General features: G+C 51.4%; 103 protein-coding genes, 1 tRNA gene, 1 pseudogene and 1 riboswitch (2 of these 106 cut by a window edge). Of the genes and pseudogenes, 49 read left to right on the forward strand and 56 right to left on the reverse strand.

Annotation, left to right across the window (positions count from 1 at the left end; genetic code table 11):
- A protein-coding gene (gene yegS, locus BZK41_RS06520) for a lipid kinase YegS (protein ID WP_003834418.1) crosses the window boundary here: on the forward strand, positions 1–724 show its 3' portion. It extends 176 nt beyond the left edge of the window; only the last 724 of its 900 coding nucleotides appear in the window; its start codon lies off the left edge, out of view; its stop codon occupies positions 722–724.
- Between the two features lie 20 nt (positions 725–744).
- Here the strand turns inward: yegS and fbaB are convergent, their stop codons facing one another.
- On the reverse strand, positions 745–1,797 hold the full coding sequence (gene fbaB, locus BZK41_RS06525; RefSeq protein WP_079937597.1) for a class I fructose-bisphosphate aldolase: 1,053 nt from the start codon (positions 1,795–1,797) through the stop codon (positions 745–747).
- Positions 1,798–2,049: 252 nt separating this feature from the next.
- Between fbaB and BZK41_RS06535 the strand changes: the two genes are divergently transcribed.
- Genes BZK41_RS06535 through BZK41_RS06545 form a run of 3 tightly spaced genes read left to right on the forward strand, consistent with a single transcriptional unit; the run spans position 2,050 to position 5,290 of the window.
- Entirely contained in the window at positions 2,050–3,327 is a 1,278-nt protein-coding gene (locus BZK41_RS06535; RefSeq protein ID WP_003027315.1) for a nucleoside permease, read from the forward strand.
- Positions 3,324–4,328: an ADP-ribosylglycohydrolase family protein gene (locus BZK41_RS06540; protein ID WP_079937599.1), complete on the forward strand. Its 1,005-nt coding sequence runs from the start codon at positions 3,324–3,326 to the stop codon at positions 4,326–4,328. The genes BZK41_RS06535 and BZK41_RS06540 overlap by 4 nt, the downstream gene beginning before the upstream one ends.
- Positions 4,325–5,290, forward strand: coding sequence for a PfkB family carbohydrate kinase (locus BZK41_RS06545; RefSeq protein ID WP_079937600.1), 966 nt, complete (start codon positions 4,325–4,327; stop codon positions 5,288–5,290). Before BZK41_RS06540 ends, BZK41_RS06545 begins: the two co-directional genes overlap by 4 nt.
- On the opposite strand, the gene BZK41_RS06550 is transcribed toward BZK41_RS06545, so the two are convergent.
- The 3 genes from BZK41_RS06550 to thiM are packed head-to-tail and all read right to left on the reverse strand — an operon-like array spanning position 5,264 to position 7,638.
- Positions 5,264–6,010 carry a GntR family transcriptional regulator gene (locus tag BZK41_RS06550; RefSeq protein ID WP_008785236.1) on the reverse strand — a complete coding sequence of 249 codons (747 nt, stop codon included), beginning with the start codon at positions 6,008–6,010 and terminating at the stop codon, positions 5,264–5,266. The two genes, BZK41_RS06545 and BZK41_RS06550, sit on opposite strands and share 27 nt — an antisense overlap.
- Before the next feature lie 42 nt (positions 6,011–6,052).
- A complete protein-coding gene (gene thiD / locus BZK41_RS06555; protein WP_079937601.1) occupies positions 6,053–6,853 on the reverse strand; it encodes a bifunctional hydroxymethylpyrimidine kinase/phosphomethylpyrimidine kinase in 801 nt (266 codons plus the stop codon).
- The gene (thiM, locus tag BZK41_RS06560) at positions 6,850–7,638 is read right to left on the reverse strand and encodes a hydroxyethylthiazole kinase (RefSeq protein WP_079937602.1); all 789 of its coding nucleotides are present in this window, start codon (positions 7,636–7,638) and stop codon (positions 6,850–6,852) included. Before thiM ends, thiD begins: the two co-directional genes overlap by 4 nt.
- Before the next feature lie 31 nt (positions 7,639–7,669).
- Positions 7,670–7,766: riboswitch (TPP riboswitch) on the reverse strand.
- Positions 7,767–8,061: 295 nt separating this feature from the next.
- On the opposite strand from thiM, the gene tssD reads away from it, so the two are divergent.
- The 4 genes from tssD to BZK41_RS06580 all read left to right on the forward strand — a co-directional run bounded on the left by tssD (position 8,062) and on the right by BZK41_RS06580 (position 9,967).
- Positions 8,062–8,556: a type VI secretion system tube protein TssD gene (tssD, locus tag BZK41_RS06565; protein ID WP_079937721.1), complete on the forward strand. Its 495-nt coding sequence runs from the start codon at positions 8,062–8,064 to the stop codon at positions 8,554–8,556.
- On the forward strand, positions 8,556–8,924 hold the full coding sequence (locus BZK41_RS06570; protein ID WP_048234942.1) for a tlde1 domain-containing protein: 369 nt from the start codon (positions 8,556–8,558) through the stop codon (positions 8,922–8,924). Before tssD ends, BZK41_RS06570 begins: the two co-directional genes overlap by 1 nt.
- The gene (locus BZK41_RS06575; RefSeq protein ID WP_139762580.1) at positions 8,925–9,365 is read left to right on the forward strand and encodes a Shiga toxin A subunit; all 441 of its coding nucleotides are present in this window, start codon (positions 8,925–8,927) and stop codon (positions 9,363–9,365) included.
- Between the two features lie 269 nt (positions 9,366–9,634).
- Positions 9,635–9,967 carry an RcnB family protein gene (locus tag BZK41_RS06580; RefSeq protein ID WP_003834436.1) on the forward strand — a complete coding sequence of 111 codons (333 nt, stop codon included), beginning with the start codon at positions 9,635–9,637 and terminating at the stop codon, positions 9,965–9,967.
- Between the two features lie 54 nt (positions 9,968–10,021).
- Here BZK41_RS06580 and BZK41_RS06585 read toward each other — a convergent pair whose 3' ends face one another.
- From BZK41_RS06585 to apbC, 6 genes and pseudogenes are all read right to left on the reverse strand, one after another.
- Positions 10,022–11,005, reverse strand: a complete 984-nt coding sequence (locus BZK41_RS06585; RefSeq protein ID WP_079937603.1) for a fimbrial protein — start codon at positions 11,003–11,005, stop codon at positions 10,022–10,024.
- 11 nt (positions 11,006–11,016) lie between these two features.
- A complete protein-coding gene (locus BZK41_RS06590) occupies positions 11,017–13,503 on the reverse strand; it encodes a fimbrial biogenesis outer membrane usher protein (RefSeq protein WP_079937604.1) in 2,487 nt (828 codons plus the stop codon).
- 13 nt (positions 13,504–13,516) lie between these two features.
- Positions 13,517–14,197 carry a fimbrial assembly chaperone gene (locus BZK41_RS06595; RefSeq protein ID WP_079937605.1) on the reverse strand — a complete coding sequence of 227 codons (681 nt, stop codon included), beginning with the start codon at positions 14,195–14,197 and terminating at the stop codon, positions 13,517–13,519.
- A 57-nt stretch (positions 14,198–14,254) separates the two neighbouring features.
- Positions 14,255–14,794, reverse strand: a pseudogene (gene yehD, locus BZK41_RS06600) (fimbrial protein YehD).
- A gap of 284 nt (positions 14,795–15,078) precedes the next feature.
- On the reverse strand, positions 15,079–15,360 hold the full coding sequence (locus tag BZK41_RS06605) for a DUF2574 family protein (RefSeq protein ID WP_079937606.1): 282 nt from the start codon (positions 15,358–15,360) through the stop codon (positions 15,079–15,081).
- Positions 15,361–15,625: 265 nt separating this feature from the next.
- Positions 15,626–16,735: an iron-sulfur cluster carrier protein ApbC gene (gene apbC, locus BZK41_RS06610; protein ID WP_003027343.1), complete on the reverse strand. Its 1,110-nt coding sequence runs from the start codon at positions 16,733–16,735 to the stop codon at positions 15,626–15,628.
- Positions 16,736–16,899: 164 nt separating this feature from the next.
- Between apbC and metG the strand changes: the two genes are divergently transcribed.
- Positions 16,900–18,933, forward strand: a complete 2,034-nt coding sequence (metG, locus tag BZK41_RS06615) for a methionine--tRNA ligase (protein ID WP_079937607.1) — start codon at positions 16,900–16,902, stop codon at positions 18,931–18,933.
- A gap of 205 nt (positions 18,934–19,138) precedes the next feature.
- Entirely contained in the window at positions 19,139–19,597 is a 459-nt protein-coding gene (locus BZK41_RS06620; RefSeq protein ID WP_079937608.1) for a YehR family lipoprotein, read from the forward strand.
- A gap of 44 nt (positions 19,598–19,641) precedes the next feature.
- On the opposite strand, the gene BZK41_RS06625 is transcribed toward BZK41_RS06620, so the two are convergent.
- From BZK41_RS06625 to BZK41_RS06635, 3 genes are read right to left on the reverse strand one after another with little or no spacing between them, the layout of a single operon-like run.
- Positions 19,642–20,112, reverse strand: a complete 471-nt coding sequence (locus BZK41_RS06625) for a DUF1456 family protein (protein WP_079937723.1) — start codon at positions 20,110–20,112, stop codon at positions 19,642–19,644.
- A 46-nt stretch (positions 20,113–20,158) separates the two neighbouring features.
- The gene (btsR, locus tag BZK41_RS06630; protein ID WP_003834456.1) at positions 20,159–20,878 is read right to left on the reverse strand and encodes a two-component system response regulator BtsR; all 720 of its coding nucleotides are present in this window, start codon (positions 20,876–20,878) and stop codon (positions 20,159–20,161) included.
- Positions 20,875–22,560: a sensor histidine kinase gene (locus tag BZK41_RS06635; protein ID WP_079937609.1), complete on the reverse strand. Its 1,686-nt coding sequence runs from the start codon at positions 22,558–22,560 to the stop codon at positions 20,875–20,877. The genes btsR and BZK41_RS06635 overlap by 4 nt, the downstream gene beginning before the upstream one ends.
- 225 nt (positions 22,561–22,785) lie before the next feature.
- Between BZK41_RS06635 and mlrA the strand changes: the two genes are divergently transcribed.
- Together mlrA and BZK41_RS06650 are read left to right on the forward strand one after the other, a co-directional pair.
- Entirely contained in the window at positions 22,786–23,517 is a 732-nt protein-coding gene (gene mlrA, locus BZK41_RS06640) for an HTH-type transcriptional regulator MlrA (RefSeq protein ID WP_079937610.1), read from the forward strand.
- A gap of 259 nt (positions 23,518–23,776) precedes the next feature.
- Positions 23,777–23,884, forward strand: a complete 108-nt coding sequence (locus BZK41_RS06650) for a protein YohO (RefSeq protein WP_003027354.1) — start codon at positions 23,777–23,779, stop codon at positions 23,882–23,884.
- On the opposite strand, the gene BZK41_RS06655 is transcribed toward BZK41_RS06650, so the two are convergent.
- The 5 genes from BZK41_RS06655 to bglX all read right to left on the reverse strand — a co-directional run bounded on the left by BZK41_RS06655 (position 23,865) and on the right by bglX (position 30,148).
- Positions 23,865–24,596: an ABC transporter permease gene (locus BZK41_RS06655; protein ID WP_079937611.1), complete on the reverse strand. Its 732-nt coding sequence runs from the start codon at positions 24,594–24,596 to the stop codon at positions 23,865–23,867. The two genes, BZK41_RS06650 and BZK41_RS06655, sit on opposite strands and share 20 nt — an antisense overlap.
- The gene (locus BZK41_RS06660) at positions 24,580–25,527 is read right to left on the reverse strand and encodes an ABC transporter ATP-binding protein (protein ID WP_079937612.1); all 948 of its coding nucleotides are present in this window, start codon (positions 25,525–25,527) and stop codon (positions 24,580–24,582) included. Before BZK41_RS06660 ends, BZK41_RS06655 begins: the two co-directional genes overlap by 17 nt.
- A complete protein-coding gene (locus tag BZK41_RS06665; protein WP_079937724.1) occupies positions 25,520–26,686 on the reverse strand; it encodes an ABC transporter permease in 1,167 nt (388 codons plus the stop codon). Before BZK41_RS06665 ends, BZK41_RS06660 begins: the two co-directional genes overlap by 8 nt.
- 15 nt (positions 26,687–26,701) lie before the next feature.
- Complete coding sequence (locus tag BZK41_RS06670) at positions 26,702–27,619, reverse strand: ABC transporter substrate-binding protein (RefSeq protein WP_079937613.1); 918 nt, start codon at positions 27,617–27,619, stop codon at positions 26,702–26,704.
- Between the two features lie 231 nt (positions 27,620–27,850).
- Positions 27,851–30,148: a beta-glucosidase BglX gene (bglX, locus tag BZK41_RS06675; RefSeq protein ID WP_079937614.1), complete on the reverse strand. Its 2,298-nt coding sequence runs from the start codon at positions 30,146–30,148 to the stop codon at positions 27,851–27,853.
- Positions 30,149–30,380: 232 nt separating this feature from the next.
- Here bglX and dld point away from each other — a divergent pair, with 232 nt between their 5' ends.
- On the forward strand, positions 30,381–32,090 hold the full coding sequence (dld, locus tag BZK41_RS06680) for a D-lactate dehydrogenase (protein ID WP_079937615.1): 1,710 nt from the start codon (positions 30,381–30,383) through the stop codon (positions 32,088–32,090).
- Between the two features lie 100 nt (positions 32,091–32,190).
- Here dld and pbpG read toward each other — a convergent pair whose 3' ends face one another.
- Together pbpG and BZK41_RS06695 are read right to left on the reverse strand one after the other, a co-directional pair.
- A complete protein-coding gene (gene pbpG, locus BZK41_RS06685) occupies positions 32,191–33,138 on the reverse strand; it encodes a D-alanyl-D-alanine endopeptidase (protein WP_079937616.1) in 948 nt (315 codons plus the stop codon).
- A gap of 180 nt (positions 33,139–33,318) precedes the next feature.
- Positions 33,319–33,906: a Yip1 family protein gene (locus BZK41_RS06695; protein WP_003840142.1), complete on the reverse strand. Its 588-nt coding sequence runs from the start codon at positions 33,904–33,906 to the stop codon at positions 33,319–33,321.
- 241 nt (positions 33,907–34,147) lie between these two features.
- Here BZK41_RS06695 and BZK41_RS06700 point away from each other — a divergent pair, with 241 nt between their 5' ends.
- Positions 34,148–34,735: a DedA family protein gene (locus tag BZK41_RS06700; RefSeq protein WP_079937617.1), complete on the forward strand. Its 588-nt coding sequence runs from the start codon at positions 34,148–34,150 to the stop codon at positions 34,733–34,735.
- A 17-nt stretch (positions 34,736–34,752) separates the two neighbouring features.
- Here BZK41_RS06700 and mdtQ read toward each other — a convergent pair whose 3' ends face one another.
- Positions 34,753–36,192 carry a multidrug resistance outer membrane protein MdtQ gene (gene mdtQ / locus BZK41_RS06705; RefSeq protein ID WP_079937618.1) on the reverse strand — a complete coding sequence of 480 codons (1,440 nt, stop codon included), beginning with the start codon at positions 36,190–36,192 and terminating at the stop codon, positions 34,753–34,755.
- Between the two features lie 169 nt (positions 36,193–36,361).
- On the opposite strand from mdtQ, the gene BZK41_RS06710 reads away from it, so the two are divergent.
- Entirely contained in the window at positions 36,362–37,096 is a 735-nt protein-coding gene (locus BZK41_RS06710) for a class I SAM-dependent methyltransferase (RefSeq protein WP_079937619.1), read from the forward strand.
- A 462-nt stretch (positions 37,097–37,558) separates the two neighbouring features.
- On the opposite strand, the gene dusC is transcribed toward BZK41_RS06710, so the two are convergent.
- The 6 genes from dusC to BZK41_RS06740 form a co-directional block, all read right to left on the reverse strand.
- A complete protein-coding gene (gene dusC, locus BZK41_RS06715) occupies positions 37,559–38,509 on the reverse strand; it encodes a tRNA dihydrouridine(16) synthase DusC (protein WP_079937620.1) in 951 nt (316 codons plus the stop codon).
- Positions 38,510–38,570: 61 nt separating this feature from the next.
- Positions 38,571–39,764, reverse strand: coding sequence for a 3-hydroxybenzoate 6-monooxygenase (locus tag BZK41_RS06720; RefSeq protein ID WP_079937621.1), 1,194 nt, complete (start codon positions 39,762–39,764; stop codon positions 38,571–38,573).
- 14 nt (positions 39,765–39,778) lie between these two features.
- The gene (gene maiA, locus BZK41_RS06725; RefSeq protein ID WP_079937622.1) at positions 39,779–40,423 is read right to left on the reverse strand and encodes a maleylacetoacetate isomerase; all 645 of its coding nucleotides are present in this window, start codon (positions 40,421–40,423) and stop codon (positions 39,779–39,781) included.
- An 8-nt stretch (positions 40,424–40,431) separates the two neighbouring features.
- Complete coding sequence (locus BZK41_RS06730; protein WP_079937623.1) at positions 40,432–41,133, reverse strand: fumarylacetoacetate hydrolase family protein; 702 nt, start codon at positions 41,131–41,133, stop codon at positions 40,432–40,434.
- 15 nt (positions 41,134–41,148) lie between these two features.
- Positions 41,149–42,186: a gentisate 1,2-dioxygenase gene (gene gtdA, locus BZK41_RS06735; protein ID WP_079937624.1), complete on the reverse strand. Its 1,038-nt coding sequence runs from the start codon at positions 42,184–42,186 to the stop codon at positions 41,149–41,151.
- A gap of 11 nt (positions 42,187–42,197) precedes the next feature.
- Positions 42,198–43,556 carry an aromatic acid/H+ symport family MFS transporter gene (locus BZK41_RS06740; RefSeq protein ID WP_079937625.1) on the reverse strand — a complete coding sequence of 453 codons (1,359 nt, stop codon included), beginning with the start codon at positions 43,554–43,556 and terminating at the stop codon, positions 42,198–42,200.
- Between the two features lie 126 nt (positions 43,557–43,682).
- Between BZK41_RS06740 and BZK41_RS06745 the strand changes: the two genes are divergently transcribed.
- From BZK41_RS06745 to preA, 8 genes are all read left to right on the forward strand, one after another.
- The gene (locus BZK41_RS06745; protein ID WP_008785262.1) at positions 43,683–44,591 is read left to right on the forward strand and encodes a LysR substrate-binding domain-containing protein; all 909 of its coding nucleotides are present in this window, start codon (positions 43,683–43,685) and stop codon (positions 44,589–44,591) included.
- A 131-nt stretch (positions 44,592–44,722) separates the two neighbouring features.
- Positions 44,723–45,121 (forward strand): CidA/LrgA family protein, encoded by a 399-nt coding sequence (locus BZK41_RS06750; RefSeq protein ID WP_016153711.1) that lies wholly within the window; start codon positions 44,723–44,725, stop codon positions 45,119–45,121.
- Entirely contained in the window at positions 45,118–45,813 is a 696-nt protein-coding gene (locus BZK41_RS06755) for a CidB/LrgB family autolysis modulator (protein ID WP_003027380.1), read from the forward strand. The genes BZK41_RS06750 and BZK41_RS06755 overlap by 4 nt, the downstream gene beginning before the upstream one ends.
- Positions 45,814–45,961: 148 nt before the next feature.
- Complete coding sequence (cdd, locus tag BZK41_RS06760; RefSeq protein ID WP_079937626.1) at positions 45,962–46,846, forward strand: cytidine deaminase; 885 nt, start codon at positions 45,962–45,964, stop codon at positions 46,844–46,846.
- 163 nt (positions 46,847–47,009) lie between these two features.
- Positions 47,010–47,729 (forward strand): outer membrane permeability protein SanA, encoded by a 720-nt coding sequence (gene sanA, locus BZK41_RS06765; protein ID WP_003027383.1) that lies wholly within the window; start codon positions 47,010–47,012, stop codon positions 47,727–47,729.
- Positions 47,730–47,731: 2 nt separating this feature from the next.
- The gene (locus BZK41_RS06770) at positions 47,732–47,971 is read left to right on the forward strand and encodes a DUF2542 family protein (RefSeq protein WP_003027385.1); all 240 of its coding nucleotides are present in this window, start codon (positions 47,732–47,734) and stop codon (positions 47,969–47,971) included.
- Between the two features lie 233 nt (positions 47,972–48,204).
- Entirely contained in the window at positions 48,205–49,446 is a 1,242-nt protein-coding gene (locus BZK41_RS06775) for an NAD(P)-dependent oxidoreductase (protein WP_079937627.1), read from the forward strand.
- Entirely contained in the window at positions 49,440–50,675 is a 1,236-nt protein-coding gene (gene preA, locus BZK41_RS06780; RefSeq protein WP_079937628.1) for an NAD-dependent dihydropyrimidine dehydrogenase subunit PreA, read from the forward strand. The genes BZK41_RS06775 and preA overlap by 7 nt, the downstream gene beginning before the upstream one ends.
- A 57-nt stretch (positions 50,676–50,732) precedes the next feature.
- On the opposite strand, the gene mglC is transcribed toward preA, so the two are convergent.
- The 6 genes from mglC to folE all read right to left on the reverse strand — a co-directional run bounded on the left by mglC (position 50,733) and on the right by folE (position 57,653).
- Entirely contained in the window at positions 50,733–51,743 is a 1,011-nt protein-coding gene (gene mglC / locus BZK41_RS06785) for a galactose/methyl galactoside ABC transporter permease MglC (RefSeq protein WP_003027393.1), read from the reverse strand.
- A gap of 15 nt (positions 51,744–51,758) precedes the next feature.
- Positions 51,759–53,279 carry a galactose/methyl galactoside ABC transporter ATP-binding protein MglA gene (gene mglA / locus BZK41_RS06790; RefSeq protein ID WP_003027396.1) on the reverse strand — a complete coding sequence of 507 codons (1,521 nt, stop codon included), beginning with the start codon at positions 53,277–53,279 and terminating at the stop codon, positions 51,759–51,761.
- Positions 53,280–53,350: 71 nt separating this feature from the next.
- Positions 53,351–54,349: a galactose/glucose ABC transporter substrate-binding protein MglB gene (gene mglB / locus BZK41_RS06795; protein ID WP_043016958.1), complete on the reverse strand. Its 999-nt coding sequence runs from the start codon at positions 54,347–54,349 to the stop codon at positions 53,351–53,353.
- Positions 54,350–54,642: 293 nt separating this feature from the next.
- Complete coding sequence (gene galS, locus BZK41_RS06800) at positions 54,643–55,668, reverse strand: HTH-type transcriptional regulator GalS (RefSeq protein WP_020996668.1); 1,026 nt, start codon at positions 55,666–55,668, stop codon at positions 54,643–54,645.
- A gap of 144 nt (positions 55,669–55,812) precedes the next feature.
- Positions 55,813–56,970, reverse strand: a complete 1,158-nt coding sequence (gene yeiB / locus BZK41_RS06805) for a DUF418 domain-containing protein YeiB (protein ID WP_079937629.1) — start codon at positions 56,968–56,970, stop codon at positions 55,813–55,815.
- A gap of 14 nt (positions 56,971–56,984) precedes the next feature.
- Positions 56,985–57,653, reverse strand: coding sequence for a GTP cyclohydrolase I FolE (gene folE, locus BZK41_RS06810; protein WP_003027410.1), 669 nt, complete (start codon positions 57,651–57,653; stop codon positions 56,985–56,987).
- A gap of 321 nt (positions 57,654–57,974) precedes the next feature.
- Here folE and fghA point away from each other — a divergent pair, with 321 nt between their 5' ends.
- Together fghA and BZK41_RS06820 are read left to right on the forward strand one after the other, a co-directional pair.
- Positions 57,975–58,811 carry an S-formylglutathione hydrolase gene (gene fghA / locus BZK41_RS06815; RefSeq protein ID WP_079937630.1) on the forward strand — a complete coding sequence of 279 codons (837 nt, stop codon included), beginning with the start codon at positions 57,975–57,977 and terminating at the stop codon, positions 58,809–58,811.
- A 279-nt stretch (positions 58,812–59,090) separates the two neighbouring features.
- Positions 59,091–61,076 carry a ligand-gated channel protein gene (locus BZK41_RS06820; RefSeq protein WP_079937631.1) on the forward strand — a complete coding sequence of 662 codons (1,986 nt, stop codon included), beginning with the start codon at positions 59,091–59,093 and terminating at the stop codon, positions 61,074–61,076.
- Between the two features lie 65 nt (positions 61,077–61,141).
- Here BZK41_RS06820 and lysP read toward each other — a convergent pair whose 3' ends face one another.
- Positions 61,142–62,611 carry a lysine-specific permease gene (gene lysP, locus BZK41_RS06825; protein ID WP_079937632.1) on the reverse strand — a complete coding sequence of 490 codons (1,470 nt, stop codon included), beginning with the start codon at positions 62,609–62,611 and terminating at the stop codon, positions 61,142–61,144.
- A 195-nt stretch (positions 62,612–62,806) separates the two neighbouring features.
- Positions 62,807–63,688 (reverse strand): DNA-binding transcriptional regulator YeiE, encoded by an 882-nt coding sequence (gene yieE, locus BZK41_RS06830; RefSeq protein WP_079937633.1) that lies wholly within the window; start codon positions 63,686–63,688, stop codon positions 62,807–62,809.
- Positions 63,689–63,932: 244 nt separating this feature from the next.
- On the opposite strand from yieE, the gene BZK41_RS06835 reads away from it, so the two are divergent.
- From BZK41_RS06835 to BZK41_RS06845, 3 genes are all read left to right on the forward strand, one after another.
- Positions 63,933–64,982 carry a YeiH family protein gene (locus tag BZK41_RS06835; protein WP_043016967.1) on the forward strand — a complete coding sequence of 350 codons (1,050 nt, stop codon included), beginning with the start codon at positions 63,933–63,935 and terminating at the stop codon, positions 64,980–64,982.
- Positions 64,983–65,053: 71 nt separating this feature from the next.
- Complete coding sequence (gene nfo / locus BZK41_RS06840; protein ID WP_079937634.1) at positions 65,054–65,911, forward strand: deoxyribonuclease IV; 858 nt, start codon at positions 65,054–65,056, stop codon at positions 65,909–65,911.
- Between the two features lie 2 nt (positions 65,912–65,913).
- The gene (locus BZK41_RS06845; protein ID WP_079937635.1) at positions 65,914–67,002 is read left to right on the forward strand and encodes a sugar kinase; all 1,089 of its coding nucleotides are present in this window, start codon (positions 65,914–65,916) and stop codon (positions 67,000–67,002) included.
- A 47-nt stretch (positions 67,003–67,049) separates the two neighbouring features.
- Here the strand turns inward: BZK41_RS06845 and BZK41_RS06850 are convergent, their stop codons facing one another.
- Together BZK41_RS06850 and rihB are read right to left on the reverse strand one after the other, a co-directional pair.
- On the reverse strand, positions 67,050–68,300 hold the full coding sequence (locus BZK41_RS06850; RefSeq protein ID WP_079937636.1) for a NupC/NupG family nucleoside CNT transporter: 1,251 nt from the start codon (positions 68,298–68,300) through the stop codon (positions 67,050–67,052).
- Positions 68,301–68,405: 105 nt separating this feature from the next.
- Positions 68,406–69,338 (reverse strand): ribosylpyrimidine nucleosidase, encoded by a 933-nt coding sequence (rihB, locus tag BZK41_RS06855; RefSeq protein ID WP_079937637.1) that lies wholly within the window; start codon positions 69,336–69,338, stop codon positions 68,406–68,408.
- Positions 69,339–69,467: 129 nt separating this feature from the next.
- Here rihB and BZK41_RS06860 point away from each other — a divergent pair, with 129 nt between their 5' ends.
- Complete coding sequence (locus tag BZK41_RS06860) at positions 69,468–70,166, forward strand: transcriptional regulator YeiL (RefSeq protein ID WP_079937638.1); 699 nt, start codon at positions 69,468–69,470, stop codon at positions 70,164–70,166.
- 36 nt (positions 70,167–70,202) lie between these two features.
- On the opposite strand, the gene BZK41_RS06865 is transcribed toward BZK41_RS06860, so the two are convergent.
- The 4 genes from BZK41_RS06865 to hypT all read right to left on the reverse strand — a co-directional run bounded on the left by BZK41_RS06865 (position 70,203) and on the right by hypT (position 74,629).
- Positions 70,203–71,453, reverse strand: a complete 1,251-nt coding sequence (locus BZK41_RS06865) for a NupC/NupG family nucleoside CNT transporter (RefSeq protein WP_079937639.1) — start codon at positions 71,451–71,453, stop codon at positions 70,203–70,205.
- Between the two features lie 96 nt (positions 71,454–71,549).
- Positions 71,550–72,485, reverse strand: a complete 936-nt coding sequence (locus BZK41_RS06870) for a pseudouridine-5'-phosphate glycosidase (protein WP_079937640.1) — start codon at positions 72,483–72,485, stop codon at positions 71,550–71,552.
- Positions 72,473–73,414 (reverse strand): pseudouridine kinase, encoded by a 942-nt coding sequence (locus tag BZK41_RS06875; protein WP_079937641.1) that lies wholly within the window; start codon positions 73,412–73,414, stop codon positions 72,473–72,475. Before BZK41_RS06875 ends, BZK41_RS06870 begins: the two co-directional genes overlap by 13 nt.
- Positions 73,415–73,717: 303 nt before the next feature.
- On the reverse strand, positions 73,718–74,629 hold the full coding sequence (hypT, locus tag BZK41_RS06880) for a hypochlorite stress DNA-binding transcriptional regulator HypT (RefSeq protein ID WP_079937642.1): 912 nt from the start codon (positions 74,627–74,629) through the stop codon (positions 73,718–73,720).
- A gap of 352 nt (positions 74,630–74,981) precedes the next feature.
- Between hypT and BZK41_RS06885 the strand changes: the two genes are divergently transcribed.
- Together BZK41_RS06885 and BZK41_RS06890 are read left to right on the forward strand one after the other, a co-directional pair.
- Positions 74,982–75,701 carry an amino acid racemase gene (locus tag BZK41_RS06885; RefSeq protein WP_079937643.1) on the forward strand — a complete coding sequence of 240 codons (720 nt, stop codon included), beginning with the start codon at positions 74,982–74,984 and terminating at the stop codon, positions 75,699–75,701.
- A gap of 75 nt (positions 75,702–75,776) precedes the next feature.
- On the forward strand, positions 75,777–77,075 hold the full coding sequence (locus BZK41_RS06890; RefSeq protein ID WP_079937644.1) for an anaerobic C4-dicarboxylate transporter: 1,299 nt from the start codon (positions 75,777–75,779) through the stop codon (positions 77,073–77,075).
- A gap of 106 nt (positions 77,076–77,181) precedes the next feature.
- On the opposite strand, the gene fruA is transcribed toward BZK41_RS06890, so the two are convergent.
- Genes fruA through fruB form a run of 3 tightly spaced genes read right to left on the reverse strand, consistent with a single transcriptional unit; the run spans position 77,182 to position 80,955 of the window.
- Positions 77,182–78,870 (reverse strand): PTS fructose transporter subunit IIBC, encoded by a 1,689-nt coding sequence (gene fruA / locus BZK41_RS06895; protein WP_048215908.1) that lies wholly within the window; start codon positions 78,868–78,870, stop codon positions 77,182–77,184.
- Between the two features lie 16 nt (positions 78,871–78,886).
- Positions 78,887–79,825, reverse strand: coding sequence for a 1-phosphofructokinase (gene fruK / locus BZK41_RS06900; RefSeq protein WP_003834544.1), 939 nt, complete (start codon positions 79,823–79,825; stop codon positions 78,887–78,889).
- Positions 79,825–80,955 carry a fused PTS fructose transporter subunit IIA/HPr protein gene (gene fruB / locus BZK41_RS06905; RefSeq protein ID WP_079937645.1) on the reverse strand — a complete coding sequence of 377 codons (1,131 nt, stop codon included), beginning with the start codon at positions 80,953–80,955 and terminating at the stop codon, positions 79,825–79,827. The genes fruK and fruB overlap by 1 nt, the downstream gene beginning before the upstream one ends.
- A 368-nt stretch (positions 80,956–81,323) precedes the next feature.
- On the opposite strand from fruB, the gene setB reads away from it, so the two are divergent.
- Positions 81,324–82,505 carry a sugar efflux transporter SetB gene (gene setB / locus BZK41_RS06915; RefSeq protein WP_079937647.1) on the forward strand — a complete coding sequence of 394 codons (1,182 nt, stop codon included), beginning with the start codon at positions 81,324–81,326 and terminating at the stop codon, positions 82,503–82,505.
- On the opposite strand, the gene BZK41_RS06920 is transcribed toward setB, so the two are convergent.
- The gene (locus BZK41_RS06920; RefSeq protein WP_016153739.1) at positions 82,502–82,756 is read right to left on the reverse strand and encodes a YkgJ family cysteine cluster protein; all 255 of its coding nucleotides are present in this window, start codon (positions 82,754–82,756) and stop codon (positions 82,502–82,504) included. The two genes, setB and BZK41_RS06920, sit on opposite strands and share 4 nt — an antisense overlap.
- A gap of 157 nt (positions 82,757–82,913) precedes the next feature.
- On the opposite strand from BZK41_RS06920, the gene yeiP reads away from it, so the two are divergent.
- A complete protein-coding gene (gene yeiP / locus BZK41_RS06925) occupies positions 82,914–83,486 on the forward strand; it encodes an elongation factor P-like protein YeiP (RefSeq protein ID WP_079937648.1) in 573 nt (190 codons plus the stop codon).
- Between the two features lie 715 nt (positions 83,487–84,201).
- Here the strand turns inward: yeiP and torD are convergent.
- From torD to torC, 3 genes are read right to left on the reverse strand one after another with little or no spacing between them, the layout of a single operon-like run.
- Complete coding sequence (gene torD / locus BZK41_RS06940; protein WP_079937650.1) at positions 84,202–84,834, reverse strand: molecular chaperone TorD; 633 nt, start codon at positions 84,832–84,834, stop codon at positions 84,202–84,204.
- Positions 84,824–87,322, reverse strand: coding sequence for a trimethylamine-N-oxide reductase TorA (gene torA / locus BZK41_RS06945; protein ID WP_079937651.1), 2,499 nt, complete (start codon positions 87,320–87,322; stop codon positions 84,824–84,826). The genes torD and torA overlap by 11 nt, the downstream gene beginning before the upstream one ends.
- 9 nt (positions 87,323–87,331) lie before the next feature.
- Positions 87,332–88,465, reverse strand: a complete 1,134-nt coding sequence (gene torC, locus BZK41_RS06950) for a pentaheme c-type cytochrome TorC (RefSeq protein WP_079937652.1) — start codon at positions 88,463–88,465, stop codon at positions 87,332–87,334.
- Positions 88,466–88,629: 164 nt separating this feature from the next.
- Here torC and BZK41_RS06955 point away from each other — a divergent pair, with 164 nt between their 5' ends.
- Positions 88,630–90,102 carry a PLP-dependent aminotransferase family protein gene (locus BZK41_RS06955; protein ID WP_079937653.1) on the forward strand — a complete coding sequence of 491 codons (1,473 nt, stop codon included), beginning with the start codon at positions 88,630–88,632 and terminating at the stop codon, positions 90,100–90,102.
- A gap of 45 nt (positions 90,103–90,147) precedes the next feature.
- On the opposite strand, the gene uxuA is transcribed toward BZK41_RS06955, so the two are convergent.
- The gene (gene uxuA / locus BZK41_RS06960; RefSeq protein ID WP_079937654.1) at positions 90,148–91,338 is read right to left on the reverse strand and encodes a mannonate dehydratase; all 1,191 of its coding nucleotides are present in this window, start codon (positions 91,336–91,338) and stop codon (positions 90,148–90,150) included.
- A 202-nt stretch (positions 91,339–91,540) separates the two neighbouring features.
- Here uxuA and BZK41_RS06965 point away from each other — a divergent pair, with 202 nt between their 5' ends.
- The 9 genes from BZK41_RS06965 (at position 91,541) to yejF (ending at position 103,198) form a co-directional block, all read left to right on the forward strand.
- Positions 91,541–93,007, forward strand: a complete 1,467-nt coding sequence (locus tag BZK41_RS06965) for a fructuronate reductase (protein ID WP_079937655.1) — start codon at positions 91,541–91,543, stop codon at positions 93,005–93,007.
- A gap of 119 nt (positions 93,008–93,126) precedes the next feature.
- The gene (locus BZK41_RS06970; protein ID WP_079937656.1) at positions 93,127–94,113 is read left to right on the forward strand and encodes a GTP-binding protein; all 987 of its coding nucleotides are present in this window, start codon (positions 93,127–93,129) and stop codon (positions 94,111–94,113) included.
- 34 nt (positions 94,114–94,147) lie between these two features.
- Positions 94,148–94,861: a phosphatase PAP2 family protein gene (locus BZK41_RS06975; RefSeq protein ID WP_079937657.1), complete on the forward strand. Its 714-nt coding sequence runs from the start codon at positions 94,148–94,150 to the stop codon at positions 94,859–94,861.
- A gap of 413 nt (positions 94,862–95,274) precedes the next feature.
- Entirely contained in the window at positions 95,275–95,844 is a 570-nt protein-coding gene (gene mepS / locus BZK41_RS06985; RefSeq protein ID WP_003027474.1) for a bifunctional murein DD-endopeptidase/murein LD-carboxypeptidase, read from the forward strand.
- Positions 95,845–96,012: 168 nt separating this feature from the next.
- Positions 96,013–97,572, forward strand: coding sequence for a cyclic di-GMP phosphodiesterase (locus BZK41_RS06990; RefSeq protein WP_079937658.1), 1,560 nt, complete (start codon positions 96,013–96,015; stop codon positions 97,570–97,572).
- Positions 97,573–97,672: 100 nt separating this feature from the next.
- Positions 97,673–99,487 carry an extracellular solute-binding protein gene (locus tag BZK41_RS06995; protein ID WP_079937659.1) on the forward strand — a complete coding sequence of 605 codons (1,815 nt, stop codon included), beginning with the start codon at positions 97,673–97,675 and terminating at the stop codon, positions 99,485–99,487.
- On the forward strand, positions 99,488–100,582 hold the full coding sequence (locus BZK41_RS07000) for a microcin C ABC transporter permease YejB (protein WP_003834575.1): 1,095 nt from the start codon (positions 99,488–99,490) through the stop codon (positions 100,580–100,582).
- On the forward strand, positions 100,582–101,607 hold the full coding sequence (locus tag BZK41_RS07005; RefSeq protein WP_079937660.1) for an ABC transporter permease: 1,026 nt from the start codon (positions 100,582–100,584) through the stop codon (positions 101,605–101,607). The genes BZK41_RS07000 and BZK41_RS07005 overlap by 1 nt, the downstream gene beginning before the upstream one ends.
- A 1-nt stretch (position 101,608) precedes the next feature.
- The gene (gene yejF / locus BZK41_RS07010; protein ID WP_079937661.1) at positions 101,609–103,198 is read left to right on the forward strand and encodes a microcin C ABC transporter ATP-binding protein YejF; all 1,590 of its coding nucleotides are present in this window, start codon (positions 101,609–101,611) and stop codon (positions 103,196–103,198) included.
- 3 nt (positions 103,199–103,201) lie between these two features.
- Here the strand turns inward: yejF and BZK41_RS07015 are convergent, their stop codons facing one another.
- The 3 genes from BZK41_RS07015 to rsuA form a co-directional block, all read right to left on the reverse strand.
- Positions 103,202–103,546, reverse strand: a complete 345-nt coding sequence (locus BZK41_RS07015; protein ID WP_085951589.1) for a YejG family protein — start codon at positions 103,544–103,546, stop codon at positions 103,202–103,204.
- A 333-nt stretch (positions 103,547–103,879) separates the two neighbouring features.
- Complete coding sequence (locus BZK41_RS07025; protein WP_079937662.1) at positions 103,880–105,070, reverse strand: Bcr/CflA family multidrug efflux MFS transporter; 1,191 nt, start codon at positions 105,068–105,070, stop codon at positions 103,880–103,882.
- Between the two features lie 15 nt (positions 105,071–105,085).
- On the reverse strand, positions 105,086–105,793 hold the full coding sequence (rsuA, locus tag BZK41_RS07030) for a 16S rRNA pseudouridine(516) synthase RsuA (protein WP_079937663.1): 708 nt from the start codon (positions 105,791–105,793) through the stop codon (positions 105,086–105,088).
- A gap of 151 nt (positions 105,794–105,944) precedes the next feature.
- Here rsuA and BZK41_RS07035 point away from each other — a divergent pair, with 151 nt between their 5' ends.
- On the forward strand, positions 105,945–107,705 hold the full coding sequence (locus tag BZK41_RS07035) for a DEAD/DEAH box helicase (protein ID WP_079937725.1): 1,761 nt from the start codon (positions 105,945–105,947) through the stop codon (positions 107,703–107,705).
- Positions 107,706–107,829: 124 nt separating this feature from the next.
- The gene (gene rplY, locus BZK41_RS07040) at positions 107,830–108,114 is read left to right on the forward strand and encodes a 50S ribosomal protein L25 (RefSeq protein WP_003027502.1); all 285 of its coding nucleotides are present in this window, start codon (positions 107,830–107,832) and stop codon (positions 108,112–108,114) included.
- Between the two features lie 120 nt (positions 108,115–108,234).
- On the opposite strand, the gene yejK is transcribed toward rplY, so the two are convergent.
- Positions 108,235–109,242, reverse strand: a complete 1,008-nt coding sequence (gene yejK, locus BZK41_RS07045) for a nucleoid-associated protein YejK (protein WP_003027504.1) — start codon at positions 109,240–109,242, stop codon at positions 108,235–108,237.
- A 134-nt stretch (positions 109,243–109,376) separates the two neighbouring features.
- Here yejK and BZK41_RS07050 point away from each other — a divergent pair, with 134 nt between their 5' ends.
- The 4 genes from BZK41_RS07050 to narP all read left to right on the forward strand — a co-directional run bounded on the left by BZK41_RS07050 (position 109,377) and on the right by narP (position 112,403).
- Positions 109,377–109,604 (forward strand): YejL family protein, encoded by a 228-nt coding sequence (locus tag BZK41_RS07050; RefSeq protein ID WP_003027506.1) that lies wholly within the window; start codon positions 109,377–109,379, stop codon positions 109,602–109,604.
- Between the two features lie 31 nt (positions 109,605–109,635).
- Complete coding sequence (yejM, locus tag BZK41_RS07055; protein ID WP_079937664.1) at positions 109,636–111,396, forward strand: LPS biosynthesis-modulating metalloenzyme YejM; 1,761 nt, start codon at positions 109,636–109,638, stop codon at positions 111,394–111,396.
- Positions 111,397–111,470: 74 nt separating this feature from the next.
- A tRNA-Pro gene (locus BZK41_RS07060) sits at positions 111,471–111,547 on the forward strand.
- Between the two features lie 208 nt (positions 111,548–111,755).
- Positions 111,756–112,403 (forward strand): nitrate/nitrite response regulator protein NarP, encoded by a 648-nt coding sequence (narP, locus tag BZK41_RS07065; protein ID WP_079937665.1) that lies wholly within the window; start codon positions 111,756–111,758, stop codon positions 112,401–112,403.
- 96 nt (positions 112,404–112,499) lie between these two features.
- Here narP and BZK41_RS07070 read toward each other — a convergent pair whose 3' ends face one another.
- The 3 genes in view from BZK41_RS07070 to BZK41_RS07080 are tightly spaced (each overlapping or abutting the next) and all read right to left on the reverse strand, a layout consistent with a single transcriptional unit that may run on beyond the window.
- Entirely contained in the window at positions 112,500–113,549 is a 1,050-nt protein-coding gene (locus BZK41_RS07070; RefSeq protein ID WP_079937666.1) for a cytochrome c-type biogenesis protein CcmH, read from the reverse strand.
- Positions 113,546–114,103: a thiol:disulfide interchange protein DsbE gene (gene dsbE / locus BZK41_RS07075; RefSeq protein ID WP_003834613.1), complete on the reverse strand. Its 558-nt coding sequence runs from the start codon at positions 114,101–114,103 to the stop codon at positions 113,546–113,548. The genes BZK41_RS07070 and dsbE overlap by 4 nt, the downstream gene beginning before the upstream one ends.
- A protein-coding gene (locus BZK41_RS07080) for a heme lyase CcmF/NrfE family subunit (RefSeq protein ID WP_079937667.1) crosses the window boundary here: on the reverse strand, positions 114,100–115,343 show its 3' portion. The gene runs 712 nt beyond the window's last position; 1,244 of the gene's 1,956 nt are visible here — the last part of the coding sequence; its start codon lies beyond the right edge, outside the window — the gene reads right to left on this strand; its stop codon occupies positions 114,100–114,102. Before BZK41_RS07080 ends, dsbE begins: the two co-directional genes overlap by 4 nt.

The following is a 115,343-nucleotide window of genomic DNA, read 5'->3' on the forward strand; positions in this document are numbered from 1 at the left end:
AACGGTAATAGCCGGCGGCGGCGACGGCACAATAAACGAAGTTTCTACGGCGCTTATCCAGTCGCAGGGCGGCAATATTCCGGCGCTGGGTATTTTACCGTTGGGAACGGCGAATGACTTTGCCACCAGCGTTGGTATACCCGACGACCTTGATAAGGCGTTAAAGCTGGCTATTGCCGCAAATGCGACTGAGATCGACATGGTACAGGTCAACGATAAAACCTGTTTTATCAACATGGCGACTGGCGGATTTGGCACGCGTATCACCACCGAAACGCCGGAAAAACTCAAGGCCGCATTGGGCGGTGTATCGTATTTTATTCACGGATTAATGCGCATGGATACGCTCAAGCCCGACATCTGTGACATTCGTGGGGAAGATTTTCACTGGCAGGGTAAGGCGCTGGTGATTGGTATCGGTAACGGTCGCCAGGCTGGTGGTGGGCAACAGCTTTGCCCAACGGCGCTAATCAACGACGGTCTGCTGCAACTGCGCATTTTTACCGGCGAGGAACTACTGCCAGGGCTGCTTTCGGCATTAACGCAATCCGAAGACAACCCTAATATTATTGACGGCGCATCGTCGTGGTTTGATATCCGCGCCCCGCACGAAATTACCTTTAATCTCGATGGCGAACCGCTCAGCGGACAAGAGTTTCATATTGAAATCTTGCCCGCTGCGCTACGTTGCAGACTCCCGCCGGGTTGTCCACTGTTGCGCTAACCCGACGACAATCCGAGGGATCAGGCAATAGTGACTTTGCTGTCCAGATAAACGTCCTGTACGGCGTTAATCAACTTAACGCCGTCGGCCATGGTTTTCTTGAACGCTTTACGCCCCAGAATCAGCCCCATGCCGCCCGCACGTTTGTTAATCACCGCTGTACGCACTGCATCGCTCAGGTCGGTGTCGCCGCCGGCCGCCCCGCCAGAGTTAATTAATCCGGCGCGCCCCATATAACAGTTCGCCAGTTGATAACGCACCAGGTCAATTGGATTCTCACTGGTCAACCTGGTGTAGACGCGATCGTCGGTGTAGCCAAAATTAACCGCTTTATACCCACCGTTATTTTCCGCCATTTTTTGCTTAACGATATCCGCTCCGATAGTGGCAGCCAGATGGTTCGCCTGCCCGGTTAAATCGGCGGAAACATGGTAATCCACACCCTCTTTTTTAAACGCGGAGTTACGCAAGTACGCCCACAATACGGTAACCATACCCAGCTCATGGGCGCGCTCAAACGCTGCAGAAATCTCTTCAATCTGGCGGCGAGATTCCTCAGAACCGAAATAGATGGTTGCCCCCACTGCAACCGCACCCATATTGAACGCCTGCTCTACGCTGGCATACAGCGTCTGGTCAAAGGTATTCGGATAGCTGAGCGTTTCGTTGTGGTTAATTTTAACGAGGAACGGGATACGGTGCGCGTAGCGGCGGGAGACAGAAGCCAGCACGCCATAAGTTGATGCCACGCAGTTGCATCCTGCTTCGATAGCCAGTTCCACAATATTCTTCGGATCAAAATACAACTGGTTAGCGGCAAACGAAGCTCCAGCGGAATGCTCTACCCCCTGATCCACCGGTAGAATCGACAGATACCCTGTCCCGGCAAGTCGCCCCGTGTTATACAGCGTCTGCATATTACGCAGCACGGCAGGCGGCCGGTTGTTATCCACCATCACGCGATCGACGTAATCATGTCCAGGCAGGTAAAGTTGGTCAGAAGGAATGGTCATACAACGATGCTGTAAAAGGTTGTCGGCGTCTTTGCCAAGCAACTGCGCAATATCAGTCATAGCTATGCTCCCGTAATTTCCGATTTGAAACCGGAATGTGGATTGTCCTGACCCGCTTTGTTGCGGGCAGCATTAAGCCTGGTACCGACTGCGCTTTTTTTCCATCTTTAGCGCACTTTTCAGCAACTTCTGCTGGCTCGATTCAGGAAAAAATAATGTTAAGACGGTCAAAGTTTAATCTCAAAGGTATTTCAAAGGTATTATTGAATGGTACTATCAGCGCGTACCTTACCTGTCATGAAGGATTTAAAGATGAAAACTACAGTTAAGCTGTCGTTCATGATGTTTGTAGAGTGGTTTATCTGGGGCGCCTGGTTTGTACCGCTGTGGCTGTGGCTGAGTAAAAGCGGCTTTAGCGCTGGAGAGATAGGCTGGTCCTACGCCTGTACCGCCATTGCGGCGATCCTGTCGCCCATTCTGGTCGGTTCAATCACTGACCGCTTTTTCTCCGCGCAAAAAGTGCTGGCGGTGTTGATGTTCGTCGGCGCTATTCTGATGTACTTCGCTGCCCAGCAAACCACCTTTAGCGGATTCTTCCCTCTGTTACTGGCCTATTCGTTGACCTATATGCCGACGATTGCGCTGACCAACAGCATTGCTTTTGCCAACGTACCGGACGTTGAGCGTGATTTCCCACGCATCCGCGTGATGGGAACCATTGGCTGGATTGCCTCCGGTTTGGCCTGCGGTTTCTTACCGCAAATGCTTGGCTATAGCGATATCTCACCGACTAATATTCCCTTGCTGATCACGGCCGGAAGCTCCGCGCTGTTGGGCGTCTTTGCGTTCTTCTTACCGGATACGCCGCCAAAAAGTACCGGCAAAATGGATTTCAAAGTCATGCTGGGTCTGGATGCGCTGATCCTGCTGCGCGATAAGAACTTCCTCGTCTTCTTCTTTTGCTCTTTCCTATTCGCGATGCCGCTGGCGTTCTATTACATCTTCGCCAACGGCTATCTGACAGAAGTCGGAATGAAAAACGCCACCGGCTGGATGACACTGGGCCAGTTCTCTGAAATCTTCTTTATGCTGGCGCTACCGTTTTTCACCAAACGCTTTGGCATTAAAAAGGTATTGTTACTTGGTCTTATTACTGCGGCGATCCGCTACGGATTTTTCGTTTACGGCGGTGCGGAAGAATATTTCACTTACGCCCTGCTGTTTCTCGGCATTCTGCTGCACGGCGTCAGTTACGACTTCTATTACGTCACGGCTTACATCTATGTCGATAAAAAAGCGCCGGTACACATGCGCACCGCAGCGCAAGGACTTATCACCCTCTGCTGTCAGGGGTTCGGCAGTCTGCTCGGTTACCGTCTGGGCGGCGTGATGATGGAAAAGATGTTTGCTTATCAGGAACCGGTTAATGGTCTCACCTTTAACTGGGCTGGCATGTGGGGATTTGGCGCGGTCATGATTGCCGTCATTGCCGTCATGTTTATGATTTTCTTTCGCGAATCAGACAAAGAAATCACCGCCATTAAGGTGGACGATCGCGATGTAGCGTTGAAACAAGGGGAAGTAAAATGAAAGCAGAACGTATTCTCGGTGCTCTTTATGGGCAGGCGTTAGGGGATGCGATGGGCATGCCGTCGGAACTGTGGCCAAGAACCCGTGTTAAAGCACACTTCGGTTGGATCGACCGTTTTTTACCCGGCCCTGCGGAAAATAATGCCGCCTGCTATTTTAACCAGGCGGAGTTCACTGATGACACGTCCATGGCGCTGTGTCTGGCAGATGCCCTGCTTGAGTGCGACGGCGAAATTGTGCCTGACGTTATTGGTCGCAATATTCTGGCCTGGGCCGAGCAATTTGATGCTTTTAATAAAAACGTGCTCGGTCCGACCTCGAAAATTGCGTTGAAAGCCATTCGTGACGGAAAACCGGTCGCCGAACTGGAAAACAACGGCGTGACCAACGGTGCGGCAATGCGCGTTTCCCCGCTGGGATGCCTGCTGCCCGCCCGCGATCTTGATACCTTTATTGATGATGTGGCACTGGCCTCCAGCCCAACGCATAAATCGGATCTGGCTATCGCTGGCGCAGTTGTGGTCGCGTGGGCGGTATCAAGCGCTATCGACGGAGGCAAGTGGTCAGAGATTGTCGATGCGCTACCTGCCATTGCCCTGCATGCGCAGCAAAAAAGGATCACGACCTTTAGCGCATCACTCTCTGCACGACTTGAGCTGGCGCTGAAAATCGTCCGTAATGCCGACGGCACTGAGTCTGCCTGCGAGCAGTTGTATCAGGTTGTGGGCGCCGGAACCAGTACCATTGAGTCCGTGCCTTGCGCCATCGCCATGGTTGAACTGGCGCAGACCGATCCTAACCGCTGCGCCATTCTGTGCGCGAACCTCGGCGGCGATACCGACACCATCGGGGCGATGGCAACCGCCATTTGTGGCGCGCTCCATGGCGTAAGAGCGATTAACCCGGTATTAAAACATGAACTGGATGCGGTGAATCAACTGGACTTTATCCGTTACGCCAGTGGATTGATGCGACTGCGCGAGCAGCGGGAGGCGCTATGAGCAATACGCATCTGCAACAACTTCTCTCGCAGTTACGTACACAGCGGCCAGTAACGGTGGTGGGTGCGGCGGTGATTGATATCATTGCCGATGCGTATGCCCTCCCCTGGCGCGGCTGTGATATCGAGCTCAAGCAGCAAGGTGTTAACGTTGGCGGCTGCGCGCTCAATATTGCCGTGGCGCTCAAGCGTTTAGGTATCGACGCCTGCAATGCTCTACCACTGGGTCAGGGAGTGTGGGCCGACATCATCCGCAACCGGATGGCAAAAGAGGGACTGCACAGCCAGATCGACAACGCCGAAGGTGATAACGGCTGGTGTCTGGCGCTGGTGGAGCCGGATGGCGAGCGTACCTTTATGTCTTTTAGCGGCGTTGAGAATCAGTGGAACGCTGACTGGCTGGCACAGCTGGAGATCCCACTCGATAGTCTGGTTTATCTCTCGGGTTATCAACTAACGTCCCCGTGCGGTGAACTGCTGGTGCAGTGGCTGGAAGGCCTGGAAGACGTAACGCCGTTTATCGATTTTGGCCCGCGCATCGGCGACATTTCCGAGCCCTTACTGGCAAGAATTATGGCCTGCCGTCCGCTGGTGTCCCTCAATCGTCAGGAGGCGGAAATTGCTGCCGAGCGGTTTGCATTGAGTCAGGATGTGGAAGGTTTTGGCGCAGAATGGGTGCAGCGTTTCACCGCACCGGTGGTCGTGCGCCACGATAAAGACGGCGCATGGTATTTCAGCGCACAGACATCCGGCTGCGTACCGGCATTTACAACGGCGGTCGTTGATACTATCGGCGCGGGAGACAGCCACGCTGGCGGCATGCTGGCCGGACTGGCGTCTGGCTGGACGCTGGCCGACTCAGTGCTGCTAGGTAACGCGGTGGCGTCCTGGGTAGTTGGGCATCGCGGCGGCGATTGCGCCCCGTCGCGCGAGGAGCTACTCCTCGCACACAAAAACGTATAGATCGCTTCGACAATAGCTGATGCTGTATTCAATAGGCCGTTGCTGCTGATCAAGCGCTACCTGCTTGATCACCAGTACCGGCACTTTGCTATCCATTTGAATGTGCGCCTGGAACTCTGCATCCGGCATTCTGGCACTAACGCGTGAGCGCGTACGCTGTGGGAAAATATGCTGGCTACGAAAATAGTCATACAGTGAAACACCGATGGCATCCACGTCATGAATTAGATGTGCGGGTACCCAGGACTCTTCAATAGAAACAGCGTCTTCATCAACGTAACGAATGCGTTTGAGCAAGAAGACATCACTCCCTGCGACAACAGCCAACTGCTGTGCCACCTCTTCCGGGCAAGGCACAATTCTTTTGTTAACCCACAACGTATCCGGTTTTTTACCGCGCAACACCACCTGCTGAGAAAAACCGCGCGCTTCTTTGAGCGAATACTCGAAGATATTGTTAATTTGCGTTCCGTAACCGCGGGCTCGTGTTACTACACCTTCTTCTTCCAGGGCCTGCATCGCCTTGCGTACCGTAATCCGAGAAACGCCGGTCAACTGGCTGAGATCGCGCTCTCCGGGCAGGATATTGCCATGCTCCAGGATCCCACTGCGCACAGCATTCTTCACCGTCTGCGCAAATTTCATATACAGCGGCGTGTTATCCGCCGCTGAAATACGTTCATTCAGTTGTGCGATAAGTTGGGTATGCGCTTGTTCCATTTATCTTTTTCCTGGCCGCCGTTTCTGCAGCCAGTATACCCATTACCACCACGCGTGGAAATGATGCACCGGACCGATTCCTTCGCCAACTTCCAGCGTGTCGGCCTGTGCCAGCGCCGCTGAAAGCCACAGTTTGGCTTCCTGTACGGTATCGGCCCAGTTGTTATGGCGCGGACGCAGGGCTGCCAACGCCGCCGATAGCGTACAACCAGTGCCATGGGTATTTTTGGTCATCACCCTTGGTGCGGTAAAACGCTGCTCACCATCGCGAGTAAAGAGCCAGTCGGGGCTTTGCGCGTCATCCAGATGACCACCCTTCATCAATACCGCCTCGCAGCCCAGCGCCCGTAGCGCCCTTCCCTGCTCTAACATCTCCTGCTCAGTTTGTGCATGCGATGCCCCGAGCAGCGCAGCTGCTTCGGGTAAATTAGGGGTGATAATCGAAACATGGGGCAACAAACGGGTACGCAGTGTTTCTACCGCCGAAGGAGACAACAACGGATCGCCACTTTTCGCCAACATCACCGTGTCCAGCACCACATTTTGTACCCGATGACGCCGCAAGCGTTCGGCGACCGCTTCAACAATATCCGTTTCCGCCAGCATACCGATTTTAGTGGTGTCGATACGCACATCACTCAACACCGAGTCCAGTTGTGCGGCGACAAAGTCAGGTTCAATACGATACACCGACTGCACCCCGCGCGTATTTTGCGCCACCAACGCCGTGATAACCGAGCAACCGTAAGCGCCCAGCGCCGAGAAGGTTTTTAAATCAGCCTGAATACCCGCGCCACCGCTTGGATCGGTTCCGGCGATCGTTAATGCGTTAATCCGTTTCATGCTTGCTCCTGGGCGTTCAGGTTATAGAGGGCGTCGAGAAATGCCGGGACAAAGCTACCCGGTCCGTTTGATTGTTGTGTGGCGATTTGCCCAGCCTGTTTCATCCAGCTACAGGCGGAGGCGACGTTATCAAGTCTGTCACCACGTAAAGCGCAACTGGCCGCAACAACCGCTGAAAGAGCACATCCAGTGCCCACCACGCGAGTCATCAACGGGTCACCGCCGTCCACACAAAGTGTACGCTGACCGTCGGTGACGTAATCCACTTCGCCGGTAACAACGACAATGGTCCCAATCTGACGAGCCAAAACCTGCGCAGCCGGAAGCGCGGCGACAGCTGTATCAGTTGTATCCACGCCGCGTCCTCCACCGTTCATGCCAGCCAGAGCAAGTATTTCCGAAGCGTTGCCACGAATAGCAGCAGGCTGTAGTGACAATAATTCCAGGCAGAAGCGGCGGCGAAACTCAAGCGCGCCTACGGCAACGGGATCGAGCGTCCACGGGGTTTTAGTATAATGAGCCTGCTCAACTGCGGCACGCATCGCCGTGGCCCGCTCCTGAGTTAAGGTGCCGACATTAACCAGCAAGGCACTGGCAATAGCAGCAAACTGGCTGGCTTCCTCAGGCTCGATCACCATCGCAGGTGATGCGCCCAGCGCCAGTAATGTATTGGCCGTAAAGCTTTGCACGACCTCATTGGTCATACAGTGTGTAAGCGGGGAAAGGGTTCTAAATTGGTGCAAAGTGTGAGCCGCGAGCGCGCGGCTGTGCAGGTCAGGCTGCATGGTTCAGCTCCTGCCCGCGCGAAGAAGGGACACGAGCAGTGTCAGACTTCCCTACGCTGGCATTATCCAGATCAGGTGGTACGGGTATTTCTCAGCCTTCATACAGAAGGGCACCCCGAGTCGTTGAATTGATTTCTTTTAATTTTACAGGAACTTATGGCTGAAAAATTAATTTAATCTGGAGTCAATATACACCATAACACCCCGCAAAGGTGTATCTCTTTTTGTGTCATACGTCTTGCCCCGCTTTAGGCATTATCCCGTTAACTGCATTTCAATGAGTTAAGCCCTAGTAAATCCGAATATTAATTTTACTAAAATATCTTTTATTTTTATAGCGTTACAAGAAGTGTTCATTTCTTATTCCCATTTTGCAAGAGTATGATAACGACCGATACCACACTAACTAAGAGGGATTTTGATATGGCAATACCTGTTTATCTATGGCTTACAGACGATGTAGGAAATCAGGTTAAAGGATCGGTTGATGTACATGGTAGAGAAGGTTCTATTGAAATTGTGGAACTGATGCATAACGTAGAGCTACCTACTGATCCACTGACAGGAAAGATTACAGCTAAGAGGAAGCATGGAGATTATTTTTTACTGAAAGAGGTAGATTGTTCATCGCCTTACCTCTATCAGGGTGTATCCAGTGGACGGATATTCAAACAAGCGGTATTGAAGTTCTACCATATCAACCACAACGGGCTGGAAGAAGAATATTTTCGAGTGACAATGGATAATGTAAGGGTCAATGAGATTGAACCTTTTATGTTTGATGTCAAGAATCCAACATATGAAAAGCGAAATCACATTGAGGCATTCTATTTAGCTTACGAAAAGATCACATGGCTCTATCTGGACGGGAACATAATTCACTCCGATTCATGGAACGACAGCAAGGAGGCGGCGTAATGACTTGGGTATACAAAGTAAGTTCTCATAGCTTCTATCTGAATGGTACATACCAATTTGATGCCTTGTATTCAGGTAGACCAGGTTTTAAGAATGATTCAGCTAACGAGTGCGTGAGTGAAAAGGGGCCACTTCCTAGAGGAACCTACACTATCGGCCTTGCTTTCTATCACCATAAGACAAAAGCGTACACAATACGCCTTACGCCTTACCCTGAAAATCAGATGTGCGGGCGTGATGGTTTCATGATACACGGTAATAGTTCAACACATCCTCTTAGTGCCTCGGATGGATGCATCATATTAGGGCTGGCTGGTCGTAAAGAGATCAATGATAGCTCTGATAAGATTCTGGTAGTTGAGGATTAAATGAAAAAATTATTAATCCTTATAACCTTCATACCTATTCTTTCATTTGCAAAAAATGATGGTTGTGCATCAGTTGGTGCTGCGATGGAATCCGTATTATTCAATAAGTTAGCAGAGAACTTGAATATAGATACATCTACTGTTGATGAAATGAAAGCAAAGGTAGATGTGCTTGATATTACCCCTATTTCACGGATGTACGCTGAGAAACTAGCAAGAATGGACTTTGATAAAGATCCTGATAAGGATAAAACCGAAGATAAGTACAAAAACATTTATCTTTCAAGCTATTATGATAATGAAGTGAAGTCCATTACAGCTAAATATACCTACACCGATAAGTACGGTAAGAAAGATGTATTCATTGCCTCAAGTCTGATGAACAAAGACGAGTGTTCAGTTAGGTTCAACGGGTACATCACCCTATCAAGAGAATTTTGATATTAATAATGGGGGTTAGCAACAGCCCCTATTATCTAAAGATGAAAGAATGCATGGCTATCAGCCATAGAACAGCCACAAAGCTGAACAGAATGAATCGGCTGTACCGCCCCTATTGCGAAACTACTGGTCAAGGTTGCTGCAATTCTGTACTTTCATTTACACTTTTTACGAAATTATTGGAGTGATCACAAAATAGTGCTTGTCAGACATCCGGTATGCCAGGAATGATACATGACTGATTTTGATGACCCGAAGAGGTAGAGAGGATGGGTATGAAGAATAAAATGTTGCTGGGTGCACTTCTGCTTGCAAGCAGCGTCGTCTGGGCCGCACCAGCTGCAACAGCTGCCCCCACCGGTATCGATAAGTATGAACTGAGCAGCTTTATTGCTGACTTCACCCATTTCAAACCCGGTGACAAGGTTCCACCACTGTATCTCACCGAAGAATACACCATTAAACAGTGGAATCTGCGCAACCTGCCCGCGCCGACGGCAGGCACCCACTGGACCTACATGGGCGGCGCGTATGTGCTGGTCAATGATGCCGATGCAAAGATCATTAAAGCCTACGATGGCGAGATTTTTTATCACCGGTGATAAAATAAAAACACGTACTTTCAGTAAGAAAGTACGTGAAATATGGCAAATCAATTAGTCATAAGATACCGCAAATATGACTTTACTTTGAACCTCACCAGGCCGTAACGATTCTCCTGTCACGCGAACATATTTCGCAGTAATAGGGAAAGAATACTGGTTGTTGATTGTATCAAGTTTAGCTATTCTGTTCATCAGAGTATCCCCTAGTTTTAGGGGAGTCGTAGCGGTGCCATTATATATCTGGAACCCCACCCCTTTTGCGCCATTCGTTAGCGTATTTTTTAGTATTTTCCCACTTTCATCCCAGTCACCACGAGCCACCTTAAAATTCACGGGATTGGTGGTGACGTTGTAAACACTATTACAATTCAGTACCAAATTTGTAGTTCCTGATTTGGTATTATTTGCCGCCATTATTTCATTTATTGTCGTATCTGGCATTTTAATTTCGTATCGAGGCAATGAGAACTGACAAGTTGTGGGTTTATGCGTTACTGTAAAGCTTAAATTCTGTGTAAAAGCTGAATTATTCGACAATCGCCTAGTAGCCAAGCAAAAAAGATAAGCTAGCCAGTTTGATGTACAAGAGTTATCAGAAGTTATGCTTACCCCAGGGTCGGTCAGGCTAAATGCATCACCGGAAACCGTCTGCTTAGCAGTTCCTGAATTTACATAACTTGCTGTGATAGTGAAACTTTTGGTATTCAACACTTCACTCGCACTAACCGTTTTCCTCCCAATGCTAACTGGAAAATCATTGCTGGTTAGATTGATATTTATTAAAACCTTTTTGCCACCGCCACCCTGAATAGCAACAATGTAATCCTTGAGAGGTGTTGTATAATATAGGCTGTCACTATTGGCAGTACACACTATATCGCTACTGGAACTGAGATTAATTTTATTAGTTGCTGTTCCGGATGTCATATCCAGATTGATTGTTGTTAACCCACCATTTTTTGTCTGAAATGTACATCCGGCATCGGCACCAAAGGATGACAACAGAAGCAATATTAAAAATACGTATCCTTTCATATCTTTCATCCTTAGCGGCAAATATAGACTTTGTTCTCATCGATCGCCTTATCAAAGGTAATCGTGCAGAATTGTCCCTGTTGTTTATTAACTGCGACGCGTACCGACGCAGGAGTGTCATTGGTACGAATAAACAACCGACTACCCTGCCCCACCAGGCCAACATTATTACCAAGTTCATCTTCCACTTCATAACCGAACGATAACGGAGATCCGTCCGGACGCTCGGCAATGAAGTACCAGGGTTTACGCCGATCGGTTTCAAACTCCGTCATCACAACCGCGCCGCGATAGGGTACTGCACCTTTTCGATTGCCCAGCAATCCCACATCGCTTTTACTGTCGGAAAGATCCAGCATCAGCATATTTTCACGATACGGCGTCAAACTGTCGTAAACCGCGTAACCTTTGCTGTTAGTTGTTAGATAACGATGCCCCTGCACAGCCGCGCCCTGCAATCCTGGCGCTTTAACAATGGCGAATGTATCTGAAAGCCGAGGAGCTAACGCGATCCCCTCTGACCACACCACTAAGCCCCCCTGAATATTGCCGCTGACCTGCTGATATTTATTCGATTGGCTATAGCTGCTACCAAAGGTCGCCACCGGCGCGCGCCAGACCAGATTACCACCTGCCGTTGTCTCACTGTCCTGCCGTTGATGGCTTAGATTTGCCCCTAAACTAAATTGATCGCGGTTTCCGGCAACACCACTGAGACTGGTGTTATTCGACTGAAAGCCGTCATTATCGAACGTCGTCGAGTTGGATACGAACAAATCGCGCCGCGGCGTTGAAATCCCATCCCCCCACGAGAATGGGATGGAGATATACAGGTTAAAACGTTTATCCTCGTGGTTGTTCTCATCATAGGTCTGGCTAACGGACAAGGTATAGCTGACACGCTGCCATGCATTCGAGTAGCTCAGTTGATAATCTTTTCCGGTTCCACTGCGCTGCCAATAGTCACGCCACAGGCCGCTGACCGCCAGGGATCCCCAGTTCTCGGGTAACGCTTGATTGATATTCAGCGAAAAGCTGTTCTTTCGACCAAAATCGTTCTGATAGTAGTCCGCAACGTCATAAACATCATTTTCATCGCGGTCATAGTGATTTTTATTATTCGCCCATACGTAGTCATTAAAGGTACGATAATTTCGCGAGGAGTAACGAAAAGCTGCCAGAGAAAATTGCGTGCCGGTCTGAGAAACATACTTGTTCCACGCAACCTGGTAGCTCTGACCATCAAAAACATCACCATTGTCCTGCTCGCTATGCGATCGCGTGGCGTCTACCGATACCGCGCCAATGGGTGTATTCCAACCGGTCCCGAGCACAAATGAAGAATAGTTTTGTGACAGCATTGTACCGCCATAGACCGTAAGCAGATTGTTCAGACCATACTGATAGCTACCTTGTAGGAAATCATACTGATTGCCAGCCCCCTCAATATGACTACGCCCCGCGGCAAAATCATATTTTGATACACCCGATTGCAACATATTTGGCACAGATGAATAAGGCACAAGATAACGAGATACCGAACCGTCAGCTTCTTTCACGCTCACATCTAAATCTGCGCCGCCACCAGCGAGTTGTAGATCATCAATAGCAAACGGGCCTGGTGGAACTTCTTTCTGGTAAATAATAAAGCCGTTTTGTTCGATGCTTACCAGCGCATTGCTCTGGGCGATCCCACGTACTACAGGGGTAAAGTTCTGTTTTGAGTTCGGTAACATTTGCATATCGCGCCAGATACGCACACCACGAAAACGTACCGCATCAAAGATATCCGACCCGGTGTACATATCCCCGGTACGTAGCGTGCCAAGTATTTGCGGGATACCTCGCTCCATATATAGCGTGTTGCTTTTCCAATTGCCGCTGCCCTCATTGCCTTTCGTATAGTTAGCATTTGAGTGCAACTGCCACCCTAGCAAGTTCAACCCGCTATTCAGGTTCACATAGCTGCTTTTATCGTCACCACCGTGTTTATAGCTACTGTAATACTGACTGGCGTAATAAGAGGTATAAAAAGCATTAACCCCGCGATCCCAGGTTTCAGGCAGCATATATCCCGGTTCATATTCAACCACAAATGCCTGAGGCACGCTTAAATTCAGAATAAATTGCCCAATATCATAACCAATACTGCCGCCCTGCACTGCTTCACGTAACGGCACACAATCTTCTTTGTTATCCGTTTTAATGTTATTGGTACGAATACCAATTTGCTGTAATTGCGCCCAGGATAAACATGTCGCATCAGGGTCTGCTTTGATATTAATATCGTATCGACCACGCCACTGATTGTTAAGATAAACATCCATTTCATATATGCCCGGCATTGGCTTATCACCATCAATTTGATAGCGAGAGATTTTCTCACCGTTCAAACCGCCGATCATAAAGTGGGTATCAAATGTGTCTTCTTCAGCCCATGCGGATGAAGTGACCAACACCGACAGGATTGCCAATGTAATAGAATTTATCTTTGACATGATCAGTCCTTGACTATTTTTCCGTTTTTATTTTTTCACTCAAGTAGTTTCCGTGATCATCAATAAGAGTGACCTTGTAATGATTAACAACAGCAGCAGTGATAACTTTTTTATCTGACCACGGAGCAAGTAACACTGTCTCACTATTTATTTTAGAATTACCCACTAATTCAGGAATAGTTATCCAGTTGGCTGAATTATTTTTAATATTAATACCACCACTGACATACCTGACACTTAAGCGAGAAAAGCTTTTTTCATCCACACCAGTAAGACCCTGCGGACGATAAATAAATTTGATGCGATTCTGCATAGCAAATTTAATCATATTCTTACCTTCAAATTCCGCAGAATTAGGAGGAATATCCAGCACATTAAGAAAAAAAAGGCTTTCACGATCTTTCGGCAGCGTGTTTGCCAGTTGCTTAATTTTCAGCTGTTGACCAGAACCTCCGCTGACCTTAGCCACAGGAGGGGTCATCACGAATGGCACCTGGATTTTTTCTGGTGGCAGGCTGGTGTCTCCGTCATCTATCCAGGATTGGACCAGCGAGCTGCGGTTGCCTTCATTCATTAACTGAACGGTAATTTCTTTTTTCTGTGCCGGATAAATTACACGGGTGCCGTAAATGTAAATGCCACCCCACGCAGGCATTACCGTACCGACCAGCAATAATGCGAGTATTTTTTTCATTATAATTATCCTTGTTATCGAAAAAGACGGCGGCCATAGCCGCCGATAAACAGGATATTAATCAGCAACAACCGTCATGGTTACCGACGAGGTGACATCGCCAGGAATAACCGTACCACTCAGGTTTGCATAACGGGCAGTGAAGTCCAGATTATATTTCCCATCCCCTTAAGGAGATGTCCCCAGATCAATATTACTATCAGGCTTAATCAGAGTACCGTTATAATAAACAGCAAAACCAGCGCCATTATCTTTTGATGCAGTGTTAATTGTAATTGCGTTATTTGCGCCAGGGTTAAACTGTGATGATGAAAAACTTATATGAGGTGTTACTCCTGGATCACATTCTACAGACAGAGGCATTGTAGTTTTGTTAGAATAACCATCATAGATTCCACCAGCAGATACAGAATTCAATCGGTCAACACCAATTTCGTTCATGGCAATAGTTGCCGTAGTATCTCCGGTAAATTTACAGGTTGTTCCAACCACCTTACCAGTAATAATCAGTTCACCCTGGTCAGAATCAGCAGCAAAAGCCCCAGCACTCATAAATACAGCAGACAGTACAGCAACAGAAATAATTGAACGTTTCATAGTATCTTCCTTAATAAAATAATTTCTATTTGTTAAGAGGGTTAACTCTTGAATTTAAATTCGCACATCAGAAACGTTGCCGCAATGTAAACACGTTGTTTTGTTGATTTAAAACAAGTTACGAATTGCAATATAATTGCAACAAATAAGTGAAGACAATCACTATTTATACATTTAATAAATTAGCGTTATTAATTGTCGTTTTTTATTTATAGAGGTAATAAAAAAGCACTCATCATTCATATAAATGATGAGTGCTTAATATCAACGCTGAGATTCTTAGTCTAGTCGTAACGGTTTAACACTATCTGTCGCTTAGAATCCCCAGGTACAGAAACGACCTCGGTCACGACGCCCCTCGCTGGAACAGGATCCACATGACTGACATTCGAAAGATGAAGAGATTGACCACATTTCTGTTGAACATTGTTATTCACGACGTCAGCACTACAGGTTGGTTCAACGACTCGCCCACTGATTGTTAAGGTCGCAGTATCGGAAGCGAAGGTAGGAGCGCTCATTCCATAAGTCAGAGCAATAATTCCCATCAGTAAACTTTTTTTCATTTTAATCGTTATTCCTGTGGTTAGCATCAAATAGCGTACAGAGGACCTGCTCAGCAGATTATTGGCAAAGAAGTCTGTTTGAACCAATTGAAATTGTAGATTAATGAGATAGATTTGATCAATTGTAATGATGCATTGAGGTGATTTATTCGGAAAAAGATATGAATTATAAACGCAGAATGAACAATACCGTAAGATTTTTAAATCTTATATATTCACCGCATCAATAATGCATTGATGCGGTGAATATCTGTAACGCTATAAATTACACCGCGCGGAAGGCAATCTCGCCCGGAATAACTTCTCCCTGCCAGTAGAGCTGTGCAGCCACTCGTCCTGCCAGGTCGCGGTAGATGGCGGTAAATTCGCTGTCAGGACGGCTGATAACCGTCGGCGTACCACGATCGAGGTCTTCACGAAGAGAAATATGCAGCGGCATCTGTCCCAGCAGTTGGGTGTGATACTGCTCGGCCAGCTTCTGCGCCCCACCGGTACCGAAGATCGGTTCATGGTGACCACAGTTGCTGCAAATATGCATACTCATATTCTCAACAATACCCAGTACCGGCACTTCGACTTTTTCGAACATCACGATGCCTTTTTTCGCATCGATCAGCGCAATGTCCTGCGGCGTAGTGACAACAACCGCGCCCGTTACCGGAATGTTCTGCGCCAGCGTCAACTGGATGTCACCGGTGCCTGGCGGCATATCCAGTACCAGGTAATCAAGATCTGGCCATAGGGTTTCCTGCAGCATCTGCAGCAGCGCTTTGCTGGCCATCGGGCCGCGCCATACCATCGCGTTATCGTCAGTGACCAGATAACCAATGGAGTTCGTTGCCAGACCATGAGACATGATCGGTGCCATGTGGGTACCGTCAGGTGAAGTTGGACGCTGGTTTTCCGCGCCAAGCATTGTCGGGATAGACGGACCATAAATATCGGCGTCCAGAATCCCTACCTTCGCTCCTTCCGCGGCCAGCGCCAGCGCCAGGTTTACGGCGGTAGAGGATTTACCCACGCCACCTTTACCTGAACTGACGGCGATGATGTTTTTCACACCATTAATACCCGGCTGATTTTTCACGCGCTTCAGCGTCGCGATGTTATGCGACAGTTTCCAGTCGATCGCTTTCGCACCGGTAATACGCAGCAGATCGGCGCTACATTGCTCTTTTAAGTCCTCAAACGCGCTATGCCAGACGAATGGCATGACCAGCTCAACGTGCAACGTGTCATCCATCCAGGCGACGTGGTGCAACGCTTTAAGCGTCGTCAGATTATGCTTCAGGGTTGAATGCTGAAAATTCGCCAGCGTCCCGGCGACCATGGCGCGCAGGGTCTCTGGTGATTTGGCCTGGGATTGTGCGTTCATCCCGACTCCTTTTTGTTGTTCTGAATATACAATAGTCACCAGGTAGTTTACTCCAACCGCAACAATTATTCATTTACGGATAAATGCCCTTATCGCTTGGCGCAGTAATTACCATTTTGGTACTATCAAAGCCCTTTTCACTACAAAAGAAGTAATTGCCCACTATGACTCAAGTCGCGAAGAAAATTCTGGTAACGTGCGCGCTGCCGTACGCCAACGGCTCAATCCACCTCGGCCATATGCTGGAGCACATCCAGGCTGATGTCTGGGTCCGTTACCAGCGAATGCGCGGCCACCAGGTTAACTTCATCTGCGCGGACGACGCACACGGTACGCCAATCATGCTGAAAGCACAGCAGCTTGGGATCACGCCAGAGCAGATGATCGGTGAAATGAGTCAGGAGCATCAGACTGATTTTGCAGGTTTTGACATCAGCTATGACAACTACCACTCGACGCACAGCGAAGAGAACCGTGAGCTGTCTGAGCTGATTTATACGCGCCTGAAGGAGAACGGTTTTATTAAGAACCGTACAATCTCCCAGCTTTACGATCCGGAAAAAGGCATGTTCCTGCCGGACCGTTTCGTTAAAGGCACCTGCCCGAAATGTAAGTCTCCGGATCAGTACGGCGATAACTGTGAAGTCTGCGGCGCAACCTACAGCCCTACCGAACTTATCGAGCCGAAATCCGTTGTATCTGGCGCAACGCCGGTGATGCGTGACTCCGAACACTTCTTCTTTGATCTGCCTTCATTCAGCGAAATGTTGCAGGCGTGGACGCGCAGCGGCGCGTTACAGGAGCAGGTCGCCAACAAAATGCAGGAATGGTTCGAATCCGGCCTGCAACAGTGGGATATTTCCCGCGATTCCCCGTACTTCGGTTTTGAAATCCCGAATGCGCCTGGCAAGTACTTCTATGTCTGGCTGGACGCGCCAATTGGCTATATGGGCTCGTTCAAAAACCTGTGCGATAAGCGCGGTGACACCACCAGTTTTGACGAATACTGGAAGAAAGATTCCGACGCCGAGCTGTATCACTTCATCGGTAAGGATATCGTCTACTTCCACAGCCTGTTCTGGCCAGCCATGCTGGAAGGCAGCAACTTCCGTAAGCCGACCAACCTGTTTGTACACGGTTATGTGACGGTGAACGGCGCGAAGATGTCCAAATCTCGTGGCACCTTCATTAAGGCCAGCACCTGGCTGAAGCACTTCGATGCCGACAGCCTGCGCTATTATTACACCGCGAAGCTCTCTTCACGTATTGATGACATCGACCTGAACCTGGAAGACTTTGTCCAGCGCGTTAACGCCGATATCGTCAACAAAGTAGTCAACCTGGCGTCCCGTAACGCAGGCTTTATCAGCAAGCGTTTTGACGGCGTTCTGGCGAATGAACTGGCCGACCCGGCGCTGTATAAAACCTTCACCGACGCCGCAGCGGTGATCGGCGAAGCATGGGAAAGCCGTGAATTCGGTAAAGCTATCCGTGAAATCATGGCGCTGGCCGACGTGGCAAACCGCTACGTTGACGAACAGGCTCCATGGATCGTGGCTAAACAGGAAGGCCGCGACGCCGACCTGCAGGCGATCTGCTCCATGGGTATCAACCTGTTCCGCGTGCTGATGACTTACCTGAAACCGGTTCTGCCAACGCTTGCTGAACGTGTGGAAGCTTTCCTGAACAGCGAACTGAGCTGGGATGCCATTGAGCAACCACTGCTCGGCCACAAGGTCAACACCTTTAAGGCGCTGTACAATCGCATCGACATGAAACAAGTTGAAGCGCTGGTTGAGGCGTCGAAAGAAGAAGTGAAAGCCGCTGCCGCACCGGTAACCGGCCCGCTGGCTGATGACCCGATTCAGGAAACCATCACCTTTGACGATTTCGCCAAAGTTGACCTGCGCGTAGCGCTGATTGAAAACGCCGAGTTCGTGGAAGGATCCGACAAACTGCTGCGTCTGACGTTGGATCTCGGCGGTGAGAAACGTAACGTCTTCTCTGGTATTCGTTCTGCATATCCGGATCCGCAGGCTCTGATTGGCCGCCAGACCATTATGGTTGCCAACCTGGCACCACGTAAGATGCGCTTCGGCATTTCCGAAGGGATGGTAATGGCCGCAGGACCTGGCGGGAAAGATATCTTCCTGTTAAGCCCGGACGAAGGTGCAAAACCAGGCCAACAGGTGAAGTAAATCAAACATCTCAAGCGCTGCAACCGCAGCGCTTTTTTTTGCTACGTAAGTGCTTCCTCTAATCTTAACCCCTGCTCCATTTTCGGACTGCTTCGTTGTTAATATTAGATCTATTCTATACTGCTCTGGTATCAAGGTAGTCCGGGCTCACCAGATTCGTGGACGTTATTATTTAACATCCTATATTCATGAAATGGAGTTTTACATGAAAGCGTTACAAAAATTATTTTCTCTCGCCGTGGCATCGGTTGTGGTTTTTTCCCTGGCGGGATGTGGTGATAAAGAAGAGACAAAAACATTCAATGCCAACATTAATGGTTCTGATATCACCGTCTCTTACACCTTTAAAGGTGATAAGGTCCTGAAGCAAATCTCCGAAAGTAAAATCAGCTATGCATCAGTCGGTGCCAGCAATAAAGAAGAAGCCGCAAAAGTATTCGACGCATTAAGCGCTAAATATCAAAACATTACTGGCATAGAAGAAAAACTCACTTATTCAGATACCTACGCGCAAGAAAATGTCACTATCGATATGGAAAAAGTTGATATAAAAGCGTTGCAGGCCATTTCAGGGATGAAACTATCTGAAAACGCCGATAAAAACATCAGCATGAAGCAAATGCAAACGGTTATGGAAACGGCGGGTTTTAAAGAAGTGAAGTAAACCATCGGCGACCCGATTTTCATCGTGGTCGCCCGCTTTACGCTTTAAGATTTTGCGTTATGCACGTGGAAAGTCAAACCACGCAGGAAATAACGCAGGAATTGATCGCCGCATTCGCGATAGTTTTTATGGTCCGGCGCGCGCATCATGGCGGTAATTTCCGGCATCGACACACGAAATTTCTGCCCGGTCATGATGGTCAGAATATCATCGGTTTTCAGCGAGAAGGCGATACGCAGCTTTTTCAGCACCGTATTGTTATTAACTCGACGCTCAAGCGCCAGTTCCGGCGCAGAATCATCTTTACCACGCAGATGATAAATCAGGCCGTTTAAAAAACCGGAGAGAATAATATCCGGGCAGCGAACAAACCCATCTTCATCCTCTTTTGTCGTCCAGGTATCGAAATTTGCTGAGGTGGATTCCATGTCAGAAAGAGCAAGAATACGCACCATGTCGTTATTGTTCGCTTTCAGGGTGTAGCGCAGGCTACGAAGAATATCGTTACTTAGCATAGAGCCTTCAACTGTCGGTGATGCAATGGCGCGCAGTGTATCAGTTTTATAGTCCAATCGCCTCTTTTAGACTTTTAAGATAGCGGCGACTCACCGGAACGGTCAGCCCGTTACGCAAAATCAGTTCAGCCTGGCCGTTGTCTTCCAGACGGATCTCCTGCAATTGCGCCATATTTACCAGATATTGCCGGTGACAACGCAGCAGAGGCGTACGGCTCTCCAGCGTCCTGAGCGTCAACTCAGTGAAGCCTTCTTTACCATCGCTGCTGGTCACATACACACCACTCATGCGACTGCTGATAAACGCCACATCATCCATTTGCAGCAAATAGATCCGACTATGGCCGCTGCACGGAATAAACTTCAGCGCCTGCTGATTTTCTGGCAGCAGTGATACATCCTGCTTCGTGCGCTCCTGACGCAAACGGATCAGCGTTTTTTCCAGCCGTGTTTCTTCAATCGGCTTGAGCAGATAATCAAACGCATGTTCTTCGAAGGCTTTCACCGCATACTCATCAAAGGCGGTCAGAAAAACAATGTATGGACGATGCTCGGGATCAAGCATGCCGACCATTTCCAGGCCGCTAATTCGCGGCATCTGAATATCAAGGAACAGAACATCCGGACGCAATTTATGTACCGCGCCAATGGCTTCCACCGCATTCGAACATTCCCCGACAATCTCGATGTCGCTTTGCTCTTGCAACAGGATCCGCAGATTCTCCCGCGCTAACGGTTCGTCATCGACAATCAGCACTTTGATCATGCCAGTTCCTCCAGAGGAAGTCGTAAAGTGATTCGGGTAAAGCGGTCAGGTTCACACGCTACGCTGATGCCAAAATCATCGCCAAACCGCTCGCGCAGTCGTTTATCGACCAGATTCATACCCAGTCCACTGGCTTCTGAGGTTGGCTGATACAGCCCGGCATTGTCCTCGATATCCAGCATCAAATATTGCCCTTCTCGACGGGCGGTAATCGATACTTCACCGGTATCCAGTAACTGAGAAGTGCCGTGTTTAATGGCATTCTCCACGATGGGTTGCAGAGTAAAGGCGGGTAATTGCTGATGCGAAAGTTCTTCTGGCACCGTCAAGGTCACCTGAAGACTCGACTGGAATCGTGCCTTTTCAATTTGCAGATAAGCATTAACGTGTTCAATTTCATCGGCCAGCGTCACAATTTCTGACGGGCGTTTTAAATTTTTACGAAAGAACGTCGACAGATACTGCACCAGTTGGCTGGCCTGCTCGCTATCGCGTCGGATCACAGCTTTGATAGTGTTGAGTGCATTAAACAGAAAATGGGGATTGACCTGGGCGTGCAGGAGTTTTATTTCCGACTGCGTGAGCATCGCTTTTTGCCGCTCATACTGCCCGGCCAGAATCTGTGCCGAAAGCAGTTGGGCGATCCCTTCCCCCAGCGTGCGGTTGATTGAGCTAAAGAGGCGGTTTTTAGCTTCATACAATTTAATGGTCCCCATCACCCGCTGGTTTTCACCCCGCAAAGGGATCACCAGCGTCGAGCCTAATTTGCATTGTGGGTGCAAAGAGCAACGGTAAGGAACTTCATTTCCATCAGCATACACCACCTCTCCGGTTTCAATCGCCCGTTGTGTATATGACGATGAAATGGGCTTTCCGGGTAGATGGTGATCGTCACCAATACCGGTAAATGCCAGCAATTTCTCACGATCGGTAATCGCCACCGCACCGATATCCAGCTCTTCATACAGCACCTGAGCAACTTTCATGCTGTTAACCTCGTTGAACCCCTGGCGTAAAATACCTTCCGTTGAGGCGGCAACTTTGAGTGCTGTGGCGGAAAAAGCGGATGTATATTTTTCAAACATCGCCCGTTTATCGAGCAAAATACGCATAAACAAGGCAGCGCCTACGGTATTGGTTACCATCATAGGCGCGGCAATATTGCTGACCAGTCGAAACGCATCGTCAAACGGACGGGCAATTAATAAGATGATCAACATCTGCACCAGTTCGGCGACAAAGGTAATCGCTCCCGCAGTCAGCGGACTAAAGACTTTATCGGTACGACCACGACGGGTGAGCACGCTGTGCACCAGTCCGCCGAGCAATCCTTCCACAATGGTCGAGATCATGCAGCTAAGCGCTGTCATCCCGCCCATCGAATACCGATGCAAACCGCCGGTAAGACCAACTAAACCACCGACCACAGGGCCGCCAAGCAGCCCGCCCATCACCGCGCCAATAGCGCGAGTGTTAGCAATAGAGTCATCAATATGCAGCCCGAAATAGGTGCCTAAAATGCAGAAAATGGAAAAAGTAACATAGCAAAGCAGTTTGTGCGGGAGTCGGATAGTCACCTGCATCAGCGGGATAAACAAACGCGTTTTGCTCATGAGCCACGCGATAACGAGGAACACACACATCTGCTGAAGCAGCAGCAACACCAGATTAAACTCGTACATACCCGCCAACCACACATCACTTAAAAGCGCGTAACATACATGGGCTGCGTGTAACTTTCTTTGAACTGTTGCAAAAAAAGACGAATTTGTGAGAACGATCACTCGAAAGCGCGAGCATGATTACAAATTCACCCATTCACAGATCAAAAAACAGACAAAACTACCTGGTTCGCAAAAGAGCGTCTAAAGTAAAACTGGGACCTCGCGAGCAAGAGTGAGACGACGATGGCGCTTTACACAATAGGTGAAGTGGCTTTGCTTTGTGATATCAACCCTGTCACTTTACGCGCGTGGCAGAGGCGTTACGGATTACTTAAACCGCAGCGGACAGACGGCGGGCATCGCCTGTTTAACGATGCGGATATCGACCAGATCCGCGAGATAAAACGCTGGATAAACAACGGTGTCCAGGTCAGCAAGGTTAAAATGTTGCTCAGCAATGAGAGCATTGATGTGCATAACGGTTGGCGTGAACAACAAGAAACGCTGTTGAGCTATTTGCAAAGTAATAATCTGCATAGCCTCAGACTGTGGATCAAAGAGCGTGGCCAGGATTATCCCGCGCAAACGCTCAACACCCATTTGTTCATTCCGTTACGCCGACGCCTGCAATGTCAGCAGCCGATCCTCCAGGCGTTACTGGGGATCCTCGACGGCGTACTGATCAACTACATTGCGATTTGTCTGGCCTCTGCACGCAAGAAACAGGGGAAAGATGCTCTGGTGGTTGGCTGGAACATTCAGGATACGACCCGCTTATGGCTGGAAGGTTGGGTCGCCAGCCAGCAGGGATGGCGCATTGACGTCCTTGCCCATTCGCTGAACCAGCTGCGACCGGAGCTGTTTGAAGGTCGCACCTTGCTTGTCTGGTGCGGCGAGAACCAAACGCCCGCTCAGCAGCAACAGCTAACGGAATGGCGCGCGTTAGGTCACGATATTTATCCACTCGGTATTTAGAGCCTGGCCCATTAGGGCTATTTTGCTTGCCATTTCGAACCTGGGCAGTGCTCAGACAACACTCAGAGAGTTTTGAACGCCCTTTAGGGCGGCCCGGAGGGTGAGCGTAGCGAATAATCCTCACGTACTACGTGTACGCTCCGGTTCTTCCGCGCTGGCCGTGTTCAAACTGTCTGCGCCAATAACGCCTAATGATCCAGGCTCTTAATATTCTATTAACAAACGTGTACAATCCTTGAATTCACATAAGGAGTGCATAATGAGCGCAGCTAAAATCGGTGTTATCACCCTCTTCCTGCTGATGGCCATCGGCGGTATTGGCGGTGTCATGCTGGCAGGCTATACCTTTATTTTACGTGCCGGGTAAGATGTCTCGCTAATTTCTCAAACCCGCGGTCGACAATTACCGCCGCCAGCGCGACCAGCAGCGCCCCCTGAATCACATAGGCGGTATTGAACCCACTTAGCCCGATAATAATCGGCGTACCCAGCGTGTTCGCGCCAACGGTTGAGGCGATGGTTGCAGTGCCGATATTAATAATCACCGACGTGCGAATCCCGGCCAGAATCACCGGGGCCGCCAGCGGCAACTCGACTTTACGCAGCCGCTGCCCCTGACTCATTCCCATTCCGCTGGCAATATCCATCACGCTGGGTGAAATTCCGCCGAGTCCCGCCAGCGTTGCCTGCAAGATCGGTAATACGCCATACAGAATCAGCGCAATAATTGCCGGTTCAGGACCAAATCCCATCACCGGTACAGCGATCGCCAACACCGCAACTGGCGGAAAGGTCTGCCCCACGGCGGCGATGGTTTCCACCATCGGCCGGAATTCCACGCCCCAGGGCCGGGTTACCGCTATTCCGGCCCCGGTGCCAATGAATACCGCGATAAGGCTTGAAATCCCCACCAGTGTAAAATGACTCAAAGCCAGCGCCGTGAAACTTTCCTGCTGATACACGGGACGTGGCAGCTCAGGAAACAGCGAACTAAACAAGGTCTGACTGTGAGGCAATCCAACCAACAGGATCAGAAACAACGCAACAAGCCACAGCAGTGGATCAGCAAGACGTTTCACGGGTCGGCATCTCCGAAAGCAAATCGTGAAAATGAAGCGTCCCGCAGGACAAACCCTGCGGCGTCACGACCGGTAAAACGTCGCAGCCACGCGCCACAAACACCGACAACGCATCACGAAGCGTCATCTCATCCACCAGCGGTTCGCCGTCAGAGTGTTCGTCGCGACGGATAAAATCGCCTACCGTGCGCAGCGACAGCAGCCGTACGCCCAGTTCACTGCGGCCAAAAAAGGTTTGCACAAAATCATTCGCTGGCGCAGTGAGCATCGACAGCGGCGTGCCTTGCTGCACAACCTTTCCTGCATCCATCAACACCAGATGCTCCGCCAGCCTTAGCGCCTCGTCGATATCATGCGTCACCAGCACAATGGTACGCCCAAGCAAACGGTGAATACGCGTCATCTCCTGCTGCAGCGCACCGCGGGTGACCGGATCCAGCGCGCCAAAAGGCTCATCCATCAGCAGTACCTGCGGATCTGCCGCCAGTGCGCGAGCAACCCCGACCCGCTGCTGTTGCCCGCCAGACAGCTGATGCGGATAACGATGGCGCAAACTTTCCTCAAGACCCAGCAGCGCCATCAGTTCGTCTGTTCGGTCATCAATACGTGAACGCGACCACTTTTGTAGCTGCGGCACCGTGGCGATGTTCTGCGCGACGGTCCAGTGGGGAAACAAGCCAATAGACTGAATCGCGTATCCCATGCGCCGCCTTAACTCCAGCACCGGCAGGCTGCGGATCTCTTCCCCGGCAAAGCGGATCTGTCCGCGGTCATGTTCTACCAGCCGATTGATCATTTTCAGCGTGGTGGATTTCCCGGAACCCGACGTGCCAATTAACACAGAAAAGCTGCCCTCCCCCAACCGCAGGTTAAGGTCGTCAACGGCTGTTTGCTGACCATAGGTTTTACTGACATGGCGAAATTCAATCATTGTTTGTTACCTTCAACAGCGCGAGCCCTAAATCAAACAGCGCATCAATCAATACTGCCAGTACTACAACCGGGATCACGCCCAGCAACACTAAATCGACGGCGCTACTGAGCAATCCCTGAAAGACCAGCGCGCCAAATCCCCCTGCGCCAATCAGCGCAGCAATCACCGCCATTCCCACCGTTTGCACCATCACTACCCGTAAACTGCGCAAGAAGACCGGCAATGCCAGCGGGAACTGCACCGAGACAAATCGCTGTCGTGCACTCATCCCCATCGCCCGGGCGCTTTCCAGCACATCCCGCGGTACCTGATTCAACCCAGCTACTACGCCACGAACCAGCGGCAAGAGCGCATACAGCACTAACGCAATAAGCGCAGGCGTCAGGCCGGTTCCGGCAACGCCGAGCGAACCCAACAAAGGAAAGTGCTTCACCAGCCCGGCAAGGGGCGCAATTAACAGGCCAAACAGCGCGACGGAGGGAATGGTTTGGATGATATTCAGTACCGCAAAAACCGGTCCCTGACGGGCGACAGAGAAAGCACACCAGATGCCCAACGGCACGCCAATCACGAGTGCGGGCACCACGGTAGCGAACAGAATTGTCAGGTGCTGTGCCAGGGCGTCGTAAAAAACATCCTGGCGGTTAGCATACTCTTTAAGCAGGGAAAGATCGTTAAACGTGCCAGAGAACAAAAGCACCAGCGGCAAAATGAAAATTTGCGCGTGCAATAGCCAACGCCATGATGCCTGTTCGGTGATGCGACGAATGGCGTCACTGGCGGCCAGCAGCATCAGTCCCAGTCCCAACCAGAACCCGCTGCCCAGGCTGGTTCTGGCCAGAGGGCTACCCGTCTGGGCCAGGTACGTTGCCGTTGTTCCTGCGGTTACCAGCGCCGCAATCACCAACAACTGGCTAATAACAAGCGTCAATATATTGCCGGGCTTTCCCGGTACAAAGCACAGAAGAAACAGCAGCAAGCAGGCCACTGCCAATCCCCACGCCATGTCGGGTCGGATATCCCAAAGTTGACGCCCTTCGCCGGAAACCAAACGATTGGGCGCATAGCTGATGAAAGGCAGCGCTGCCGCAGCAAAAGTAAGAAGTACCAGTAACAACAGCACCCGATTAACTGAAATCTTTGACAAAACACCCACCTGCTGCAAACTCCGTTACTTCACCCATCCTTTTTGCTTCAGGTAGTCTGCTGCGACTTTTTTCGCATCCAGCCCCTCCACGGCAATACTGGCATTCAGCTGCTGCAACGTTTTTTCATCCAGGCTGGCAAAAACCGGTTGTAGCCATTCTCCCATTTGCGGGTAGTCTTTCAGCACCGATTCACGCACGACGGGTGCTGGCGCATAAATGGGCTGGACGCCTTTCGGATCGCTTAAAGTTTGCAGACCGAGCGCCGCAACCGGGCCATCGGTGCCATAAGCCATCGCCGCATTAACGCCAGAAGTCTGCTGCGCCGCCGCTTTAATCGTCACCGCGGTATCCCCCCCCGCCAGCGACAACAGCTGATTTTGATTCAGTTTGAAATCATAGGCTTTTTCAAACGCAGGCAGCGCGTCAGCCCGTTCGATAAATTCAGCAGAGGCGGCAAGTTTGAACGTTCCCCCGTCCTTCAGGTAACGGCCTAAATCAGCAAGGGACTCAAGCTTGTTCTTTTGCGCGATATCCTGGCGTACTGCAATGGTCCAGGTATTGTTGGCAGGAGCAGGCGTTAGCCAGACCAGCTTATTTTGCTCTGCGTCCAGCTTTTTCACTTTCTCGAATCCGGCCTGCGCATTTTTCCACGCGGGATCATTTTCATCTTTAAAAAAGAATGCGCCATTACCGGTATATTCCGGATAAATATCCAGCTCACCGGAGGTGATTGCCCCGCGCACCACTGGGGTGGTACCCAGCTGTACTTTATTGACGGTTTTCACGCCATGGCTTTCGAGCACCTGCAAAATAATGTTGCCGAGCAGCGCCCCTTCGGTATCTATTTTTGAACCGACCGTGACGGGTGACGCGGCCTGTAAGGGCAGGCTTACCGCGGCTAACAGCACCAGCGAACCCACCGATACTTTTGAGATTATCATGCTGTACTCCTCATCCTTTTGCGGCCCTTTTCAGAGACTTGAGGAAAAAGCATAGTCGAAAAATCAAGCCTTAACCTGGCTATTGGGTGGTAACGCTGAGAGTTATTAGCGGTAAGGCGATAATAAAATAAAAAAATCCGGCAAACCCAATGTGAATTTGCCGGATGATACGATTTAGTCGGCCTGATAAGCATTGCGCCATCAGGCCTGATGCATGGCTTTACTCGTCAATTAAAGCAGTTCGAATTCGCCCTGCTTCACTCTGGCGGAATCCACACCGATAAAGACGTTAAACTTGCCAGGCTCTGCATCGTATTTCATATGCTGGTTCCAGAATTTGAGCGCTTCAATGTCAATCGGGAAGCTGATGGTCTGGGTTTCACCAGGCTTAAGATTCACTTTCTCAAAGCCTTTCAGCTGTTTTACCGGACGACTCATGGAGGCGGTCACATCCTGCAAATACATCTGAATCACCGTTGCACCTTCGCGCTTGCCGGTATTGGTCACCTGCACGCTGGCCGTCACGGTTCCGTCACGCTTCATCGTTGGAGAAGAGAGCTTCACATCAGAAACCGTGAACGTGGTGTAGCTCAGGCCGTAGCCAAAGGGATACAGTGGCCCATTCGCTTCATCAAAGTAGCGCGACGTGTACTTGTTCGGCTTATCTGCGTTGTACGGACGACCGGTATTGAGGTGGCTGTAATAGACCGGGATCTGTCCAACAGAGCGCGGGAAAGACATCGGCAGCTTGCCTGACGGGTTGTAATCACCAAACAGCACATCGGCGATGGCGTTACCGCCTTCCGTCCCGGCAAACCAGGTTTCGAGGATCGCATCGGCCTGTTGATCTTCCTTCACCAGCGCCAGCGGACGCCCGTTCATCAGCACCAGAACCAGCGGTTTACCCGTGGCTTTCAGCGCGGCAATCAGGTCACGCTGACTTTGCGGAATGGTGATATCGGTACGGCTGGAGGCTTCATGCGCCATGCCCTGCGCTTCACCGACTACCGCGACAACCACATCAGATTGCTTCGCTGCTTTTACGGCTTCATCGATCATCGCCTGCGGCGAACGAGGGTCAACCTTCACCGCTTCTTCATACAGGTTGAGGAAATCAACAATCCCTTTGTCGTTGGTGATATTCGCCCCTTTGGCGTACAGCACTTTGCCCTGATCGCCGACGGCGTTTTTAATCCCCGTCAGTACCGTTACCGACTGATCGGCAACACCGGCGGCGGACCAACTGCCCATCACATCACGCTTGCTGTCAGCCAGCGGACCGACGACCGCCACGGTAGCTGATTTTTTCAGCGGTAACGTTTCCAGACGATTTTTCAGCAGCACCAGGCTTTCACGTGCTACTTCACGCGCCTCTTTGCGATGCAAACGACTTTCCGCGTTGGTGTCCTGCGGGTCAGACTCTTTGGCCCCCAGATGGCTGTAGGGATCGTTAAACAGCCCCATATCATATTTCACGTTAAGCACGTGGCGCGCGGCGTCGTCCAGCTCCGCCATCGTCACTTTGCCGGATTTAATCAAGCCCGGCAGGTATTTGCTGTAATACTCATCGCTCATACTCATGTTGATGCCGGACTTGATCGCCACACGTACCGCATCCTCAGGATCGGAGGCTGTACCGTGCTTAATCAACTCTTTGATCGCACCGTGATCGGAAACGGTGATGCCCTTAAAGCCCCACTCATCACGCAGCACGTCTTTTAGCAGCCAGGCATCTGAGGTTGCAGGCGTACCATTTAGCGAATTAAGTCCTACCATTACAGCACCGCTACCAGCATCCAGCCCGGCTTTATACGGCGGCATATAGTCGTTGAACAGACGCTGTGGGCTCATATCGACGGTGTTATATTCCTTGCCACCTTCAACCGCGCCATAGGCGGCGAAGTGCTTGACGCTGGTCATCACCGAATAGCGATCCGCCGGGCTTTTACCCTGCATCGCTTCCACCATGGTTTTACCCATCGTAGCCGTTAAATACGTGTCTTCACCAAAACCTTCTGAAGCACGGCCCCAGCGCGGATCGCGAGAGACATCGACCATTGGCGCCCAGGTCATATTCAGACCATCATCAGCGGCTTCATACGCGGAAATACGGCCAACGGTTCTGACCGCATCGAGATTAAAAGAGGACGCCAGGCCGAGACTTATCGGGAACACGGTACGCTGGCCGTGCAATACGTCGTAGGCAAAAAAGAGAGGAATTTTCAGGCGGCTGAGCTCCATCACCTGATCCTGCATTTTGCGGATATCCTGGCGCGTGACGGTGTTAAAAATTGCCCCAACCTGCCCGTCTTTGATCATCTCGCGGATGGCTTCTTTCGGGTTATCAGGCCCGACGCTTATCAAGCGTAGTTGCCCAATTTTCTCATCCACGGTCATCTGCTTAAGTAAATCGGTAACGAATGCATCCCGCGCTTCTGGCGTCAGCGGATGGTTACCAAACAGCGTGTCCGCCAGCGCTGGTTGCAACGCCAGACTCACCGCGACACCTACAGAACATAGCCATTTCATGTTGATTCTCTCTTTATTCTTTCCCGACGAGGCCGCGAAAATATAACAAAAACCGCAGTTTGCCGTAAGACTAAACGGGAGCGATAAAGAAAGCTAAGGTTATTCTCCTAATTTTCAAAACCAGCGCGAATCAGTAGAGGACGACCCAGAGACAATATGAATGAGAAAGCGTATTGTCATACAAAGCGCTATGCTTGTTCCTGATATTGAGTCCCACCACAAGGAGTGGAGAATGTCTTCCATTACAACAGATAATAAAGCTTTCCTGAATGAACTGACCCGTCTGGTAGGTCATTCGCACCTGCTCACTGAACCTGCTAAAACTGCCCGTTATCGCAAGGGATTCCGTTCCGGTCAGGGTGATGCGCTCGCCGTGGTGTTCCCTGGCTCGCTTTTAGAACTGTGGCGCGTCCTCAACGCTTGCGTCGCCGCAGATAAAATTATCCTGATGCAGGCCGCCAACACTGGCCTGACCGAAGGATCTACGCCGAGCGGTAATGATTACGACCGTGAGATTGTCATTATCAGCACCCTGCGCCTTGATAAGCTGCACGTCATTGGCAAAGGCGAACAGGTGCTGGCCTATCCAGGCACCACACTCTATTCGCTGGAAAAAGCGCTCAAACCGTTTGGCCGTGAGCCGCATTCAGTGATTGGTTCTTCCTGTATCGGCGCTTCAGTGATTGGCGGTATTTGTAACAACTCCGGCGGCTCGCTGGTACAGCGCGGTCCGGCATACACGGAAATGTCGCTGTTTGCGCGTATTGACGAACAGGGCAAATTACAGCTGGTTAACCATCTGGGTATCGAACTGGGCCAGACCCCGGAACAGATCCTTAGCAAACTTGATGATGAGCGGATCAAAGATGACGATGTGCGCCACGATGGGCGTCATGCACACGATCACGACTACGTTACCCGCGTCAGAGATATTGAGGCGGACACGCCCGCTCGCTATAACGCCGACCCGGATCGGTTGTTTGAATCATCCGGTTGTGCAGGCAAACTCGCAGTTTTTGCGGTGCGTCTGGACACCTTCGAAGCCGAAAAAAACCAGCAGGTCTTTTACATCGGTACCAACCAGCCAGAGGTGCTGACGGAGATCCGCCGTCATATTTTGGCAAAATTTGAGCATCTGCCGGTCGCCGGTGAATACATGCACCGCGATATTTATGACATCGCAGAGCAATACGGCAAAGATACGTTTCTGATGATCGACAAGCTCGGCACCGACAAAATGCCGTTCTTCTTCACCCTGAAAGGTCGCACCGATGCGATGCTGGAAAAAGTGAAAATTTTCCGTCCGCACTTTACCGACCGGGCAATGCAGAAATTTGGTCATTTGTTCCCCAGCCACTTACCCGCGCGCATGAAAAGCTGGCGCGATAAGTACGAACATCACCTGCTGTTAAAAATGGCCGGTGGCGGCGTGGCTGAAGCGCAAAACTGGCTAAGCGAGTTTTTCAAAACCGCTGAAGGCGACTTCTTTGCCTGTACCCCAGAAGAAGGTAGCAAGGCGTTTTTGCATCGCTTTGCGGCGGCTGGCGCGGCGATCCGTTATCAGGCCGTACATGCCGATGAAGTGGAAGATATTCTGGCACTGGATATCGCGCTGCGCCGTAACGACACCGAATGGTACGAGCATCTGCCTGCAGAGATCGACAGCCAACTGGTGCACAAACTCTATTACGGCCACTTTATGTGCTATGTCTTCCATCAGGATTACATCGTGAAAAAAGGCGTGGATGCGCATGCGCTGAAAGAGCAGATGCTGGCGCTTCTGCACGAGCGCGGAGCACAGTATCCGGCAGAGCACAACGTCGGACATCTGTATAAAGCACCGGAAACCTTAACCCGTTTTTACCGTGAGAATGATCCCACTAACAGCATGAATCCGGGTATTGGTAAAACGAGTAAGCAAAAGTTCTGGAAAGAGTCGTAAACCAGAAAAAATAAGCGCCACCAGGCATGTTGCCGGGGGCGCTTCGCTTGCCCGGCCTACCGCTACATTAGCTATGTGTATGCCGGATAAGGTGTCTTATTTAATCGTTTTGTGCAGTTTGCTCGCTCGTCGCTGAACCCGCCGCAGCCATCTGCGCCGCTTTTTGCTTTTTATAGCTCAACGCCGCCGCCGGAACCGGCATCACCTTGCCCGTTTCGATCCAGGTGCGTAAACGGCTGGCATCGGCAAAGTGGGTATATTTACCGAACGCATCCATCACTACCAGCGCCACTGGTTTGTTATTGATCACGGTGCGCATCACCAGGCAGTGGCCTGCCGCATTGGTAAATCCGGTTTTGGTTAATTGAATATTCCAGTTATCGCGATACACCAGATGGTTGGTGTTACGGAATGGCAGCGTATAAGCCGGGTTGGCAAAGGTCGCCATATCCTCACGCGTGGTGCTTAACTGGCCAATCAGCGGATACTGCTTGCTGGCGATCAGCAGCTTGGTTAAATCACGGGCGGTCGAGACGTTATGAATCGATAAGCCAGTCGGTTCCACAAAGCGTGTCTGAGTCATGCCGAGCGCTTTCGCTTTGGCATTCATGGCTTTAATAAACGCGTTATACCCGCCCGGATAATGATGCGCCAGGCTCGCCGCCGCGCGGTTTTCTGATGACATCAGCGCCAGCAGCAGCATGTCTTTACGGCTAATTTCACTGTTCAGTCGCACACGGGAGTAGATACCTTTCATTTCCGGCGTCTGACTGATATCAACTTTCAGCTTTTCATTCAGCGGCAGCCGCGCATCAAGCACCACCATCGCCGTCATTAATTTGGTAATCGACGCAATCGGACGCACAAGGTCCGGGTGGTTCGAATAGATAACTTTGTTGGTATTCAGATCAACAATCATCGCGCTACCGGACGCTATCTCAGGTTGAGAAGCCGCTGCGGTAGTTGCCGTTTTAGCCACGGCTTGGGGTGCAAAAGGAACGGCCAGCACCAGGGCAAGGCTTAATAATGAAACTCGGAATTTCAGCATGATGAGATTTCTGATAATGATTCACGCACGTCACAACGCACACCGCCTGAGACTAAGTATTATCTCAAGCTAGCTCAGGCATCATAGCGATCCGGCAGGTTTGCCGCCACAGGAGAATCGTCTCGAAATGCTGCGTTGCTGACTTTTACGTCAACAACGCAGCGCTGGCAGGTTTATCCGTCAGAATAACCGATAGCCGTAACCCCACAGGATTACCGTAATAGCCAGCAAAACTTCCAGGACCAGCACCCCGATCGCCAGCGTTGAACTGGAAAAACTTAACCCTTCCTCACGAGTGATATTCAGGAATGTCGGTATGCCGAGATAAAGCAAATAGCCGGTGTAAAACAGCGCGATGGTTCCCACCAATGCGCACAGCCAGACCAGCGGATAAAGTGCGACCAGTCCGCTTAAAAACAGCGGCGTCGCGACATATCCGGCAAACACCATACAATGCGCCAGCGACGGACGCTGCGGATAATTTCGCGCCATCCACCAGATAACCCGGCCCATGACGGCGACGCCTGCCAGCATCACCCCGTAAAACAGAATTGCCATCGCAAATCCGGTCAACAGAGATAACTTCAGGATATTGCCATCGCCAAAATTCCAGCCGATTTGCGTGGTGCCGATAAACGCGCAAACAACCGGGATTGCCGCCATCAGCAGTACATGGTGGGTATAGTGATGCGAAACGCTTTCGTTTTCGCTGTTGATCACGTGCATTTCACGATCGGGATGGGAAAACAGCCCCCAGACATGGTTCATACCGCCCCCTTCTTGTCAGCTCCGGACCTCAACACTTCAAGTATAATTCAGCTTTTGATTATTTTATGTACACAGGAAAAATACCGAAACGCCGGGTAAAAAGTGTGTAAGCCGTAGGCCTGATAAGCGAAGCGCCATCAGGCATTGGAGAGCTGAACGACGTTAAGCGCGACTACGCGGCTTTTCCGGCATCAAATAATCTTAGGGTGTATGCTATTAGCAGTGGAGGTCATACAATCGTATGGATATAAATCATTATGTTGCGCAATACGGCTATGCTGCGTTAATCATCGGCAGTCTGGCGGAGGGCGAAACCATTACCCTGTTAGGCGGCGTGGCGGCACATCAGGGCGTGCTGAAATTTCCTCTGGTGGTACTCTCGGTCGCGCTGGGCGGGATGATTGGCGATCAGTTACTTTATTTACTCGGACGTCGTTTTGGCGGCAAAATTCTGCGTCGTTTCTCGCGCCATCAGGCGAAAATTGATTATGCGCAGAAAATGATCCAACGACGTCCATACCTGTTTGTGGTCGGGACGCGCTTTATGTACGGTTTTCGCGTTATAGGCCCTTTACTGATCGGCGCCAGTCATCTGCCGCCAAAGATTTTTTTACCGCTGAATATTCTTGGCGCGCTTGTCTGGGCATCGTTATTTACCACTCTGGGCTACGTCGGGGGTGAAGTGATAGCGCCATGGCTGCACAGTCTTGACCAGCATATCAAGCATGGTATCTGGCTGGTGCTGGTTATCGGGATTGTCGCGGGTGTCCGCTGGTGGATGAAACATCGAAGCGCACGTAAACGCAAGGAAGATGGCCCGACAGCTTAACACCGCGGGCCTAACAATCAGGATGCGTGATAACCGCCGCCCAGCGCGCTGGTTAACTGGATTGAGGCATCCAGCCATTGCCCTTGTAAAAGCAGACCGTTGCACTGCTCACGTAATGCCGGGATCTTTGCCTCACTGACCCTGGAGCCCGCAATAATACCCGCATTAAAGCGCGCCTGCGCCAGCCCCACTACGCGTTGTGCGTCATGCTCAATCTGCTGCTGATGCTGATTCTTCTGCGCCAGTGTTTCCACCTGGGATGCAGCACGTGCCACGTCATTCACCGCATCCACCACAGCTTTGTTGTAATTCGCCACCGTCAGGTTGCTTTGCGCTTTCGTAATATCGAGATTCGCGTTCAGCCTGCCGCTGTCAAAGATAGGCAGCGTCAGCCCGGCGGTTACGCCCATTTGCTGCGCGGAATGGCGGAACAGGTCACTCAGATGTAACGCATCCTGTTGTAAAAATGCCATCAGATTCACATCGGGATAAAACGCCGCTTTCGCCGCATCAATGCTGCTCAGCGATGACTCAATGTACCAGTGCGCCGCCTGTAAATCCGGTCGGCGGGCCAGTAGCGAATAACCTAACTGGGATGGGAGCTGGCTTTCAACCACGGGCAGTTTGGTCGAATGGAGCTTCAGGGCGACGGACTGCGAGTTGCTCAACGCGCTTAAGCGCGCCTCGATTACCTTCATTTTGCCGCTGACATCATTCAACTGCTGCTCTGTTTTGCTGGAATCAATATCGGTTTCAACGCCTTCCACCGAAGACGTAAGACCATTTTGATACAGCTGACGATCGACGGTTATCACATTTTGCTGCTCGGTTTCGATTTGCGTCAGTACGGTTTTCAGCGCCGCCTGCGTCTGCCATTCCCAGTAAAGACGGGAGACACCACTCGCCAGCAGCTGCCGGGTTTGCTCGCGCTCAGCCTCACGCGCCTTAACGGCCCCAATACGCGCCGTCACTTCAGCCCGATTCTTACCCCACAGATCCAGATTCCAGCCAGCTGTTAAACCAAAGGTTCCGTTGGTATACCACGGCCCCGTTGTTCCGGCTGCGGGATCGGTAAGGGCAAACGGTCCCATCAGTCCTTCGGCTGACATTTTCTGACGCTCAACGTCTGCGGAGAAGTCGATCTCCGGGCCATCCTGCGCTTCCACGGCCTTAGCCTGCGCCTCCGCCAGTTGTATGCGCTGTTCCGCGACCTGCATATCAGGAGAATTTCGCAACGTGCTGTCAATCAACGCATTAAGCTGGGGGTCGTGATATGCCTTCCACCACTGGCTGTCCGGCCAGCCATTTTTTAACGCGGCAGGCAATGTGGTATCGACATTCGCAGCAGGGGTCTGCTGTGACAGAGACTGGCGGTCATCATGCATAGGCGCGCAGCCTGCCATCAGAACAAAAAGCGGCAACAATGCCGTCGTGACAAACACAGAATTACGATTCATGGAGATATACAGGTAAGAAAAGATGTGCAGAGATTACGACTTGTCGCTGTTGCTTTTTTAGTTACGCGTGGCAATACATCTTTGGCAATAAAAATATATAATCAGAAAAATATACACCCTATGAATAATATAGATTAAATAATTTTAATAATTAATGGATGGAGATGTTATGTCACAGAATATCTATGACGACCCTGAGTTCTTTGCCGGATATGCCACGCTGGATCGTTCAGTAAAGGGACTCGACGGCGCGCCAGAATGGCCGACACTACAAGCGATGCTCCCCTCTCTTCAAGGCAAAAACATTCTTGATTTGGGCTGTGGATATGGTTGGTTTTGCCGCTACGCTCGCGATAATCAGGCAGCCAGCGTAATGGGACTGGATATTTCACAAAAGATGTTAACCCAGGCGCACAGTATGACGCAGGGTAATGGCATCGTTTATCAGCGTGAAGATCTCGAAACGCTAACCCTGTCCCCAAATTCGTTTGACCTGGTTTATAGCTCGCTTGCCCTGCACTATTTGCACGATATAGAACGATTATTCGTAACCATTTACCAGTCATTAACACCAGGCGGCATGTTGGTTTTCTCTGCCGAACATCCCATTTATACCGCACCGCTTAAACAGGGCTGGATAAAAGATAAAACCGGGCAACTGTCCTGGCCGGTTAATCATTATCAGCAGGAAGGTGAGCGCATCAGTAACTGGTTTGCTGAAGGCGTCAAAAAACAGCACCGTAAGCTGGCGACCTGGATTAATGCGCTGATTGGGGCCGGATTCGATATCGTTTGTGTCGATGAATGGGGACCGTCTGCGCAACAGATTGCTGAAAACCCGGCGTTAGATGAAGAAAAAGAACGGCCGATGGTGTTTCTGCTCAGCGCACGTAAACCGGCATAACTGCGCCTCCAGGCAGAATGATTAATACTTTCCTATACTCAATCTGAATTTACCAAAAAAAGGAAAGTTAATGAAAATTCTGCTGTGGGTAATTCTGATTATTTTTCTGATTGGGCTATTGGTGGTAACAGGCGTGTTTAAGATGATTTTTTAAAAAAAGATTACTCCGGTAGTAATGAATTTGTTGCCTCCGGTGTATTGCTACGTTCACCTTATGTTTTTCACTTCTCTGAAACGATACTGCCTGTGAACGTGTTAAGGGTACTATCGCCGTACCCTTAACAATCCCGCCGGGAGCCTGGGTTGCAAGGGAGGTGGCGGCGAGCCTCCCTTGCACGTTCACAGGTATCTGCGCTTCAGAGAAATGACACCGCTGAGGTGAACGGAACCTTGAGCAAGAATCATATGTTCTCAATAATTCTTAACTGACAGGAACTTCCACTCCGGTGGCCGGTTCATTTGTTAATGCAATTGGGCTACATCGATAGCCTGAATCGCCCGCGCGATATCCGGCGAATTGTTTAACGCACGAATTTCCTGAAAAAGTGCGGTTGCCTCTGAATATTCTTTCCGCAAGTACCCTAACCACTGCTTAATCCGCGCTACATGATACAGCCCGGTGTCCCCCTGCTTTTCAAGGCGGGTATATTTTTGCAACAGCGTCACGACTTCAGGCCACGGCATACGCGGCTCGTTGTATTTCACCACGCGGCTCAGGTTTGGAATATTTAATGCGCCACGTCCGATCATCACCGCATCGCATCCGCTGATGGCCATACAATCCTGGGCGCTCTGCCAGTCCCAGATTTCGCCATTCGCGATAACCGGAATAGTCAGTCGCTGGCGGATCTCGCCAATCGCCTGCCAGTTGATATGTTCCGCCTTGTAGCCCTGCTCTTTGGTTCGGCCATGCACCGCCAGTTCGCTGGCACCAGCCTGCTGGACGGCGTCGGCAATTTCAAACTGCCGATCGCTGTTATCCCAGCCCAGACGCACTTTCACCGTCACCGGGAGATGCGCCGGAACCACCTCGCGCATAGCTTTTGCGCCCTGGTAGATAAGCTCAGGATCTTTCAATAACGTTGCGCCACCGCCGCTGCCGTTCACCAGTTTCGACGGACAACCGCAGTTCAGATCGACACCGTACGAGCCCAGTTCTACCGCGCGCGCGGCGTTTTCCGCCAGCCACTGCGGATACTGTCCTAACAGCTGAATGCGAACCAACGTGCCGGATGGCGTCCGGCTCTGGTTATGCAGTTCCGGGCAGAGCCGATGAAATACTTTTGCCGGCAGGAGCTGATCCACCACGCGCACAAACTCGGTGATGCACAGATCGTAATCATTCACTTCAGTCAGCAGCTCGCGCACCAGTGAGTCGAGCACGCCTTCCATCGGCGCCAGTAAAACACGCATATCGTCACCCGCAAAAAAAGAGGCGCTATGGTAGCGCCTCCGTTCGGGAGATTAAAGAGGCTCAGCGCGGCAACAGGCAGTTATCTTCTTTCCAGCCGTACAGCCATTCCATACCACGATAAAACTCCGCCTGCGATTTGTCTTTCCACAGCAGATTACGCACCTGACGCTCGACGCCCGCGGCGTGGTAGACACGGCCCATTTCACGCGTCGACCAGACAATTCGCGCGGTACGCGGAATACGCACCGACTCATACAGCGCAAAGGCATCAGCCGCTTCGCCATCACACTGCTGTAGCGCTTTACCGAGCGTGACGGCATCTTCCAGCGCCATACAGGCACCCTGCGCCATATACTGCGCCACCGGATGTGCGGCGTCCCCCACCAGTGTTATACGATCGCTACCCCATTTATCTACCGGCTCGCGGTCGGCGGTGGACCAGCGCCGCCATGACGTCGGCTTATCCAGCATCTGACGCGGACGAGGATGAATGCCCGCAAAATAGGAGAGCACTTCCTCTTTGCTGCCATCCTTCACGCCCCACTCCTCCTGCTGACGACTGTGGAAAGTCACCACCAGGTTGTACTGCTTGCCGCCGCGCAGCGGGTAGTGCACCAGGTGACAGTGCGGCCCAGCCCACAGCACCGGTGCGTTAATGCGCAAATCTTCCGGCATATCATCGCAATCAATCACGGCGCGATAGACCACGTGCCCGGTAACCCGCGGAGCATCGCCAATCAGAGACTGACGAACAACCGATTTCACACCGTCACAGCCCACCAAAATATCCGCCGTCCAGCTGTTGCCGTGCTCGTCAAATACCGTCACGTCATTATCTGTCTGGCGAATATCAACCACGTTAGTTGAGGTGCGATACTCAACGTTAGGATGCACCAGCGCCGCTTCCCAAACGCTGGCGTGAATATCAACCCGATGGATAACCGCATAAGGACCGCCAAAGTGATCGCGGAACGCCTGCCCGGTTTCAATGCGCACCACCTCTTTCGCATTTACCGCATCCATCATCGTGATGTGGTCGGTAAAAACGGCGCGCTGACGGGCGATTTCCCCTACGCCAAGGCTGTCCAGAGCAGAGAACGCGTTCGGTCCGAGCTGAATACCCGCGCCAATTTCACCAATCTCGTGCGCTTTCTCCAGCAACATCACTTTAATGCCCTGACGGGCCAGCGATAGCGCGGTCGCCGCGCCGCCAATCCCGCCCCCCACGATAATTGCGCGTGTCACTTTAGCCATTGTCGTTCTCCTTATCAGGCTGGAATTTTGTCTTGTTGATTCTCGGGCGCGGCGGCGATAAACGCCGGAAGCTGAGTACAGGCATCATATACCGCCTTACAGCGCGGATATCCGCTCAGATCGCAGCCCATACGTAACGCGTTCGCCCACTGTGGGATCAGACAGCAATCCGCCAGCGTCGGCGCATCACCCACGCAGAACTTCCCCGAATGACTCTGGCGCAGCATCTGTTCCACCGCGCTTAACCCTTGCTGGATCCAGTGCGCATACCAGCGTTTTTTATCTTCTTCGCTAATCTTTAACTCTTCGCTCAGGTAGCGCAGCACCCGCATGTTATTGACCGGGTGGATATCACAGGCGATGGCATAGACAATTTCCAGCACCTTACTGCGCGCCGGGAAATCAGCAGGCAGCAGCGGCGACTGCGGAAAGTGGCCATCCAGCCAGTCGGTTATCGCCAGCGACTGCCCGAGTGATTCTCCGTCATCGGTCACCAGCGTCGGCACCAGTCCCACCGGATTCATTCGCCGGTAGGCCAGTTCGTTCTGCTGACCGATGCGAATATTGACGCCCACCGTCTGGTAATCTAGCCCCTTCAGCGCCAGCGCAATGCGCACCCGATATGACGCGGAGCTATTAAAGAAACTGTACAGCTTCATTATCCACCTCAGACAATCTTCACGGCGATGGGGGTTAAACCGTCTACGTTTCCGGTGATCACATCCCCTTTCACTACCGCCCCCACGCCTTCGGGTGTACCGGTGTAGATCAGATCGCCCGGCTGCAGTTCGAAAAAACCAGACAGATAGCTAATAGTTTCATTCACAGACCAGATGAGGTGGCGAATATCGCTACGCTGATGATCGTCGCCGTTGACCTGCAACCAGATTGGCGCATGGTTAACATCCACACTTTCGCTGGCTTTATGCAGCGGCGCGATGGGCGCGGAGAGATCAAACGCTTTGCCGATTTCCCACGGACGCCCCATCTGGCGCATCTCCATCTGCCGGTCACGGCGGGTCATATCCAGACCGGTGGCATAGCCCCAGATATATTCGTGCGCTTTTTCCAGCGGAATATCGCTGCCCTTTTTGCCAATAGCCACCACCAGCTCTATCTCATAGTGATAGTTATCGGTCTGCGATGGGTATGGCAGTTCAAGGATCTGACCAGCCGCCACCGGGACCACCGCATCGGCAGGTTTACAGAAGAAGAACGGTGGTTCGCGATCTGGATCAAAGCCCATTTCACGCGCATGAGCGGCATAGTTACGGCCCACACAGTAAACGCGGCGCACAGGAAACTGTTCAGCACTGCCAACTACTGGAACGGTAACCGGCGCTTGTGGTTCAAATACATATTGCGTCATTTTCTCTCTCCCAAATTAATAGCGTGCTTCGCGGAACAACCCCAGTGCTTCCTGAACCGGTCTGTCCGAAAAACTGAATAAGACGGTATCTTCGTGGGTCTGGAACGACACGCCGTGCCAGGTCGGTACCACAAAGATATCTTTTGGCGAAAAGTTGAAGGTTTCGTTACCGATGGTGACCTGCCCACTTCCCTCCACCACGTGGTAGATAGTGCTGTCGGTGGTACGCGCGATTCGTGAGGAGAAGCCCTGCGGCAACAGTTGCAGGAAGGTTCCCATCGAAGGCATGGGATAACCGCCGGTTACCGGGTTGACGTAACGCATCTTGAAACCGTCCCACTCATCGGCGTCGCCCATGCGGGTCAGGTCATGCAGAGCTTCACGGCTGCGATCGTAGCGATAGTTAAAAATCGGCGATGAGTTACCTTTCTGATGACGCAGCGGCAGCATATTGGCCGCGTAGCGCGGTAAGTAATCCCCTTCCTTACGCGTGACCGGCTGCTGATCTTCCGGGTAGTCTTCCGCAAAGCCGCAGCCCAGCAGGTTCACCAACGGCAGATCCAAACCATCCAGCCACACCACCGGTTCACTGCCAGGGTTACCATGATCGTGCCAGCGCCACTGCGGCGTCAGAATAAAATCGCCTTCATGCATTTGGGTGCGCTCACCGTCCACGGCGGTAAATGCCCCTTTCCCTTCGACAATAAAACGCAGCGCAGACTGATTATGACGATGACTCGGCGCAACCTCGCCCGGCATAATTAACTGCAATCCCGCGTACAGCGTTGGGGTGATTGAAGACTGTCCGCGCAGCATGGGGTTTTCCAGCACCAGCACGCGGCGAATCGCCTCTTTCGCGCCAATCAGATCGCCACTTTCCAGCAGCAGCGGGCGGATTTCCTGATAGTTCCAGTACGCTGGCGCGCAATGTGCGTTCGGTGTTGGCGGCACCAGGCGGTGCAGTGACTCCCACAGCGGGGTCAGATTCTGCCCGGAAATATGCTGGTAAAACTGCTGACGGCTGTTCTTAACATCCTGATTCAGTTCAGACATAGGGATTCTCCTTATTCATTCACAACACCTGCGCGAGGCAGAGTATTTGAGGCAGAGGCCGACTGGCGGATAACAACCGTCAGCAGCGTAAGCATTACCGCGCTGATGGCCGCCGGGACGGCAATAATGAAAAACAGGTTATCGAATGAGAAATTCATCGCCATCATCACGCCGCCGGAAAGCGAGCCGACAATCGCGCCGCAGCGTCCCACTGCATTAGACCAGCTGACGCCCGTCGCCCGACTTTGCGTCGGATAAAGCGTGGCGGTTAACGCATTAAGACCAACCTGAGAACCGCTGATGCCGATGCCGGTGCCAAAAATTGCCAGCGCCATCAGCCACAAGCCGTTCTCGCTCAGGCCAATCATGACGATGCATACCGCGCCCAGCGCATAACTCACGGCCAGCACGCGGAAAGGATTGTATTTATCCATCAGCACGCCCAGCGCCAGCGCCCCCAGCGTTCCTCCAATCTGGAAGGCGGCAGTTACCCAGGAGGCATGCTGCAGGTCAATTCCACGATGGTTAAGCAACGTTGGCATCCAGCTGGAGAGCAGATAAATAATCAGCAGGCTCATAAAGAACACTACCCATAGCATCAGGGTAATAGGCAGCTGTCGCCCAACGAACAGTTGGCGAATGCTGCCTTTAGCAATTGCGGTACCCTCGTTGAGATAAAAATGGGTATTCTCATAACGTTCCTGGGTGATGGCACTGACGGTTCTGGCAATCACGTTTTGCGGCAGCTGACGACGAACCTGCCAGCGTGGGGATTCCGGTAGCGCAAACAGCAGGGCCACAAACAGCATCAGCGGTAGAACGCCTCCCAGCACCAGGATGCCGTGCCAGCCAATCACCGGCACCAACTGCGCGCTGACAATCCCGCCCATTGCCGAGCCCAGAGTAAAACCACAGAACATCATGGTGACCAGTGCCCCGCGCCGACGCGCTGGGAGATATTCAGACGTCATGGTGATGGTATTTGGCATTGCGCCGCCCAGACCTAAACCGGTCAGGAAGCGCAAAATAACCAGCGTTTGTAGATCGGGTGAAAAAGCCGATATCAGACTTAGCGCACCGAACAATGCCACGCAGAGTTCTATCACCCGTTTACGGCCAAAACGGTCAGACAGCGGGCCACAGAGCAGCGCGCCAGCGGTCAGCCCCAGCAGACCTGCGCCAAACAGCGGTGCCAGATCGCCGGCAGTCAGTTGCCAGTGAGTACGAATGTCGGGTGCGATAAAACCAATCGCCGCAGTATCAAATCCGTCGAGCATGACAACCAGAAAACAGCAGATGATAACGCGCCACTGTGTCTTACCGACGGGGGCGGAATCGATCAGTGCTTGTAGATCACGTTGTTGAGTCATAGTGAATGCCTCAGTGCAGGTAGAGTAGATGTCTGTTTTGTTTTAGGTATGTTGCGACTTTGTATGTTTGGAGATGAAATGTACAATGGCTTTTCATGCAGAGGCATAACCTGGAGGTTATAGCAAATGGCAAACTGGGCGCAGAAACTGAAGTTGCAACACCTGCAAACGCTTATCGCACTGGGCGAACAGGGAAATCTGACGCACGTCGCCCGAATGATGAATATCACCCAGCCCGCGTTGTCGAAATGGTTATCACAGCTCGAAGATGAGATTGGCATCACGCTCTTTGAACGTCACAGTAAAGGCTTGCGTCCTTCCGAAGGCGGCAAGCTGCTACTGCAACATGCCCAACGCCTGATCAATGATATGGAGCGTTCGCAGTATGAAATCGCCCGTTTTAAGCAAGGCGGTCTTGTAGGGAGTCTGAAGATTGGCTGCTCGCCGGTAGCGACCGACTGTGTTTCACAGGCAATACTGGGTTTGCTCACAGAACTGCCAACCCTGCATCTTAATATCGAAGAGAAAGTGATGACCCCGCTGCTGCACGATCTGCTCGCGGGTTCGGTGGATGTCGTCGTCGGTCGCGTCGGCGGTCGGGCTCTTCAGCTGCCGCTCAATTATCAGGTGCTGTATACCGAGCCAGTGTGTTTCGTCGCCCGTCCCGACCACCCCCTGGCAAAATATCCCCTGCTCACATGGCACGATCTGGCGAACTGGCGCTGGATTGTCTGGCCGACAGGAACCCCTATCCGGATAAGCATTGATAACGCACTGGTTGATAACGGCGTCATGTTGCCGGAAAACATCATTGAATCGGCATCGATCAACGTCAGTACCAACCTGCTGCAAAGTAGCGATATGATCTCTATTCTTTCTCTACGCCTGGCACAACGGTATGCCGCCCAGGGACAACTGGCGATCCTGAATCTGCCGAAGATTGAACAAAAAGGCAGCGTCGGCGTATTCTGGCGCAACAACGAAACGCCTACTACCGCCCTGAATCGTTTTCTGTACTACCTGGCACAAGTTTAGCGCGGAGAGTTAGGGCCACCGCCCGATGTTCCAGATATCTATTTCCTCTATGCTTAGAATTCATGATGTGATCGGTAGCACGTTTTTAAGTTTAATTGTATGATGAATCAGTCTCGTCAAGGGTTTCAACTATGAGCAAAGCACTGAACATTATCTGGCAATATTTGCGCGCCTTCGTCCTGATTTATGCCTGCCTCTATGCAGGTATTTTTCTTGCATCGCTACTTCCTATCACCATTCCGGGCAGCATTATCGGCATGTTGATTCTGTTTGTTTTACTGGCTTTGCAGGTGTTACCGGCAAAATGGGTTAACCCTGGCTGCTACGTGCTGATTCGTTATATGGCCTTGCTGTTTGTCCCAATTGGCGTGGGGATCATGCAGTACTTTGACCTGCTGCGCGCACAATTTGGTCCGGTGGTAGTGTCTTGTACTATCAGTACGCTGGTCGTTTTCCTGGTGGTGAGCTGGAGCTCGCACATTGTGCACGGTGAGCGCAAAATCGTTGGGCAAAAAGGGTCTAAAGAATGATGTCGTATATCTGGTGGTCGTTACCTCTTACGCTGGCGGTATTTTTTGGCGCACGTAAGCTGGCTGCACGATTTAAAATGCCGCTATTGAACCCGCTGCTGGTCGCCATGGTGGTGATTATTCCCATTCTGCTGCTGACCGGCATTCCCTACGATCACTATTTCAAAGGCAGCGAAGTACTGAACGATTTGCTGCAACCTGCCGTGGTCGCGCTGGCCTATCCGTTATATGAACAGCTGCACCAGATTCGCGCCCGCTGGAAATCAATCATTGCTATCTGTTTTGCCGGCAGCGTTGTGGCGATGGTTACAGGTACAACAATCGCCTTGTTGATGGGCGCATCGCCGCAAATTGCCGCATCTATCATGCCCAAATCGGTCACCACGCCTATCGCTATGGCGGTGGGTGGCAGTATTGGCGGTATTCCGGCTATCAGCGCCGTTTGCGTCATCTTTGTCGGTATCCTGGGGGCGGTATTTGGTCATACGTTACTCAATGCCATGCGTATTCGCACCAAGGCCGCGCGTGGGCTGGCAATGGGCACCGCGTCGCACGCCCTGGGCACCGCACGCTGTGCGGAACTGGACTATCAGGAAGGTGCGTTTAGCTCACTGGCGCTGGTCATTTGCGGCATTATTACCTCACTGGTAGCCCCGTTCCTGTTCCCGATTATTCTGGCAGTGGTGGGTTGATCTTCATTTTTTAGCTATTTATTTGCGATGCGTTGCACATTTTTCATTTAAGTTTCATAAGTTGCATACACAATGAGATTTGGATCACATATAAAGCCATAACAGGCCCGTAAACTACGATTCCATTACATTGTTATGAGGCATCGCCATGCATCCACGTTTTCAAACTGCTTTTGCCCAACTCGCGGATAACTTGCAATCAGCCCTGGCCCCTGTTCTGGCGGATGCACATTTCCCCGCCATGCTGACTGCTGAGCAGGTCCCTTTGCTGAAACGCGAATCGGGACTGGACGAAGACGCGCTGGCATTCGCTCTGCTGCCGCTGGCTGCGGCCTGCGCGCGTACTCCGCTGTCCAACTTTAACGTTGGCGCAATCTCTCTCGGCATCAGCGGCAACTGGTACTTCGGTGGGAACATGGAGTTCCTGGGCGCGACCATGCAGCAAACCGTTCATGCCGAGCAAAGCGCTATCAGCCACGCCTGGCTGCGCGGTGAAAAAGGGCTCGCTGCCATCACCGTCAACTACACGCCGTGCGGCCACTGTCGCCAGTTTATGAACGAACTGAACAGCGGACTGGATTTACGGATTCATCTGCCGGGACGTGCACCACACGTGCTGCGTGATTACCTGCCAGATGCCTTCGGCCCAAAAGATCTGGAGATTAAAACGCTGCTGATGGACGATCAGGATCACGGCTTCGCGCTGCAGGGTAATGCGTTGACTCAGGCGGCGATCACCGCCGCCAACAGATGTCATATGCCGTACAGCAAATCTCCAAGCGGCGTGGCGCTGGAGTGTAAAGATGGTCGTATTTTTAGCGGCAGCTATGCTGAAAATGCCGCCTTCAACCCGACTCTGCCGCCGCTGCAAGGTGCGTTAAACCTGTTGAATCTCAACGGTTATGATTATCCAGATATCCAACGTGCTGTACTGGCTGAAAAAGCCGATGCGCCGTTGATTCAATGGGATGCGACATCCGCTACCCTGAAGGCACTGGGCTGTAATAATGTTGAGCGCGTTCTCCTGGGTTAATCGACTCAATAACGCCAGTTCGTAGGCCGGATAAGGTGTTTACTCCGCCATCCGGCACTATGCAGAATGTCTAAAATCCCCTCAATCAGACTGCTGTTTCTTGCGCTACGTCTTCCGGTACAGTAGCCTGATTGAAATTCCATCCAAATAACGAGTTTTCTGCATGTTAAAGCGCGTGTTTTACAGCCTGTTAGTCCTGCTAGGCTTGCTGCTTTTGACTGTGCTTGGACTCGATCGGTGGATGAGCTGGAAGACTGCTCCCTACATTTACGACGAACTGCAGGATTTACCCTACCGCCAGGTAGGTGTGGTTCTGGGCACGGCGAAGTATTACCGCACCGGCGTCATCAATCAGTATTACCGCTACCGCATTCAGGGCGCATTAAACGCCTATAACAGCGGGAAGGTAAACTATCTGCTGCTAAGCGGCGACAACGCGCAGCAAAGCTACAACGAACCCATGACGATGCGTAAAGACTTGATTGCCGCGGGCGTCGATCCCGCTGACATTGTGCTTGATTACGCCGGGTTTCGGACGCTTGACTCCATCGTGCGCACCCGCAAAGTGTTCGATACCAACGATTTCATCATTATTACTCAGCGATTCCACTGTGAGCGTGCCTTGTTTATTGCGCTGCATATGGGTATTCAGGCCCAGTGCTACGCGGTACCTTCGCCAAAAGATATGCTCACCGTGCGGGTACGTGAATTTGGCGCCCGTTTTGGCGCACTTGCCGATCTCTACATTTTCAAACGTGAGCCCCGCTTTTTAGGCCCACTGGTGCCCATCCCGACCATGCATCAGGTTCCGGACGATGCACAGGGATATCCGGCAGTCACACCTGAACAATTACTCGAATTGCAAAAGAAACAAGGAAAATAAGCATGGATGTACAAACCCTTTTCGTCGTGTTGGCCTTTCTGCTCATTCCGGTGTTTTGTTTTCGTGAAGCCTGGAAAGGCTGGCGCTCGGGAGCCGTAGATAAAATTAAAAAGAATGCGCGCGAACCGGTTTTCGCTTATCGCAACCAAGAGCCGCTGCAATTTTGGTCTTACGTACTGGTTTATGCTGGATGCGGATGCTTATCCTTCGGTATGGTTATTTACTTAGTTTTTTATCGATAATGCATTTGCTTTTATATTAGCGTTTGAGAATAGCTAATATTTTGATAATAGTTACCATTTCAATATAAGGGATTAATGCTGCTCTCCAGCATTTCCCTCAAACTATCTTCTATTTGTGAATCCTTTCACAGAATACTCTTCCTGCAGTGCTTAGCCTTAAGAATAGCCTTTCACTTTTTATATTTTGTTATTAACGGTTTGCCTTAATTTACTCAAGCATTAAGGAAGAAAATATGCCACAACAAAATTATCTGGATGAGCTCACCCCTGCTTTTACTCCATTATTAGCAATAAAAGAGGCTTCCCGCTGTTTATTATGTCACGATGCCCCCTGTAGTCAGGATTGCCCGGCGCAAACCGACCCTGGGAAATTTATTCGTTCCATTTATTTCCGTAATTTTAAAGGCGCGGCCGAAACTATCCGCGAAAATAATGCGCTCGGTGCGGTGTGTGCCCGAGTTTGCCCAACCGAAAAATTATGCCAGCGCGGGTGTACGCGCTCAGGAATTGATAAACCTATCGATATCGCGCGTCTGCAGCGCTTTATAACCGATTTTGAACAGCAGACCGCGATGAAAATCTATCAGCCGGCAACAAAAACGCTGGGCAAGGTCGCCATTATCGGTGCAGGTCCGGCAGGATTACAGGCCAGCGTAACGCTGAGCAATCTTGGTTATGACGTAACCATCTTCGAAAAACAGGCTCAGCCAGGCGGCTGGTTGCGCTATGGCATCCCAGAGTTTCGTTTGCCGCATTCGATTTTGGATCATGAAATTGCCCGTATCGTCGAAATGGGCGTGACCATCAAGTGCAATTGTGAAGTCGGCAATGCCCTTTCTGTTGAGCAACTCAAATCAGAATATCGCGCCGTACTGGTTACCGTAGGCATGTCTTACGGATCAACATTGCCTCTGTTTGAGAAGGCGAATCACGTTGAAATTGCCGTCGATTTTCTGCAACGAGCCCGGCAATCCAGCGGCGATATTACCGTCGCCAAAAGTGCATTAATCATCGGCGGTGGCGATGTGGCGATGGATGTCGCCAGTACATTGAAGCTGCTGGGCTGCCCTTCAGTCACCTGTGTTGCGCGTGAAGAACTGACCGACTTCCCGGCCAGCGATAAAGAATTCAGCAGCACCCAGGCATTAGGCGTGTCGATTATTGACGGTTTCACGCCCGTGGCGGTTAGCGGAAATCAAGTTACCTTTAAGCACGTACGCCTGCCAGGTGAGCTCACGCTGGAAGCCGAGCACATTATTCTTGCCGTTGGCCAACACGCTCAGCTTGATAATTTCGCCGCGTTAAAGCCACAGCGCAATCTTATCAATACGCAAAACTACCAAACCGCCGATCCGGTTCTGTTTGCTGCGGGCGATATTGTTGAAGGCGATAAAACGGTCGTTTACGCCGTGAAAACCGGAAAAGAAGCCGCTCAGGCCATTCATTACTATTTAGAGGGAGCTTGCTCATGTTAACGAAAGATCTTTCTATCACCTTTTGCGGCGTCAAATTTCCCAACCCGTTCTGCCTCTCTTCCTCTCCGGTGGGCAACTGCTATGAAATGTGCGCCAAAGCCTATGATACCGGCTGGGGCGGTATTGTTTTTAAAACGATCGGTTTCTTTATTGCGAATGAAGTCTCCCCGCGCTTTGACCATCTCACCAAAGAAGATACCGGCTTTATTGGCTTCAAAAACATGGAGCAAATTGCCGAGCATCCGCTGGAGGAGAATCTGGCTGCTATTCGGCGACTGAAACAAGACTACCCAGACAAGGTACTGATTGCGTCGATCATGGGGGAAAATGAGCAGCAATGGCAGGAACTGGCCCGCCTGGTTGAAGAAGCGGGTGCAGATATGATCGAGTGCAACTTCTCGTGCCCGCAAATGACCTCACATGCCATGGGCAGCGATGTGGGGCAAAGTCCTGAGCTGGTTGAAAAATACTGTCGGGCGGTTAAACGCGGTTCGCCCCTGCCAATGCTGGCTAAAATGACGCCAAATATTGGTGATATGTGTGAGGTGGCGCTGGCGGCAAAACGCGGAGGAGCCGACGGTATCGCGACCATCAATACGGTTAAATCCATCACCAATATCGACCTGAACAGGAAAATCGGGATGCCGGTCGTCAACGGTAAATCCAGTATTTCCGGCTACTCCGGCAAGGCAGTTAAACCTATTGCTTTGCGATTTATCCAACAACTGCGCATGCACCCTGAACTGCGCGATTTCCCGATTAGCGGCATTGGAGGAATTGAGACCTGGGAAGATGCCGCCGAGTTTTTACTGCTAGGCGCGGCCACACTGCAGGTAACCACCGGAATCATGCAGTATGGTTATCGAATTGTGGAGGACATGACCAGCGGGCTGTCGCATTACCTCGCCGATCAAGGGTTTGACTCACTGGAGGAAATGGTCGGTCTGGCCAATGCCAATATCATCCCCGCCGAGGCGCTTGACCGTAGCTACATTGTCTATCCGAACATCCATCTTGATAAATGCGTCGGCTGTGGTCGTTGCTACATCTCCTGCTATGACGGTGGGCATCAGGCGATGGAATGGAATGAGGAAACCCGCACACCGCACTGTAACACGGAAAAATGTGTGGGATGTTTATTGTGCGGTCACGTTTGCCCGGTAGCCTGTATTGATCTGGGCGAGGTGAAATTTAAACCCGGAGAGAAAGAACATGCGTTAACGTTGTAACGCTGATAAAAAAGCCCGGTGCAGGTTACACTGCACCGGGCTTTTTACGTTGTACGATTACTTCTTACGCGCGTACTTCAGTGAGTCCAACGCGACCGCGAAGATGATAATGCCGCCCTTGATAATATACTGCCAGTAAGGGTTCACGCCGATGTAGGTCAAACCGTAGTTGATGACGGTGAAGATAATCACACCGGTCACCACGCCAAACACGGTACCTACGCCGCCGCTGAACGACACACCACCAACCACGCACGCCGCAATCGCATCCAGCTCATACATAAAGCCGAGGTTGTTGGTCGCCGAGCCGATACGTCCGGCTTCCAGCAAACCACCGAAGGCATAGAACACGCCAGACAACGCATAGATAATCAGCAGGTTCAGCGCAACGTTTACACCGGATACTTTCGCGGCTTCTGGGTTTCCGCCGATGGCAAAAATGTTTTTACCGAAACGGGTCTTGTTCCACAGCACCCACACAAAGGCCACCGCAATCAGCGCATAGAATGTGATGTAGGAGAGTCGGAAACTGCCCAGTGCAATAAAGCCCTGCGCAAAGGTTGAGAATCCGCTGTCAAAGCCAGAAATTGGCGATGCGCCGACGAAGTCGTAGTACAGGGAGTTGATACCGTAAACGATAATCATCGTACCCAATGTGGTAATAAACGGCGTTACGTTCAGATAAGCAATGATAATACCGTTCACCAGACCGATAATGGCACCAATCACGCAGACAATCAGCACCACGACAATGATCGGCATCGTCGCCATTTCCGGGAACACCTTGTTGGCATTCTCCATCGACTGCAACAGAGTTGCCGCCACCACTGCCGCAAGGCCAACCTGACGCCCCGCCGACAGGTCGGTCCCTTGGGTAACAATCAGTCCAGCCACACCCAATGCGATAATAATACGCACCGAGGATTGCGTCAGAATATTACTCAGGTTCAGTAAGCTTAAGAAAGTGGGATCCTGGAAAATAATAATCGCCAGCAAAACCAAAAGAACAACGTAAATTCCGCCTTCTTTCAGGTAAGTAAGAAAACTTTTCTTATTTAACGCACTCATGAGGAGCCCCTAATCTTAAAGGTGCAAAGACGCAAGACGGAGGATTTCGTTTTGCGTTGTTGTTTTAGTGTCAACAATTCCAGCAACGAGACCATTGCTCATCACCAGAATACGATCGGTAATACCCAGCAGCTCCGGCATTTCAGAGGAAATAATAATAATCCCCTTATCCTTTTTCGCGAGTTCGGCAATCAACTGATAAATTTCAAATTTCGCGCCAACATCAATTCCACGCGTCGGTTCATCCAGCATCAGAATTTCTGGCTGAGTTAATAACCAACGACCAATAACCACCTTTTGCTGATTACCGCCAGAAAGTGAACCGATTTGCGTACGATGGCCCGGTGTTTTCACCCTCATGGAGTCAATTACCCACTGGGTATCACTCTTCATGCGGGAATTATCCAACAGACCAACTTTGTTTTTATAGTTTTGGATATTGGAGATTAACGAGTTAAAACCAATGTCCAGATACGCATAAATACCGGTTGAGCGGCGCTCTTCCGTGACCAGTGCAAAACCATGGTTGATGGCTTCATTTGCACTGTGGTTATTAATTTTTTTGCCGTGTAGCGTAATCGTACCCGATGATTTCTCACGAATACCAAAAAGCGTTTCAACGATATCCGTGCGTTTTGCGCCTACCAGACCGGCAATCCCAAGAATTTCCCCTTTGTGCAAATCAAACGAGATATCACGAATCGACGGCTGACGCAGCGAGGTCAGGTTACGCACTTGCAGAATGACTTCACCTGGTTTGTTTTCTTTATCCGGAAAACGTTGGTTCAGTGAACGTCCGACCATCATGGCGATGATCTTATCCATATCCAGCCCTTCCAGCGGCTGGGTCGCAATCCACTGACCGTCGCGCAGTACGGTAATTTCATCGCACAGCTGGAAGATTTCTTCCATTTTGTGAGAAATATAAACAATACCGCATCCACGCTCTTTCAGCTTACGGATGATGGTGAACAGATGGTTAACTTCTTTCTCGGTTAACGATGAAGTTGGCTCATCCATGATGACGATTTTGGCGTCATAGGAGAATGCTTTCGCAATTTCAATCATCTGCATTTGTGAAACAGATAATGTACCGACGCGCGCACGCGGATCGATATCAATATCCAGTTCATCGAATATCGCTTTGGTATCGCGGTACATTTTTTCCTGATCGACAAACATACCTTTGGTGGGATAGCGTCCCAGCCACATGTTGTCCATCACAGAACGTTGTAATACCAGGTTTAATTCCTGGTGTACCATCGAAATACCATTTTCAAGCGCTTCTTTAGCAGAATGAAAATCGATTTCTTTACCCTGAAATAAAATACTGCCGGAATCTTTTTGATAGATGCCGAAAAGACATTTCAATAATGTTGATTTCCCTGCGCCATTCTCTCCCATTAGGGCGTGAATAGAATGCGGGCGAACTTTTAAATTGACATTATCAAGCGCCTTAACGCCGGGGAAGGACTTGTTGATGCCGGTCATTTCCAACAAGTATTCGCCTGACGACTGAGTATGTGTGCTGACCATAATTATACCTTGTTGGCCTTGCAGAGTGCATTATTAAGGGCGCAATGAAATTGCGCCCACATACGGAGTATTTATTTGTTGGTGAACTCTGCCAGATTATCTTTATCGACACCTACGTACGGAACGCGAACAATCTTGTTCTCAATTTTCCAGTTAGTGCCATCTGCCGCACCTTTGCCATCAGCCAGGTTTCTCGCCAGATCGAAGGTGGCTTTCGCCTGGTTGTTAGCATCGTTCAGCACGGTACCGGCCATGGCGCCAGATTTCACCAGAGCCAGCGCTTCAGGCAGCGCATCCACACCAAATACTGGTACGCTGGTTTTGTTGTGCGCTTTCAACGCTTCAACTGCACCCATTGCCATCGCATCATTGTTGGCGATAACCACTTCAATTTTGTTCGCGTTTGGACCGGACATCCACGCATCCATCTTATCTTTCGCCTGAGCGGTATCCCACATTGCAGTATCTAACTGCAGCTGCTCAGTTTTAATGCCTTTGTCGTTCAGCTCTTTAATCACGTAAGTAGTACGCGCTTCAGCATCCGGGTGTCCCGGTTCGCCTTTCAGCAGAACAAACTGAATTTTGCCGTCTTTGTTCAGGTCCCAGTTCGGGTTAGCTGCCCAGTGTTTGGCAATCAAATCACCCTGAATAATGCCGGACTCTTTAGAGTCGGTACCGACGTAATACGCTTTGTCATAGCTGTCCAGCGCTTTACGAGAAGGTTCTTTGTTGAAGAACACGATCGGTACGTTCTGTCCGCGTGCTTTTTCAATGACCGTGCCAGCAGCTGCCGGGTCAACCAGGTTAATCGCCAGTGCTTTAACGCCTTTTGCCAGCAGCACGTCGATCTGATCGTTTTGTTTGGACTGGTCGTTCTGCGAGTCGTTCATCAGCAGCTGTACATCTGGTGCCGCTTTGGCATCTTTTTCAATAGCCTTACGTACTACAGACATAAAGTTATCGTCATACTTATAGATAGTCACACCAATGCGGGTATCAGCAGCGTGCGCAGCCGCGCCGAATAACATGCTTGCCATTACAGCAGACAGGGTCAACACCTTCTTATTCATGGTATCTCCGGTTTTATTATGCAGGGTAGTACTTGAGATAAATGCTCGGCAGGCAGAACGTTACTGAAGTGTTACTGAACGCCGAAGCTCACTTTTAAAAAATATTTCTTCCGTGTCTGGCAACGCTCCAAAAACAGGCTTTAATTTTTGTTTAAGGCACCTATACCTCGATGAAAGTGATTATTCACCGTTACATAGTAGTTACAGCGCAACAAACAGTGTCATCATAGCTATCGCATTGTTAATATACTGTGAATTTACTCACATATTGAAAGCGGTTACATCGCGCAACGTTATGAGTTAGTGATCGGTGCCGCATTCTGCCGCAGCGCCACTGAATGGCGACGCACCAGCGTTGGCATAAAACAATGCGACGCCTGCGGATCCAACGTGCCAGCCGCCCCCTGTAGCGCAAGCTCCGTCGCCATTTTTGCCATTGAGGCAATGGGATAGCGCACAGTAGTTAGCTGCGGATCGGTGTAACGCGCGATGGGAATATCATCGAAGCCAATGATAGAAAGGTGTAATGGAATAGCGATGCCGTTATCTTTTAGCGCGGTCAGCGCGCCGGCTGCCATATTGTCGTTATAAGCGAAGACCGCCGTCAGCTGTAAGTTACGCCCCAGCAGTTCCACCATCGCGGACTCTCCGCCCTGCATATCGGGCGAACCGGTGCCGACCCAGCTTTCTGCCGCAACAATCCCCTGCTCTTGCAGGGCAGTTAACCACCCTTCTTTGCGCATGGCGTCATCTTCAATGCGGTGGCTTGATGCCAGATAGCCGATGCGTTGATGGCCATTATTTAGCAGCATTCGGGTCGCCATTTTAGCACCGCTGATGTTATCCAGGCAGACGCAACGGTGAGCGTAACCCGGTACCAGGCGGTTGATCAGCACCATGCCGGGGATTTGATCCATAAACTCGGCCAGCTCCCGATCGCTCAGTGCTTTAGAGTGTACAATCAGCGCGTTACAGCGTTGGCGAATCAACACCTCAATGGCATGACGTTCTTTTTCCGCCTCATGGTAGCTGTTGCCAATCAGGACATACTTCTGATGCTGCTGGGCAACCATATCCACGGCTTTTACCAGCGCGCCAAAAAACGCATCTGATACATCCATGACGACAACACCAATCGTGTCGCTTACCTGCGTCGCCAGCGCTTGTGCGTTGGCATTAGGTCGATAGCCAAGCTGAGTGACTGCTTTCATTACCGCTTCACGCGTATCGGGACTCACCAGCGCACTGTTGTTCAGTACGCGGGAAACGGTCGCTACAGAAACGCCAGACTGCCGTGCCACATCACGAATGGTTACCATATTCACTGCCCTGTTTTAGATTGCGGCTGCCCGCAGACACCCCAGGCTGGGTATTTTGTCAGCACAATGAAACGGACTGCGTGAGTGATGTCACAGGAATGAAAGCGCTTACATCCATTTTGTTAATGAATGTGATCCAGATCGTTATCTGGATGTTCGCGGTAATGATGTCCCCGCAGCACGCAGGGTTAATTGACGCCACAGCCATTCCACCGGGCCCTGGCGGTAATAACGCAGCCATATGACGGAGAAAAGTAAGTTAATAGCCCAGACCGGGATGACGAAATACAGCAGCTCCAGCCGGTCAAATTTCATAAATAAACCGGCCTGGTAAAACAACGTGGTGCAGATTAAGGTTTGTAACAGATAGTTGGTTAATGCCATGCGCCCCACACAGGCGATAGCAATGACCCATTTGAAGCGACTAAGCTGTGGCCAGAAACCAAACATCAGCGCAGCATAACCAATGGTTTGCAAAGGCGCACCCAGCTCTCGCGGGGCTTGTAACAGGAAGGCACACCAGCGGTAGGCCCAGTCCAGTTGCCACTGGGCGACGATAGCAGGCAGGTTAATCGCCATGCCGATAATAACCAGCAGAACGCCAGTGCGTCGATAATGCTGCAAACTGTACTGCCCTTTTAACCAGCCGCTGCGCATTAATGCCGCGCCGAGCAGCATCATCCCCGCCAGTTGCCAGCCATATTGCGCACCTAACGCCAGCAAGCTATTGGACATCATATCCACGCGATTGCTGATTGCTTCCATTCCGCCGTTCACTTTCCAGTATTTTTCATACAGCAACGCTGAAGCATCCGGCGTCCAGGCCCGGCTGGTTTCGCTCCCGGAGATCACACCCAACAGCAGCAGTACACCAACGCCCACCAAATAAAGCACCACGCCGGTGTTAAATAAGCTTTTCACCGACGGCGCATCCCGGACCAGCCGCCAGCAAATCAGACCGATCAAGCCATATGCCAGCAGGATATCGCCATCCCAGAAGAGTAAACCGTGAATAAAGCCCAATAGCACTAGCAACGTAAGCCGCGACTGGATCCAGCGTTTACCACGCGGGAGCAGCATTTGCAGACCGGCACCGAACAGCAGGGCAAACAACGTGAGGAATTTTACCTGCGCGAAGAGATCGAGCAGCGCCCAGGTCCAGGCGTCAGATAAGGTAATGTCGCCATACCACGCGGGATTGAGATATGCCGCCTTTGGCAAGCCAAAGGCGCTTATATTGAGAAGCAGGATACCAAGAATGGCGACGCCACGAATAAAATCCAGCGTGACATTACGCTCCATGGTTCCTGCCCTAATCAGTTGTGATGACGTACTGCGCGCAGGAATTCCTGACGCGTGTTCTGGCTGGACTTAAACAATCCACCAAGAGACGTGGTGGTGGTCGCACTTGTCGCATCGCGAATGCCGCGCGCTTTCACACAGTAATGCACCGCATCAATCGACACCGCCACATTATTCGTCCCGAGCAGCGTTTGCAGCGCGGTGAGAATTTGCTGGGTCAGACGTTCCTGTACCTGCGGACGCTGTGCAAAGAACTGCACAATGCGGTTAATCTTCGACAGACCAATGACCGAATCTTTCGGAATATACGCCACCGTCGCTTTGCCATCGATAGTGACAAAGTGGTGTTCGCAGGTGCTGGTCAGCGTGATATCGCGGACCGTGACCATCTCGTCCACCTTCATTTTGTTTTCAATGACGGTGATTTTGGGGAAGTTGGCGTAATCGAGGCCGGAGAAAATCTCATCGACATACATTTTCGCAATGCGATGCGGAGTTTCCATCAGACTGTCATCGCTCAAATCGAGATTGAGCAATTGCATAATCTCGGTCATATGGCCAGAGATAAGACGTTTGCGTGTTTCGTTATCCATCTCTTGCACGGGCGGGCGCAGCGGGGTTTCGAGACCACGCGCAACCAGCGCTTCATGAACCAGTGCCGCTTCTTTACTGAGTGATGACATTTCTTTTTCTCCTGCAGGTGGGGCGCCTCTGCCCTGCATGGGGCAAAGTTTTTAGGCTGTGTCACAGCCAGAACATTGTGCGTGAGGCGGCGCACATAATCCAGTATTCACCGCGATAATTATTGAAATTGGCACAGCCTTTCAGCGTAGCAATTTCACTTGCTGTTCAGCCCGGTGATGTCGAGTGTTAATGTAAAGTTATATAGATGATGAAGTATGTTTGCTCAATGCGGAAGTGAAAGTTACTCACAGTGCTATGAATAATCTGTATTATGATGAGTTCGCAAACACATTCAGGTTCAACACAACAAGGAGCCACGCATGGAAATGCTTGAAGAGCACCGCTGTTTTGAAGGCTGGCAGCAACGCTGGCGTCACGACTCCGCAACGTTAAATTGCGCCATGACCTTCAGTATTTTTCTTCCACCACCCCGCGATACCGCCCCGCCTCCGGTGCTGTACTGGCTGTCGGGTCTGACCTGTAATGATGAAAACTTCACCACCAAAGCAGGCGCGCAGCGCATCGCAGCAGAGTTGGGCATTGTGCTGGTGATGCCGGATACCAGTCCGCGCGGCGAGCAGGTTGCCAATGATGATGGCTACGATTTAGGCCAGGGAGCAGGCTTTTACCTCAATGCCACCCAGCAACCGTGGGCAACGCATTTTCGTATGTATGACTATCTGCGTGATGAGCTTCCGGCCCTGATTCAGTCGCAGTTTAACGTCAGCGATCGCTGCGCCATCAGCGGACACTCCATGGGCGGTCACGGCGCATTAATTATGGCGCTGAAAAACCCCGGGAAATACACCAGCGTTTCCGCCTTTGCGCCGATCGTAAACCCTTGTCGCGTTCCGTGGGGTGAGAAGGCTTTTAGCGCTTATCTGGGCGAAGATAAAACACAGTGGGCAGAGTGGGATAGCTGCGCATTAATGCTGGCCAGCAAGCCCGCAGACGCAATTCCGACGCTAATCGATCAGGGAGACAGCGATCAGTTTCTTGCCGATCAGTTGCAGCCCGCGGTACTGGCCGAAACGGCCCGTCAGACTGCATGGCCAATGACGCTACGCATCCAGCCTGGTTACGACCACAGCTATTACTTTATTGCGTCGTTTATTGAGGATCACCTGCGCTTCCACGCCCAGCATTTGCTGAAGTAATTCCTGAGTTGAGGGCGGAAGCCCTCTTCATTTCTCCATCATTCCTTCACTTTTTCTCCTTTTTTCTTCCTCCACTATCTCATTGATTAAAAAAGCATTTCACCCCAAATCATATCAAACACAAATGATTTCTATTATCATTTGTGTTTACAAATATTCATACTTTTGTACAATCCCCCCGCTTCTTTACTGAAAAGAGTCCTTAAAAGACAAATACATACAATTGTCATGGCCTTTCACATGACGCGCAGTTTGATTCATTTAAATGGAATGATACAAATGACTATACCTCACGTTAAGGCTGTAGCTGCCGCAGTATGCGTCGCCTGCCTCCCATCACTCGGCCATGCCGCTGAACAAGACACCGTGGTCGTTACCGCTACCGGTTTCGAGCAGAAAATTCAGGATGCCCCGGCTTCGATATCTGTTATTACCAAGCAGCAGATTGAGGACAAAGCCTATCGAGATGTCACCGATGCGCTAAAAGATGTCCCTGGCGTCGTCGTCACTGGCGGGGGGAGCAGCAGCGATATCAGTATTCGCGGGATGGCTTCGCAATACACGCTCTTCCTGGTCAACGGCAAACGCATCAGCACCCGCGGCACTCGTCCTAACAGCGACAACTCAGGTATTGAGCAAGGTTGGCTGCCGCCGCTGGAATCCATCGAGCGCATCGAGGTAATCCGTGGCCCGATGTCATCCCTCTACGGCTCCGATGCGATGGGCGGCGTCATTAACGTCATCACCAAGAAAGTGTCGAATACCAAAGCCTGGACCGGCTCTCTGCACGGCGATGCCACTTTCCAGGAAGACAGAGACTCCGGCGATATTTACCAGACCAACGCCTATGCGTCTGGGCCACTGATTGACGGATTACTTGGTGCGAAGGTGACCGGATTATTCTCCCACCGCGCGGAAGATGAAATCGTTAATGGCTACAATGAACAGCGTATGCGTAGCGGGGGATTAACCCTGAACTTTACGCCAGATGATAAAAACGACATCGATTTTGATTACGCACGTGAATTGCAGGATCGGGACAGTACGCCGGGCAAATCCATGGCCGAGGAAAACTGCCGTAACGGAAGCTGTAAGCCCAACAGTAAAAGCGAAAACAAGTATGTGCACACCACGTATTCAATAACCCACAGCGGTTATTATGACGACTTCAACTCCACCAGCTATATCCAGCAGGAAGAGACCGACAACCCCGGTCGCCAGATGAAGTCCTACAACACGATTTTCAATAACCAGAACCAGGTCTTCCTTGGGGCGCACACCCTGACGCTAGGCGGGCAATACCGTTATGAAAAACTGCGCGATAATGGCAACCAGCTGCAAGCGGCTGATGGACTGAACAAACTGACCCGCTGGAGCTGGGCGCTGTTTGCTGAAGATGAATGGGCCGTAACCGATACCTTCACGCTGACCGGCGGTCTGCGTATGGATAAAGATGAAAACTACGGTGACAACTGGACGCCGCGCGGCTATGGCGTATGGCATCTGAGCGATCAGTGGACCTTAAAAGGTGGCGTTTCCGCGGGCTATCGCGCACCGGATCTGCGCCAGTCTTCTGCCAGTTGGGGACAGGTTACCGGCGGCGGTCGTCTGAACGGAATCATTGTCGGCAACCCGGATCTGAAACCGGAGAAAAGCCTCAGCGAAGAGATCGGTTTACTGTGGGATAACGGCAACGACCTCAACGCAGGCGTGACGCTGTTCAATACCGACTTCAAAAACAAAATCACCGAAGTTCGCCGTTGTAACAGCAGTTCCGATCCGGCCTGCACCATCGGCGGCACCCATTATGACTTCGTCAGCGATCGCGTTAACGTCGATAAAGCCAATATGCGCGGCGTAGAATCCACCTTCGGCTGGAAAATAACCTCTGACGTCAACTGGACCGCAAACTACACCTACACAGAATCTGAGCAGAAAAGCGGTCAGTTCTCCGGCCAGCCGTTGAACAAAATGCCGAAGCATATGTTTAACACGACGCTGGACTGGCAGGCTACGCAGGATCTCGGTTTCTGGAGCCGTCTGAATCTGCGCGGGAAAACGTCTGAATACCTGAGTCGTACCTCCATGGCACAGGGCACCCCATCCTATACTCAGGTCGACGTTGGTTTACGTTACTATGCTACCAAGGATCTGTTGATGACCGCTGGCGTGTATAACGTGCTGGATAAACAAATCGATTACGATACCTACGACACCGTCCTTGATGGACGTCGCTACACGGTTGGCATGACTTACAGCTTCTAAGTCTGACGCAATAAAAAACCCCGGCACTCATCATGCCGGGGTTTTTGTTATGCTTTTTTATACTGTTATTTCTTCACGCGATCCGGGAATTTCATTTCGCTGTAGCGAACAAAACGGGTTCCTTTGGTCAGCTTATAGCCAAACCAGATAATCAGGAACAGCGGGATACCAATATAGGTAGCCATCACGCCGCCCCAGTCAATGCTGTCTTTCAGGAATGCTTCGTAGTTCTGACCCAGGGTGATAATCAGGCACAGCACAAAGGCGAAGATCGGACCCAGCGGGAAGAAGCCAGAACGGTACGGCAGGTCCTTCACATCGTGACCCTGCAGCACATAACCGCGACGGAAGCGATAGTGGCTAATAGCAATCCCCAGCCAGGCGATAAAGCCCGTCATTCCGGAAGTATTCAGCAGCCACAGGTACACGGTCTGGTTGCCAAACATCGAGGTCAGGAAGCACAGCCCCGCCACCACGGTAGTCGCATACAGCGCGTTACGCGGTACGCCGCCACGAGACAGTTTACCGAAAATACGCGGCGCTTTACCGTCACATGCCAGGGTGTAAAGCATACGCGTGGAGGCGTACATCCCGGAGTTACCTGCAGACAGCACCGCCGTCAGGATAACCGCGTTCATCACCGCTGCCGCAGACAGCAGACCCGCATGCTGGAATACCAGCGTGAACGGGCTAACGCTGATGTCTTTTACATCGTTACGCAGCAGGCTTGGATCGGTATACGGAATAATCAGGCTGATAATCAAAATCGCGAACACATAGAACAGCAGGATTCGCCAGAACACCTGACGTACCGCACGTGGAATGTTCTTTTCAGGATCTTCAGATTCGCCAGCCGCGATACCGATAAGCTCCGTCCCCTGGAAGGAGAAGCCGACGATCATCGCCACGCCAATCATGGCGGCAAAACCACCGGCAAACGGTGCATCACCGGTCGTCCAGTTGCTCCAGCCCACCGGCTGAGCGCCTTTGAAGATACCGAAAATCATCATCACGCCAACTACGATGAAGATAATGACGGTGGTAACTTTGATCAGGGAGAACCAATATTCCGCTTCACCAAATCCGCGAACGGAAATGTAGTTCAGCAGGAAGATAACGCCAAGGAACAGCGCACTCCAGATCCAGCCCGGCGTGTCCGGGAACCACCAGCTCATCACCAGCTGTGCGGCCACCAGGTCAACGGCAATCGTTACCGCCCAGTTGTACCAGTAGTTCCAGCCCAGCGCGAAGCCAAAGCCTTCTTCTACGTAGTTCTGACCGTAGGTGGAAAACGAGCCGGAAACCGGCATATAGGCAGCCAGTTCACCGAGGCTGGTCATCAGGAAGTACACCATCAGACCGATCAGAATATAAGAGAACAACGCGCCGCCAGGACCCGCTGCAGAAATAGTTGCACCAGATGCAACGAAAAGACCTGTACCGATGGAGCCTCCAATGGCAATCATCGTCAGGTGACGCGCCTTCAGTTCACGACGTAGCGTGGGCGCTTCTGTGGTTTTAGTTTCGGAAACCATGTGAAAATGCTATCCATCCAAAAAATGAGGCGCGATTGTAGCAGACGAAATGGCATTCTTCCGGCACAAATACGCTGTTATAAGAGACCTTCATGACTGGCCGCGGATTATAAGTAAAGCAGAAAATATGCGGTGTAAGGCGGTTAAGTTATAACCGCCGTTCTACAAAAAGGTGACATTACGACAGTAAGCGCCCTATTTGCCCAACTCGACCTGGTCGCTGTAATGTAAAAAACGCGTAATGGCATTGGAGATATGTTTTTGCCGGTGATGCACGCGCCAGAGAGTACGGACTAAACGCGGCAGCGGTACGGGAACTTCGCTCAACGTTCCCGCCTGCAACTGCTCCGCAATGACCCGACGCGACAAGCAGCTGATCCCGAGACCATGGCGCACCGCATGCTTAATGGCCTCTGAATTACCCAACTCCATTGCCATTTGAAATCTCGGCAGATGAGACAGCAGCAGGTAATCCACCAGTTCGCGCGTACCCGATCCTCGCTCACGCAGGATCCACGGCGAAGCAGCTAGCTGTTCCAGCGTCACAGGCCCCTTTGTGAGCGGTGACGACGGTGCGGCAAACACCACCAGCTCGTCTTCCAGCCACGGTTCAGAGATGATTTCAGTACTGTGACACGGCCCTTCGATCAGTCCTATATCAACCCTAAAATCTAGCACCGCATTAATCACATCCTGACTGTTACCCACGCTCAACTCGAGCGGCAAATCAGGAAAATCCTGCCGATAGCGGGCGATCATAGCCGGCAAAATGTAGTTGCCAATGGTGCTACTGGCATAAACCCGGATAGCGCCATTATCTTCGCGAAAAAGCTGTTCGATTTCGGTCGTTTGCTCAAGTAATGCCAGCGCGCGTGGGTAAAGCAAACGCCCGTGCTCGTTGACCACCAGTCGTTTACCAACACGGTCAAACAGTTGCACGCCGAGTTGCCCTTCCAGATCGGTAAGTGCCGCACTCACCGCCGATTGCGACAATGCCAGCATGACAGACGCCTGGGTCGTTGAACCGCTTTTTAGTACCTCAGCAAACACTTCAAGTTGTCGCAGGGTGATATGCATAGTCGTTTTCCACCGGATAACCGTCACTTATACCCTAAATAATTCGAGTTGCAGGAAGGCGGCAAGAGAGAGCATCCCCGGGAACGTACTTAAGTACGTGACTGGGGTGAACGAGCGCAGCCAACGCACATGCAACTTGAAGTATGACGGGTATACCACTTATATAGATTAATTATAAATATATAATCAATTTTATTTTTAAACCACTTCGCCGTACTCTTTTACCCAGATAAAGGAGAAGGATATGACAGAACTCACCTTGCAGACTCATCGTCGTACAGCGTGGCATTTTATTCCGGGGCTTGCCCTGAGTGCAGTTATCACTGGGGTCGCCTTATGGGGTGGATCTATTCCCGCCGTCGCAGGTGCCGGGTTCAGCGCCCTCACCTTAGCAATCTTGTTGGGGATGGTCCTCGGCAACACCGTCTATCCGCACATCTGGAAAAGCTGTGACGGCGGCGTGCTGTTTGCTAAACAACATTTATTACGTCTGGGGATCATCCTCTACGGCTTCCGCCTCACCTTCGCGCAAATTGCTGACGTCGGCGTCAGCGGTATCGTGATTGATGTGTTAACGCTGAGCAGTACCTTTATGATTGCCTGCTTCCTGGGGCAGAAAGTGTTTGGTCTGGACCGCCACACCAGTTGGCTGATTGGTGCGGGGAGCAGCATTTGTGGTGCCGCCGCCGTGTTGGCAACCGAGCCGGTAGTGAAAGCGGAAGCCAGTAAGGTAACCGTCGCTGTCGCCACTGTGGTTATCTTCGGTACCATCGCTATCTTCCTGTATCCGGCGATGTATCCGCTGCTAGCACACTGGTTTAGCCCAGAAACCTACGGCATTTACATTGGTTCCACCATGCATGAAGTGGCACAGGTAGTGGCTGCCGGGCACGCCATTAACCCGGATGCGGAAAACGCCGCAGTTATTGCCAAAATGCTGCGTGTCATGATGCTGGCACCGTTCCTCATCCTCCTGGCCGCACGCGTTAAACAGTTGTCTCCGGCTACGGGCGGTGAGAAAAGCAAAATCACTATTCCATGGTTTGCCATCCTGTTCATTGTGGTCGCGATTTTTAACTCGTTCCACCTGCTGCCGCAGTCGGTTGTGAACATGTTGGTAACGCTGGACACCATTTTGCTGGCAATGGCAATGGCTGCACTGGGGCTAACTACTCACGTTAGCGCACTGAAAAAAGCCGGTGCCAAACCGTTACTGATGGCCCTGCTGCTGTTTGTCTGGTTGATTGTCGGTGGTGCTGCGATTAACGTCGCTGTCCACGCCCTGATGGCATAAACGATCACGACTCACCTCCATTAACCCGCTATACTCTCCCTTTTTGTATTTGAGTATGGCGGGTTAAATTTATGAAATATATCGGAGCGCACGTAAGCGCCGCTGGCGGTCTGGCTAACGCCGCTATTCGAGCAGCGGAAATCGAAGCGACCGCATTCGCCCTGTTCACCAAGAATCAGCGCCAGTGGCGTGCCGCGCCGCTGACCACCGAAATCATTGATGATTTCAAATCTGCCTGTGAGAAGTACCACTACACCTCTGCACAAATTCTGCCTCACGATAGTTACCTGATTAACCTCGGTCACCCGGTCAGCGATGCGCTGGAAAAATCGCGTGATGCGTTTCTTGATGAAATGCAACGCTGTGAACTGCTGGGCTTATCCCTGCTGAACTTTCACCCCGGCAGCCATTTGATGCAGATCCCGGAAGATGAATGTCTGGCGCGCATTGCCGAATCCATCAACATCGTCCTCGCTCAGACCCAGGGCGTTACGGCAGTTATCGAAAATACCGCCGGACAGGGTAGCAATTTGGGATTCAAGTTTGAGCACCTGGCCGCCATAATCGACGGCGTCGAAGATAAGTCCCGTGTCGGCGTCTGTATTGATACCTGCCACGCTTTCGCGGCGGGTTACGATTTGCGTTCCGCAGAAGAGTGCGCAAAGACGTTTGCGGAATTTGAACGTATTGTCGGTTTCAAGTATCTACGCGGTATGCACCTGAACGACGCCAAGAGCGCGTTTGGCAGTCGCGTTGACCGTCATCACAGCTTAGGTGAAGGCAATATTGGTCACGAGGCATTCCGCTGGATCATGCAGGACAATCGTTTTGACGGTATTCCAATGGTGCTGGAAACCATTAATCCGGATATCTGGGCCGAAGAGATTGCCTGGCTGAAAGCCCAGCAAACAGAAAAAGCGGTGGCCTAATCATGAACGACAGGGAAAAGCAGATCCTTAAGATCCTGCGCCGCAATCCGTTGATTCAACAGAATGAAATCGCCGATATTTTGCAGATCAGTCGTTCACGCGTCGCTGCGCATATCATGGATTTAATGCGTAAAGGCATGATCAAAGGGAAAGGTTATATCCTTACCGAACAAGATTATTGCGTGGTTGTTGGGGCCATCAATATGGATATTCGTGGTGTTGCTGACATCAACTATCCTCAGGCTGCCTCTAATCCTGGCAGCATTCAATGCTCAGCAGGTGGTGTAGGACGTAACATCGCCCACAACCTGGCGCTGCTGGGTCGCGACGTACATTTAATTTCCGCTGTTGGCAGCGACTTCTATGGCGAAACATTGCTGGAACAAACGCGTCAGGCTGGTGTTAACGTTTCCAGCTGCATACGCCTGCATGGACATAACACCTCGACCTATCTGTCGATCGCTAATCAGCAGGAAGAGACCGTACTTGCAATTAACGATACCCATATCCTGCAACAATTGACGCCACAGCTGCTGAACGGTTCGCGGGATTTGATCCGCCATTCCGGTGTCGTACTGGCAGATTGTAATTTGACCGCCGAAGCCATTGAGTGGGTCTTTACTATTGCTGATGACATTCCGGTGTTTATAGACACCGTTTCAGAGTTCAAAGCGGCAAAAGTGAAAACCTGGTTTACGCGTATTCATACGCTAAAACCAACGCAGAAAGAGCTATCAATTTTATGGGGTCAACCTATTCATTCTGATGCGGATCGCGTACTGGCCGTCAATAGCCTCCATCAGCAGGGGGTAAAACGAATCTTTGTCTGCCTGGAAGATGAGTCCGTGTTTTGCAGTGAAAAGGACGGAGAACAGTTTTTACTGACGCCTCCTGAGCATGCGACGGTAGACAGTTTTGGCGCTGATGACGCATTTATGGCAGGATTATTGTACAGCTTTCTGGAAGGGAGTGAGTTTCGTGAAAGCGCTCATTTTGCCATGGCCTGCGCGGCATTATCGCGGGCCAGCATCAGCATCAACAACCCCACTCTTTCAGCAGATAACGCCCTGTATTTGCTACAAACAGCTTAATTGTAATGCCGGATAGCGCTACGCTTATCCGGCCTACAAACTGTACTTTATGCCAGACCGATAAAGAAACCGGCTATGGTGGCACTCATCAGGTTTGACAGCGTTGCTGCTGCCAGCGCACGCATTCCAAGTTGGGCGATTTCCGGGGCTCGCTGTGGTGCTATCGCCGAAAATGCCCCGACGACAACGCCAATTGAGCCAAAGTTAGCAAACCCACACAGCGCAAACGAGATAATCGCAATGGTCTTCACATCCAGCGTCCCACCCGTTTGCAGATACGGCGAGAAGTTGAGATAAGCGACAAACTCGTTGATTGCCAGTTTCTGACCAATCAGGCTACCTGCCAGCGTCGCATCGCTCCAGTCAACGCCCATCAGCCAGGCCAGCGGTGCAAGTAGACAGCCGAAGATCCCTTCCAGAGTAGCGTGACCATAACCAAACCAGCCGCCAACCCCACCGATAATACCGTTAATCAGTGCGATAATGGCGACAAAAGCCATCACTACCGTCGCCACGCCTGCGGCAATTTTCAGCCCGGTCATCGCCCCACTCGCCGCTGCTTCGATGATGCTTTTTGGCGGCGTTTCGGTAAACGACAAGTTCTCAAAGGTTACCTGCGTCTCTTCCGTTGCCGGACTCAGCAGACGGGCAAACAGGATACCGCCAGGGATCGCCATTAAGGAAGCCGCCAGCAGGTAATCAATGGGTACGCCAAGGCCAGCGTAACCAATCATTGTTGAACCCGCAATGGAGGCCATTCCACTACAAATTGCGGTAAACAGCTCATTACGATTGAGGCGGTCCATAAAGGGTTTGACGATCGCAGGGATCTCATTTTGCCCGAGGAAAATGGTAGTGACAGCCACGAAGGACTCGATCTTACTGATGTTCAGCGCCTTCTGGAAAATACCACCGAGAACGCGGATGAGTCCTCCCATCACGCCGATGTAATACAACAGGCTTACCAGTGCGGTAATAAAAATAATGGCGGGAAGTACTCGAAAGGCAAACACAAAACCGGCGCCATTAAAAACCTTATCCATTTCAGGCCCCGCCAGTGAGCCGAAAATAAAGGCGCTACCGGCATCACTGTAAGTCATAACTTTATGAACCCCCAGCGCCGCCTGCTCGGCTAGCCATTTACCTGGCGGAAAATAGAGCATCACACCGCCAATGGCAATCTGCAGGATCAATGCCGCCCCTACAGTACGCAGATTGATACGCTTTTTATTTACTGACAACAGAAATGCAATTATCAGTAATACTCCCATCCCCAGAACACTTCTCATTATGTCCATAATGATCTTCCCGACATGCCAGGTGTGAACTCGTTACGGGCGACCACTCACTGCCCATCAGGTGTTAACCGGCCTGTACCGCGACTGAACAGGCCGGTTCTAGTGTCAGAGATACTTGCGCACACACTCTTCAACTAAATCCCAGAACCAGGCGGTATCAATGGTGATCCCAACCTTCGCATTCGCCGGTTTTCCCAACACTCCCAGCTCATCGCAGACGGTACGTCCATAGCATGGACCGCTGTTGATATCGACTTCGACGTACATGTCCTGTGTTTTGATCCCCTGAGGATTAATCAAATAGCCGATACAGGTTGCGTCATGCACCGGGCCTCCGGCCAGACCATAGTTTTCATATTGCGTTTTCAGGGTAAAGTTCATAATGTCGCTGAATAATTGCCCTGCTGGCCCCCCCGCCTTTTCCATCCGGGCAATAACATCAGCGGTACAAACGGTTTGATTGGTGAGATCAAGTCCCATCATCACTAATGGCACACCGGAGGTGAAGACAACACGGGCAGCCTCCGGGTCAGCAAAGATATTAAACTCGGCGGAAGGCGTAAAATTACCGGTTCCGTACGCACCGCCCATCAGTACGATCTCACGAATTTTCGGTAAAATAGCAGGCTGCATACGCATCGCCACGGCAATATTACTCAATGGCCCGACCGGCACCAATGTAATATCGCCATCGCTAGCCATGAGTGTATCTATTATATACTGCACTGCATTAGTGCCTTCTGCTTCACGGATCAGCGGTTCAAACACCGGGCCATCCAGACCAGATTCGCCATGAATATTATCTGCGACAATCTGCTTACGCATAATAGGTTGTGGCATACCAGCATAAACCGGAACATTAATATTAAGTTTCTGGCATACATTTAATCCATTCACTAATGTCTTATCCAGTGTCTGGTTGCCAGCAACAATAGTAATGCCCAGTAATTCAATCGCAGGATGTCTTGCTGCCATCATCATTGCAATAGCATCATCGTGTCCGGGGTCGCAATCCAGAATAATTTTTCTTCTTTCCATTTCTTATTTCCTCTGTTCGCTGGTAGGGTATTTTCGTCTTATCAAAGAAACCAAAAGCATGACGATGCTAGAATCATAGCGACAGAAAACGTATGCTGAATATGAGAAATCTCATACCGGGAAACCATTGTGAAAGAAATCCAAAATGATGCTCTCAGGCAGCAACTCATTGACCAAAAAGGCTATACAGAATGCTTCTCTGTTGATGTGTCATGTGATACCCGGTTGTTCCATGTTGCAGCCGGAGACTACATTGTGCGGGAGGGAAACCAGCCGTCATATCTGTTCTATCTGGCTCGTGGGCGCGCCAAGCTATATGCCACATTACCTAACGGCAGGGTGTCATTGATTGACTTCTTCGGTGCCCCTTGTTTTATTGGTGAGATTGAATTAGTTGACGCCGACCATGAACCTCGTGCCGTTCAGGCCATTGAAGAGTGTTGGTGTCTGGTACTACCCATGAAACAATATCGTCCGCTACTACTAAATGATGCCATTTTTCTGCGTCAGCTTTGTGTCTCGTTAAGTCGTAAAAATTATCGTAATATTGTCTCACTAACACAGAACCAATCATTCCCTTTGGTTAACCGTCTGGCCGCATTTATTTTATTGACGCAGCATGATAATCTGTACCAGGAAAAACATACACAGGTAGCTGAATATATGGGTGTAACCTATCGCCATTTATTATATGTCATTGCACAATTTACGCACGAAGGCCTGTTATTAAAACAAAAAAATGGTTATACAATTAATGATAAAAAGAAAATGACCGCGCTGGCGCTTGAGATGGATCCAGAGAATAATTTTACTGATCTCATTCATTAATAAAAGCGCGCCAGTTTTTGCTGACGCGCGTTTATTTTACACCAGTCCGATAAAGAAACCGGCTATGGTGGCACTCATCAGGTTTGACAGCGTTGCAGCTGCCAGCGCCCGCATTCCAAGCTGCGCGATTTCCGGGGCACGCTGTGGTGCTATCGCCGAAAATGCCCCGACGACAACGCCGATTGAGCCAAAGTTAGCAAACCCACACAGCGCAAACGAGATAATCGCAATGGTCTTCACATCCAGCGTCCCACCCGATTGCAGATACGGCGAGAAGTTGAGATAAGCGACAAACTCGTTGATTGCCAGTTTCTGTCCGATCAGGCTACCTGCCAGCGTCGCATCGCTCCAGTCAACGCCCATAATCCACGCCAGCGGGGCTAAGACATAGCCAAATATCCCTTCCAGAGTGGCGTGACCAAAACCAAACCAACCGCCGATCCCGCCGATAATGCCGTTAATCAGTGCGATAATGGCGACAAATGCCATCACTACCGTCGCCACGCCTGCGGCAATTTTCAGCCCGGTCATCGCCCCACTCGCCGCTGCTTCAATGATGCTTTTCGGCGGCGTTTCAGTAAATGACAGGTTTTCGAAGGTGACACGAGATTCTTCTGTTGCCGGACTCAGCATACGCGCGAACAAAATACCGCCAGGGATCGCCATCAACGATGCAGCCAGCAAATAGTCAATCGGAACGCCCATTCCGGCGTAACCAATCATCATTGAGCCTGCAATCGAAGCCATCCCGCTACAAATAGCGGTAAACAGCTCATTGCGATTCAGCCGGTCAATAAACGGTTTGACGATCGCCGGGATCTCGTTTTGCCCGAGGAAAATTGTCGTTACGGCGACAAATGACTCGATCTTGCTGATGTTCAGCGCTTTCTGGAAAATACCGCCGAGGATGCGGATCAACAGCCCCATCACGCCAATGTAGTAGAGCAGACTGATTAGCGCAGTCACAAAAATGATGGCCGGGAGCACCCGAAAGGCGAAGATAAACCCGGCTCCGTCAAACAGCACATCCATTTTTGGCCCGACCAGGGAGCCAAAGATAAATGCGCTTCCCGCGTCACTATAGGACATCACCTTGTGGACACCGAGCGCTGCCTGTTCCACCAGCCATTTCCCCGGCGGAAAATACAGCATAATGCCGCCAATTGCGATTTGCAGTACCAGCGCAGCTCCGACTGTGCGCAGACTAATACGTTTTTTATTTACTGACAGCAGAAACGCGATGGCCAGTAATACCACCATACCCACAACACTTCTCATTATATCCATAATGAAATTCCCTTCATGCCAGGAAACCCGGCGTTATCGCCAGGCTTTGGTAGGTTTGATATTCGCGGGCGACCGCATTCTGCCCGGAAAATTCTGTCAGGCGAGGCGCTGATATTCCTTCGCAATTTCGCAGGCCAGCACCGCGTTGTTGAACACCAGCTGAATATTTGATTTCAGGCTGTCACCACCGGTTAGCTCCGCAACTCGCGCCAGCAGGAACGGCGTACTCTCTTTGCCCACAATCCCCTGCTCTTCCGCTTCTTTTACCGCCCGATCGATTGCCGCGTTAATTTTCTCCTCTGCCATCGCAAACTGTTCCGGGATTGGGTTTGCAACAACCAGACCGCCGTCGAGACCCGTTTGCCATTTCACCGCCATGGCTCGGGCAATCTCTTTTGCGCTGTCCAGACGGATACTGACCTCAAACGGACTGGTGCGGCAGAAAAATGCCGGCAGCGCCTTGGTTTGATATCCAATTAATGGCACGCCAAAAGTTTCTAAATATTCGGTCGTTAAACCGAGATCAAGAATAGATTTTGCGCCAGCACAAATTACCGTGACATTGGTATGTGCCAGTTCTTGCAGATCCGCAGAAATATCAAAGGTATGTTGGGCTCCACGATGAACGCCACCAATTCCTCCCGTTGCAAATACTTTAATTCCAGCCAGTGCGGCAATAATCATGGTTGAGGCAACAGTCGTTGCACCATTTTTCCCTGCCGCAACCACAAACGGCAAATCACGACGACTGACTTTAGTAACGCTATGACCTTCTCGCCCAAGCAACTCAATTTCATCTTTACTTAAACCAACTTTCATTACCCCGCCAATAATGGCAATGGTCGCAGGAACTGCTCCGTACTTACGAATAGTTTCTTCTACTTCAATCGCTGTCTGGGCATTCTGCGGAAATGGCATACCATGGGAAATAATGGTTGATTCAAGAGCAACAATTGGTTTTTTACTGTTTAATGCTTCCTGTACTTCTGGAGATATTTGTAATAATTCAGAGGAAAGAGTTAATTCAGACATTCTGTGTTCTCCACTATTGAGCTAACATTCGCAACAGACAAATCAGGGTTATTGGTATATTCACTGGCTAATGCCATTGATGAACAACCCTGAGCAAATCGAACCGAATCAATAAAGGGCATACCGTCTAGCCAGCAGGAAGCCAGTCCAGCCATCATCGCATCGCCAGCCCCGGTAACATTAATGACGTGAGTTTTAATCGGCGGAGACCAACCACTATTCCCCGTAATATCACTGTAATAAACGCCGTCCCCCCCCATGCTGAGCACCAGCCGATTTAAGCCGCGATCGTGAAACCACGCGGCAACTTTGCCAACGTCATCACGCCCGGAAAGCGCAATGCCACTCAGCGTTTCGGCTTCAAGGCGGTTTGGTTTGAGGGTGTGGATTTGTCCCAGACGCTCACGAATTTTGACGCACTTCCATGCCGACACCGGGTCAACAAACACCGGAACATCCCCGGCATTTTCCAGCACCCATGCCATGGACTCTTCGCTGATATTGCAATCGGCGACAATCACTTTCGCCTGCCGAATAAAATCATGATGCTGCGATAAAAATACTGCTGAAATATGTTCGGTAATGCTCATATCATTAATAGCTACCAGCATTTCACCGGTGTTATCAAGCAGCGATAAATAACTTGATGTATTCTCTCCGGGAACGATAAGACACTTATCAACATGTACTCCGGATTGATTGGTTTGCGCCAATAACGATTGACCATAAAAATCATTACCCACTGCCGTTAGCAGCCAGGAATTTTTACCCAATAGTGCGAGATTATGTGCAATGTTACGCCCAACGCCTCCTGGGGTGAATTTAATCTTTCCCGGATTCGAATCCGCATAATTTAGTGAAGCATGCGAACACCCGGCAACATCCATATTGGCCGAGCCAATAGTTACTATGTATTCCTTTTCACGCATAGCACGTCCCCTGGCAATTAGCTTGCCACAAATGAGTTCGTTAAAAATAACCAACGTCACACATCAGGTTATTAGAGCAAATGTTCACAATCAAACATGTGTTTATAGTAAGCGTGTTTTTGACAAAGTAAATCCATCTGCAAGCTCTAAAGTCGATAGATATGAACAGAATCACAATTTTTTATAGATACAGTTTGTCAGGGAGAGGGAAAGTGAGAGGTAGTACACAAATTAAGCAGGACAAAAAGTATCACTCCGGCATAACCGGAGGTTTTTCAGATGCGACTGGTGAACAGCCGCATGTCAGGTAAGTGAAACCAGATCCTCTGGCATATGGTTGTACAAAATCCGCCAGAAATGCTCAGCCGTTTTATTCAAGCGGGTATCCATTCGGTAAATATAGGCCTGAATAGGCACCATCAACTCCGGCGTGTCCAGACAAACCAGGCGCTTATCGCGCAATTCGTTCACTATCGTCCACGCTGGCAGCCAGGCGATACCATGACCATCCAATGCCATATTCTTCAATAGCTCACTCATCGAAGACATAAACAGCGTACGTGCCGAAATACCGCCCACCTCCGCCAGATGACGGTTAACCAATCTTCCCATGTAGGATGTGCTGGTATAGTTCAGAATCGGCACCTGCGGCTGATAGATGTCAAACAACGCCTTACCCCGTGCATCCGCAGCACAGACGGGATACAGTTCAGACTCAAAAACCTTCAAACCGCAGAAAGGTGACTGCATTAAGTCTTCATCGCGAAAGGAGATAATAAAATCACTTTTCCCCTCGCGCAGCGTATTTACCGCCTGGACTACGTCAATCGCTTCAACGTGGTAAACAAACTCCTCGCCCCATGCCGACATTGAATGTACCAATCTGGGCAACATCGTCAGCGACAGAGAATGCGCTGCCGCTATTTTGATATTGGGAACGCCAAGCAGGTTGTGACCACTTAGCTCATCCAAATTGCATTCCAGCTGTTGCAGCAGGCTACGGGTTTGCGAATGGAACAACTTACCCTCCTCTGTCAGCTGCAGTGGACTCGTCGTACGGTCAAACAGCAGCACCCCAACGGCGGATTCGAGCGCCTTGATCCGCCGGCTAAATGCCGGTTGGGATAGGTTGCGCTCCTCTGCGGCCTGGGAAAAATGACGGCACGCTTCCAGCGTCAGAAAGTCATATAACCATTTTGTCTCGATATTTTTCATACCTGTCACGCGGATGTTTAAATATGTCGATTAGTCCTAAGCATCATGCCTGAATATTCCCGGAGATGATATTCAACATCAGTATCTGGCGATTCGTTTTTTGCATAACACCTTCGTTTTTGACATTAACATGTTTCGTTACTCATCGACCACGACCGCTCATCCGCCGTGGAATGTCGGGCCTCTGGCTGATTACCGGCCTGCTGAGATGGCAAAAGAAATCACACTCATGCGTTTTTTGCATTGAACCAAACATTATTGCATTTCTCCTCACGACACTCTGCTGTTAAACATAAGCACCAGATAGACACCAGCTCTGAATATTAAATATCGGTAAATAGAGGTATATATCGTGAAAGGTTTAATTGGCGTACTTGGTGGTATGGGGCCTGCTGCAACAGTCGATCTTTTTAATAAATTCGTCACCTTTACTGCAGCGCAACGCGATCAGGAACATATCCCATTAATTATTTCATCCATCCCCGATATTCCAGACCGAACTGATGCATTAATGCATCATGGCCATTCCCCACTTCCGGCAATGCGTGATTATATGCATAAACTGGAAGATGCTGGTGCGGAGTGTATTGTGATCCCCTGTAATACCGCCCACTTTTGGTTTAATGAATTAAAAGAATGCTGTCATACAGAGTTACTCAGTATCGTTGAAACAACCATGAATGAGGTCAAAAACTGCGGAAAGTCGCGTATCGGTTTACTTGCTACCAACGCCACTCTTTACATGGGACTCTACCAAAAAGGTATCGAATCTCTTGGCTTAACCTGCATCAGCCCTGATTCATCCGGTCAGGAAAAGGTCATGGAAAGTATTTATTGCTTAAAAGCCGGCGATCTTAAGCGGGCGCAAACGCTGATGAATGAACAGGCTGAAATGCTCTTCTCACGCGGCGCAAAAATCATTGTACTGGGATGTACCGAAGTCCCCGTCATTCTTGCCGACGCAGTCAGAAAGTCTCCAGATAAATATATTGACTCAACCGGCTCATTAGTTCGCGCCGGTATTAAATGGTACGAAAAGCGAGTTGGCAAACATCATCTTCTGGCGCAATAACAGCCGTCACCAGATTAATAAAGCATTAAACAAACACTTATTTTAATAACAAATTATTCTCTGGCGGAGGCCATTATGGTTTGGTTAGAAATTATCGTCGTGTTGGGTGCAATATTTTTTGGTATCCGCCTCGGCGGAATAGGTATCGGTTTATGCGGTGGTCTGGGGCTGGCTATTTTAACGTTGGGATTTGATCTACAAATTGGCTCGCCACCCGTTGACGTCATTCTCATTATTATGACAGTTGTCGTGGCAGCATCGGCGCTACAAGCCGCCGGAGGTATGGATTATCTGGTACGCGTTGCCGGTAATTTTATGCGACGTAATCCTAAATATATCAATATTATTGCACCGATTATCACCTGGTCGATGACCATTATGGCTGGAACAGGGTTCATCGTATTTTCTACCCTGCCGGTGATTGCCGAAGTCGCCAAAGAGTCCGGTATCCGCCCTTCCCGTACGCTCGCCGGCTCCGTGGTCGCCTCCCAGGTGGCGATATCCGGTTCGCCGATCAGCGCCGCAATGGCGGCAATGCTGACCATTATGGAAGGCAACGGTGTTACCTTTATCCAGGTCATGGCGGTATGTCTGCCAGCTTCGTTTGTCGCCGCGATGGTCGCTGCTTTTATCGCCTCACGTCAGGGATGCGAGCTTCAGGACGATGAAGTCTATCTGGAACGCCTGCAAAAAGGATTAGTGCGTAAATATGAAGGGCAAAACAGCACCACGCCGGGTGCCAAACTCTCAGTCGCCCTGTTCATGCTGGCAACCGTCGTCATCGTTATTCTTGCCGCCTGCCCGCAGCTACGCCCTGGATTCGATGCAGGCAACCCAATGAATACCCGGGATATCATCATTATCTGTATGCTGGCTGCTGCTTGCCTGATGGTGGTGTTATGCAAAACATCAACCGATGCTATTGTCCTGACATCCACATTTCGATCAGGGATGAGTTCACTGGCGGTCATTCTCGGGATTGTTACATTGGGAACGACCTTCATTGATGCCCACTTAGCGGAGATTAAGGACATCGCAGGCGATATTCTACGGGCTTATCCCATGCTGTTGGCTCTGGTGCTGTTTGGTACCTGCGCGCTTCTCTACTCGCAAGGCGCCACCACGCCGCTGATTATCCCTCTGGCCGTTGCACTCGGCGTGCCTACATGGGCAATTCTGGCCTCCTATGTGGCGGTAACCGGGGTGTTTGTTCTACCAACATACCCGACTTCGCTGGCGGCAATGGAGTTCGACACCACAGGGACAACGCGCGTGGGCAAGTATGTCTTAAACCATCCGTTTATGCTGCCAGGACTGGGTGGGATCATTGCTGGCGTTGCCTTTGGTTTTATCATCGCGCCAATGATTGCCTGATCCGTTTTATTAAGGTTGGATGGATTATTGCGGCGATGCAGCAACGGTTTAGGTAAATGCATAAAAAAGGGGCAGAGAATTCTCTGCCCCTGGTATCGACGTTAAATCAGGCCGCCTTTGCCACAACCTCAGCTTCCGGGCGCTTCAGCACCGCGTAGGAGAGACCAGCTACCAGCGTACCGGCAATAATTGCCAACAGGTATCCCAACACCGGCGTGATTGCGCCTGGGATTAACAGGACAAACAGCCCGCCGTGTGGCGCCATCAGCTTCGCACCCACCGCCATCGAGATAGCCCCGGTAATCGCGCCGCCAACAATACAGCAAGGCAGAACGCGCATTGGGTCACGGGCAGCGAACGGGATTGCCCCTTCGGTGATAAAGCACAGGCCCAGTACCAGGGCAGCTTTGCCGCCTTCCTGCTGCGCTTTGTCGAACTTACGACGCGCAACCAGCGTTGCCAGACCCAGAGCCAGCGGAGGTACCATACCCGCAGCCATGATGGCCGCCATCGGTGCATAAGTTTGCGTACTCAGCAGACCCACACCGAAAGCATACGCCGCCTTGTTAACCGGGCCACCCATGTCGGTACACATCATGCCGCCAAGAATCGCTCCAAGCAGCACCGCATTCGCCGTACCCATGGTTTGCAGCCAGTGGGTCAGACCTTCCAGAATGCCCGCCACCGGTTTGCCGATCAGGTAAATCATGGCCAGACCAACCACCAGGCTTGAGAACAGCGGAATGATCAGGATCGGTTTCAGCGCTTCCATACTCTGCGGGAGTTTCAGCTTCGTGCTGATAAGCTTCGCCACATAACCGGCAAGGAAACCAGCAATAATCCCGCCAATAAAGCCGGAACCGGTGCTCACCGCCAGCATACCGCCGATAAGACCCGGCGTCAGACCCGGACGGTCAGCGATGGAAAACGCGATATAACCTGCCAGTACCGGCACCATCAGCGCGAAGGCTGAACCACCGCCAATCTGCATCAGCGCCGCCGCCAGCGTACCCTGCTCTTTAAACGCTTCGATACCAAAAGCGAACGAGAGTGCAATACACAGACCGCCAGCAACCACCATCGGCAGCATGTAAGAGACGCCCGTCAGCAGGTGACGATATGCCCCCGCGCTCTCTTTCTTACTTTCGGTTGCTGAAGTCTGCGCTTTACCGGTTGGCTGGTACGGTGTTGCTTCTTCCAGCGCTTTGTCCAGCTCCTGCTTGGTTTTCTTCAACGCAAGACCCGTAGAGGTGCGGTACATCGGTTTGCCGGCAAACTTCGCCAGATCAACTTCGATGTCAGCGGCCACAATCACCAGATCAGCCTGAGCCACTTCTTCCGGCGTAATGGCATTGCCTGCGCCAACAGAACCTCGGGTTTCAACCTTCACCCACCAGCCACGTTTTTTCGCTTCTGTTTCAATCGCTTCAGCGGCCATAAACGTATGAGCAACACCGGTCGGACACGCCGTCACCGCCACCACGCGTTTTGGACCACTGCTGGCCACAGGTGCTGTTGCAACCGGGGCGCTGTAGGGTTTTGCATGGCCTTTCGCTTCGCTGAGGAAGAGTTCAGGGTGCGCAACCGCACGGCCAATGTCGCCCAGCCAGACTTTTTTGCCGTTCAGCGAACTGTCGGCAGGAAGCGTATCGCCCAGAACAATTGCCAGTTCGGCATCATTCGGATTATCAATAATTTCCAGATGTGCTTTCTGTGCCGCCGCTCCAAGCAGGGTTTTCGCCATGTAAGCGCGAGCCTGGCCGAGATTAGCGTCAATAATCAGCAGCGTTTTCATTATGCCTCTCCTGCTGTCAGTTAAACGGTTTTAAGTCGACACGCGCCATCATTGCGGCCAACTGAGGACGATCGGTAATGCCTACATTACTTTGGCTTACCGCCAGGGCGGCAACAGCCGTCGCCAGACGCAGGGTATGTTCGCTGGACTCACGCATCAGCAGGCCGTAAATCAGACCGCCAACCATTGAATCACCCGCGCCGACGGTGCTGACCACCTCAACTGACGGCGGTTTAGCAATCCACTCACCTGAGGCGTTAACCCACAGCGCACCTTCCGCGCCGAGTGAAATCACCACGTGAGCGATCCCCTGTTCACGCAGCGCATGCGCCGCTTCAATCACATCTTTCATTTCCGGCAGCTTACGACCGGCCCAGATTTCCAGTTCGCGACGGTTTGGCTTCACCAGCCATGGTGCCGCTTTCAGACCTGCTACCAACGCTTCACGACTACTATCAAAGATAATGCAAGGACACTGACTACGCAGGCGCGTCATCCAGTCGGTGAAGGCCTCCGGGCTCACACCGGTTGGCAAACTGCCGCTGACGCACACCATGTCGAACTGGCCCAGCCAGCTCAGCGAGTCATTCACAAAGCGTTCCCAGTCAGCCGGGGTGACTTCAAAGCCGGAAAAGTTGAAGTCAGATACTTCACCGTCTTTTTCGGTCAGCTTGACGTTAATACGGGTACGGCCCTGCACGACCTGAAAACGGTTGGCAATGCCCAGCTCGCTGAACAACTGCTGAAAACCATCCTGGTTGTCTTTACCCAGGAAGCCGCCCACAGTGACATCAATACCTAAATCCTTCAAAACCTTAGCGACGTTGATCCCTTTCCCTGCCGCATGCAGACCGGTGGTTTTAACCAGGTTCACTTCACCGCGTTCAATTTCCGGGCAGAAACCCACCAGGTCGTAGGCCGGGTTAAGGGTGATAGTAGCAACACGTCTGCTCATTACGCGCCCTCCCCAAGACCTGCCGCGATGGCTTCGCCAATCGCCTTCAGCGCCTGTTCAGCATCTTCGCCCTGTGCAGTAAAGCGCAGGTGATGTCCTTTCTTCACGCCCAATGCCACAACTTTCATCAGACTGCGTCCATTCGCCGGCTTGCCGGTTCCATCAAGATTTGTCACGGTAATTTCACTGTTAAATTGTTTAATCGTATTCACCAGCATAGTGCCCGGGCGGGCATGTAAACCATGCTCATTGCGCACAATAAATTCGGCGCTCAGTACATCATCAGTTAAGGCGTCATCGCTGGTCAGCAGCGCCAACACCGTTGCCGCATCGGCTTTCAACAAACGGTCAGCTTTATTATTCAGCAGCAGATCGCCAAGGCGCTTCAGCACCGCAACCGGTTGATCGTCATTCATGGCGACGGTCACCAGCAGGGCTGCAGCTTCACCTTCTACATCGAAAGCTGTAGCTGCACGACTGACCGCAACGGCGCTACGCACGTTGCCTTCAGCACAGTCATTCAACCAGATCCCCTGACCGAGATTCATCGGCTGCTCATTGATTGCTCTGGCCACAAAGGTGGCGTCAACCGCACCGACTTCTTTCAGCCGTGCCGCGTTGAGTGCCTGCAGCGTCACCAGCGAGTTGGCCACGACATTCAGCGACAGCGTTTCGTTATCAAGCTTCAGCTGTTCACTTTGCTTTTCGCCCATCAGCAGCGCACGCAGTTCTTCCGCCGTGGTCGCAGATTTCAGCTGTTCAGCGACGGAGTCATCGCTCAGCACGTGTGTCAGCTGACGCAGTAAACCGAGGTGTTCATCAGAGCTTGCGGCGATGCCGATTGCCACATAAGCAACCTGCCCTTCGCCCCAGGTCACGCCCTGCGGAAACTGAAATACCTGCACACCGGTTTTCAGCACCTGATCGCGCGTGTCCGTCGTACCGTGAGGAATCGCAATACCGTTGCCGAGGAACGTGGACGTCTGTTGTTCGCGCGCCAGCATGCCATCGACGTAGCCTTCCGCGACGTTACCCGCCTGCACTAAGGCAGCGGCAACCTGGCGAATAGCCTCTTCTTTATTCCCGGCCTGTTCGCCCGGGTGAATATCCTGAACAGATAACTGGAACATGATTCTCCTCTCCCGCTGAATTGAAACGATTCAGCCAACATGAGAAAAAAGGCGTCACCCGACTCTATCAGTTATGGCAAGATGACGCTGAAACGTTTCAAGGAGTCTTGCTCTTTTTTCTTCAGCACACAAGTAAAGTTGACAAATTACTTGCTGAATTTAGAGATAACGCACATTTTCTCTGCGGATGAGAAAAAAATGCTGACGCAAAAACGCCGTCAGCTTGTCAGATTCAGCAACGTCAGCAAACAGCATTCTTTGACTGAAATGCTATTTTGATTTTTGATGCCGATTTTGATTTGGCTCCCTGTTTATTTTCTGACAAGCGGCGTAAACTCCGCGTCTCTTCACATCATTGATATCAAAACATGCATAACACCCCCGTAGCCGCCACACCCAAGGCGTTTGATTTAACGTCTTCGGCGTTCCTGCTTGTCGCATTTCTGACGGGTATCGCCGGTGCGTTGCAGACGCCAACGCTCAGCCTTTTTCTGACGGATGAAGTCCACGCCCGTCCCGGCATGGTCGGGTTCTTTTTTACCGGTAGTGCTGTGATCGGTATTCTGGTAAGTCAGTTTCTGGCCGGACGTTCAGATAGAAAAGGCGATCGCAAAAACCTGATTGTGTTTTGCTGCGTACTGGGGATGCTGGCCTGCGTGCTGTTCGCCTGGAACCGTAACTATTTTATCTTGCTGTTTGTTGGGGTATTCCTCAGCAGCTTTGGATCGACCGCCAACCCGCAAATGTTTGCTCTCGCCCGTGAACACGCCGACCGCACAGGTCGGGAAGCCGTCATGTTCAGCTCAATATTACGTGCACAGGTTTCGCTGGCCTGGGTAATTGGCCCGCCGCTGGCCTACGCGCTGGCCATGGGATTCAGCTTTACGGTGATGTATCTCAGCGCGGCGGTGGCGTTTGTTGTCTGCGGCATAATGGTCTGGCTGTTTTTACCTTCGATGAGTAAAAACGTGCCTCTCGCGACGGGCGCAGTTGAGGCCCCGCGCCGCAATCGACGCGACACGTTGCTGCTGTTTGTTATCTGCACATTAATGTGGGGAACGAATAGTCTCTATATCATTAATATGCCGCTGTTTATCATCAACGAACTGCATCTGCCGGAAAAACTGGCTGGCATCATGATGGGCACCGCAGCCGGACTGGAAATCCCAACCATGCTGATTGCTGGCTATTTTGCAAAGCGTCTGGGCAAACGTCTGTTGATGAGAATTGCCGTCGTCGCCGGATTCTTCTTTTATGCCGGTATGCTGCTGGCCCACTCTCCGGCGATATTGCTTGGCTTACAGCTGCTGAACGCGATTTATATCGGTATTCTCGGCGGGATTGGCATGCTCTATTTCCAGGATTTGATGCCGGGACAGGCGGGTTCAGCCACCACCCTTTATACGAATACCATTCGCGTGGGCTGGATAATTGCCGGATCGCTGGCGGGGATTGCCGCTGAAATCTGGAACTATCATGCGGTGTTCTGGTTTGCGCTGGTGATGATCGTCGCCACCGTCGTGTGCCTGGCGCGCATCAAGGACGTTTAAGGCGCGGTCAGCGCTTCAAGCTCGATGAGATAAACCATGGCCTGGTGCGTCGTCTGCCCGCACATTTCCGCACTGGGCTGTAAACCGGCGCACACTTTTGGCCGCAGCGGTGAAGCAAAAATTTTACAGCGCAGGGATTCATCCAGCTGAACGCAGGGCGTATTAGCGGGCTTGCCATCAGGCATACCGGGGATGGGGCTGGAGATTGAAGGCGCGGTGCAGCATGCACCACAATCCGGACGGCATTCCATACTGTACTCTCTTTATCGTAAACCATCGGATTGTGCGGGAAGGGCACAGTACCACCTTTTTTGCACCAGCAAAAGCATGAATTCCGCTTGCCTGAATGCCCCGGCGCGAGTAGTTTTACGCGATATTTTAGACACTCCTCACTACAGGATTTTTTCGATGCCAAGAGCGAACGAAATTAAAAAAGGTATGGTACTTAACTACAACGGCAAGCTGCTGATTGTAAAAGATATCGATATTCAATCACCGTCCGCACGTGGTGCAGCTACGCTGTACAAAATGCGTTTTTCCGATGTTCGTACCGGTCTGAAAGTTGAAGAGCGCTTCAAAGGCGACGATATCGTGGATACGATCACCCTGAGCCGCCGCTGGGTTGATTTCTCCTACGTCGATGGCAACGAATATGTCTTTATGGATAAAGAAGACTATACCCCGTATACCTTCACCAAAGACCAGATTGAAGAAGAGTTGCTGTTCATCCCGGAAGGCGGTATGCCGGATATGCAGGTACTGACCTGGGACGGCCAACTGCTGGCGCTTGAACTGCCGCAGACCGTAGACCTGGAAATCGTTGAAACCTCACCGGGTATTAAAGGTGCTTCAGCGAGTGCGCGCAACAAGCCAGCAACCCTGAGCACCGGTCTGGTGATCCAGGTTCCTGAGTATCTGAGTGCGGGTGAAAAAATCCGTATTCATATCGAAGAACGTCGCTATATGGGCCGTGCAGATTAATCTCCTGTCGTTACAGGTGAACCAAAGATAATGACATGTTGTCTCTGGCAAAATGTTCCGTTCACTTTAGTGATATCACTTATCTGAAACAATACTGCCTGTGAACGTGTTAAGGGTACTATCGCCGTACCCTTAACAATCCCGGCTCCCGGCGGGAAAATTGCCACTTCGTGGTCCCCTCCGCTTATTTCTTCAGGCTATCGGGCCGGGCGCGAGGTAGCATCCCTGCAAAGCGCGCCCTGAGCCAGCATCCATGCTGGCTCTCCCGGCCTTACGAAAACACGTCGGCAATTTTCAGCCGGACCAGCCCACACCTGACCATCTGCGTATTTTGTTTAAACAGCAAAAAAGATTTAACTGGAAGTCAGAGCGTTAAAGCGATGACACCGGTCCGGCTGAAAATCGATGAGGCGTTGACGGCTGACCGGGTCTGTCCGCAGGGATGCGGACAGAGGGGACGGCCTGCATGGATGCAGGCTCGGCCCCGACCCGACAGGCAGACGACATAAGACGAATAACTCGCATCGCGACGATTTTCCCGCCGGGAGCCTGGGATGCAAGGGAGACGGCGGTGAGTCTCCCTTGCACGTTCACGGGTATCTGCGCTTCCAGAGAAATGACTCGCTGAGGTGAACGGAATCCTATGCCGCAATAGAATATTCTCCATAATACTTTACTGACTGGCATTACAGCACCAGCTGTCCCTTTGTCATATTCAGCGCTGGCTGCTGAGATAAAAATCATCCATCAGCAACGATTCCAGATACTGTTCATCCTCCTGCATAAAACGCACTATCAGATTAACCGCCTGAGGATAAAAACCTTCGTTATCCCGCACCAGACAAGCGTCGCGAAATAACGGCGCCCAGCACAGAATATGATGATGCAAAAAGTAATATTGCGCGGAGAATTTCTCCTCTTTAGCAACCATCCTCGCCATTAATGCCAGCTGCACGGCAATGTGATCGGAGGGTTCATTATCCCGTGCCGCCAGCCCTTGCTCAACCAGCAACACATTCATTTGCCGACGTTCTTCTGCCGCTGTCGTGTGTGGATAGTGCCCTGCATAGGGAGAAACACTAGCCGGCGGGGCCAGCAGAAACAGCGAGGCAAAATCTGCTGCCAGCTCCAGCTGTCGGGAGTCGCACCGCAGAACCCGGCCCAGGCTACGCTCAAAACGTTTAACCTCGCCAGACACTCCAGGAACCGCCGCCAGTGAGGCAATCCAAGCCCGGCTATCGCCGTTTTCCAGACTGGCGAGCTGTTTTTCATCCAGCTCACGAAATAACAGTTGCGAAAACCACTGGTAGACAGTTGCCCGCTGCTGATGAATTTGATTATGCTGCACTGGTCCCCTCCTCTTTCACAATCTGTGGACCACCGAATGCCGTCACCTGCGGGGCTTTCTGCTGATAACGCTCGACCTCCACCAGCACGGTATGCGCTGAAGGCCCCTGGGCCAGCTGTGAAGTACCGATATCCGCGCTCAGTACGTTCGGATCGCCATAGGTGCATAATGTCCCGGCTTTCCCCCCTTCCTGCGGGGAGTACCATGCGCCTTCATGAATACGAATCACGCCAGGGGAAAAATCCGGACTGACAACCACGCCAGCCAGTACCTGGCCACGAGCGTTAAAGACGCGGGCGATATCACCGGCTTTTAAGCCACGGGCGGTAGCATCCTGTTCACTGATATAAAGCGGTTCTCTTCCGGCAACTGCATAGGTGTTGCGAAACGCCTCGCTCGAGCACAACTGGGAATGCAGACGTTTATCCGGGTGGCAGGATTGCAGATGCAACGGGTATTTATCTTTTTTGCCGCTATGGGTACGCTCAAAGGGTTCCATCCACACCGGATGCCCCGGACAATCCTCATAGGCAAATCCCGCGATGGTTTTGCTGTAGATTTCAATCAGACCTGACGGCGTTCCCAGCGGATTCAGGTCTGGCTGGTCGCGAAACTCGCCGTGACGTACCCACGGCTGGCCCGGCGGATATTCAATATATCCGTCACCCTGCCAGAACGTTGTGAAATCCGGTAATGAGACACCGAGCGATGCCCCCATCTTCACGCCTTCGTCATAAAGCGCCTGTATCCACTGCATTTCATCACGGTTTTCACGGTATACCGCTTCCTTGTCAAAGCGCTTACACAGCCCGGCAAACACATCAAAATCATGTCGCGCTTCATATTGCGGTTTGACAATCTGATGCAACGCCATTAGCCCTTTATTTGAATGCGTACCGAACTGCTCAATATCGTTACGTTCAAAGCGGGTGGTAACGGGCAGGACGATATCGGCAAATCGGCACGACGCGGTCCATTGGTGATCCAACACCACCACGGTTTCCAGCTTCTTCCACGCGTCGATCATGCGGTTCCTGTCCTGCTGCGCATGAAATGGATTCGCCGCGCTGTAGATCGCCATTTTGATGTCAGGCCAGGTTAACGTCTCGCCGTTAAAGGCAACCTTTTTGCCTGGCTCAAGCAGGCAATCAACGATACGCGAAGTGGGGATATGCTCCGATGCGCCGCGAAAATCCGCGTTGTACTTCGCCTGCGGGGGATTAGTGATCCCCCCCAGTCCAGAGAGCACAGGCCCGGCGGATGTTACCGTACCACCGCCGTTGTAGTGCCAGCCAAATCCTACCCCGCCGCCGGGCAAACCAATTTGACCGACCATGCTGGCCAGTACCACCAGCATCCACGGATACTGCTCACCATGGTGCATGCGTTGTACGCACCAACCGCCCATAAACTGTGTCCGACCGTTCACCAACAGGCGGGCGAAGTCTCGGATCTGCTCTGCCGTCAACCCGCAGATTTCTGCCGCCCATTCGGCATTTTTCGGCTGTTTATCGCTCTCGCCCAGCAGGTACGGTAAAAACTGTTCAAAGCCGACGGTGTAATCGGTAATAAACGCCGTGTCGTACAGTTTTTCTTCGTACAGGGTATGCGCCAGCGCCAGCATTAACGCGACATCGGTTTGTGGCCGCAACGCCAACTGCTCGCAGCCGAGATAGTTTTGCGATTTGCTACGCACTGGATCAACGCTGATAACGCGCATCTTACCCTGCGCTACCGCCTCTTTAATCTGCTGCCAGTAGCCAAATGCATCGTGATCGGGAACCAAAAACTCGATCTGCAAGTTCTTGATCGGATCACAGCCCCACAGCACGATGGTATTGCTGTTTTGAATCACCAGCGGGAGCGACGTCTGCTGCTCATAAACTTCCAGCGAACCAATCACATGCGGTAAAATGACCTGGGCCGCTGCCGCAGAGTAGTCGCCGACGGTTGTCACATAGCTACCATGCAGGCCAAGCCCCCGGTCCATCGCCCCGCCCGCTTTATGGTATTTGCCCACCATCTGCCAGTCGGCAAGCCCGGTAAATACGCCTGATGAGCCATAGGTTTTTTGCACCCGCTCCAGCTCTTCGTAAAACAAATCCAGCGCCTGATCCCAACTGACCCGTACAAAACGGTTATCTCCGCGCTGGCTGCGATCCGACTTCTCACGCTTACGTAGCCAGTCCAGACGCACCATTGGGTAGCGCACCCGCGACGGGTTGTAGACCACTTCACGCACCGCGTTCAGCATATCGCAGGGGTATTTGTCATGTTTGAACGGACGGGTTTCGGTCCACTCACCGTTGACCACTTTGGCTTCAAAAGCGCCATAGTGCGAACCAGATTGAATCCACTGTTCGGGATTTTCCCCCGCCGCCCACACTTTTGATATCAGCGGATTAGGTGCCAGTGCGCTGACAGCCCCTACCGCCAGCATTCCGCTGAGAAAACGGCGGCGGGACGGATTAAAGTCATGAATATCCATACATTATCCTTACTTTTTGTTGGTTTCAGACACATCGCTGGCGTGGGTCTGGAGGTATTTCAACAACGTACGTTCCTCCACCGGATTAAGCCGGTAATAGGTCGACATGGCTTTCAATCCGGCGATCCAGCCATTAGCGGTATATCGGGTCGTAGGAGGAGTGCTATGACAGGCGCTACAGGTGGATTGCAGCATTTGATCTGAGTACTCCCAGATTGGCGCAAGCGTGTTGATAAAGTCCTGATCGGTGGTCCAGGCGGTGACGCTCACCTGCTGCCATTCCTGATGTGAGTCAGGATCGACCTGGGTTTGTAGCACTTTTACGTTCGCCATCAGGGGCTCATCGAGAACGGCGGAGAAAACGCGTTTCCCCATATACTGGGTGATCACCCGTCCGCGTCCTTTGCTTTCACGCCAGCCCGTGATTTCGAGCTGCACGTTACTGCCTTCTTTTTTCAGCACCTTGACCTCAGTGGCGGGAAATAACAGTGCTTTGCCTGCGGGACTTCCTTCCGTTGCCGTCAGCGGTTTTTCACTTAATGAGAACAGCGTGGTCGCATCCGTTGGCGTATCTCCCTGACGCTGTAGTTGCTTATAGCGATCGCGAAAACCGCTGCTCATATCGGGTTTGTGATGGGCAATTCCTTTGTGACAATCGATACAGTTACTCTCTTTTGCTGCCGCTGCAGTCATTTGCGCCGCCGCATTTGCAGATTGCTTGCCATGATCCATTGCCTCATAGCTATGGCAGGATTTACACGCCGCTGAATTATTCGCGCTCATGCGCGCCCACTCCCGCTGGGCCAGCTCCGGGCGTTTGGCAGCAAACTTTTCAGGAGTATCGATAGAAGGAAAAATAAAGGTGTGATAGAGGTCGTTTAAGGCTTCAGTTTTACGAATAAGCGTTGGAACAACGCCCGGTGGAATATGACAATCCTTACACTCGGCCCGCACGCCAGATGCGTTGCGAAAATGCACGCTGGTTTTATATTCCTCTCCAGCCGTGCGCATCGAGTGACACGATAAACAAAATTCTGTGGTACTAGTGTAATGAACGCCTTGCCACGTTCCCCAAATAGCCAGGGCCATTGCCACCGCCCCAGCCAATACGCACCACAATGCGTTCTTTCTTATCCACGACATGCTTGCCTCCATTTTTTAATAGCGACACGCTAAGGGATAATAAAAATCAAAAATAGAGACAGCGATGGTAAGCTATAGGAACAGCCGCTACTCCATGAGGTGTATCAAATAGTAAAAATGAGAGATTCGTAATATAGTAGCTATATATTAATAAGGAATTCCTCATGCTTAAATTAACGCTCAATAGAGAACTCCGCACTCCGCTGCAATTGCAAATTTTTCAATTTTATTTCCAGGCTATTCAGCGGGGGGATTTGCTTTGTGGCGATAAGCTTCCCTCTATTCGCGAGCAGGCTCAGGTCTTGAACGTTGCCAAAATAACGGTGGTGATGGCCTATGATAAGCTTATGGCGGCTGGGTTAATCAAGAGCCGACACGGCATTGGCTATGAAGTGATATTCACCACGCCTGTACGTATAACCCCAGCTCATGTGCCCGTTACCCAAGGTTCTCCCCCGACAAAACCTAAAGCTGCCGGGGTCTCTACCGATGTTTACGCCGAGCCTGGACGAGAGTGCTACTGCCGGATGGGCGTCCCCGATCCCAACGCTTTTCCCTGGTCAAGCTGGCGGAAATGGAATAATGCTCCAAGCATACTTAAAGAACAATTATTTACCCGATATCATTCACCAAATGGATTATTTTCATTGCGTGAGCAATTGGTCAGATACCTTAATTTATCCCGCGGAATTAATACCCGAGCAGAGAACATCATCATTACCAACGGGATTCAGGAAGGATTATCACTGCTCAGCCAAATATTTATTATTCATCATGCTGTCAGTCAGCAAAAAAAGTGCCAGATTGTGACCGAATCCCCTTGTTATTCTGGCGCATGGCATCTTTTCAATTATTACGGTGCAGACATTACGCCAATCGCCGTAGATAACCACGGGCTGCAAACAGATAATTTACCCGAGTATGAAACCCAGCTTTGTTATGTTACTCCAGCTCATCAGTATCCGATGGGAAGTGTACTTTCGCTGGAGCGCCGTCAGTCATTATTAACGTGGGCGCAACGCGTCGGCGCTTACATCATTGAAGACGATTACGATGCCGTTTTTACCTATGGGGAAAATCCCCTTCCCGCGCTGAAAGCCATGGATTATCACAACCGGGTTATCTACATGGGGACATTTTCTAAAACGCTGGGGCCAGGCGCACGGCTTGGCTATCTTATTTGCCCTGATGAACTGCTTCCGGCGGTACAGAATATGAAAGCGCTCAATAACAACGGCAGTCAGTGGTTGTTGCAGCAATTTTTAGCCGAACTGATGCAAAATCAGGTGTTTTATACGCATATCAGCAAGCTGGCCTGCAGCTATGCGACGCGCCTCGCCCTGTTACGCGATGGCCTTTCCACTCTGTTTCCCGAAGGGAAAATCGCTGGCGCAACGGCAGGTCTGCACCTCTCGTTACGCATTGCCAGACATACCGAATTCATCGCCAGGCTACAACAAAGCTGCCTGTTGGCCGGGATCCGTTTCGACACTCTGCCGGATATAGAAAATGGATCAGAAGCCGCATGGCGCAAAGAGAACAGCGATGCTGTTATGTTTTTTGGATTTGGTGGATTGCAGATACAGCAGATCAATAAAGTGCTGACAGTGCTGGAGCAGGCGATCGCGCAGCCTTGATGAATAACAGGGATCGCGCCTGTAGCGCAATCCCTGTTGTTAGACTTACAGCAGGTCGCGGAATTGCGTTTGTTTCAGCGCCAGCTCAACGCCGCGGACTTCTGCCAGGCCTTTCAGGCGACCAATCGCAGAATAGCCGGGGTTGGTTTTCTTATGCAGATCGTCAAGCATCTGGTGTCCATGGTCCGGACGCATCGGGATAGGACGCAGGTCGCCCGCCTTTTCACGCCGCTGCTCTTCGCTCAAAATGGCAGCCACCACCGATACCATGTCCACATCGCCCTGCAGGTGCGCACCTTCGTGGAAGGTTTTCGGGTTATCTTCACGACAGGTCGAGCGCAGGTGCGTGAAGTGGATACGATCGCCAAAGGTTTCGATCATTTTCACCAGATCGTTATCAGCGCGTACGCCGTAAGAACCGGTGCACATGGTGAAACCGTTATTAATGCTATCGACCGTTTCTTTCAGCCACTGCATATCTTCAATAGTCGAAACGATACGCGGCAGGCCGAGGATCGGGCGCGGCGGATCGTCAGGATGCACGGCCAGACGCACGCCGACTTCTTCTGCCACTGGCACAATCGCCCTCAGGAATACCGCCATATTATCGCGCAGATCGTCCTTGCTGATGCCGTCATATTCAGCGAGACGCGCACGGAACTGATCCAGCGTATAGCCCTCTTCTGCACCAGGCAGGCCAGCAATGATATTGCGGGTCAGCTTTTCAATTTCTGCATCACTCATGGCATTGAAGTAGTCTAGCGCCTGGCGTTGTTCTTCGGCGGTATAATCCGCTTCAGCTCCCGGGCGTTGCAGAATGTGAAGTTCGAAGGCCGCAAAAGCAATCTGGTCAAAACGCAGCGCTTTGGAACCATCCGGCAACTGATATTCGAGGTCAGTACGCGTCCAGTCAAGGATCGGCATGAAGTTATAGCACACCGTATCGATACCACAGGTCGCCAGATTACGGATACTCTGCTGATAATTAGCAATCCACGTTTGGTATTGACCAGAACGCGTTTTGATATCTTCGTGGACGGGGATACTTTCCACCACCGACCAGGTCAGCCCTTTTTCAGCCAGAATGGCCTGACGCTGTTGAATCTCTTCTACCGGCCACACTTCACCGTTAGGAATATGGTGCAAGGCAGTCACAACACCCGTTGCGCCAGCCTGACGCACATCATCAAGCGATACCGGATCGTTAGGTCCGTACCAACGCCAGGTTTGTTCCATTGTTTCACCTCACAAGTTGTTATACCAAATTAAATCATCTTAATGACGACTACCATACAGGCATCCGTCAACTGATCAACACATTGCCGATGATTGGTTGATCAAGCTCACATTCCCCGGATAAATGAGGCACACCAATTCAATTTGTTGTCATATAACTTTATACTGCCATTGTTAATTTATGGTTAATCAGGTGTATTAAATGAAAACTATTGCCTCAGCGCCGCTTGCGGAAAATGTCATGATGCCGCAGTACGACCGCCAACACTTAAAAACGCGGATTGTGCATTTTGGCTTCGGTGCTTTTCACCGCGCCCACCAGGCATTATTAACCGACAGGGTGCTGAATGCGCAGGGTGGAGACTGGGGTATTTGTGAGATCAGTCTGTTCAGTGGCGATCGACTGATGAGCCAACTACGTGAACAGGATCATTTATTTACCGTGCTGGAAAAAGGGGCTAACGGCAACCAACCGATTGTTATCGGCGCCGTCAACGAATGTCTCAACGCCACGCTGGATTCGCTGGCGGCCATTATTGAAAAATTCTGCGAGCCTCAGGTGGCTATTGTCTCGCTAACTATTACAGAAAAAGGCTACTGCATCGATCCGGCGACAGGCTCGTTAGACCTCAGTAATCCACGTATTGCTCACGATCTGCAAACACCGACTGAACCGCACTCTGCCCCCGGAATTATTGTTGAAGCGCTACACCGCCGACGTGAACGCGGGCTACAGCCGTTTACCGTCCTCTCTTGCGATAACATCCCGGACAATGGTCATGTGGTAAAAAACGCCGTACTGGGAATGGCAGAAAAACGCTCACCGGAGCTGGCGCATTGGATCCAGGAGCATGTCAGCTTCCCGGGTACCATGGTAGACAGGATTGTTCCTGCCGCCACCAAAGAGTCACTGGCCGAAATTGCCCGCGAGCTGGGCGTTGCCGACCCCTGCGCAATCAGCTGCGAACCGTTTATCCAGTGGGTGATTGAGGATAATTTTGTGTGTGGCCGCCCACAATGGGAAACGGCGGGCGTCCAGATGGTCGAAAATGTGTTGCCGTGGGAACAAATGAAACTGCGGATGCTGAACGGCAGTCATTCATTTCTTGCTTATCTCGGTTATCTGGCCGGGTTCCAGCACATCAGCGACTGTATGCAGGACAGCGCATTTCGTGAAGCCGCTTACCGCCTGATGCTTAACGAACAGGCACCTACGCTGCAGATTACCGATGTTGATTTAGACCAGTATGCCCTAAGCCTGTTGGAGCGTTTTGCCAACCCAGCGTTGAAACATAAAACCTGGCAAATCGCGATGGACGGTAGCCAAAAATTACCTCAGCGCATGTTGGAAGGGATCCGCGTACATTTAGCCCGCCAAAGTGAGTGGCCACTGCTGGCGCTCGGTGTTGCAGGCTGGATGCGTTATGTGAGCGGCGTGGATGATTCAGGCGCCGTTATTGATGTTCGTGACCCGTTGAGTGAAAAAATTGCCGCTCTGGTTAAACAGAGCACAGAGTCAGAACGCGTCAACGCCCTGCTTTCGCTGCGCGAGATTTTCGCCACCGATCTCGTACAGAATACGCAGTTTGTCGCGGCCATTCAGCAGGCCTGGCAACGTATTGCCAAATACGGTGCGCATCAGGCTGTCATTGAGACGTTAAAAAGTTAACGATTTCTGCCATTAAACAGGACGAAGCGCGTCTTCGTCCTCTCACCCCTTCTCTTTTTCCCCGTTTTTCGCCAGGATTGTTAAATGCCATTACGGTAATTTATGATTCTGGAGTAAATGTGACTAAAACCAATCTCATCACCGGTTTTCTCGGCAGTGGCAAAACCACCTCTATTCTTCATTTATTGGCAAACAAAGATCCTGCTGAGAAGTGGGCCGTGCTGGTTAATGAGTTTGGCGAAGTTGGCATTGATGGCGCGTTGCTGGCCGACAGCGGTGCGCTGCTAAAAGAGATTCCCGGCGGCTGTATGTGCTGTGTTAACGGTCTGCCAATGCAGGTTGGCCTCAATACGCTGCTACGTCAGGGAAAACCCGACCGCCTGCTGATTGAACCCACCGGCCTCGGACATCCCAAACAGATTCTGGATTTACTCACCGCACCGGTTTATGAGCCGTGGATCGATCTGCACGCAACCCTCTGTATCCTTGACCCTCGCCTGTTACTGGATGAAAAAAGCATCGCCAATGACAATTTCCGCGATCAGCTGGCCGCCGCTGACATCATTGTTGCCAACAAAACCGACCGTGCCACGACGGAAAGCGAAAACGCCCTGCAAAGCTGGTGGCAACACTACGGCGGTAATCGCCAGTTAGTTCATGCCGACCATGGGCAAATCGACGGGCAGCTACTGGATTTGCCCCGACTAAACCTGGCTGAGCTTCCTGCAAGCGCGGAGCACGCCCATAGCCATGCCGACAAAAAGGGGCTGGCAGCGTTGAGCTTACCCGCACAGCAGCGCTGGCGTCGTAGCCTGAACAGCGGCCAGGGCCATCAGGCCTGCGGTTGGATTTTTGACGCCGATACGGTGTTCGATACCATCGGTCTGCTGGAATGGTCGCGTCTTGCTCCTGTTGGACGCGTGAAGGGGGTAATGCGTATTAAAGAAGGACTGGTACGCATTAACCGCCAGGGAGATGACTGGCATATAGAGACACAAAACGTCGCGCCACCAGATAGTCGTATTGAACTCATCGCCGATACCGAGACCGACTGGAATGCGTTACAGAGCGCGTTGTTGAGACTTCGTTTAGACGCTAGCGCGTAAGGTTACCTTCGTTTTTTAGCAATGGTAAACGACGATGAAAACCCGATACCCTTTGATCCTCCTGCTTAATATTGCGGGCCTGGCACTGTTTCTGTCCTGGTATATTCCAGCCGGGCATGGGTTCTGGTCTTCACTGGATACGGGCGTTTTCCGCTTCTTTAATCATAAACTGGTGGAAAGCCCGCTGTTCTTATGGGTTGTTGCTATTACCAATAATCGGGCATTTGATGGCTGCTCATTGCTGGCAATGGGCGCATTGATGCTGCACTTTTGGTTCAAAGAGACGTCGGAAGGTCGCCGACGCATTGTGGCTATCGGTTTGGTTATGCTGCTCACCGCAGTGGTATTAAATCAGCTGGGTCAGGCGCTTATTCCCGTTAAACGCGCCAGTCCGACCCTGTTGCTGGATAATATTTATCGCGTCAGCGAACTGCTGCATATTCCGACCAAAGATGCGTCGAAAGACAGTTTTCCTGGCGATCACGGCATGATGTTGCTTATTTTTTCCGCATTTATGCTGCGTTATTTCGGAAAAGTCGCAGGATTAATCTGCCTTATTATCGCTGTGGTTTTTGCCTTCCCACGCGTAATGATTGGCGCCCACTGGCTCACCGATATCGTGGTTGGTTCCATGACGGTGGTCTTGATTGGCCTTCCCTGGTGGCTAATGACGCCATTAAGCGACCGATTAGTCACTCTGTTCGTGAATTATCTACCCGGTAAAAACAAACATTTTCTAAACAAATAACGCAGAGTAATTAACATCATCAGGGATACTTCTGATTCCCTGATGATGCCTGGCAATATTTCATCATTCTGATTGTCATTTTCCTGTCATCTTATTCATGTTTAAAATGAGTGAGTTGCGTATTTTTCACCCTGATTGTTCTTAATTTAGACAATGCCGTTTATTCACTTTCTGTATCAATTTTTCTTATAAGAAATCACGTAAAATCACTCGCATTGACCGGAACGATCGGGTAATCTCGAACTCGTTTTGCCTCGCGGGATAATTATTCCCTTTCAGAATAAATTTGTGCGTTCTGCCACAGATTTGACCTTAAGGAATTGTCTCATCGTGCGATGGTAATTAGTCTCGTCACGTTTGGCATTTTTTATAACGATATTTATCGTTAAGGACTTCAAGGGAAAACAAACAAAATGGTCAAATCTCAACCGATTTTGAGATATATCTTGCGGGGCATACCCGCGATAGCAGTTGCGGTTCTGCTTTCTGCATGTAGCACAACGAACACCGCCAGGAATATGCATTCTGAGACGCATGCTGTGGGCAATGGAGATAACTCTTCACTGCAAGCCTCTCAGGATGAATTTGAAAATATGGTACGTAATATCGATGTTAAATCACGTATTATGGACCAGTATGCTGACTGGAAAGGCGTGCGTTACCGCCTTGGCGGCAGCACCAAAAAAGGTATTGATTGCTCAAGCTTCGTGCAGCGCACCTTCCGCGAGCAATTTGGTTTAGAGCTTCCGCGCTCAACCTATGAACAACAGGAAACGGGAAAATCCGTTTCGCGCACTAATCTGCGCACAGGCGATCTGGTTCTGTTCCGTGCGGGCTCTACCGGCCGTCACGTCGGTATTTATATCGGTAACAACCAGTTTGTGCATGCCTCGACCAGCAGTGGCGTTATCATTTCCAGCATGAACGAGCCTTACTGGAAAAAACGCTACAACGAAGCTCGCCGGGTTCTGAGCCGCAGTTAGTTTCGTTTGGCAGCTATCCCTTGGCTATCCTGATGAGACATATTGAAAAGCACTGCTTCGGCGGTGCTTTTTTGTTTCACCCTGCGACTAAGAAAAATCTCACAACATGAGTCATTTCAGGTTATATTCATACAGAATAAGCGGTTAAATCAGGTAAAATAAGGATCTATGTTCAGACGCTCTTCTTCATCCGGTCGGAAAATCCTGCTTTCCTGTATGTTAACGGGGCTTATCGTCGCAATACTCGTGAGTACCCTGCAGTTTTTCGTCACCTGGCATAAACGAGAAGTTAAGTACGAAACGCTGCTTGCCGATATACAGAATTATGTCAGTAGTTACTTTGCAGATCTCAAAACCACCACAGAAGCGCTTCAACCCCTGCTGGAAAAGAACTGCCAGCAAGTCGCTGCAAAACTTACCTCCAGTGCGGCTTTTAACCTCAACGTTCGTGCTTTTTTGCTGGTAAAAGACGGTATTGCTTTTTGCTCCTCCGCAACAGGTGCAATGAACTCCCCCATTTTGTCGCTGATCCCCAAGCTGAATATCAACAAAGATGTTGATGTGGAAATACTGTCCGGGACGCCCATGATGCCGGATAAACCCGCGATAATGATTTGGCACCGCAATCACTCACTCCATAACAGCGGCGTATTTTCTTCATTGAATATCAACCTGGCGCCCTATCTGCTTTATACCGCCCGTGAAGATAATTTTAATGGTATTGCCGTTATTGCTGGCGACACGGCTATTTCAACATTTTCATCCCGAATTATGGACGTCTCAGCGCTGCCTAAAACACCATGGCGCCAGGCGACGCTTAAAGAGGTGCCGCTGAAGATTCGTTTGTATGCGCAAGAGTGGACGTACAACGACATCTGGTACGCGATTATGTTGGGATGTATGGCCGGGATTATCACCGGGGTTCTCCTCTGGTACTACATCTACAGCATCCGTTTACGCCCAGGCAAAGATATCCTCAACGCCATCAAACATAACCAGTTTTATGTGGTGTACCAGCCAGTCGTAGAGATGCAGACGCTGGAAGTGAAAGGCGTCGAGGTCCTGTTACGTTGGAATCACCCAACAACGGGCGAGATCCCACCGGATGCCTTTATTCATTACGCTGAATCACAGAAAATGATTGTCCCGCTGACTCAGCATCTCTTTAAGTTGATCGCCCAGGATGCCCCGACGCTGCAAAAGGTATTTCCCGCTGGCGCAAAATTGGGGATCAATATCGCGCCATCGCATCTGCATGGCGAGACGTTTAAAGACGACATTCGGCACCTGCACGCTTCGCTTCCCGCAAACTATTTTCAGATAGTACTGGAAATCACTGAACGAGATATGCTCAATCAGCACGAGGCCACAAAGCTATTTGAATGGCTGCATTCCGCAGGTTTTGAAATTGCGATTGATGATTTTGGGACCGGTCATAGTGCGCTTATTTATCTGGAACGGTTTACCGTTGACTACCTGAAAATCGATCGCGGGTTTATTAACGCCATTGGGACGGAAACACTGACTTCTCCGGTACTGGACGCCGTGTTGACACTTTCTAAACGTCTTAATATGCTGACGGTTGCGGAAGGGGTAGAAACTCCTGAGCAAGCCCGTTGGCTGCGCGATCGTGGGGTGCATTTTTTCCAGGGGTACTGGATTAGCCGACCATTACAGCTTGCTGATTTTGTGCGTTGGATGGCACAGCCCAATAAGCCGACGTGGTGATCGCAGTATGCGATTCATATACTCTCACTCGCCGCTACATCCCTTATCTTTCAGGCATGATGCCCGTCGGGTTGTGGCAGGAAAAGGAAATCGCTTTTATATGATCCCTCGCCTACTGCTGCTGTTTATCGCCCTCATCGGGTTTAGCGTCCAGGCGCAATCCATCAAAGAAAGCTATGCGTTTGCCGTACTGGGTGAACCGAAGTACGCGTTTAACTTTAACCACTTTGATTACGTCAACCCAGCCGCCCCCAAAGGCGGGCAAATCACCCTCTCCGCGATTGGTACGTTCGATAACTTCAACCGCTATGCGATGCGTGGCAATCCCGGCGCGCGTACCGAAACGCTGTACGATACGCTATTTACCACCTCTGACGACGAGCCTGGTAGCTATTATCCGCTCATTGCCGACAGCGCACGCTATGCTGACGACTATTCCTGGGTAGAAATTGCCATTAATCCGCGCGCGCGTTTTCACGATGGCTCACCCATTACCGCCCGCGACGTCGCATTCACCTTCCACAAATTTATGACTGAAGGCGTGCCGCAGTTTCGTCTGGTCTACAAGGGAACAACGGTAAAAGCCATCTCGCCATTAACCGTACGCATTGAATTAGCCAAACCGGGTAAAGAGGACATGCTCAGCCTGTTTTCATTACCCGTGATGCCAGAGAAGTACTGGAAAGATCATAAGCTCAGCGATCCCTTATCATCGCCACCGCTCGCCAGCGGCCCTTATCGCATTACTAAATGGAAGATGGGCCAGTATATTGTCTATTCGCGCGTCAAAGATTATTGGGCCGCTAATCTGCCCGTCAATCGTGGACGCTGGAACTTTGATACCATCCGCTACGACTACTATCTGGATGATAACGTCGCCTTTGAAGCGTTTAAGGCCGGTGCGTTTGATCTGCGTCTTGAAAATGATGCCAAAAACTGGGCGACACATTATACCGGGAAAAATTTCGCGAATCACTACATCATCAAAGATGAACAAAAGAACGAATCCGCCCAGGATACCCGCTGGCTTGCATTTAATATTCAGCGCCCGGTATTCAGCGACCGACGGGTGCGGGAAGCCATCACCTTGGCCTTTGATTTTGAATGGATGAATAAAGCGCTGTTCTATAACGCCTGGAGCCGGACCAACAGCTATTTTCAGAATACCGAATATGCCGCGACAAAATACCCCGACGCGGATGAGTTGGTGATACTCGCGCCCTTGAAAAAAGATCTCCCCCCTGAGGTCTTTAGCCAAATCTATCAGCCGCCAAAATCAAAAGGCGATGGCTACGATCGCGACAATCTGTTGAAAGCCGATACCTTACTGGAACAGGCCGGGTGGGTACTAAAGGGTCAGCAGCGTGTAAATAGCGCCAGCGGTAAACCTCTGAGCTTTGAACTGTTGCTCCCGGCGGGCAGCAACAGTCAATGGGTGCTGCCGTTTCAGCACAACCTGCAGCGCTTAGGTATTACGATGAATATCCGCCAGGTGGATAACTCACAAATCACGAACCGCCTGCGCAGTCGCGACTATGACATGATGCCGAGGTTGTATCGTGCGATGCCGTGGCCGAGTTCAGACCTGCAAATTCTCTGGGCCTCTCAATATATTGACTCCAGCTACAACGCCCCCGGAGTACAAAGCCCGGTGATTGATAAACTGATCGACCAAATCATCGCGGCGCAAGGCGACAAAGCCAAATTGATCTCACTGGGCCGGGCACTGGACAGGGTATTAACCTGGAACTACTACATGTTGCCGATGTGGTTTATGGCAGAGGATCGCATTGCATGGTGGGATAAATTTTCACATCCTGCTATTCGCCCAATTTATACTATTGGCCTCGACAACTGGTGGTATGACGTCAACAAAGCGGCGAAGCTGCCCGCAGCCAGGCGGCAGGGAGAATAAATGGGCGCTTATCTGATTCGACGTCTGCTGCTGGTGATCCCGACGCTTTGGGCCATCATCACCATCAACTTTTTTATCGTGCAGATAGCCCCCGGCGGTCCAGTAGAGCAGGCTGTCGCCGCTATTGAGTTCGGACAAAGTGGGGCATTACCCGGCGCGGGTAGCGAAGGCGTTCGCGCCAGCCACGCGCAAACCGGCGTGGGTAACATCAGCGACAGTAATTATCGAGGCGGCCGGGGTCTTGACCCGGAGGTGATAGCCGAAATCACTCGCCGCTATGGGTTCGATAAGCCCATCCATGAGCGTTACTTCAAAATGCTCTGGGATTATATTCGTTTCGATTTCGGTGACAGCCTGTTTCGTAGCGCCTCGGTGCTGACGCTTATCAAAGACAGCCTGCCTGTTTCCGTCACGCTGGGGCTGTGGAGTACGCTCATCATCTATCTGGTGTCGATACCGCTTGGGATCCGCAAAGCGGTGCATAACGGCAGCCGGTTTGATGTCTGGAGCAGCGCGTTTATTATTATCGGCTATGCCATACCGGCCTTTCTGTTTGCCATTTTGCTGATCGTCTTTTTTGCCGGGGGAAGCTACTACGACCTGTTCCCGCTTCGCGGGCTGGTTTCCGCCAATTTTGACTCCCTGCCCTGGTATCAGAAAGTAACCGACTACCTTTGGCATATCACCCTGCCGGTGCTGGCGACGGTGGTTGGCGGGTTTGCCGCGCTGACGATGCTGACCAAGAACTCATTTCTGGATGAGGTGCGCAAACAATATGTCGTCACCGCACGCGCTAAAGGGGTCAGCGAGAAAAATATTCTGTGGAAACATGTGTTTCGCAATGCCATGTTGCTGGTGATCGCCGGCTTCCCGGCAACGTTTATCAGCATGTTTTTTACCGGCTCACTGCTGATTGAAGTGATGTTCTCGCTTAACGGCCTGGGATTGCTGGGTTATGAATCCACCGTATCACGCGACTACCCGGTAATGTTTGGCACGCTCTATATCTTCACCCTGATCGGTCTGCTGCTGAATATCCTCAGCGACATCAGCTATACGCTGGTCGATCCTCGTATTGATTTTGAGGGACGCTAATGTCGCGATTAAGCCCCGTCAATCAGGCCCGCTGGGCGCGCTTTCGCCACAACCGTCGCGGCTACTGGTCGCTGTGGATTTTTCTGGTGCTGTTCGGTCTTAGTCTGTGTTCAGAACTAATTGCCAATGATAAGCCGCTACTGGTGCGCTACGACAATAGCTGGTATTTCCCCCTGTTCAAAAACTACAGTGAAAGCGACTTCGGCGGACCACTTGCGACCCGGGCTGATTATCAGGATCCGTGGCTACAGCAGCGCCTGGAAAACCAGGGCTGGATCCTGTGGGCACCAATACGCTTTGGGGCCACCAGCATTAACTTTGCCACCGATAAGCCCTTCCCTTCCCCGCCTTCTGCACAAAACTGGCTGGGGACAGACGCCAACGGCGGTGATGTACTGGCACGCATCCTCTACGGCACACGTATTTCTGTCTTGTTTGGTCTAATGCTCACCCTCTGTTCGAGCGTGATGGGCATTATGGCTGGCGCAATTCAGGGCTATTATGGCGGCAAGGTGGACCTGTGGGGGCAACGATTCATTGAAGTGTGGTCAGGAATGCCAACGCTGTTTCTCATCATTCTATTGTCGAGCGTGGTCCAGCCTAACTTCTGGTGGCTGCTGGGTATTACCGTGCTGTTTGGCTGGATGAGCCTGGTTGGCGTGGTGCGAGCGGAATTTTTACGTACACGAAACTTTGATTACATTCGAGCTGCCCAAGCGCTAGGCGTAAGCGATCGCAGTATTATTCTGCGTCATATGCTGCCCAACGCGATGGTTGCGGCCCTGACCTTTTTACCGTTTATTTTATGCGCCTCGATAACCACCCTGACCTCACTGGATTTTCTTGGGTTCGGCTTACCGCTTGGCTCGCCATCACTGGGAGAACTCCTGTTACAGGGTAAAAACAACCTGCAGGCACCGTGGCTTGGCATCACCGCGTTCATCTCCGTTGCCCTGCTACTATCGCTACTGATCTTTATTGGTGAAGCGGTACGCGATGCGTTTGATCCCAACAAGGCGATTTAAGATGACACAACCTCTGTTAGCCATTGAGAATTTATCGGTTGGTTTTCGTCAACAAGAGACCGTGCGCACCGTAGTCAATGCCCTCTCACTACGGGTTGATGCCGGACAAACGCTGGCGCTGGTGGGCGAGTCTGGCTCGGGAAAAAGCGTGACCGCGCTTTCTATCCTACGGTTGTTACCGTCCCCTCCGGTAGTTTACCTTTCCGGGGACATCCGTTTTCATGGTGAATCATTACTTCACGCCAACGAGCAGACGCTTCGCGGCGTACGGGGGAATAAAATCGCCATGATTTTCCAGGAGCCGATGGTGTCACTGAACCCACTCCACAATCTGGAAAAACAGCTTTATGAAGTGCTGTCGCTGCATCGGGGAATGCGTCGGGAGGCGGCACGGGCAGAAATTCTGACCTGTCTGGATCGCGTCGGCATCCGTCAGGCGGCCAAACGCCTGGCAGACTACCCGCACCAGCTTTCCGGCGGTGAACGCCAGCGTGTGATGATCGCCATGGCACTGCTGACACGACCAGAGCTGCTTATTGCTGATGAACCGACTACCGCGCTGGACGTTTCCGTACAGGCGCAGATCCTGCAACTGCTGAGGGAACTACAGCGTGAGCTGAACATGGGATTACTGTTCATCACCCACAACCTGAGCATTGTGAAAAAGCTGGCCGATACCGTAGCGGTCATGCAAAACGGTCAGTGTGTGGAGCAAAATAAAGCAGTACAACTGCTCGCTGCGCCAACGCATCCCTACACGCAGAAGTTGCTAAACAGTGAACCTTCCGGCGACCCGGTACCTTTGCCTGTCGGACAAGCCCCGCTGCTGGAAGTGGAAAAACTCCGCGTCGCCTTTCCTATCCGCAAAGGTATCCTGAAGCGCGTGGTGGACCACAACGTCGTCGTTAACGACGTCAGTTTTTCCCTTCGGCCCGGTGAAACGCTGGGGCTGGTTGGAGAGTCAGGCTCCGGAAAAAGCACCACCGGGCTGGCACTTCTGCGGTTAATCACCTCACAGGGAAGCATTGTGTTCGATGGTCTGGCGCTGCATACCTTAAATCGTCGCCAGCTGTTACCGGTCCGACACCGCATTCAGGTAGTGTTTCAGGATCCCAACTCCTCGCTGAACCCACGCCTGAGCGTGCTACAGATTATCGAGGAGGGGTTGCGCGTTCATCAGCCTACCCTGTCAGCTGAACAGCGCGAGGCACAGGTGAAAGCGGTGATGGAGGAAGTGGGATTGGATAGCGAAACACGGCATCGTTATCCTGCGGAGTTTTCTGGCGGGCAACGCCAACGCATTGCTATTGCCAGGGCATTAATTCTTAAACCTTCCCTGATCATTCTGGATGAACCAACATCATCGCTCGACAGAACCGTGCAGGCGCAAATCCTGACGCTGTTAAAGTCGTTACAGGAAAAGCATCGCCTGGCTTATATTTTTATCAGCCATGATTTGCACGTAGTAAGCGCGTTATGCCATCAGGTTATTGTGCTAAGGCAGGGAGAGGTCGTGGAACAAGGGCAATGCGAGCACGTATTTAACGCACCACAGCAGGCCTATACGCGTCAGCTGCTCGCGCTAAGCTGACGCTCAAAAAGGATTGTTGTTTGAAAACGGTTCTGCGATAGCCACGCCGAAGTTTTTCAGTCTGCAGGTCGCGGCAAATTCGTCCTGGCGATTCACAAACAGGCACGGCTCTCCTTCACATTCCAGTACGGAACAAGGAACCTCGATATCACTGAGGGCCTGGCTGAGCTTATGCATGACTGACCACGCGCTGTCACCATCAGGGCTGAGCAATTTGAGCGCCACCAGGCTGTTCTCATTACTCTGACCGTTTTGCGGAATCGGTTCAACTTTCGAACCTGCGAAACCCACCGACCAACGATAGCTCTGCGGCAGACGATGAACGATTGAGAGTTGTAATGTCATCACTTTCTTTCCCTGGAAGCACAATCACTTCACAATTATTTTACATCAATATTAACACATCATTGACAATACGTCTTTAGACAGTTGGTAAACGTTTACACCCTGTCTTTATGCAGCTTTTCAAACCCGGTAATTAAAATTATTCAATGGTTCTGGCATATTTCCGGGCTATATGTACTCGTTTCTGCGATCTAACTCAACCTTTTTAACTACAATGATGTGACTTTTTACATAAATTGATTTTACATAAAATAAACATAAGCGGGGGAAATGATAGATTTGCGGTTGATGTACATCAACTCTGGAGACCTTATGGCCCCCAGGTTGTGTATTAGATCACCGTTTTTGGGCGCGACTGGCGTAAAGATAGAAGAGAATTGAGCAGGTAGCGCAAAATGCGATCGACCATATCATTGGCCAGGCCGAGTTAAAGGTCGCCAGAGACAACAGCGCCCCAACGATGGCGCCAATGCCGAAGCGGAATGTCCCAGCCAGCGATGACGCCGTTCCCGCCATATGCGGAAATTCATCCAGAATAACCGCCATGGCGTTAGATGACACCATCGACACACAGCCAACAAACGCCGCAACGCCCACGACCAGGGCCCAGAACCCCAGCCCAAACAGTGCGCTAAAGACCATCCATCCCGCCATCACGAACTGGATCCACAGACCGGTACGGAACATATTCAATGCCCCAACCCGACGCACAAAGCGGCTGTTGATGATAGTCATCACGAACAGGAATACGATGTTCAGTGCGAAGTAATAACCGAAATGCTGCGGTGAAACGTGGTTGATCTCAATGTAGACAAAGGGTCCGGCGCTCAGAAACGAGAACATCCCGGCAAAGCTGAACCCGCTGGCCAGCATATAGCTCAACACACGTTTATGACGAAACAGCGAGGCAAAGTTGCCCATAGTTGTACGCAGACGAAACGGCTGACGACGCTCTACAGGCAGGGTCTCTTTGATCAGCGTAAAGATCATCACCGACGCCAGAACTGCCGCCATGGCGAGGATCCAAAAGATATAGTGCCAGCTCAGCCATACCAGCACCCAACCACCTACGATAGGTGCCAACAAGGGCGCAATTGTCGTAACCAGCATGACGAATGACATCATGCGCGAGAACTCTTCCTTCGGATAGATATCGCGCATCAGGGCGTTGATAACCACGCTCGCCGCCGCGGCAGCCAGACCGTGGAAGAAACGCATCACGATCAGTTGATCGATAGTTTGCGCCAGGGCGCAGGCAACTGCCGCCGCCGCAAACACCAGCGTCCCGCCCAGAATCACCGGCTTGCGCCCAATGCTGTCTGCCATTGGACCATAGAGCAACTGCCCCACTGCAAACCCCAGAATATAGGTACTGAGGGTCATCTGCGCGCTACCCGCAGGTACACCAAACTGTTCTGAGATGACAGGTAGCGCCGGAAGATACATATCAATCGACAACGGCATCAGCATGGCTAACAAGCCAAGGATAAAGACAATGGCAATTGACGAGTTCTGCCGGGTGGTCACATTTAGCTCCTGAAATTAACGCGGGGTTAAGTTAACGCTGGCGATTTCTTCTTCGGTCAATGGACGGTATTCACCCGGCTCCAGATCATCATCCAGCCTGATGTCACCAATCCGTTCACGGTGCAGTTCCACAACGTGGTTACCCACCGCGGCAAACATACGTTTTACCTGATGATAGCGCCCTTCGCTGATGGTCAATCGCACCTGAGTTGGCGTGATGACCTCCAGAACAGCCGGTTTGGTCAGGTCTTTCTCATTATGCAACTGTACGCCATGGGCAAACTGCTCGGCGGTATCGTCCGCCACTGGCGACTCCAGCGTCACCAGGTAGGTTTTCTCACAATGATGACGAGGAGAGGTGATGCGGTGCGACCACTGGCCATCATCGGTCATCAGTACCAGTCCGGTGGTGTCGATATCCAGGCGTCCTGCCGCATGCAGTTTGTAGGCAACCGGTTCATCAAGGAAATAGAGCACTGTCGGGTGATCCGGGTCATCCGTTGAGCAAACATAACCCTGAGGCTTATTCAGCATAAAATAGCGCGGGCCATTTTGTTGAACCAGGGAATTGCCGTCATATTCGACGTCGTGTTCTGGTAGCAGCTTAAACGCGCTATTTCTGACGATTTCGCCGTCGACGGTAACGCGGTTAGCACGGATCTCACGCCCGGCAATAGCGCGGCTGACGCCGAGTTGCTGAGCGATAAATTTATCAAGTCGCATGAGTGTGATTTTTGCCTGTAAAAATACGAGAAGCGGGTTTACGCCCGAAAAGTGGGACTATTATCCGCCCAGTATAGCGGTGTTACACCATCCCTCAAGGGAAATGATTCATGGCATACTATACATTGTTGCTGTTTACCTTAATGAGCCCATGATTTTTACACTTCGCCCGTACCAAAAAGAAGCCGTGGACGCCACGCTCAACCATTTTCGCCACCACCGCACCCCGGCAGTTATCGTCCTGCCAACCGGCGCGGGCAAAAGTCTGGTGATTGCTGAACTGGCCCGCGTGGCACGTGGTCGCGTACTGGTACTGGCGCATGTCAAAGAACTGGTCGCACAAAACCATGCCAAATATTGCGCACTGGGGCTGGAGGCCGATATTTTTGCCGCAGGCCTGAAGCGTAAAGAGAGCCACGGGAAAGTGGTATTTGGCAGCGTACAGTCGGTAGCGCGTAATCTGGAGGCCTTTCAGGGTGAGTTCTCCCTGCTGATCGTCGATGAATGCCATCGTATTGGCGATGATGAAGAGAGTCAGTATCAGCAAATCCTCACTCACCTGACTAAAGTAAATCCCCACTTACGTCTGCTCGGGCTTACCGCCACACCTTTTCGTTTGGGCAAGGGCTGGATTTATCATTTTCATTATCATGGTATGGTGCGCGGCGATGAAAAAGCGCTTTTTCGCGACTGCATTTATGAATTACCGCTGCGCTACATGATTAAACACGGCTACCTGACGCCGCCAGAACGCCTCGATATGCCGGTCGTGCAGTATGACTTTAGCCGCCTGCAGGCGCAGAGTAACGGCCTGTTTAGCGAAGCGGATCTGAATCAGGAGCTAAAAAAGCAGCAGCGAATAACGCCGCATATCATCAGCCAGATTATCGAGTTTGCCCAAACTCGCAAAGGGGTGATGATTTTCGCCGCCACCGTTGAGCACGCCAAAGAAATTCTGGGTCTGCTGCCCGCTGACGACGCTGCGCTAATCACCGGAGATACGCCAGGCGCTGAGCGCGATGTGCTGATTGAAGAGTTCAAAGCCCAGCGCTTTCGCTATCTGGTGAATGTGTCGGTCCTGACCACCGGCTTCGACGCTCCGCACGTCGACCTTATCGCCATTCTGCGCCCAACGGAGTCAGTTAGCCTTTACCAACAAATTGTCGGCCGCGGGCTGCGTCTGGCCCCGGGTAAAACCGACTGTCTGATCCTCGATTACGCCGGCAACCCGCACGATCTGTACGCACCGGAAGTGGGTGCGCCGAAAGGGAAAAGCGACAACGTTCCGGTACAGGTGTTCTGCCCTGCCTGTGGGTTTGCGAATACCTTCTGGGGCAAAACAACGGCAGACGGCACGCTGATTGAACACTTTGGCCGCCGCTGTCAGGGGTGGTTTGAAGATGATGACGGCCATCGCGAACAGTGCGATTTTCGTTTCCGTTTTAAAAACTGCCCACAGTGCAACGCGGAAAATGACATCGCCGCCCGCCGTTGTCGCGAGTGCGATACGGTGCTGGTAGACCCGGATGACATGTTGAAAGCCGCGCTCAGACTCAAAGATGCGCTGGTCTTGCGCTGTAGCGGTATGGTGCTACAAAGTGGCCTGGATGAAAAAGGCGAATGGCTGAAAATCACTTATTACGATGAGGATGGCGCCGACGTCAGCGAACGCTTTCGCCTGCATACTCCCGCGCAGCGAACAGCCTTCGAGCAACTATTTATTCGCCCGCATACCCGAACACCCGGCATACCCTTACGCTGGATAACCGCCACCGATATCCTCCATCAGCAGGCGTTATTACGTCATCCTGATTTCGTGGTGGCGCGTATGAAAGGTCAGTACTGGCAGGTCCGTGAAAAGGTCTTCGATTATGAAGGACGCTTTCGTCGGGCACATGAATTACGCGGTTAATCGTACTTTTGATTGATGTACCAGCCGTTTGAGTATAGAATCTCGCCCGCTTTTGCATACGCAAAGCAGATCACTTACCTGTTGCTGGGTCGCCTGTAGCAGGAATTATTAAAGAGAGATTTAAATGTTTACTATCAACGCTGAAGTACGTAAAGAGCAGGGTAAGGGTGCGAGCCGCCGCCTGCGTGCCGCTAACAAGTTCCCGGCAATCATCTACGGTGGCGCAGAAGCCCCGATTGCTATCGAACTGGATCACGATGCAGTTATGAACATGCAAGCTAAAGCTGAATTCTACAGCGAAGTTCTGACCATCGTTGTTGACGGTAAAGAAGTTAAAGTTAAAGCTCAGGCTGTACAGCGTCACCCGTTCAAGCCGAAGCTGTCCCACATCGACTTCGTTCGCGCGTAATCGCAAACAAGTTGAAGAAAAACCCCGCCTTGGCGGGGTTTTTTTATGGGATTTTGTCATTGATACCGATGGTTCTCGTCGACCGGATAAGGCGTTTACGCTCTCACCCGGCAAACGGTTTTATTTCCCGCCCGACGTGCGGCGCTGCAGCTGGTCGCGCAGGTTCGGCGGCGTACCTTTGATGGTCAAAGTATCTGTAGCCGGATCCCAGAAAATACGTTCACCCAGTAACATGGCGTCGAAGTTAATGGTTAACCCACCGCCGCTGCCGGCAAATTTGGTTAACTGACGCAGCGTACTGCGATCCGCCGGGAAGCTCTCTTCCAGCTCGTAGCCTTTATCAGCGGTAAATTCGCTGAAGCTAACTTCACTGACGCCGGAAAGCTCTTTAGACAACGACTCCAGTTCGATCTCTTCACCAGCCTGCAGCTGCTCGTTGCAGTAGCTGTACACCTGCTGGCGCACGTTCTGGCGTTCCGCTTTATCGAGTTGCGCCTCGGCAGTAAAGTCATCGACCGCCTGCAGCAGGCCACGGTTTTGCGCCTTGGCGTTCAGACCTTCGCTGGCACCGAGGAAATCCATAAAGAAATCGGCAACTTTGCGCCCTACCCGCCCTTTCAGGAACGTCAGATAGCGCGTGGACTCCGGGTTGGTTTCCCACTCGGTTAAATCAATGCGCGCCACGATGTCCGCATGATTGATATCCAGATAGTGCGTCGGATTGATATCCAGATTTTCATTGACGCGCATGCTGCTTAAATTGTTCAGCACGGCGACCAACAGATACTCTACCGCCAGATAGCGGTAATGACAGAACAGGACAATGCCGCCGTCGGCAAAAGGATATTTCGCCAACTCGTCCCGCAAGCGTCCGGTCGCGGCACGACTAAATGCCAGAAAATCCTCTTCGCCCTGACGCTGTAAACGCAGCGTTTGTGCCAGTTCACTCTCTTCGCTAAACAGGCCATAGGCTTTATTCTTGGCGCTATACACCCGATGCAGCTCAGCCATCATATCGACAACCGTCGCTGTCGGTTCCAGTAATGAATCGCGCAAGACCAGCTCAAGATTCTGCTCGTCACGTTTGATAAGCTGGTGCAGGGCAATCTGGTTGATATCCAGACTCATGATAAACTCTCCTTTTAGACCGGGCGGTATTCAACCACCTGCCGGGCAGTGACGCAATAGAAGATAAAAAAGCAGAAAAAAAACTGTCTGTACGGTAATATGTTGCCCTTTCATGAACAGACTGATTTCGATTTATGCCACAAATTTCCCGCTATAGTGACGAACACGTTGAACAACTGCTGAATGAGATGCTCAACGTACTGGAAAAACATAAGGCGCCGACCGACCTTTCCCTGATGGTACTGGGAAATATGGTGACTAACCTTATCAATACAAGCATCGCACCGGCCCAGCGCCAGGCGATTGCCAACTCTTTTGCCCGCGCATTGCAGTCTTCGGTAAACGACGACCAAGCGCATTAAGAGCCTGCTCCGGGGAAACGAACAACAGTTTATGGTAACTCATCGTCAGCGCTACCGTGAGAAAGTCTCCCAGATGGTTAGCTGGGGGCACTGGTTTGCCTTGTTCAACATTCTGTTGGCCATGGTTCTCGGTAGCCGTTACCTGTTTGTCGCCGACTGGCCGACAACCCTTGCAGGTCGTGTATATTCCTACCTGAGTGTTGTCGGGCATTTTAGCTTTCTGGTGTTTGCCACCTATCTGCTAATCCTGTTTCCCCTGACGTTTATCGTCATGTCCCAGAGGCTGATGCGATTCTTATCAGCTATTCTGGCGACGGCTGGCATGACGTTGTTGTTAATCGACAGCGAAGTTTTCACCCGCTTCCACCTGCACCTCAACCCGATCGTTTGGGAACTGGTCATTAATCCTGATCAGAACGAAGTGGCGCGTGACTGGCAACTGTTGTTTATCAGTGTGCCGGTTATTCTGTTAATAGAAATGTTGTTTGCGACCTGGAGCTGGCAAAAGCTGCGCAGCCTGACGCGTCGTCGCCATTTCGCCAAACCGTTAGCGGCATTCTTCTTCGTTTCTTTTATCGCCTCGCATGTGGTGTATATCTGGGCAGATGCCAATTTCTATCGCCCGATTACCATGCAGCGCGCAAACCTGCCGCTCTCTTACCCGATGACGGCGCGTAAGTTTCTGGAAAAACATGGTCTGCTGGATGCGCAAGAGTATCAGCGTCGCCTGATCGAACAGGGCAATCCGGAAGCGGTTTCCGTGCAGTACCCGCTCAGCGAACTGCACTATCGCGATATGGGCACCGGCCAGAACGTTCTGCTGATCACCGTAGACGGCCTGAACTACTCACGCTTTGAAAAACAGATGCCTGCGCTGGCTGAGTTCGCCGGGCAGAATATCTCCTTTACGCGTCACATGAGCTCAGGCAACACCACGGATAACGGGATCTTTGGCCTGTTCTATGGTGTATCACCAAGCTACATGGATGGCATTTTGTCGACCCGAACGCCTGCGGCGCTGATCTCTGCACTGAACCAGCAGGGTTATCAGTTAGGGCTATTCTCCTCGGATGGCTTTACCAGCCCGCTTTATCGCCAGGCGCTGCTGTCAGATTTCTCTATGCCGAGCGTGCAAACACAATCTGACGAGCAAACTGCAAACCAATGGATCAACTGGCTGGGACGCTACGCGCAGGAAGATAATCGCTGGTTCTCCTGGGTATCCTTTAACGGGACAAACCTTGATGACAGCAACCAGAAAAACTTTGCCAAACGCTACGCCAGCGCCGCTCAGGGTGTGGATGCCAATATTAACCGTGTTCTTAGCGCCCTGCGCGACTCGGGTAAACTGGACAACACTGTGGTGATTATTACCGCTGGCCGCGGTGTGCCGCTGACGCAGGAAGAGAACAACTTCGCCTGGTCTCGCGGTCATCTGCAGGTTCCTCTGGTTATTCACTGGCCGGGAACGCCTGCCCAGCGCATCAATAGTCTGACCGATCATACAGACCTGATGACGACGCTGATGCAGCGCCTGCTGCACGTCAGCACGCCGGCTAACGAATACTCGCAGGGGCAGGATTTGTTCAATGCTACACGTCGCCATTACTGGGTGACCGCCGCCGACGGCAGCACGATGGCCGTGACTACGCCAGAGATGACGCTGGTGCTGAACAACAACGGAAATTATCAGACCTATGATTTACGTGGCGAGAAAATAAAAGATCAGAAACCGCAGCTCAGCCTGCTGCTACAGGTTCTGACGGATGAGAAACGATTTATTGCTAACTGATTAATTATAAATCAGTTAGTGAGGCATCCTCTTGCATTCGTAGCGGAAAGCAGTAGTATTAGCAGCCATAGCGTCGGCACGTAGCGCAGCCTGGTAGCGCACCGTCATGGGGTGTCGGGGGTCGGAGGTTCAAATCCTCTCGTGCCGACCAAAAATCCCAAAAAAAACCAACCCTTGTGGTTGGTTTTTTTATGTCTGCGATTCTGTATTCCTGAGTATTACCACCACCTTCAGCACAGGTTTTACTACTTACCCATGCACAAATTGGGGTAAAATTTATCCTCTCATTAGCGCGATGAATCTGGACGATTGATGCGCTGAAAACAATAATGATACTAATAAAAACTCAGGAGAATAGTATGCCTGAAGCAACGCCTTTTCGGGTGCTGATTGTTGACGACCACCCACTCATGCGGCGGGGAATTAGTCAATTATTGCAACTGGATCCCGCATTTGACGTAGTCGCGGAAGCGGGTGACGGTGCCAGTGCTATCGATCTGGCAAACCGTCTGGACCTTGATGTGATCCTGCTGGATCTCAATATGAAAGGTATGAGCGGGCTGGACACTCTGAATGCGCTGCGTCGGGATGGCGTCACCGCGCAAATTATTATTCTTACCGTATCGGATGCCGCCAGCGATGTGTACGCCTTAATTGATGCCGGCGCGGATGGTTATTTACTGAAAGATAGCGATCCTGAAGTCCTGCTGGAAGCCATTCGCAGCGGTGCCAAAGGCGGAAAAGCTTTTAGCACACGCGTCAGCGAATATCTGCGCGAACGTGACCTGTTCGGCGCACAAGAAGATCCGTTCAGTATTCTCACCGAACGTGAACTGGATGTGTTGCATGAACTTGCTCAGGGACTGTCGAACAAGCAGATTGCATCAGTGCTGAATATTTCCGAACAGACGGTGAAAGTGCATATTCGCAACCTGCTGCGCAAACTCAACGTGCGTTCTCGCGTTGCTGCCACCATCCTGTTTTTGCAAACGCGCGGCATGCAGTAATCAATGAAATGCCGGATCACGACGCAACAGCGTCTTATCCGGCCTACAAAGCCCGCACAGGCCCGAAAGCAGCACGCCTTCGGGCAATCTGGACTCTTACTTATCCTGCGGCGTTAGCTGCTCCATCGCCTGCTTAATGCTGCGTTCTATCACCGCCCTACGGGTATCATTGGCCGGTAATAATTTCAGCATCATCTCCCAGGCAGCAACCGCCTCGCCAAAGCGTTGCTGTTCAAAAGCGTTAAACGCGTACATGCTGAGAACCCGCACGTTGGCATGTTCGCCGCGCACCAGCTGGCGTAACAGCTCCCCTCCCCGGCGATTATCGTCAGGATCGGATGAACGAGTCAGTGCTTCCGCATAACCCAGCGCCGCATCGCTGTTTTTAGGATCCAGTCGATAGGCATTGGCATAGGCTTCAGTGGCCGTACTGGCGTTACCGAGTACCATGCCAATACGCCCAAGCATGATCCAGCCTTCAACGTTTGTAGGATCGGCCTGGAGGCGCGTGCGCAGCCCCAGCGCCAGACGTGTCATATCTTCTTCATTGAGCGGGTCAGCTTTCGGATCCAACGCACGTTCAAGCAGCGCCGGAGCCTGAGCGGTGGCCTGCTGCCAGACCTGAACCTGCTTATAACTGCCGGTTTCATAATAGCTCACCGCGCCAACGATCAGCGCCACCACGATGCCGGGCACAAATAACCCAAATCCACCGCGCTTGCCATCCGGGATAACGTCATCAGGAAACTCTTCCTGTTTCACCCGGACACGTCGGCGGGTACGGGCGAAAATGATCCAGCCCCCCAGGCCAATCGCGACCACCGGCATCACCCACAAAAGCACTGTAAGCGGCGTCAACGGTGGATCGTAAGTGACGAAGTTGCCGTAGCGCGCCACCATGTAGTCGACAATCTCTTTCTGACTTTTTCCTTCCTGCATCAGTTCGTACACTTTCTGGCGCAGGTCAGTGGCAATCATCGAGTTAGAATCGGCAATGCTGTTGTTCTGACATTTAGGACAGCGCAGCTGTTCGGTAAGCTGACGGAACTGCTGCTCCTGCGCTTCATCCTTAAACTGCATCACGTCGATAGTCGCCAGCGCAGATCCCGAGATAACCAGCATTAGCAGGCCCAGTAAAAATCTCATTGCGCAGCCTCCTTACTGTACTTATCCCACAACGGTTTGATCTCGCTCTCCCACACCCTGGCATTCAAATCACCGGCATGGCGATAGCGAATAATACCTTTACCGTCGATCAGGAACGTTTCCGGCGCACCGTACACGCCAAGATCCAGACCAAGCATACCGTCGCCATCAAACAGGCTTAATGAGTAAGGATTACCCAGCTCTTTCAGCCAGACAATGGCTTTCTGACGATCGTCTTTATAGTTCAGACCCACCACCCGCACGCCTTGTGCAGACAGCTGGTTCAGATACTGATGTTCGGCACGACAGGTCGGACACCAGGTCGCCCAGACGTTCAGTAGTACCGGTTTGCCTTGCGTCAGCACATCGGCCTGATAATGCTGACCCGGATTTTCCAGCGACTCCAGGCGGAATGTCGGAACGGGTTTGCCGATCAGCGCCGATTCCAGATTCGTGGGATCGTCCCCCTGGGCGTTACGCGCCAGCTGCCACAGCAGCGCCGCCGCAATGATCAGAAAAATAATAAACGGAATTAACAGTGCGTTGCGCTTCATACAGCCTCCGACGCATTTTTTTGCACCGCGGCGCGAGGGCGCGTGCGCTGACGATAGCGTGGATCAAACAGACAGAACAATCCGCCCAGCGCCATCAGCAATCCTCCGGCCCAAATCCAGCGAATAAACGGTTTGTAGTACAGGCGCACAGCCCATGCGCCGTTATCCAGTTCTTCACCCAGCGCAGCGTACAGATCGCGCGTGAATCCGCCGTCAATTGCTGCTTCGGTCATCATCGAACTGGTGCTGTTATAGAAGCGTTTTTCCGCGTGCAGCGTGGCTTCCGGTTTACCATCTCGGGTAACGCCAATAATGGCGACACCGCCCCGGTAGTTAGGTCCGGTAATATCTTTCACTTCGCGGAACGTGAACTGATAGTTATGGATACTGACGCTATCACCCGCTTTCATGCGCACATCGCGTTCAACGCTGTAGTTCTGGCTAAAGGCAATACCGACAATAGTTATCGCCAGCCCAACGTGGCCCGACACCATGCCCCAATAGCTTGGTGTTAACTTCGTTCCGCGGGAAACACGCAGGAATGCTTCGGACATCGCCAGCACGAATATCCAGCACGCCATCGCCAGACCTACCACCGTCATAGCGGCAATGCGATCCTCAAATAGCCACGGCAGCAGCAGCGACAGAACAAGCGTGGTGACAAACGCGATAATCAGTAACGTTTTCAGTTTACGCGGTCGGTCACGGCCCCAGCGCACTAATGGCCCAATTCCCAGCAGCAGTGCGAACGGCGCCATCAGCCAGGTAAACATGGTGTTGAAGAACGGTTCGCCAATCGAAATACTGCCCAGCCCCAGCTGTTTGTGCACCAGCGGCAGCAGCGTGCCCAAGAGCACCACCAGCATCGCGGCAATCAGCAGAACGTTATTGCCCAACAGCAGAGATTCACGCGACCACAGCGCGTTGTTTACCCGTGAGCGGACCTTGTGACCGCGCACCGCAAACAGCAGCAGAGAGCCGCCAATCACCAATACCATAAAGGCCAGAATAAACATCCCGCGCGACGGATCGGAGGCGAAAGCATGCACTGATACCAGCACGCCGGAGCGCACCAGGAAAGTCCCCAACAGGCAAAGCGAGAATGCGCAGATGGACAGCAGCAGCGTCCAGGCTTTAAAGCTGGCACGCTGTTCGGTTACCGACAGCGAGTGCATCAACGCCGTTCCCACCAGCCATGGCATAAACGAGGCGTTCTCAACCGGATCCCAGAACCACCAGC

The sequence above is a fragment of the Citrobacter sp. A316 genome, assembly GCF_002042945.1.
GTDB lineage: Bacteria > Pseudomonadota > Gammaproteobacteria > Enterobacterales > Enterobacteriaceae > Citrobacter > Citrobacter portucalensis.

Bases quoted from the DNA above. Each gene is read 5' to 3' on its own strand.
- mlrA (WP_079937610.1), top strand. From the start codon at position 22,786: ATGGCGCTTTACACAATAGGTGAAGTGGCTTTGCTTTGTGATATCAAC.
- dsbE (WP_003834613.1), bottom strand. From the start codon at position 114,103: ATGAAGCGCAACGCACTGTTAATTCCGTTTATTATTTTTCTGATCATT.
- gtdA (WP_079937624.1), bottom strand. From the start codon at position 42,186: ATGTCTGAACTGAATCAGGATGTTAAGAACAGCCGTCAGCAGTTTTAC.
- BZK41_RS06870 (WP_079937640.1), bottom strand. From the start codon at position 72,485: ATGTCTGAATTAACTCTTTCCTCTGAATTATTACAAATATCTCCAGAA.
- BZK41_RS06605 (WP_079937606.1), bottom strand. From the start codon at position 15,360: ATGAAAAAAAGTTTACTGATGGGAATTATTGCTCTGACTTATGGAATG.
- folE (WP_003027410.1), bottom strand. From the start codon at position 57,653: ATGTCATCACTCAGTAAAGAAGCGGCACTGGTTCATGAAGCGCTGGTT.
- BZK41_RS06850 (WP_079937636.1), bottom strand. From the start codon at position 68,300: ATGGACATAATGAGAAGTGTTCTGGGGATGGGAGTATTACTGATAATT.
- yieE (WP_079937633.1), bottom strand. From the start codon at position 63,688: ATGCATATCACCCTGCGACAACTTGAAGTGTTTGCTGAGGTACTAAAA.
- mglB (WP_043016958.1), bottom strand. From the start codon at position 54,349: ATGAATAAGAAGGTGTTGACCCTGTCTGCTGTAATGGCAAGCATGTTA.
- galS (WP_020996668.1), bottom strand. From the start codon at position 55,668: ATGGTAACCATTCGTGATGTGGCACGGCAGTCTGGCGTTTCTGTAGCG.
- yejF (WP_079937661.1), top strand. From the start codon at position 101,609: ATGACACAACCTCTGTTAGCCATTGAGAATTTATCGGTTGGTTTTCGT.
- preA (WP_079937628.1), top strand. From the start codon at position 49,440: ATGTTAACGAAAGATCTTTCTATCACCTTTTGCGGCGTCAAATTTCCC.
- tssD (WP_079937721.1), top strand. From the start codon at position 8,062: ATGGCAATACCTGTTTATCTATGGCTTACAGACGATGTAGGAAATCAG.
- fruK (WP_003834544.1), bottom strand. From the start codon at position 79,825: ATGAGCAGACGTGTTGCTACTATCACCCTTAACCCGGCCTACGACCTG.
- BZK41_RS06995 (WP_079937659.1), top strand. From the start codon at position 97,673: ATGATCCCTCGCCTACTGCTGCTGTTTATCGCCCTCATCGGGTTTAGC.
- cdd (WP_079937626.1), top strand. From the start codon at position 45,962: ATGCATCCACGTTTTCAAACTGCTTTTGCCCAACTCGCGGATAACTTG.
- BZK41_RS06545 (WP_079937600.1), top strand. From the start codon at position 4,325: ATGAGCAATACGCATCTGCAACAACTTCTCTCGCAGTTACGTACACAG.
- sanA (WP_003027383.1), top strand. From the start codon at position 47,010: ATGTTAAAGCGCGTGTTTTACAGCCTGTTAGTCCTGCTAGGCTTGCTG.
- BZK41_RS06590 (WP_079937604.1), bottom strand. From the start codon at position 13,503: ATGTCAAAGATAAATTCTATTACATTGGCAATCCTGTCGGTGTTGGTC.
- BZK41_RS06890 (WP_079937644.1), top strand. From the start codon at position 75,777: ATGGTTTGGTTAGAAATTATCGTCGTGTTGGGTGCAATATTTTTTGGT.
- fbaB (WP_079937597.1), bottom strand. From the start codon at position 1,797: ATGACTGATATTGCGCAGTTGCTTGGCAAAGACGCCGACAACCTTTTA.
- yejK (WP_003027504.1), bottom strand. From the start codon at position 109,242: ATGAGTCTGGATATCAACCAGATTGCCCTGCACCAGCTTATCAAACGT.
- BZK41_RS06620 (WP_079937608.1), top strand. From the start codon at position 19,139: ATGAAAGCGTTACAAAAATTATTTTCTCTCGCCGTGGCATCGGTTGTG.
- BZK41_RS06595 (WP_079937605.1), bottom strand. From the start codon at position 14,197: ATGAAAAAAATACTCGCATTATTGCTGGTCGGTACGGTAATGCCTGCG.
- fruB (WP_079937645.1), bottom strand. From the start codon at position 80,955: ATGTTCCAGTTATCTGTTCAGGATATTCACCCGGGCGAACAGGCCGGG.
- hypT (WP_079937642.1), bottom strand. From the start codon at position 74,629: ATGAAAAATATCGAGACAAAATGGTTATATGACTTTCTGACGCTGGAA.
- BZK41_RS06730 (WP_079937623.1), bottom strand. From the start codon at position 41,133: ATGACGCAATATGTATTTGAACCACAAGCGCCGGTTACCGTTCCAGTA.
- BZK41_RS07070 (WP_079937666.1), bottom strand. From the start codon at position 113,549: ATGAGATTTTTACTGGGCCTGCTAATGCTGGTTATCTCGGGATCTGCG.
- BZK41_RS06625 (WP_079937723.1), bottom strand. From the start codon at position 20,112: ATGCTAAGTAACGATATTCTTCGTAGCCTGCGCTACACCCTGAAAGCG.
- apbC (WP_003027343.1), bottom strand. From the start codon at position 16,735: ATGAACGCACAATCCCAGGCCAAATCACCAGAGACCCTGCGCGCCATG.
- narP (WP_079937665.1), top strand. From the start codon at position 111,756: ATGCCTGAAGCAACGCCTTTTCGGGTGCTGATTGTTGACGACCACCCA.
- BZK41_RS06865 (WP_079937639.1), bottom strand. From the start codon at position 71,453: ATGGATATAATGAGAAGTGTTGTGGGTATGGTGGTATTACTGGCCATC.
- BZK41_RS06660 (WP_079937612.1), bottom strand. From the start codon at position 25,527: ATGATTGAATTTCGCCATGTCAGTAAAACCTATGGTCAGCAAACAGCC.
- BZK41_RS06770 (WP_003027385.1), top strand. From the start codon at position 47,732: ATGGATGTACAAACCCTTTTCGTCGTGTTGGCCTTTCTGCTCATTCCG.
- BZK41_RS06820 (WP_079937631.1), top strand. From the start codon at position 59,091: ATGACTATACCTCACGTTAAGGCTGTAGCTGCCGCAGTATGCGTCGCC.
- rplY (WP_003027502.1), top strand. From the start codon at position 107,830: ATGTTTACTATCAACGCTGAAGTACGTAAAGAGCAGGGTAAGGGTGCG.
- BZK41_RS06575 (WP_139762580.1), top strand. From the start codon at position 8,925: ATGAAAAAATTATTAATCCTTATAACCTTCATACCTATTCTTTCATTT.
- BZK41_RS07035 (WP_079937725.1), top strand. From the start codon at position 105,945: ATGATTTTTACACTTCGCCCGTACCAAAAAGAAGCCGTGGACGCCACG.
- mglA (WP_003027396.1), bottom strand. From the start codon at position 53,279: ATGGTCAGCACACATACTCAGTCGTCAGGCGAATACTTGTTGGAAATG.
- BZK41_RS06965 (WP_079937655.1), top strand. From the start codon at position 91,541: ATGAAAACTATTGCCTCAGCGCCGCTTGCGGAAAATGTCATGATGCCG.
- BZK41_RS06990 (WP_079937658.1), top strand. From the start codon at position 96,013: ATGTTCAGACGCTCTTCTTCATCCGGTCGGAAAATCCTGCTTTCCTGT.
- uxuA (WP_079937654.1), bottom strand. From the start codon at position 91,338: ATGGAACAAACCTGGCGTTGGTACGGACCTAACGATCCGGTATCGCTT.
- BZK41_RS06700 (WP_079937617.1), top strand. From the start codon at position 34,148: ATGGATATAAATCATTATGTTGCGCAATACGGCTATGCTGCGTTAATC.
- rihB (WP_079937637.1), bottom strand. From the start codon at position 69,338: ATGGAAAGAAGAAAAATTATTCTGGATTGCGACCCCGGACACGATGAT.
- setB (WP_079937647.1), top strand. From the start codon at position 81,324: ATGCATAACACCCCCGTAGCCGCCACACCCAAGGCGTTTGATTTAACG.
- fruA (WP_048215908.1), bottom strand. From the start codon at position 78,870: ATGAAAACGCTGCTGATTATTGACGCTAATCTCGGCCAGGCTCGCGCT.
- mdtQ (WP_079937618.1), bottom strand. From the start codon at position 36,192: ATGAATCGTAATTCTGTGTTTGTCACGACGGCATTGTTGCCGCTTTTT.
- BZK41_RS06570 (WP_048234942.1), top strand. From the start codon at position 8,556: ATGACTTGGGTATACAAAGTAAGTTCTCATAGCTTCTATCTGAATGGT.
- BZK41_RS06775 (WP_079937627.1), top strand. From the start codon at position 48,205: ATGCCACAACAAAATTATCTGGATGAGCTCACCCCTGCTTTTACTCCA.
- BZK41_RS06585 (WP_079937603.1), bottom strand. From the start codon at position 11,005: ATGAAAGGATACGTATTTTTAATATTGCTTCTGTTGTCATCCTTTGGT.
- pbpG (WP_079937616.1), bottom strand. From the start codon at position 33,138: ATGCTGAAATTCCGAGTTTCATTATTAAGCCTTGCCCTGGTGCTGGCC.
- fghA (WP_079937630.1), top strand. From the start codon at position 57,975: ATGGAAATGCTTGAAGAGCACCGCTGTTTTGAAGGCTGGCAGCAACGC.
- thiD (WP_079937601.1), bottom strand. From the start codon at position 6,853: ATGAAACGGATTAACGCATTAACGATCGCCGGAACCGATCCAAGCGGT.
- maiA (WP_079937622.1), bottom strand. From the start codon at position 40,423: ATGAAGCTGTACAGTTTCTTTAATAGCTCCGCGTCATATCGGGTGCGC.
- lysP (WP_079937632.1), bottom strand. From the start codon at position 62,611: ATGGTTTCCGAAACTAAAACCACAGAAGCGCCCACGCTACGTCGTGAA.
- BZK41_RS06750 (WP_016153711.1), top strand. From the start codon at position 44,723: ATGAGCAAAGCACTGAACATTATCTGGCAATATTTGCGCGCCTTCGTC.
- BZK41_RS06955 (WP_079937653.1), top strand. From the start codon at position 88,630: ATGCTTAAATTAACGCTCAATAGAGAACTCCGCACTCCGCTGCAATTG.
- BZK41_RS06745 (WP_008785262.1), top strand. From the start codon at position 43,683: ATGGCAAACTGGGCGCAGAAACTGAAGTTGCAACACCTGCAAACGCTT.
- BZK41_RS06740 (WP_079937625.1), bottom strand. From the start codon at position 43,556: ATGACTCAACAACGTGATCTACAAGCACTGATCGATTCCGCCCCCGTC.
- yejM (WP_079937664.1), top strand. From the start codon at position 109,636: ATGGTAACTCATCGTCAGCGCTACCGTGAGAAAGTCTCCCAGATGGTT.
- dusC (WP_079937620.1), bottom strand. From the start codon at position 38,509: ATGCGTGTTTTACTGGCGCCGATGGAAGGCGTGCTCGACTCACTGGTG.
- BZK41_RS06720 (WP_079937621.1), bottom strand. From the start codon at position 39,764: ATGGCTAAAGTGACACGCGCAATTATCGTGGGGGGCGGGATTGGCGGC.
- BZK41_RS06835 (WP_043016967.1), top strand. From the start codon at position 63,933: ATGACAGAACTCACCTTGCAGACTCATCGTCGTACAGCGTGGCATTTT.
- BZK41_RS06755 (WP_003027380.1), top strand. From the start codon at position 45,118: ATGATGTCGTATATCTGGTGGTCGTTACCTCTTACGCTGGCGGTATTT.
- BZK41_RS07050 (WP_003027506.1), top strand. From the start codon at position 109,377: ATGCCACAAATTTCCCGCTATAGTGACGAACACGTTGAACAACTGCTG.
- BZK41_RS06635 (WP_079937609.1), bottom strand. From the start codon at position 22,560: ATGTACGAGTTTAATCTGGTGTTGCTGCTGCTTCAGCAGATGTGTGTG.
- yeiP (WP_079937648.1), top strand. From the start codon at position 82,914: ATGCCAAGAGCGAACGAAATTAAAAAAGGTATGGTACTTAACTACAAC.
- BZK41_RS06650 (WP_003027354.1), top strand. From the start codon at position 23,777: ATGAGCGCAGCTAAAATCGGTGTTATCACCCTCTTCCTGCTGATGGCC.
- BZK41_RS06710 (WP_079937619.1), top strand. From the start codon at position 36,362: ATGTCACAGAATATCTATGACGACCCTGAGTTCTTTGCCGGATATGCC.
- BZK41_RS06695 (WP_003840142.1), bottom strand. From the start codon at position 33,906: ATGAACCATGTCTGGGGGCTGTTTTCCCATCCCGATCGTGAAATGCAC.
- BZK41_RS06540 (WP_079937599.1), top strand. From the start codon at position 3,324: ATGAAAGCAGAACGTATTCTCGGTGCTCTTTATGGGCAGGCGTTAGGG.
- BZK41_RS06550 (WP_008785236.1), bottom strand. From the start codon at position 6,010: ATGGAACAAGCGCATACCCAACTTATCGCACAACTGAATGAACGTATT.
- BZK41_RS06535 (WP_003027315.1), top strand. From the start codon at position 2,050: ATGAAAACTACAGTTAAGCTGTCGTTCATGATGTTTGTAGAGTGGTTT.
- dld (WP_079937615.1), top strand. From the start codon at position 30,381: ATGTCTTCCATTACAACAGATAATAAAGCTTTCCTGAATGAACTGACC.
- bglX (WP_079937614.1), bottom strand. From the start codon at position 30,148: ATGAAATGGCTATGTTCTGTAGGTGTCGCGGTGAGTCTGGCGTTGCAA.
- metG (WP_079937607.1), top strand. From the start codon at position 16,900: ATGACTCAAGTCGCGAAGAAAATTCTGGTAACGTGCGCGCTGCCGTAC.
- torC (WP_079937652.1), bottom strand. From the start codon at position 88,465: ATGTCGTGGATAAGAAAGAACGCATTGTGGTGCGTATTGGCTGGGGCG.
- BZK41_RS06580 (WP_003834436.1), top strand. From the start codon at position 9,635: ATGGGTATGAAGAATAAAATGTTGCTGGGTGCACTTCTGCTTGCAAGC.
- mglC (WP_003027393.1), bottom strand. From the start codon at position 51,743: ATGAGTGCGTTAAATAAGAAAAGTTTTCTTACTTACCTGAAAGAAGGC.
- BZK41_RS07005 (WP_079937660.1), top strand. From the start codon at position 100,582: ATGTCGCGATTAAGCCCCGTCAATCAGGCCCGCTGGGCGCGCTTTCGC.
- mepS (WP_003027474.1), top strand. From the start codon at position 95,275: ATGGTCAAATCTCAACCGATTTTGAGATATATCTTGCGGGGCATACCC.
- BZK41_RS06670 (WP_079937613.1), bottom strand. From the start codon at position 27,619: ATGATAATCTCAAAAGTATCGGTGGGTTCGCTGGTGCTGTTAGCCGCG.
- yeiB (WP_079937629.1), bottom strand. From the start codon at position 56,970: ATGGAGCGTAATGTCACGCTGGATTTTATTCGTGGCGTCGCCATTCTT.
- BZK41_RS06920 (WP_016153739.1), bottom strand. From the start codon at position 82,756: ATGGAATGCCGTCCGGATTGTGGTGCATGCTGCACCGCGCCTTCAATC.
- BZK41_RS06875 (WP_079937641.1), bottom strand. From the start codon at position 73,414: ATGCGTGAAAAGGAATACATAGTAACTATTGGCTCGGCCAATATGGAT.
- thiM (WP_079937602.1), bottom strand. From the start codon at position 7,638: ATGCAGCCTGACCTGCACAGCCGCGCGCTCGCGGCTCACACTTTGCAC.
- rsuA (WP_079937663.1), bottom strand. From the start codon at position 105,793: ATGCGACTTGATAAATTTATCGCTCAGCAACTCGGCGTCAGCCGCGCT.
- btsR (WP_003834456.1), bottom strand. From the start codon at position 20,878: ATGATCAAAGTGCTGATTGTCGATGACGAACCGTTAGCGCGGGAGAAT.
- nfo (WP_079937634.1), top strand. From the start codon at position 65,054: ATGAAATATATCGGAGCGCACGTAAGCGCCGCTGGCGGTCTGGCTAAC.
- torA (WP_079937651.1), bottom strand. From the start codon at position 87,322: ATGGATATTCATGACTTTAATCCGTCCCGCCGCCGTTTTCTCAGCGGA.
- BZK41_RS06845 (WP_079937635.1), top strand. From the start codon at position 65,914: ATGAACGACAGGGAAAAGCAGATCCTTAAGATCCTGCGCCGCAATCCG.
- BZK41_RS06975 (WP_079937657.1), top strand. From the start codon at position 94,148: ATGAAAACCCGATACCCTTTGATCCTCCTGCTTAATATTGCGGGCCTG.
- BZK41_RS07000 (WP_003834575.1), top strand. From the start codon at position 99,488: ATGGGCGCTTATCTGATTCGACGTCTGCTGCTGGTGATCCCGACGCTT.